This is a genomic window from Caldimonas brevitalea (assembly GCF_001017435.1).
Lineage (GTDB): Bacteria > Pseudomonadota > Gammaproteobacteria > Burkholderiales > Burkholderiaceae_C > Caldimonas > Caldimonas brevitalea.
On sequence record NZ_CP011371.1, the window covers coordinates 450365 to 564199 of the forward strand.

The 113835-nt window shown below is 66.3% G+C and carries 101 protein-coding genes, 3 pseudogenes and 2 riboswitches (2 of these 106 only partly in view); of the genes and pseudogenes, 56 read left to right on the plus strand and 48 right to left on the minus strand.

Annotation, left to right across the window (positions count from 1 at the left end; genetic code table 11):
• A pseudogene (locus AAW51_RS01990) lies at positions 1-62 on the minus strand (PDDEXK nuclease domain-containing protein); its annotated part reaches 704 nt to the left of the window's first position; the annotation flags it as partial.
• A gap of 272 nt (positions 63-334) precedes the next feature.
• Here AAW51_RS01990 and AAW51_RS01995 point away from each other — a divergent pair.
• A complete protein-coding gene (locus AAW51_RS01995; protein ID WP_157359565.1) occupies positions 335-1975 on the plus strand; it encodes a PKD domain-containing protein in 1641 nt (546 codons plus the stop codon).
• Between the two features lie 341 nt (positions 1976-2316).
• Here AAW51_RS01995 and AAW51_RS02000 read toward each other — a convergent pair whose 3' ends face one another.
• The 5 genes and pseudogenes from AAW51_RS02000 to AAW51_RS02020 form a co-directional block, all read right to left on the minus strand.
• A complete protein-coding gene (locus tag AAW51_RS02000; RefSeq protein WP_047193277.1) occupies positions 2317-3000 on the minus strand; it encodes a response regulator in 684 nt (227 codons plus the stop codon).
• Positions 3001-3013: 13 nt separating this feature from the next.
• On the minus strand, positions 3014-4249 hold the full coding sequence (locus tag AAW51_RS02005; protein WP_238947731.1) for an EAL domain-containing response regulator: 1236 nt from the start codon (positions 4247-4249) through the stop codon (positions 3014-3016).
• Positions 4250-4257: 8 nt separating this feature from the next.
• Positions 4258-4623: pseudogene (locus AAW51_RS02010) on the minus strand (chemotaxis protein CheB); the annotation flags it as partial.
• Positions 4624-4824: 201 nt separating this feature from the next.
• A complete protein-coding gene (locus AAW51_RS02015; RefSeq protein ID WP_047193280.1) occupies positions 4825-6978 on the minus strand; it encodes a chemotaxis protein CheA in 2154 nt (717 codons plus the stop codon).
• A gap of 11 nt (positions 6979-6989) precedes the next feature.
• Entirely contained in the window at positions 6990-7274 is a 285-nt protein-coding gene (locus AAW51_RS02020) for an STAS domain-containing protein (protein ID WP_047193281.1), read from the minus strand.
• A gap of 411 nt (positions 7275-7685) precedes the next feature.
• Between AAW51_RS02020 and AAW51_RS27755 the strand changes: the two genes are divergently transcribed.
• Both AAW51_RS27755 and AAW51_RS02030 read left to right on the plus strand, forming a co-directional pair.
• Entirely contained in the window at positions 7686-10694 is a 3009-nt protein-coding gene (locus tag AAW51_RS27755) for a HAMP domain-containing sensor histidine kinase (RefSeq protein ID WP_053013259.1), read from the plus strand.
• 169 nt (positions 10695-10863) lie between these two features.
• Complete coding sequence (locus tag AAW51_RS02030; protein WP_047193282.1) at positions 10864-12309, plus strand: carbohydrate-binding protein; 1446 nt, start codon at positions 10864-10866, stop codon at positions 12307-12309.
• A gap of 255 nt (positions 12310-12564) precedes the next feature.
• Here the strand turns inward: AAW51_RS02030 and AAW51_RS02035 are convergent, their stop codons facing one another.
• The 5 genes from AAW51_RS02035 to AAW51_RS02055 form a co-directional block, all read right to left on the minus strand.
• Positions 12565-13341, minus strand: a complete 777-nt coding sequence (locus tag AAW51_RS02035) for a carboxymuconolactone decarboxylase family protein (protein ID WP_047193283.1) — start codon at positions 13339-13341, stop codon at positions 12565-12567.
• A complete protein-coding gene (locus AAW51_RS02040; RefSeq protein ID WP_047193284.1) occupies positions 13319-13810 on the minus strand; it encodes a (R)-mandelonitrile lyase in 492 nt (163 codons plus the stop codon). Before AAW51_RS02040 ends, AAW51_RS02035 begins: the two co-directional genes overlap by 23 nt.
• Before the next feature lie 131 nt (positions 13811-13941).
• Positions 13942-14430 carry a cyclophilin-like fold protein gene (locus AAW51_RS02045; RefSeq protein ID WP_238947732.1) on the minus strand — a complete coding sequence of 163 codons (489 nt, stop codon included), beginning with the start codon at positions 14428-14430 and terminating at the stop codon, positions 13942-13944.
• Positions 14427-15635 (minus strand): MFS transporter, encoded by a 1209-nt coding sequence (locus AAW51_RS02050; RefSeq protein WP_047197291.1) that lies wholly within the window; start codon positions 15633-15635, stop codon positions 14427-14429. Before AAW51_RS02050 ends, AAW51_RS02045 begins: the two co-directional genes overlap by 4 nt.
• A gap of 148 nt (positions 15636-15783) precedes the next feature.
• The gene (locus AAW51_RS02055) at positions 15784-16914 is read right to left on the minus strand and encodes an alpha/beta hydrolase (RefSeq protein WP_083438008.1); all 1131 of its coding nucleotides are present in this window, start codon (positions 16912-16914) and stop codon (positions 15784-15786) included.
• Positions 16915-17079: 165 nt separating this feature from the next.
• Between AAW51_RS02055 and AAW51_RS02060 the strand changes: the two genes are divergently transcribed.
• The 3 genes from AAW51_RS02060 to AAW51_RS02070 all read left to right on the plus strand — a co-directional run bounded on the left by AAW51_RS02060 (position 17080) and on the right by AAW51_RS02070 (position 21277).
• Positions 17080-17973, plus strand: coding sequence for a LysR family transcriptional regulator (locus AAW51_RS02060; protein ID WP_047193287.1), 894 nt, complete (start codon positions 17080-17082; stop codon positions 17971-17973).
• Between the two features lie 327 nt (positions 17974-18300).
• The gene (locus AAW51_RS28845; RefSeq protein ID WP_047193288.1) at positions 18301-19155 is read left to right on the plus strand and encodes a CPBP family intramembrane glutamic endopeptidase; all 855 of its coding nucleotides are present in this window, start codon (positions 18301-18303) and stop codon (positions 19153-19155) included.
• Between the two features lie 4 nt (positions 19156-19159).
• Complete coding sequence (locus AAW51_RS02070) at positions 19160-21277, plus strand: TonB-dependent receptor plug domain-containing protein (RefSeq protein ID WP_083438010.1); 2118 nt, start codon at positions 19160-19162, stop codon at positions 21275-21277.
• Between the two features lie 20 nt (positions 21278-21297).
• Here AAW51_RS02070 and AAW51_RS02075 read toward each other — a convergent pair whose 3' ends face one another.
• The 3 genes from AAW51_RS02075 to AAW51_RS02085 all read right to left on the minus strand — a co-directional run bounded on the left by AAW51_RS02075 (position 21298) and on the right by AAW51_RS02085 (position 24499).
• The gene (locus tag AAW51_RS02075; RefSeq protein WP_157359567.1) at positions 21298-22734 is read right to left on the minus strand and encodes a sensor histidine kinase; all 1437 of its coding nucleotides are present in this window, start codon (positions 22732-22734) and stop codon (positions 21298-21300) included.
• A 44-nt stretch (positions 22735-22778) separates the two neighbouring features.
• A complete protein-coding gene (locus tag AAW51_RS02080; protein ID WP_047193291.1) occupies positions 22779-23660 on the minus strand; it encodes a type 1 periplasmic-binding domain-containing protein in 882 nt (293 codons plus the stop codon).
• Between the two features lie 176 nt (positions 23661-23836).
• Positions 23837-24499: a response regulator gene (locus AAW51_RS02085; RefSeq protein WP_238947734.1), complete on the minus strand. Its 663-nt coding sequence runs from the start codon at positions 24497-24499 to the stop codon at positions 23837-23839.
• A gap of 254 nt (positions 24500-24753) precedes the next feature.
• Here AAW51_RS02085 and AAW51_RS02090 point away from each other — a divergent pair, with 254 nt between their 5' ends.
• The 5 genes from AAW51_RS02090 to AAW51_RS02105 all read left to right on the plus strand — a co-directional run bounded on the left by AAW51_RS02090 (position 24754) and on the right by AAW51_RS02105 (position 27946).
• Positions 24754-25179 (plus strand): response regulator, encoded by a 426-nt coding sequence (locus tag AAW51_RS02090; RefSeq protein WP_238947871.1) that lies wholly within the window; start codon positions 24754-24756, stop codon positions 25177-25179.
• Positions 25180-25299: 120 nt separating this feature from the next.
• A complete protein-coding gene (locus AAW51_RS29650) occupies positions 25300-25458 on the plus strand; it encodes a hypothetical protein (protein WP_157359568.1) in 159 nt (52 codons plus the stop codon).
• Positions 25459-25482: 24 nt separating this feature from the next.
• Entirely contained in the window at positions 25483-26097 is a 615-nt protein-coding gene (locus tag AAW51_RS02095) for a LysE family translocator (protein ID WP_047193293.1), read from the plus strand.
• A gap of 279 nt (positions 26098-26376) precedes the next feature.
• Entirely contained in the window at positions 26377-26769 is a 393-nt protein-coding gene (locus tag AAW51_RS02100) for a hypothetical protein (protein WP_047193294.1), read from the plus strand.
• Between the two features lie 511 nt (positions 26770-27280).
• Entirely contained in the window at positions 27281-27946 is a 666-nt protein-coding gene (locus tag AAW51_RS02105) for a PEP-CTERM sorting domain-containing protein (protein WP_238947735.1), read from the plus strand.
• A gap of 57 nt (positions 27947-28003) precedes the next feature.
• On the opposite strand, the gene AAW51_RS02110 is transcribed toward AAW51_RS02105, so the two are convergent.
• Positions 28004-29983 carry a penicillin-binding protein 1A gene (locus AAW51_RS02110; protein ID WP_238947736.1) on the minus strand — a complete coding sequence of 660 codons (1980 nt, stop codon included), beginning with the start codon at positions 29981-29983 and terminating at the stop codon, positions 28004-28006.
• A 588-nt stretch (positions 29984-30571) separates the two neighbouring features.
• Between AAW51_RS02110 and AAW51_RS02115 the strand changes: the two genes are divergently transcribed.
• The 3 genes from AAW51_RS02115 to AAW51_RS02125 all read left to right on the plus strand — a co-directional run bounded on the left by AAW51_RS02115 (position 30572) and on the right by AAW51_RS02125 (position 34279).
• Entirely contained in the window at positions 30572-32239 is a 1668-nt protein-coding gene (locus AAW51_RS02115; protein WP_157359570.1) for a carotenoid oxygenase family protein, read from the plus strand.
• Between the two features lie 270 nt (positions 32240-32509).
• Positions 32510-33295 (plus strand): DUF1161 domain-containing protein, encoded by a 786-nt coding sequence (locus AAW51_RS02120; protein ID WP_047193296.1) that lies wholly within the window; start codon positions 32510-32512, stop codon positions 33293-33295.
• A 168-nt stretch (positions 33296-33463) separates the two neighbouring features.
• Positions 33464-34279, plus strand: coding sequence for a crotonase/enoyl-CoA hydratase family protein (locus tag AAW51_RS02125; protein ID WP_047193297.1), 816 nt, complete (start codon positions 33464-33466; stop codon positions 34277-34279).
• Positions 34280-34390: 111 nt separating this feature from the next.
• Here the strand turns inward: AAW51_RS02125 and AAW51_RS02130 are convergent, their stop codons facing one another.
• Genes AAW51_RS02130 through AAW51_RS02140 form a run of 3 tightly spaced genes read right to left on the minus strand, consistent with a single transcriptional unit; the run spans position 34391 to position 37225 of the window.
• Positions 34391-35374: an NAD(P)H-dependent flavin oxidoreductase gene (locus tag AAW51_RS02130; RefSeq protein ID WP_047193298.1), complete on the minus strand. Its 984-nt coding sequence runs from the start codon at positions 35372-35374 to the stop codon at positions 34391-34393.
• A 52-nt stretch (positions 35375-35426) separates the two neighbouring features.
• The gene (locus AAW51_RS02135) at positions 35427-36245 is read right to left on the minus strand and encodes an enoyl-CoA hydratase (protein WP_047193299.1); all 819 of its coding nucleotides are present in this window, start codon (positions 36243-36245) and stop codon (positions 35427-35429) included.
• Between the two features lie 26 nt (positions 36246-36271).
• The gene (locus AAW51_RS02140; protein ID WP_047193300.1) at positions 36272-37225 is read right to left on the minus strand and encodes a hypothetical protein; all 954 of its coding nucleotides are present in this window, start codon (positions 37223-37225) and stop codon (positions 36272-36274) included.
• 169 nt (positions 37226-37394) lie between these two features.
• On the opposite strand from AAW51_RS02140, the gene AAW51_RS02145 reads away from it, so the two are divergent.
• The 3 genes from AAW51_RS02145 (at position 37395) to AAW51_RS02155 (ending at position 39973) form a co-directional block, all read left to right on the plus strand.
• Entirely contained in the window at positions 37395-38210 is an 816-nt protein-coding gene (locus AAW51_RS02145; protein ID WP_047193301.1) for a crotonase/enoyl-CoA hydratase family protein, read from the plus strand.
• A gap of 184 nt (positions 38211-38394) precedes the next feature.
• Positions 38395-38931 (plus strand): hypothetical protein, encoded by a 537-nt coding sequence (locus AAW51_RS02150; protein WP_047193302.1) that lies wholly within the window; start codon positions 38395-38397, stop codon positions 38929-38931.
• Between the two features lie 253 nt (positions 38932-39184).
• Positions 39185-39973, plus strand: coding sequence for a crotonase/enoyl-CoA hydratase family protein (locus AAW51_RS02155; RefSeq protein WP_047193303.1), 789 nt, complete (start codon positions 39185-39187; stop codon positions 39971-39973).
• Positions 39974-40008: 35 nt separating this feature from the next.
• Here AAW51_RS02155 and AAW51_RS02160 read toward each other — a convergent pair whose 3' ends face one another.
• On the minus strand, positions 40009-40878 hold the full coding sequence (locus AAW51_RS02160; protein ID WP_047193304.1) for a helix-turn-helix domain-containing protein: 870 nt from the start codon (positions 40876-40878) through the stop codon (positions 40009-40011).
• Between the two features lie 159 nt (positions 40879-41037).
• Here AAW51_RS02160 and AAW51_RS02165 point away from each other — a divergent pair, with 159 nt between their 5' ends.
• Positions 41038-41970: an oxidoreductase gene (locus AAW51_RS02165; protein ID WP_047193305.1), complete on the plus strand. Its 933-nt coding sequence runs from the start codon at positions 41038-41040 to the stop codon at positions 41968-41970.
• Between the two features lie 349 nt (positions 41971-42319).
• Here the strand turns inward: AAW51_RS02165 and cueR are convergent, their stop codons facing one another.
• The 9 genes from cueR to AAW51_RS27760 form a co-directional block, all read right to left on the minus strand.
• Positions 42320-42736, minus strand: coding sequence for a Cu(I)-responsive transcriptional regulator (cueR, locus tag AAW51_RS02170; RefSeq protein ID WP_047193306.1), 417 nt, complete (start codon positions 42734-42736; stop codon positions 42320-42322).
• On the minus strand, positions 42733-45156 hold the full coding sequence (locus AAW51_RS02175) for a heavy metal translocating P-type ATPase (RefSeq protein ID WP_047193307.1): 2424 nt from the start codon (positions 45154-45156) through the stop codon (positions 42733-42735). Before AAW51_RS02175 ends, cueR begins: the two co-directional genes overlap by 4 nt.
• A gap of 157 nt (positions 45157-45313) precedes the next feature.
• On the minus strand, positions 45314-45457 hold the full coding sequence (locus tag AAW51_RS29655; protein WP_157359571.1) for a hypothetical protein: 144 nt from the start codon (positions 45455-45457) through the stop codon (positions 45314-45316).
• A gap of 171 nt (positions 45458-45628) precedes the next feature.
• On the minus strand, positions 45629-47800 hold the full coding sequence (locus tag AAW51_RS02185) for a copper-transporting P-type ATPase (protein ID WP_047193309.1): 2172 nt from the start codon (positions 47798-47800) through the stop codon (positions 45629-45631).
• A gap of 177 nt (positions 47801-47977) precedes the next feature.
• The gene (locus tag AAW51_RS02190) at positions 47978-48235 is read right to left on the minus strand and encodes a heavy-metal-associated domain-containing protein (RefSeq protein WP_047197295.1); all 258 of its coding nucleotides are present in this window, start codon (positions 48233-48235) and stop codon (positions 47978-47980) included.
• Between the two features lie 188 nt (positions 48236-48423).
• Positions 48424-48774: a copper-binding protein gene (locus AAW51_RS02195; protein WP_047193310.1), complete on the minus strand. Its 351-nt coding sequence runs from the start codon at positions 48772-48774 to the stop codon at positions 48424-48426.
• A gap of 88 nt (positions 48775-48862) precedes the next feature.
• Complete coding sequence (locus AAW51_RS02200; RefSeq protein WP_047193311.1) at positions 48863-50281, minus strand: multicopper oxidase family protein; 1419 nt, start codon at positions 50279-50281, stop codon at positions 48863-48865.
• 22 nt (positions 50282-50303) lie between these two features.
• Entirely contained in the window at positions 50304-51746 is a 1443-nt protein-coding gene (locus AAW51_RS02205; RefSeq protein WP_047193312.1) for a TolC family protein, read from the minus strand.
• 10 nt (positions 51747-51756) lie between these two features.
• Positions 51757-52215 carry a hypothetical protein gene (locus AAW51_RS27760; RefSeq protein WP_157359573.1) on the minus strand — a complete coding sequence of 153 codons (459 nt, stop codon included), beginning with the start codon at positions 52213-52215 and terminating at the stop codon, positions 51757-51759.
• A gap of 164 nt (positions 52216-52379) precedes the next feature.
• Here AAW51_RS27760 and AAW51_RS29660 point away from each other — a divergent pair, with 164 nt between their 5' ends.
• The 5 genes from AAW51_RS29660 (at position 52380) to AAW51_RS28850 (ending at position 57652) form a co-directional block, all read left to right on the plus strand.
• On the plus strand, positions 52380-52520 hold the full coding sequence (locus AAW51_RS29660) for a hypothetical protein (protein WP_157359574.1): 141 nt from the start codon (positions 52380-52382) through the stop codon (positions 52518-52520).
• An 80-nt stretch (positions 52521-52600) separates the two neighbouring features.
• Positions 52601-52849, plus strand: coding sequence for a hypothetical protein (locus tag AAW51_RS29665; protein WP_157359575.1), 249 nt, complete (start codon positions 52601-52603; stop codon positions 52847-52849).
• Positions 52850-53019: 170 nt separating this feature from the next.
• Positions 53020-55710 carry a PAS domain S-box protein gene (locus AAW51_RS02220; RefSeq protein ID WP_047193314.1) on the plus strand — a complete coding sequence of 897 codons (2691 nt, stop codon included), beginning with the start codon at positions 53020-53022 and terminating at the stop codon, positions 55708-55710.
• Positions 55711-56334: 624 nt separating this feature from the next.
• On the plus strand, positions 56335-56787 hold the full coding sequence (locus tag AAW51_RS02225) for a hypothetical protein (protein WP_157359577.1): 453 nt from the start codon (positions 56335-56337) through the stop codon (positions 56785-56787).
• A 430-nt stretch (positions 56788-57217) separates the two neighbouring features.
• Complete coding sequence (locus tag AAW51_RS28850; protein WP_083438011.1) at positions 57218-57652, plus strand: hypothetical protein; 435 nt, start codon at positions 57218-57220, stop codon at positions 57650-57652.
• Positions 57653-57685: 33 nt separating this feature from the next.
• Here the strand turns inward: AAW51_RS28850 and AAW51_RS02235 are convergent, their stop codons facing one another.
• Together AAW51_RS02235 and AAW51_RS29670 are read right to left on the minus strand one after the other, a co-directional pair.
• Complete coding sequence (locus AAW51_RS02235; protein WP_053013264.1) at positions 57686-58123, minus strand: hypothetical protein; 438 nt, start codon at positions 58121-58123, stop codon at positions 57686-57688.
• A gap of 42 nt (positions 58124-58165) precedes the next feature.
• Positions 58166-58534 (minus strand): hypothetical protein, encoded by a 369-nt coding sequence (locus AAW51_RS29670; protein WP_157359578.1) that lies wholly within the window; start codon positions 58532-58534, stop codon positions 58166-58168.
• A gap of 230 nt (positions 58535-58764) precedes the next feature.
• Between AAW51_RS29670 and AAW51_RS02240 the strand changes: the two genes are divergently transcribed.
• From AAW51_RS02240 to AAW51_RS02250, 3 genes are all read left to right on the plus strand, one after another.
• On the plus strand, positions 58765-59403 hold the full coding sequence (locus tag AAW51_RS02240) for an MEDS domain-containing protein (protein ID WP_047193317.1): 639 nt from the start codon (positions 58765-58767) through the stop codon (positions 59401-59403).
• Positions 59400-62717, plus strand: coding sequence for a PAS domain S-box protein (locus tag AAW51_RS27765; protein WP_053013265.1), 3318 nt, complete (start codon positions 59400-59402; stop codon positions 62715-62717). Before AAW51_RS02240 ends, AAW51_RS27765 begins: the two co-directional genes overlap by 4 nt.
• Before the next feature lie 347 nt (positions 62718-63064).
• Entirely contained in the window at positions 63065-64180 is a 1116-nt protein-coding gene (locus AAW51_RS02250; protein ID WP_238947737.1) for a glycoside hydrolase family 19 protein, read from the plus strand.
• Positions 64181-64540: 360 nt separating this feature from the next.
• On the opposite strand, the gene AAW51_RS31480 is transcribed toward AAW51_RS02250, so the two are convergent.
• Positions 64541-64690, minus strand: coding sequence for a hypothetical protein (locus AAW51_RS31480; RefSeq protein WP_470273304.1), 150 nt, complete (start codon positions 64688-64690; stop codon positions 64541-64543).
• Between the two features lie 602 nt (positions 64691-65292).
• On the opposite strand from AAW51_RS31480, the gene AAW51_RS02260 reads away from it, so the two are divergent.
• Both AAW51_RS02260 and AAW51_RS28860 read left to right on the plus strand, forming a co-directional pair.
• Positions 65293-66135: a hypothetical protein gene (locus AAW51_RS02260; RefSeq protein WP_047193319.1), complete on the plus strand. Its 843-nt coding sequence runs from the start codon at positions 65293-65295 to the stop codon at positions 66133-66135.
• A gap of 290 nt (positions 66136-66425) precedes the next feature.
• A complete protein-coding gene (locus AAW51_RS28860; RefSeq protein WP_083438012.1) occupies positions 66426-66824 on the plus strand; it encodes a VOC family protein in 399 nt (132 codons plus the stop codon).
• A gap of 145 nt (positions 66825-66969) precedes the next feature.
• On the opposite strand, the gene AAW51_RS02265 is transcribed toward AAW51_RS28860, so the two are convergent.
• The gene (locus tag AAW51_RS02265) at positions 66970-67860 is read right to left on the minus strand and encodes a LysR family transcriptional regulator (protein ID WP_047193320.1); all 891 of its coding nucleotides are present in this window, start codon (positions 67858-67860) and stop codon (positions 66970-66972) included.
• Positions 67861-67964: 104 nt separating this feature from the next.
• On the opposite strand from AAW51_RS02265, the gene AAW51_RS02270 reads away from it, so the two are divergent.
• Both AAW51_RS02270 and AAW51_RS02275 read left to right on the plus strand, forming a co-directional pair.
• Positions 67965-68579 (plus strand): nitroreductase family protein, encoded by a 615-nt coding sequence (locus tag AAW51_RS02270; protein WP_047193321.1) that lies wholly within the window; start codon positions 67965-67967, stop codon positions 68577-68579.
• Positions 68576-69415 (plus strand): EamA family transporter, encoded by an 840-nt coding sequence (locus tag AAW51_RS02275; RefSeq protein WP_047193322.1) that lies wholly within the window; start codon positions 68576-68578, stop codon positions 69413-69415. The genes AAW51_RS02270 and AAW51_RS02275 overlap by 4 nt, the downstream gene beginning before the upstream one ends.
• Positions 69416-69547: 132 nt before the next feature.
• Here AAW51_RS02275 and AAW51_RS02280 read toward each other — a convergent pair whose 3' ends face one another.
• A complete protein-coding gene (locus AAW51_RS02280; protein WP_053013266.1) occupies positions 69548-72226 on the minus strand; it encodes an ATP-binding protein in 2679 nt (892 codons plus the stop codon).
• A gap of 429 nt (positions 72227-72655) precedes the next feature.
• Here AAW51_RS02280 and AAW51_RS02285 point away from each other — a divergent pair, with 429 nt between their 5' ends.
• Positions 72656-73180, plus strand: a complete 525-nt coding sequence (locus AAW51_RS02285; RefSeq protein WP_157359579.1) for a hypothetical protein — start codon at positions 72656-72658, stop codon at positions 73178-73180.
• Positions 73181-73231: 51 nt separating this feature from the next.
• A complete protein-coding gene (locus AAW51_RS29675) occupies positions 73232-73540 on the plus strand; it encodes a hypothetical protein (protein ID WP_157359580.1) in 309 nt (102 codons plus the stop codon).
• Positions 73541-73628: 88 nt separating this feature from the next.
• Here the strand turns inward: AAW51_RS29675 and AAW51_RS02290 are convergent, their stop codons facing one another.
• From AAW51_RS02290 to AAW51_RS29680, 3 genes are all read right to left on the minus strand, one after another.
• Entirely contained in the window at positions 73629-74096 is a 468-nt protein-coding gene (locus tag AAW51_RS02290) for an SRPBCC family protein (protein WP_053013267.1), read from the minus strand.
• Positions 74097-74161: 65 nt separating this feature from the next.
• Positions 74162-74665, minus strand: a complete 504-nt coding sequence (locus AAW51_RS02295) for a hypothetical protein (RefSeq protein WP_047193324.1) — start codon at positions 74663-74665, stop codon at positions 74162-74164.
• Positions 74666-74775: 110 nt separating this feature from the next.
• A complete protein-coding gene (locus AAW51_RS29680) occupies positions 74776-75378 on the minus strand; it encodes a hypothetical protein (RefSeq protein WP_157359581.1) in 603 nt (200 codons plus the stop codon).
• 30 nt (positions 75379-75408) lie between these two features.
• Here AAW51_RS29680 and AAW51_RS02300 point away from each other — a divergent pair, with 30 nt between their 5' ends.
• Together AAW51_RS02300 and AAW51_RS31150 are read left to right on the plus strand one after the other, a co-directional pair.
• Positions 75409-79497: a CheR family methyltransferase gene (locus AAW51_RS02300; RefSeq protein WP_047197301.1), complete on the plus strand. Its 4089-nt coding sequence runs from the start codon at positions 75409-75411 to the stop codon at positions 79495-79497.
• A 589-nt stretch (positions 79498-80086) separates the two neighbouring features.
• The gene (locus tag AAW51_RS31150; protein WP_047193325.1) at positions 80087-82021 is read left to right on the plus strand and encodes a glycosyl hydrolase; all 1935 of its coding nucleotides are present in this window, start codon (positions 80087-80089) and stop codon (positions 82019-82021) included.
• A 300-nt stretch (positions 82022-82321) separates the two neighbouring features.
• On the opposite strand, the gene AAW51_RS02310 is transcribed toward AAW51_RS31150, so the two are convergent.
• Positions 82322-83323, minus strand: a complete 1002-nt coding sequence (locus AAW51_RS02310) for a GlxA family transcriptional regulator (protein WP_047193326.1) — start codon at positions 83321-83323, stop codon at positions 82322-82324.
• A gap of 152 nt (positions 83324-83475) precedes the next feature.
• Between AAW51_RS02310 and AAW51_RS02315 the strand changes: the two genes are divergently transcribed.
• From AAW51_RS02315 to AAW51_RS02390, 17 genes are all read left to right on the plus strand, one after another.
• Entirely contained in the window at positions 83476-84345 is an 870-nt protein-coding gene (locus AAW51_RS02315; protein ID WP_047193327.1) for an MBL fold metallo-hydrolase, read from the plus strand.
• A 102-nt stretch (positions 84346-84447) separates the two neighbouring features.
• Complete coding sequence (locus AAW51_RS31300) at positions 84448-84507, plus strand: hypothetical protein (protein ID WP_417903613.1); 60 nt, start codon at positions 84448-84450, stop codon at positions 84505-84507.
• A gap of 559 nt (positions 84508-85066) precedes the next feature.
• Positions 85067-85327 (plus strand): translation initiation factor IF-1, encoded by a 261-nt coding sequence (gene infA / locus AAW51_RS02320; RefSeq protein WP_047197302.1) that lies wholly within the window; start codon positions 85067-85069, stop codon positions 85325-85327.
• 113 nt (positions 85328-85440) lie between these two features.
• Complete coding sequence (cspE, locus tag AAW51_RS02325) at positions 85441-85650, plus strand: transcription antiterminator/RNA stability regulator CspE (protein WP_047193328.1); 210 nt, start codon at positions 85441-85443, stop codon at positions 85648-85650.
• A 37-nt stretch (positions 85651-85687) separates the two neighbouring features.
• A complete protein-coding gene (locus tag AAW51_RS02330; RefSeq protein WP_047193329.1) occupies positions 85688-85942 on the plus strand; it encodes a hypothetical protein in 255 nt (84 codons plus the stop codon).
• Between the two features lie 196 nt (positions 85943-86138).
• Positions 86139-86226: riboswitch (glycine riboswitch) on the plus strand.
• A riboswitch (glycine riboswitch) is annotated at positions 86227-86320 on the plus strand. It abuts the riboswitch before it with no gap.
• 53 nt (positions 86321-86373) lie between these two features.
• Positions 86374-86988 (plus strand): trimeric intracellular cation channel family protein, encoded by a 615-nt coding sequence (locus AAW51_RS02335; protein ID WP_047193330.1) that lies wholly within the window; start codon positions 86374-86376, stop codon positions 86986-86988.
• A gap of 201 nt (positions 86989-87189) precedes the next feature.
• Entirely contained in the window at positions 87190-88386 is a 1197-nt protein-coding gene (locus AAW51_RS02340; protein WP_238947738.1) for an ABC transporter substrate-binding protein, read from the plus strand.
• A 15-nt stretch (positions 88387-88401) separates the two neighbouring features.
• A complete protein-coding gene (locus tag AAW51_RS02345; RefSeq protein ID WP_047193331.1) occupies positions 88402-89286 on the plus strand; it encodes a LysR substrate-binding domain-containing protein in 885 nt (294 codons plus the stop codon).
• Positions 89287-89425: 139 nt separating this feature from the next.
• A complete protein-coding gene (locus AAW51_RS02350) occupies positions 89426-90637 on the plus strand; it encodes an ABC transporter substrate-binding protein (RefSeq protein WP_047197304.1) in 1212 nt (403 codons plus the stop codon).
• A 72-nt stretch (positions 90638-90709) separates the two neighbouring features.
• Positions 90710-91579 carry a branched-chain amino acid ABC transporter permease gene (locus tag AAW51_RS02355; protein ID WP_047193332.1) on the plus strand — a complete coding sequence of 290 codons (870 nt, stop codon included), beginning with the start codon at positions 90710-90712 and terminating at the stop codon, positions 91577-91579.
• Between the two features lie 2 nt (positions 91580-91581).
• Positions 91582-93564 (plus strand): branched-chain amino acid ABC transporter ATP-binding protein/permease, encoded by a 1983-nt coding sequence (locus AAW51_RS02360; protein ID WP_047193333.1) that lies wholly within the window; start codon positions 91582-91584, stop codon positions 93562-93564.
• 13 nt (positions 93565-93577) lie between these two features.
• A complete protein-coding gene (locus AAW51_RS02365) occupies positions 93578-94300 on the plus strand; it encodes an ABC transporter ATP-binding protein (protein ID WP_047193334.1) in 723 nt (240 codons plus the stop codon).
• The gene (locus tag AAW51_RS02370; RefSeq protein ID WP_047193335.1) at positions 94300-95064 is read left to right on the plus strand and encodes a (Fe-S)-binding protein; all 765 of its coding nucleotides are present in this window, start codon (positions 94300-94302) and stop codon (positions 95062-95064) included. Before AAW51_RS02365 ends, AAW51_RS02370 begins: the two co-directional genes overlap by 1 nt.
• Positions 95064-96488 (plus strand): LutB/LldF family L-lactate oxidation iron-sulfur protein, encoded by a 1425-nt coding sequence (locus AAW51_RS02375; RefSeq protein ID WP_047193336.1) that lies wholly within the window; start codon positions 95064-95066, stop codon positions 96486-96488. The genes AAW51_RS02370 and AAW51_RS02375 overlap by 1 nt, the downstream gene beginning before the upstream one ends.
• Positions 96485-97135 (plus strand): LutC/YkgG family protein, encoded by a 651-nt coding sequence (locus tag AAW51_RS02380; protein WP_047193337.1) that lies wholly within the window; start codon positions 96485-96487, stop codon positions 97133-97135. The genes AAW51_RS02375 and AAW51_RS02380 overlap by 4 nt, the downstream gene beginning before the upstream one ends.
• A gap of 98 nt (positions 97136-97233) precedes the next feature.
• Positions 97234-97446, plus strand: coding sequence for a DUF3606 domain-containing protein (locus tag AAW51_RS02385; RefSeq protein WP_047193338.1), 213 nt, complete (start codon positions 97234-97236; stop codon positions 97444-97446).
• A gap of 86 nt (positions 97447-97532) precedes the next feature.
• Positions 97533-97919 carry a DUF488 domain-containing protein gene (locus tag AAW51_RS02390; protein ID WP_047193339.1) on the plus strand — a complete coding sequence of 129 codons (387 nt, stop codon included), beginning with the start codon at positions 97533-97535 and terminating at the stop codon, positions 97917-97919.
• 75 nt (positions 97920-97994) lie between these two features.
• On the opposite strand, the gene AAW51_RS02395 is transcribed toward AAW51_RS02390, so the two are convergent.
• Entirely contained in the window at positions 97995-98858 is an 864-nt protein-coding gene (locus AAW51_RS02395; RefSeq protein WP_169787969.1) for a PEP-CTERM sorting domain-containing protein, read from the minus strand.
• A 273-nt stretch (positions 98859-99131) separates the two neighbouring features.
• Entirely contained in the window at positions 99132-100361 is a 1230-nt protein-coding gene (locus AAW51_RS02400; protein WP_238947739.1) for a DUF1996 domain-containing protein, read from the minus strand.
• A 142-nt stretch (positions 100362-100503) separates the two neighbouring features.
• On the opposite strand from AAW51_RS02400, the gene AAW51_RS02405 reads away from it, so the two are divergent.
• Positions 100504-100902 (plus strand): MerR family transcriptional regulator, encoded by a 399-nt coding sequence (locus tag AAW51_RS02405; protein WP_047193341.1) that lies wholly within the window; start codon positions 100504-100506, stop codon positions 100900-100902.
• Positions 100903-100945: 43 nt separating this feature from the next.
• Here AAW51_RS02405 and AAW51_RS28870 read toward each other — a convergent pair.
• A pseudogene (locus AAW51_RS28870) lies at positions 100946-101215 on the minus strand (hypothetical protein); the annotation flags it as partial.
• A 195-nt stretch (positions 101216-101410) separates the two neighbouring features.
• Positions 101411-103237, minus strand: coding sequence for a sensor domain-containing diguanylate cyclase (locus AAW51_RS02415; RefSeq protein WP_047193343.1), 1827 nt, complete (start codon positions 103235-103237; stop codon positions 101411-101413).
• 351 nt (positions 103238-103588) lie between these two features.
• On the opposite strand from AAW51_RS02415, the gene AAW51_RS02420 reads away from it, so the two are divergent.
• Positions 103589-105658 carry a carbon starvation CstA family protein gene (locus tag AAW51_RS02420; protein ID WP_047193344.1) on the plus strand — a complete coding sequence of 690 codons (2070 nt, stop codon included), beginning with the start codon at positions 103589-103591 and terminating at the stop codon, positions 105656-105658.
• Positions 105655-105876, plus strand: a complete 222-nt coding sequence (locus AAW51_RS02425; protein ID WP_047193345.1) for a YbdD/YjiX family protein — start codon at positions 105655-105657, stop codon at positions 105874-105876. The genes AAW51_RS02420 and AAW51_RS02425 overlap by 4 nt, the downstream gene beginning before the upstream one ends.
• Here the strand turns inward: AAW51_RS02425 and AAW51_RS02430 are convergent.
• Both AAW51_RS02430 and AAW51_RS02435 read right to left on the minus strand, forming a co-directional pair.
• Positions 105873-106766: an NAD(P)/FAD-dependent oxidoreductase gene (locus tag AAW51_RS02430; RefSeq protein WP_047193346.1), complete on the minus strand. Its 894-nt coding sequence runs from the start codon at positions 106764-106766 to the stop codon at positions 105873-105875. The two genes, AAW51_RS02425 and AAW51_RS02430, sit on opposite strands and share 4 nt — an antisense overlap.
• Positions 106756-107220, minus strand: coding sequence for an Rrf2 family transcriptional regulator (locus tag AAW51_RS02435; protein WP_047193347.1), 465 nt, complete (start codon positions 107218-107220; stop codon positions 106756-106758). Before AAW51_RS02435 ends, AAW51_RS02430 begins: the two co-directional genes overlap by 11 nt.
• 186 nt (positions 107221-107406) lie before the next feature.
• Here AAW51_RS02435 and AAW51_RS02440 point away from each other — a divergent pair, with 186 nt between their 5' ends.
• Complete coding sequence (locus AAW51_RS02440; protein ID WP_047193348.1) at positions 107407-108288, plus strand: DMT family transporter; 882 nt, start codon at positions 107407-107409, stop codon at positions 108286-108288.
• A 155-nt stretch (positions 108289-108443) separates the two neighbouring features.
• Here AAW51_RS02440 and AAW51_RS02445 read toward each other — a convergent pair whose 3' ends face one another.
• Together AAW51_RS02445 and AAW51_RS02450 are read right to left on the minus strand one after the other, a co-directional pair.
• Complete coding sequence (locus AAW51_RS02445; RefSeq protein ID WP_047193349.1) at positions 108444-109646, minus strand: acyltransferase family protein; 1203 nt, start codon at positions 109644-109646, stop codon at positions 108444-108446.
• Between the two features lie 638 nt (positions 109647-110284).
• Positions 110285-110707, minus strand: coding sequence for a PaaI family thioesterase (locus tag AAW51_RS02450; RefSeq protein ID WP_047193350.1), 423 nt, complete (start codon positions 110705-110707; stop codon positions 110285-110287).
• 182 nt (positions 110708-110889) lie between these two features.
• On the opposite strand from AAW51_RS02450, the gene AAW51_RS28875 reads away from it, so the two are divergent.
• Positions 110890-111090: a PEP-CTERM sorting domain-containing protein gene (locus tag AAW51_RS28875; protein WP_083438017.1), complete on the plus strand. Its 201-nt coding sequence runs from the start codon at positions 110890-110892 to the stop codon at positions 111088-111090.
• Between the two features lie 116 nt (positions 111091-111206).
• Here AAW51_RS28875 and AAW51_RS02455 read toward each other — a convergent pair whose 3' ends face one another.
• The 3 genes in view from AAW51_RS02455 to AAW51_RS02465 are tightly spaced (at most 10 nt apart) and all read right to left on the minus strand, a layout consistent with a single transcriptional unit that may run on beyond the window.
• On the minus strand, positions 111207-112037 hold the full coding sequence (locus tag AAW51_RS02455; protein ID WP_047193351.1) for a heme ABC transporter ATP-binding protein: 831 nt from the start codon (positions 112035-112037) through the stop codon (positions 111207-111209).
• Positions 112037-113059: a FecCD family ABC transporter permease gene (locus tag AAW51_RS02460; RefSeq protein ID WP_047193352.1), complete on the minus strand. Its 1023-nt coding sequence runs from the start codon at positions 113057-113059 to the stop codon at positions 112037-112039. The genes AAW51_RS02455 and AAW51_RS02460 overlap by 1 nt, the downstream gene beginning before the upstream one ends.
• A 10-nt stretch (positions 113060-113069) precedes the next feature.
• Positions 113070-113835, minus strand: partial view of a heme/hemin ABC transporter substrate-binding protein gene (locus tag AAW51_RS02465; protein WP_047193353.1) — the 3' portion only. It continues 77 nt past the right edge of the window; the window shows 766 of its 843 coding nt (coding positions 78-843); its start codon lies off the right edge, out of view — the gene reads right to left on this strand; it ends in the stop codon at positions 113070-113072.

A 113835-nucleotide genomic window follows, 5' to 3' on the forward strand; every position in this document is an offset into this window, starting at 1 on the left:
AATGCCTTGATGTGGGTCCGGCTCAATTCTCTCGGCACTGCGGAGAGAATTTCCTCCGTCGGTGACGTTGGTCCGCTTTTTAGACACACCCGAAACCTAGACTACGTCCTGCTCGTGGGGTGTGCCCACATGGCGAAGATCAGCAATCGCATTTCGAAGGCTCGGCGCCGGTACGCCGCCACCGGCGCAGCGCCCGATGTGAACGCACCGGCCGGCGCTGTGGGCGGAGGCCCCGTCGGCCGGACCGGCAAGAAGGTCCTCGCCTGGCCTTAGAGTCCGTCACCCAAAGGAACTGGTGGCCGGAGTGCGCCCAGATGGCGTATGCTGCCGCCGCTTGTTTCTAAAGGTTGATGCAATGGGGATGGGGCGACTTGGGTCGGTTTTGGTCGTCGTGGCGGGCGTGTTGCTCGGCTGTGGCGGCGGTGGCGGCGGTGACGACAGGTCAGGGGACCGTGCGACGGTGGAGATCAGCATGTCGTCCGGAGCGCGCGCGGTGGCGGGGCGTGAACTCGTGTTCGCTGCCAGCGGCAGCACCGCATCGGGATCACCGGTCACCTTTGAATGGAACTTCGGCGACGGGGCGCCGATGGCAACCGGCGGTCTGGTCCAGCACACTTTTTCTGACCAAGGGCACTACACGGTCACCGTCACGCTGCGCAGCCAAAGCGGGGCGACCGCCGTGGCGCGCCGAGATCTCGATATCGTACTGAACACCGCTCCATCCGACATCGTCATCGAATGGCCGTCGCAAACGATTCCGGCCCATGCCGCTGTCCACTTCGTGGGGCGCGCTATCGATGCTGACGGAGATCCCATCACTTATCGCTGGAACTTCGGCGATGGGCAAACGGCGACGGGGCGTGCGCTCATACATGCGTTCCCCGCTGCCGGCAGCTACAACGTCGTCCTGACGGCCGATGACGGGCACGGGGGGGTGTCTCAGACCGCCGTGCCCGTGAGCGTGGTATCGGCTGCGATGCCGCTACCTGTCCCCGAGGCAAAAACCTGGGCCAAGCACACGACAGGTTTCTCGGGTGCCTTGTACGCCTCTGCCTGGCCAACGCCGACAACAGGCTACGTGGGCGGCGAGTCCGGGACCTTGCTGCGTTCCGAAGATGGAGGGGCGACATGGGTGCCTCGTCCGGTCGGTGCGACGGACGTCACGGTCCGCGCCTTGCACTTTTTCGATGCCGACAACGGACTCGCCGCGACGAGCGGTGGCCACCATGTCGTCTATCACGACAACGGATACACGGTTTATTCAGATTGGGGGCGGCTGCTGAAAACGAGCGACGGCGGCCGTACATGGGTCAATCTCGATGCAGGGTATACCGGTCCTGGCGCCAGCGACTTCCACTTCATCGACCGCTTGAACGGATGGGCTGTCGGGGCGAACGGGTTCATCGCGAAGACGTCCGATGGTGGGCTGACGTGGACGTACCAGCGCAGCGGAACCAAACAGCACCTGCGAAACGTCCAGTTCATCGATGCCTTGCGAGGTTGGGCCATGTCCGAGAAGGACACGGTGCTGCGGACGGTGGATGGCGGAGCCACCTGGACGGCGACCGTGCTGCCCTTTGAGCTGGACTATCTCGATGGCATGTCATTCTCCGATGACCGACACGGATGGGTGGCCGGACACCGAATCTTCATGAGCATCCAATTTCTGTTTCGCACGACTGATGGTGGGGTGACATGGCAGCGCATGCCAGGACCGCCGGACGGCGCCATCCACGACGACGGTCCCTCCGCCGCGTTGGGCGATATTGTGGCAACCGGGCCGAACTCGCTGTACATCCTCGACTTGTCTGGCGATCTGTATGCCACGACGGACGCAGGTGCCTCGTGGAACCTCAAGGCCACGACCAACGCAGCCAACGGCTACGCGATCACCGATCTGACCATCGACACCGCCCGCACCGCACACGCGATCCATTACATAGGGGGCCAGGTCTTCTCCGTCAGCCTCGACTGAGCAGCATCGACGATCGCGTCCGTCCTGTTGAGCACGATCGACGAGCACCACCCCGGTCAAACCATCTGGGTTGACGCTGCCGGACCAAACTAGCGAGCATCGACAGACGGGTTCACCGTCTTGCTTTTACCCACGATTTTTTTACCCACGATTTCGCCTCCTTCTTCTATGAGCGGTTGGCACCGAGCCGCTGAGATCTCCCGGTCAACTCCCGACCGTGGTCCCGTCCGTCCCAGGTGGAGCAAACCGTCGAACACCGACGTTCGCGGCGCTTGTGCTCGCCAAACGGGCATGAGCCGGCGTGACACCTGCCGGCGTATTCGAGGCCACATTCTCCAGATCTAGGTTTCATCGGCGAGGAATGCCGGTCCTCGAGTGCTGGGCGCCACGCCCAGACCTGCGTCTGCCAAGGCGGACTGCAAGGTCTGGATGAAGTGCAGCGGCTCGATCGGTTTGGTGATCAGCCGCACGTCCTGCGGCAGTTCGCCGAGTTTTGCGACCTGCTGTGCGGAGCGTGAAGACACGGCCAGGATGACCGCGGGCCTGTGCTGCGGCGCAACCGAGAGCTGTCGCAGCATCTGGACGCCGTCCATGTGGGGCATCACCACGTCCGTGATGACCACCTGCGGCGCGATCTTGCCAATGAGCAACAGAGCGTCGAAGCCGTTCTCGGCGAGACTCAGCACAGCGCCCGGCAAAGCTTCCTCGACAAGCGCGCTGAGGACGTCTCGGTCGTCGGGGTTGTCGTCGACCACCACGACGTTCAGGCCCGTCGCTGGCGTCGTCATCTCGTCTGCCGCCTTCGTTGGCTTCGGGAGTTCTTCGTCACGCAGCGGTTGCTCACGACTGGCGCTGAAGTTCTTCAAGCTGGCGGCGTCGATGCGGCGGTGGCCGCCGACCGTCTTCCAAGCCTTCAGGTAGCCGAGATCGACCCAGCGTTGCACGGTGGGAATCGAGACGCCGAGCCGTCGGGCGACCTCGGCGGTGGAAAACGACGGAGGGGCGATGCTGGAGGAGGCAGGCATGGGATATCGGAGTCTACTCACGCCTCGGGCGCGACGAGCGGGCGAGGGCGCGCAGGCGGGCCCGGTGTTCGGGTATCCAGGTGAGCAGTTCGGCGGCCGGCATCGGCCTGGCGATGAGATAGCCCTGGGCGACCTCGCAGCCGAGATCGGACAGCAGCTGCCAATCCTCCATGGTTTCCACGCCCTCGGCGACGGTAGTGATTTCCAGGCGCCGGCCCATGTCGAGCGAACTCGTCAGGATTGCACGTCGATTGCGTCGGTCGCACGCCCCGTTGACGAACATGCGGTCGATCTTGACTTCCGTGAAAGGGCTCCGCGCCAGCGTCTGCATCGACGAATAGCCGATGCCGTAGTCGTCCATCGACAGGCCGAAGCCCTTGAGCCCGAGCCGGGCCAGGTTGGCCATGGAGCGGCTGTTCATGATCATCGTCTCGGTCACCTCCCAGATGATCGAGGCCGGCGAGGCGCCGTACCGCGTGACGAGTTCGGTCAATTGGCCAATGAAGCCGGGGTCGGCGAGGTCGTCGGCGGACAGGTTCAGCGACAGCGACAGCGAAGGCTGCGCCTGGGTCCAGACCATCAGGTGCCGCAGGGCCTGCTCGATGATCGACAGCGTGAAGCGCGCCATCAGCGGCGTGCCTTGCATGTGTGGAATGAAGGCTTGCGGACCGAGCAGGCCGTGTCGGGGGTGCTGCCATCGCGCCAGCGCTTCCACGCCCTGCGTCAATCCGGTGCTGACGCTGACCTTGGGCTGGAAGAACGGGATGAATTCGTCGGCGGTCAAAGCGCGGCTGATCTCGTCCGGGCGTGGCTGGAACCGCGGCCGTCCCGGGGCACCGGAGTTGCTCTGGGCATGGTCCAGCAGGCGCGTCAACGCGGCGGCCGTGACCGGCTTGGGCATCGTGCCCAGCAGACGCAGGCGTTCGTCGCCCATGCCCATGCTCTCCACCGTCTCCAGAAGGCGGGGGTCGCGCGCACTGGTGACGATGAGGTTGTCCACCTGGCTGCCTTCGGCCAGGCGGCCGATCAGCTCGATGCCGTCCATGCCGGGCATGTCGACGTCGGTGATGAGGAGAAAGATGCGCCGCTGCGGTTGCTGCTCCAGCAGGCGCAGCGCCTCCAGGCCGTCGGCGGCATCGAGCACCGTGCCGATCCGGAGGTCGCGCACCAGCGACACCAGGTGGCTGCGCTGCACGGCGCTGTCCTCCACGACCAGCGCGACCAGCTGAGCCATCGCGTCGGGGCCCACGCGGGCGATCATGATGGGCCCCGACCGCCGGCGCCACTCGACATCTGCTGCACGATTTTGACCGCGATGGCGCCCAGTGGCAGGCTGCGCTCCACCGCCCCTCGCTCCACCGCCCCTCGCCTGACCGCCTCTTTGGGCATGCCGTAGACGACGCAACTCGGTTTGTCCTGCCCCAGCGTGCGGCCAGGCAGCACGCGATCGTTGTTCACGGCCTCGCGGACCTCGATGTCGCACAGCGTGTTCAGCCGCGTGGCGAAGGCGGTGGTGAACTTCTCCGGCATGTGTTGCACGATGACGAGGCCAGGGCAAACACGGGGCAGGGCCGTCAGCGCCTCTTCCAGCGCCTGGGTGCCACCGGTCGAAGTGCCGCGGGCGTTCGGGTGGCGGGCACCGCGCTGTGTGCAGTGGCGCGGGCCGGGGTTTGAACGAGAGCATTCATGTCAGGTCCCTTTTTGAAAGCACGACGGGTGTTTGTTCCGACTCGGCAGCCGCATCGTTGACCTTGCCGAGCTGCACCAGGGCCACCCTGCGGTCCTCGTACCTTTGCAAGCCAAGGACTGGGTGCGTGGACCGGCTCAGACGGTTTTGTTGCGGGATGGCGCACGCAAGGCGGTGTGATCGGCGATGAGGGCGGGAACGTCGAGGATCAGGGCCGCACCGCCGCTGCCGAGGATGGTGGAGCCGCTGATGCTCTTGACCTGATTGAACACCCGGCTCAGAGGATTGATGACGGTCTGGAACTCGCCCAGCAGCGCGTCCACCGCCAGGCCGACGCGCTGGCCGGCGTGGTCAATCACGACGACGCTTTCGCGGCGGGGCAGCGGGGCGTCAATCTCGAAGTGGTCACGCAGGCGGATCAGCGGCAGCATCTGGCCGCGCAGGTCGCAGTAGGCGTGGCCGGCCTGGGCCGAGGACTCGATGCACTCGTCGATGACGTCCAGTGGCACGACGAACACGGAGGGCCCGACGCCGACGAGGAAGCCGTCGATGATGGCCAGCGTCAGCGGCAGGCGCACGCTGACGGTGGTGCCGCGACCCGGCTCGCTGCGCACGCAGACGCTGCCGCGTAGGCTGGTGATGTTGCGCTTGACGACGTCCATGCCGACACCGCGGCCGGAAAGGCTGGTGATCTGCTCGGCCGTGGAGAAGCCCGGCTCGAAGATCAGCTCGAACACCTCGCTGTCGCTCAGGCGCTGCTTGGCATCGACGAGCCCGCGCTCCATCGCCTTGGCCAGGATGCGCTCTCGGTTCAGGCCGCCGCCGTCGTCGCCGACTTCAATGACGATGCTGCCCGATTCATGAAAGGCGTTCAGGCTGACGACGCCGCGGGCCGGCTTGCCCCGTGCCACGCGCGCTTCGGCCGGTTCGATGCCGTGGTCGATGGCGTTGCGCACGAGGTGCATCAGCGGATCGGCGATCTTCTCGACGACGGTCTTGTCCAGCTCGGCCTCTTCGCCGCTGATGCGCAGCTCGATGTCCTTGCCCAGCTCTCGAGACACGTCGTGCACCACCCGCTCGAAGCGGGTGAACGTGGCGCCGATCTTGACCATGCGCAGCTGCAGGGCGCAGTCGCGCACGTCCTGCACGAGGGCCGACACGCGTGACGTCGCCTCCAGCAGCTCGCCGTGCCTCAGCTGGTGGGCGAGCAGGTCGGCGCCGGCGCCGGCGATGATGAGTTCGCCCACGAGGTTGATGAGATGGTCTAGTTTGTCGGCGTCGATACGCAGGGAGCGGCTTTCACCCTGGCGCGTGGTCTTCTGTTCGAGAAGTGCGGCTTCCTCGACCTCGGGCGCCACGGCCTGCTGGGCCACTGGGATGCTGCCGAGCTTGGGCGGCTGGGGGCTGCTGGCGCCTTCCTGCGCGGCCAGCGCTTCGGCCAGCTCGCGTTGGCTGACGCTGCCGCAGGCCACCAGCATCTCGCCCAGCCGTGCGCCGCCATCGGGCATCGACTGGATCAGCTGCACATAGGCCTCCACGCGGCTGCGCGGCGGCAGCAGGCGCAGGGTGCACTTGTCGCGTACGGACTCGAAGACGTTCTCGATGCTGGCCTTGTCGGCGTCGCTCGCAAAGGCGATCTCGAAGCCGAGGTAGCAGGCCTCGGGGAGCATCGCGTCGGCTGCCGGCAGGCCGTCGGTGATGGTGACGATGGCGACAATGCGGCCCCGCCGCTTCAGCTTGCGCAGGAAGGACAGCGGGTCCAGGCCGAGGCACAGCACGCCGGGGTTGAAGCGCAGCGACAGGTGCCAGTGGCCCTGCGCGTTGCCATCGCCTTCGTCGCGGGCGACGCGCTGGAGCGTCGCTCCGGCCGGCGGCTCGATCACGGCCACCGCCGTCGGGCGCGCGGCCTCGATGTAGCGCTCCAGCCGGGTGACGAGGGCTGCACCGGCGGTGTCGGGTTCCACTGGCGGGCGGCCGGCGCCGATGTCGTCCACCAGCCGCTGCAGGTGGTCGCACGTCGCCAGCATCAGCACGGTGAGTGCCTCGTCGATGACGATGCGGCCGTCGCGCACTTCGTCCAGCAGGCTCTCCACCACGTGCGTGAAGGCGACGACATGGTCCAGCCCCATCAAGCCGGCGGAGCCCTTGATGGTGTGGGCTGCGCGGAAGATGGCGTTCACCGCCTCGCCCCGGTCGGCGCTTTTCGCGAGGCCGAGCAGGGCGGTTTCCATGTCGGCCAGCAGCTCGCGGCACTCGGCGATGAAGGTTTGCAGCGCAGCTTCGAAGTCCATGTCGCTTCCTTTCAGGCCGCGGTGCCGGGCAAGAGCAGCGGGTCGCCGAAATGGCCGGCGGGGTCGAGCAGGTTCAGCACGTCCAGCACCGCCGGGCTGTGCTGGATGAAGCGCAGCGCGCCGCCGCGAGCGGCGGCCTCGCGCTTGGCGAGTATCAGCAGTTGCAGGCCGGCGGTGTCCAGCTCGGCCACGCCCGACAGGTCGAGCTCCGTCTGGCCGTCGGCCACCGCTTGCAGCAGCAGCACCTTGATTTCATGAGCGCGGTAGATGGTCATTTCACCGGTGAGCGTCAGCATGGGGCTTCCTTCGGGGCGGCCGGTCGCCGTGGCCTCAGGGCATCGCCAGCTTCTGCATCGCCCAGCGTGCCCAGCACAGCGGGCGCCGCCACCTGGAAGCGCCGGCCCGGCACGCCGAACGGCGTGGAGCGGAGGTCGGAAAGACAACGGGTCGCTGCCAAGGAGGGTCTCGCTGAGGGTTGAGATCGTGTCAAAGTGGTTTCAGATTATTCACTTTGATCTTTTTATTCAAAAGGGCAATTACCTATGGCGGGTTTCGTGGGGAAAGGGCGTGACGCGATGCACACAAACTGGCAGGCTTAGCGCCGCGAATGCGTGTTTTCACCCCTGATGCCGTCCCCACGCGGGCGCATTCGGCGACGGTTCGGGCACTTTCCAACCTGGTTTGGAGCCGACTGAAGGGCAGCGCTGATGCAGGGTCACAACTACTTCCTGGGCCGACTGCTGGTAGTGGCCGCTGCCGTGGCGCTGCCGCTGCTGGTGCTGCAGGGCCTGACGCTACGGTCACAGGCGCTGCGCGACGAGGCCGACGCCCGTGCGGGCGTGCTGAAACGCTCCGAGGAAGCCGCCCGCAAGGTCGACGAGTCGCTGACACGGGCGAAGCTTCTGCTGCAATTCCTCGCCGCGCGGGACGAACTGAAGCGGGTCGACGGCCCGCGCTGCACGAGCCTTTTGAGCGGGATCACGCGGATCGACCCGGTGATCGCCAACGTGGGTGCCATGGACCTCGCCGGCAATTCGCTGTGCCTGTCCCGGACGTCGCCGAACGCCCATGTCGACTACACCGAGGTCGATTGGTACAAGGCCACCGTGGCGGCCGAAGACACGGTGCTCAGCCCGCCGTTCCAGGGCCGCATCAGCGCGCGGCCGCTGATCAACATGGTGGCGCCGCTGCGCAATGACGACGGCCTGAAGGTGGGCATCTTGGCTGTGGCCATCGACCTGCAGGTGCTGGCTCGCCAGGCGTTGTCGACTCAGGGCATGCCCGACGGCAGCGCCGTCGCGCTGTTCTCGGCCGATCGGATCGTCATCGCCCGGGACCCCGATCTCGCCCGTTTCACGGGCAAGCCCATCACGCCGCGGTGGGCTGAGCAGGCGGAGCGGGCAGGACATGGGACCTTTTTCGGCCGGGGCGCCGAGGGCGTCGAGCGCCTCTACGGCATCGCAAAAGTGCCGCAGTTCGGCTTCCGGGTGAGCGCCGGCGTGCCGTCGGCCGCCGTGTTCCGCGCCAGCCGCGACAGCCTGTTGCGCAGCGTCGCGGCGACCCTCACCGTGGCCCTACTGGCGGGCTTGATCGCCGCGGGCGGCGCGCGCCGCCTCAGTGAGCCGCTGCGCCAGCTGACGCGGCGGGTGCGAGAAATCGGCGCCGGGCAGACCGAACTGCGCGCCGACGAAAGCCAGCCGGGCGAATTCCATGAGCTGGCCGTGGAGTTCAACCGCATGCTGGACGCCAGCCGCGCGGGCGAGGCGGCCCGGCGCGCGCAAGCCGCGGCCGAGGCCGCCAACGAGGCGAAGGGTCAGTTCCTGGCGCACATGAGCCATGAAATCCGCACGCCGCTCAATGCCATCGTGGGTTTGACGCGGCTGGCGCTGCTGACCGAACTCGACAGCCGCCAGCGAGGCTATCTTTCGAACGTCATGGGGGCGGCGGAAACGCTGCTGTCACTCATCGACCAGATCCTGGACTTCTCGAAGATCGAGGCCAACAAGCTCGAGCTGGACCGCAGCGAGTTCCAGGTCGACGAGGTGATCGAGCGCCTGAGGATGTTGCTCGGCGAGCGCGCTCAGCACAAGGGTCTCGATCTGCTGCTGGGCGTGCGCCACGACGTGCCCCGCCAACTGGCGGGTGACGGCAATCGCCTGCTGCAGGTGCTCACCAACCTGTGTGCCAACGCGATCAAGTTCACCGAACGTGGCGAGGTGGTGGTGCGCGTGGAGTGCGTGGAGCGCGCAGACGTGGACGTGGTGCTGCGTTTCTCCGTCCAGGACACGGGCATCGGCCTGACCGAGGAGCAGCAGGAGCGCCTGTTCCAGCCTTTCGTCCAGGCCGACGCGTCCATGACGCGGCTCTATGGCGGCACCGGCCTGGGACTGGCCATCAGCAAACAGCTGGTGGAACTGATGGGGGGCACGATCGGCGTGCAGAGCCGACCGGGGCAGGGCAGTGACTTTCATTTCACTGCGCGGTTTGGACTGCCTGAGGCGAGCACCGCCGTCGCGCCGCTGAGCATCCCTGAACTCGGCCAGCTTCCAGTCATGGTCATCCACGACGGCGGGAACGCTCGCGCCGTCGTCGGCGAGCACGTGCGCCGCCTGGGATGCCGGGTTCGCTGCGCCGCCTCACTCGACGACGCCTGGCCGGACCTGTCAGCAGCCGAGCCGCCGTTCGGCCTGGTGCTCGTTGGCAGCCGGCCCGGCGACCCACGAGCGATGGAGGTCGTCCAGCGCATCCGCCGGCAACTTGGCAGCGAGCGCCAGCCCCGGGTGGTGCTGATGACGACCGAGGACGACCCCGTGCGCCACTCCCCTGCCGCGGCCGGACAAGTCGACGGCTGGGTGACGCCGCCGGTGACGGCCTCCTCCCTTCTCGACACGTTGACCGCGTTGCTGACGCCGGTCCCCGCCGCGGCGCCGATGCCCGAGAACTACGTTGTCGACGCCCTGCGCGGGCGGCGACTGCTGCTGGTCGAAGACAACGAACTCAACCGCATCGTTGCGGGCGAACTGCTGACCACCGTGGCCGGCATGCAGGTCGAGCTGGCCCATAGCGGCCGCCGGGCCCTCGAGATGCTGGAGCAGCAACGTTTTGATGTGGTGCTGATGGATGTGCAGATGCCCGATATCGACGGCTACGAAGCGGCCCGCACCATCCGTCAGCGCCCGGCCCTGGCTGACCTGCCGGTGATCGCGATGACCGCACATGCGACACGCCGCGACCGCGCGCAGTGCTTGGCGGCGGGCATGAACGACTTCATCACCAAGCCGTTCGATCCTCAGGATCTGTTCACCGTGCTGGGGCAGTGGCTTCCCCGGCAACCGCGCGGTGAAGTACTGGACAAGGGTCTGAAGGAGTCCTCGGGCGTGTCGTTCACGCTCGGCCTGCGTCGTTGCGTGGGCAAGCGGGACCTCTACCGGCGCATCGCAGATCGGTTTACGACCACCACACCGGGCCCCATCGAGCAAATCGGCAAGGAAATCGAGGCCGGGCAGCTCCAGCAAGCCGCCAGTCTTGCGCACTCGTTGATCTCGACTGCCGGCACCCTCGGCGCTTCCCGGCTGTCAGAGATCGCCAGGCAGTTGGAAAGGAACCTGGAGGGCGGCCACCCGGCGGACTTTGCCGTTTTGCTGGCCGAGGCGCGGCTCGAATATGCGGAAGTGACGGCGGCTCTGAAGGCGTACCTGGCGGCCAAGCAAGCTTAGGCGTGTCCCGGTCAGGCAGGGCCAAGCAGTCCCCAAAGGGGGCAGCTTTGAAGACGGCCCCTTTCCGTTTGCTGACCCGTGTCATGTGAAACCGGTTCCAAATTGTTGCGCTTAGACACATCAACCTCACGTACGCTCCCGCGCTCGTCCATCGACAGGAGCAGGAGACATGAAACTCAAAAAAGCTTTGCAAAAAACGCTCGTGACGCTGATGGGTCTGGCGCTCTCGCCTCTGGCGATGGCCCAGAGCTGGCAGCTTGTCTGGCAGGACGAATTCAACGGCAGCATCGGTCCGGACTGGGTCTTCGAAACCGGCAATGGCGCGAGCGGTTGGGGCAACAACGAGTGGGAGTACTACCGGCGCGAGAACGCGAGCGTCGAGAACGGCAGTCTGGTGATCACGGCCAAGCGCCAGGACTTTGGCGGATTCCGGTACACCTCGGCTCGGATGAAGACGCAAGGCCACAAGGCCTTCAAGTACGGGCGTGTCGAAGCGCGCATCAAGCTGCCCACTGGCATGGGGCAATGGCCGGCTTTCTGGATGCTGGGAGCCAACCTTCCCAGCGTCGGCTGGCCGGCGTCCGGAGAAATCGACGTGATGGAACACGTCAACACCGACCCGCAGGTGTACGGCACCATCCACTGGCAGGACCACACCGGTAAGTACGCACAGTACGGCGGCCACACCGCTGCCAACGTGACCGACTGGCATGTCTACGCGGTGGAGTGGGATGCCAACGCCATCCGATGGTTCGTCGACAACAACAAGTATCACGAGGTCAACATCCAGAACGGCGTCAACGGCACCGAGGAGTTCCACAGGGACTTCTTCCTTCTGCTGAACTTCGCGATCGGTGGCAACTGGCCCGGCTTCAACATCGACGAGACTCGCCTGCCTGCGAAGATGTATGTCGACTACGTTCGCGTCTACTCCCAGGGAAGCGGCGGTGGCGGAAACAGCGGCGTGGCCACCGCCTACCAACACTGCAACTACGGTGGGTACGGCGTTTCGCTGGCAGAAGGGCGGTATACCCTGTCGCAGTTGCTGGCGATGGGCGCGGCAAACGACGACCTCTCGTCCCTGCGGGTCAAGCCGGGCTATCAGGTGACGCTGTACTCCGACGACAACTTTGGCGGCCGCTCGCTGACGAGAAAGTCTGACTCGGCCTGCCTGGTCAGCAACACCTTCAACGATCAAGCCTCGTCGATCGTCGTCTCCAAAGACGCAGGAAGCGGGTGGACCCATCACGTCGAGGCCGAGAGTTTCACGGCACAAAACGGCATTCAGACCGAAGCTTCCTCCGAAGGTGGCCTGAACGTCGGTTGGCTCGACACCGGTGACTGGTTGGCCTACGGCGCTATCACCTTCCCAACCAGCGGCACCTACCGCGTCGAGTACCGGGTCGCGAGCGGCAGTGGCGGCGGCATGCTATCGCTCGACTTGAACGCAGGCGGCACCGCGCTCGGGCAACTCGCAGTGCCGTCGACCGGCGGTTGGCAGAACTGGACCACGATCTCCCACGTGGTCAACATCAACGCCGGCACCTACAACCCTGGCATCTACGCTGTCCAGGGCGGCTGGAACATCAACTGGGTGAAGTTCACCAAGCTGTGATCCGACGCTCAGCATGAAGGGCTACGGCGGCGCCAGCCCTTCATCCCCTGCATACCTTGTGTCAAGCCGACGTTCAGGGCCTCGACGGTGGCGTTGCTGACGCGGTGCTTGAAGTACGTGAGCGCACGGGTCAAGTGGCGCTCAGAGTCCAGTTGCTTGCGCTCGCTGATGATGTCCTCGGCCGTGCCGCCGGTGGCGGCGCGGCGTGGGAGCTGCCGAACGCGAGCCCGGCCAGCAGCAGAACCGAAAGGGGGCTCATCGATTCGCGTCTGCCAGGTGCTTGTCGATGGCGACGCGCGTCCGCGCCGCCGCTTCGGCGTGGCCCTGCTGGGCCAGCCCGTCGGCGAGCTGTCGCAACTGCGGCGCAGTGAGCCCCACGTTCATGCTGATGCGCACGTGCGACAGCAGCTGCGATTCGACGCCGGACATCGCTGCCAGCGCGCCGACGGTGGCCAGCTCGCGGCTTTGCCAGTCGAAGTTGTCGCGCGCGAAGATGTCACCGAAGAGGTGCGTCTTCAGGTATTCGTCGATCGCGGGAGCGAATTCGAACAGCGCGCCGCGCACAGGCGCGCCGGACAGCTTGGTCTGGTTCGCCGTCCCCAGCGCCAGCAGTTCCTTGCCGGTAGGCACCGGGCCTGGGGCGCGACCGGGTGGATCCTGGAGGCCCCGCTGCTTGCGAGCGTCCACCACCTTCATCAACTCGCCCAGCGCGTTCAGGCTTCGGGGAAAGCCGGCGTAGGCGTAGAGCTGCACGAGGATCTCCTTGGTGTCGCTCACCGTCAGGCCGGCATCCAGGCCATGGTTCAGGGCCTTGTTGAGCCGCGGCAGGTCGCCAACCGCCATGGCTGCGGCGATGGGCGCGATGGCCTGCTGCTTGCGAGAGAGTTCCTGCGTAGTGTTCGCACTGGGTTGCACCTGTGCCGTGGCGGGTGCGGTCACCGTCGTCACCAAGAACGCAGCCGAGATGGCAACTGCTGCCGCCAGGGCGACCAGGCCACGCTTCGGCGCCTTATCGGGCTGTGTATTGTTCATCGCTGACTTTCTCCATCCAGTTCACGTTCTTTCCGTCCGGCGTCGTCCCGGTCACCGCCAGGTGTGACATGGCCGTGGTCGGGCTTGCGCCGTGCCAATGCTTCACCCCGGGTGGGCACCAGACGACGTCGCCAGCACGAATCGTCTGCACGGCCTTGCCCCATTCCTGGGTGAGCCCGACTCCCGATACGACCAGCAGGCGCTGGCCGCTCGGATGGGTATGCCAGTTGGAGCGGGCGCCGGGTTCGAACGTGACCATGCCGCCCGAGGCGTTGATGTGGCGGTCGGCCGGCCACACAGGTTCGACGCGGACGCGACCGGTGAAGAAGTCCGCGGAGCCGACGGTGGCAGCCTGAGCGCCGGCGCGGGTGATCTCCTGCCCGGATGAAGGGGCCGAAGTTTGCGCCCCAGCGCCAGCGACCTGGACCATGGCGGCACAAACGGCCGCCGTGCAGAGGTATCGATTCATCAGGTCTCTCCAAAAGTATGGCGATGCCGGACCTTCACCGTGGGGAGTGGCGCCGGGGAGTGGCGCCGGCCGCTGTCACCAACCTCGAGCGCCGGGCAGGGTCGCGGGACGGTATTGATGGTTGCAGCGTGCTACCTCTTCGTGAACACGATCCGTACCTCTCCCCGGCCCAGCACCTGCGGGAGGGAGGCCGGGTCATCGATGCGGCCCAAGCGTGTGTACGAATAGGGCGAGTCGAACGTCAGGTAGAAGACGACCAGGGTGTCCGCTCCCCAGAGCATGAGGTCGCCATTGCGGATCGTTCCCGGCCTGCTGGTGTCGGCCGGCAGGCCCTTCGGGAGCTTCACGTGCTTTTCATTGCCGTTCAAGTCCGGCATGTCGAGGGTCAGCGGCAGCAAGGCAGCGAAGGCACGCGCGGCTTCGTTGTCGGCGAGCGTGATCGAGAAGCGGCGTTCACCGACCGTCATCCACATGCGTCGCTCCTCGGGTGTGTTCGAGATCCCCGCCGCCGCCGGCGGGACGGCGAACGCATGCACCAGGGCAAGGACGAGCATGGCCGCAGGGGAAGATTTGAGTTTCATGGTCTTGTTCCGCAAAGGATCGGCGGGCAGCGGTTTCAAGCATCCGTCGTGCCACGCGTGCCTCGGGCGCCTTGGAGACGCCTTCCGTTTCCGACCGCGAGCGAGGCCAGCACCAGCAACGCGGTCCCACCGGCGAACGTCGCGGCGATCGAGACGTGGTCCAGCAGGAATCCGCCCAAGGCCGCACCCAGCATGATGGCCAACTGGATCGCCGCCACCATCAGGCCGCCGCCGGCTTCCGGTTCGTCGCTGACGCCGAGGGCCAGCCAGTTCGACCACGTCACCGGAATGGCGGAGTTCAGCGTACCCCAGACAGCCATCGTGCAACCCACGGCCCACAGCAGGTGACCCGTCGGGAGCAGCAGCAAGGTGACGGCGGCGAGCGCCAGGGGCAGCCCTCGCAACATGCGATACAGGTGTCGCGGGACCATGGCCGTGGCCGCATAAGTTCCGGCAAATCCGGCGACGCCCAGGGCCAGCAGCAGCGCCGAGAGCTGCGGCAGGTTTGGGTCCGTCCGGCTTTCCAGGAACGGGCGCAAGTAGGTGAAGGTCGCGAAGGCACCGCCGAAGGTGAGCATGACACCTGCCATGCCCACCGCGACATGGGGTCGCTTCAGCAGTGCGACGACGTGCCGCGCCGGGATAGGGGCCTGCCTCGGGAGTCGCGGAAGGCTGCGCCACTGCCACACCAGGTTGAACGCGGCGAACGGAACGAGTGCCCAGAACACGCCACGCCAGCCGATCACGCCCCCCAGGTAGCTTCCCATCGGGGCGGCCAGGGCCGTGGCCGCGGCGTTACCCATGTACAGGACCCCCAATGCCTTGGGAACGTCAGCCTTGGGCACCAGGCGCATGACGGTCGCGGTCGACAGCGCCCAGAATCCGCCGATCGTGACACCCAGCAGCGCACGGGCGCTCATCAGCGTCGCGAAGTTCGGCGCCAGCGCGATCACGACGAGCGAAGCGAGCATCAGCGCGGTCAGGCTGGCGAGCACCTGTCGGCGGTCGAAGCGGCTTGCGACCGTGGGAACCAAGAGACTGGTGACAACGGCGAACAGGCCGGAGATCGAAATCGCCTGGCCCGCCATCCCGTCCGTCGCAGAGAGATCCCTGGCGATGGGCGTGAGCAGGCTGACCGGCATGAACTCCGAGGCAATCAGAAGCGCCACGCACATCGTCATGGAGCCGACCGCGCTCCAGGCGCGTCGATCGGGGCGGCCAACGCTTATCAGGCTGGTGTTCATGTTCATGCTTGGAAGTTGGTGCAGCGCGCCTGCTCCGGCCGCGCAGGGGCAGGCGGCCTCGGAGCGATGCTCGAAAGCCTCAGGGATGAGGGGGTGTCCTGCGCCGCGTGGTGCCGGGAGCCCGCTCTCGCGGGAGGCCGATCTGGCGCTATCTCAGGCTCTGCTTGAAGAAGGCGTCCAGCCTGTCGAATGGGATCTTCTTCAGGTCGTCATACAGGTCGACGTGATCGGCATCCGGGACGAGGACCAGTTCCTTCGGGTTGGATGCCGCCTTGTACACGTCTTCAGAGTAGTAGCGCGAGTGCGCATTCGCGCCATGCACGAGCATGATCGGGCGAGGCGCGATCATGTCGATGTTCGCTGCCATCGGAAACTCGAAGAACGAGACCGGCGTTGTGGCCGTCCACGCCGTGGTGGAGTTGATGGACCTGGCGTGGAAGCCGCGCGGCGTCCGGTAGTAGTTGAAGAACGCCGTCAGGACCGGGTCCGCATCGGCCGGCAGTCTCTCTGGAAGCACGCGGGTGCCCTTGACGATCTGTCCATTGCTGTCGAACGGAACTTCGTGGTAGCCCAGCGCGTACGTGCCGGTCTCGGCATCCGCCCAGCGCTGCTGGCTCAAATGGTCGATCACCTTGTGGCGTTGCTCTAGCGTATAGCTGTTCTTGTAGCTGCGGCTCATGCTGCGCGACATGTCGTACATCGAAGCCGTCGCCACTGCTTTGATCCGGGAATCGCCGGTGGCCGCGGTCAGCGCCATCCCGCTCAGGCCGCAGATCCCGACCGCACCGACGCGATCGCGGTCGACGTCACGAAGCAAGCCGACGTGATCGACGGCGGCGCTGAAGTCCTCGGTGAAGAATTCGGCCGAGGCCACGTTGCGCACCTCACCTCCGCTCTCGCCGGTGAAGGACGGGTCGAACGCCAGGGTGACAAAACCTCGCTCAGCGAGCGTTTGGGCGTAAAGGCCCGACACCTGCTCCTTCACGGCACCGAACGGGCCACTGACCACCAGCGCCGGCAGCTTCTCGCTACCACGATTGCGCGGCCTGTACAGGTCAGCAGCAAGGGTGATCCCGAACCGGTTCTTGAACGTCACCTTCTGATGAGCCACCTGGGGACTCTGTGGGAAGGTCTTGTCCCATTGTGTGGTCAATGCCATGTTGCTGTTGGATCGGTTGAGGGGAGTTGCCGCGGCAGCGGGCGCTCCCAACAAGGGAGCGGTTCCGAGGGCGAGGCCAGCTTGCAGCGTCCTGCGACGCGAGACATTCGAGAGCGGCATGTGGTTTCCTTTCCATCGTCGAGGGACATGCCCCTTGCGTCTGTCTATTGCGGGGCGACTGTCTTCGGCTATGGGTGGCAGTTTGCCCACCGCTCGCGTGCATGACTAGATAATGAATGCTGAAAACGTCTAGTAGGCAGGCTAATCAATCTGAGGGCAAACCGCATGGCCAGGAGGAACCTGAATGATCTGTTCGGCTTCGTGACCGTCGCCCGCGAGGGCAGTTTCACGCGCGCCGCCGCGAGCCTGGGCGTCACCCAATCGGCGCTGAGCCAGTCCATCCGTGGACTGGAGGAGCGTCTGCAGATCCGGCTGCTGACGCGGACGACGCGCAGCGTGGCCACGACGGCCGCGGGCGAACGACTGATGCGGGCCATCGGACACCGCTTCGACGAGATCGAATCCGAACTCGAGGCATTGACCGCATTGCGGGACAAGCCGGCGGGCACGGTACGCATCACCTGCGGCGATCACGTGCTGCACAGCCTGCTGCTGCCCAAGCTTGCGTCGGTGCTGCGCGAGTACCCGGAGATCACGCTCGAGTTCGACGTGAACTACGGCTTTCGCGACATCGTGGCGGACCGCTTTGACGCCGGTGTGCGGATGGGAAACACCATCGACAAGGACATGATCGCTGTCCCGATAGGGCCGTCGCTGCGGATGGCCGTGGTCGCTTCGCCGCGCTATTTCGCCGAGCATCCGCCTCCGAAGATGCCTCAGGACCTCACCGCGCATCGCTGCATCAATCAGCGCATGCTGACCTCGGGTGGCCTGTACGTCTGGGACTTCGAACGGCGGGGCCGTAAGGTGAACGTGCGCGTCGACGGGCCCCTGATCTTCAACACGTCGCCGCCGCAGGTGGACGCTGCCCTCGCCGGTCTCGGGATCGCCCTGCTGCCTGAAGACGAAGTCATGTCGCACATCGTCGCCGGGCGGCTGTTCCGCGTGCTGGAAGACTGGTGCCCGAAGTTTGCTGGCTACCACCTCTACTACCCGAGCCGGCGACAACCTTCTCCTGCCTTTTCCCTTGTGGTCGAGGCGCTGCGCTTGCGCCCCTGATCTCGAGGGCAACGAAGCGAGCACAGAAGGAAGCTCGCCTTGCTAGGCCATGGCAAGCATTCCTGCTATCTCTGACAGATGCGACATGGTATCGATGTCAGAACAATGGCGGGCCCGACAGTAACGAGAGGACTTGCGCGACGCCAGGCTTCGGAGAACGCCGCCCGCGCTACGAAAACACATGGTGTCAGCATCAAGACCGGGCGCGAAGCACGGCGAGAGTTCGTGCACGCGCACCGCCAGGACACGCAACGGTATTGCCCTGCCTCCTTGGCCTACGCGTTCAGTGAAGCCGACGTCTGCTCTTCCCAAGCGTGGGGCGCGGCAATGACGGTCTCCCTTCCGCTTCTCGGGCTGGCCATCGTTGCCGTTTGGCTTCCGAAACAGCTCACCGGCATCCCGCTCTGGCTCCCGCTCTTCGCCGCTGCGGTCGTCAGCGGCGTCTTCGAAGGGGTCCTGGGGGCACCGGCTGTTGTCGCGTTGGTTGCACTTTCAGCCGCAACACTTGCTGCTCAGCGCGTCAGCAGGCGGGCCGTTGCAGTGGCGCTGCAGATCCTCGTGGCGCTCGGTGCACTGGCGCTCGCCATGCATGCCATCCCGGGCTTCAATAATCCGGTGTTGGCCGATCAGGTTCGCATCAGTCCAGATGCCGCACCGTACACGTTGCGAGCCAACTTCGACAAGGGAACTGCAGGACTTTTGCTGCTGGTGTTGTTCACCACCCCGATCGCCTCGCTCGAACAGTGGCGCCGGGTCCTGCCGCCGACGCTGCTTGGAGCCGTCGCCACCGCCTCCATCGTGATCGGCATCGCGCTCGTGATCGGTTATGTACGCCCCGACGCCAAGGTGCCCGAGATGGCACCCTACTTCCTGGCGATCAACCTGCTGTTCACCTGCATCCCGGAAGAGGCGTTTTTCCGTGGCCTCCTGCAGGAGCGCATCAGCAGCAGCAGGCTGGGGCAGGCTGCCGGTGTTTGGCTGCCCGTCGCAGCTTCAACGCTGTTGTTCGGCGTGGTTCACTTTGGCGGCGGCCCGGTTTTCCTCGCGCTGGCCACCGTGGCCGGCCTCGGCTATTCCTTGGCGTATCAAGTCACTCGCCGGATTGAAGTCGCCATCCTGGTCCACTTCGGTGTCAACGCGATCCACTTCTTCGGCTTCACCTACCCCTATCTGGGCCGGTGACTCGATGCGCTCCCCAGTCTTGAGCCTCGTGGCGCTGCTGTTGGGCGCCGCACGGTTTTCATATGCGCAATCATGGATGCCGGGTTTGGAGGTCGGCGATGGTCAACTGCCGGTCGTGATCACGCCCACGCGTCTTCGGCAGTCGCTCTCCGACGTGCCGGCCAGCGTCACGGTGATCACGGACGCGATGCTCGCGCGGTACGGCATCACGAGCATCCCGGATGCGTTGCGGCTGGTGCCCGGCATGGCGGTGACCCAGGCGGCGGGGAACGACTACCGCATCAACTACCACGGCACCAATATCCTGGTGCCGCGGCGCCTGAACGTGCTGATCGACGGTGTGTCGCAATACCGTCCGGCCGCATCGCGCGTCGACTGGAAGCTGCTGCCCGTCGACATTGAAGACGTCGCGCGCATCGAGGTGACGCGCAGCCCGAGTTCCGCAAGTTACGGACCGAACTCGATGATGGCGGTCGTCAACATCATCACGAAGCACCCTCGCGACGTGGAACGTTTCGGAATCTTCACGACCTTTGGCAGTCAAGACACCCGCAAGGCGCTGGCTCGCCTCGGCGCCACCTTCGGCAACTCCGCCTTGCGGCTGTCGGTCAGCGATGAGAGAGATGGCGGCTACGACGAGTTGTCGCGTGATCCGCAAGCGCACGATGGCACGCGGCTCAAGCGCCTCAGCGTACGCTCGGTGACCGATTTCGATGCCGACCACTCGCTTGACTTGCATTGGTCCTACGTGGCGGGCACTCTGGAAACCCCTTGGGTCGACGCCTCGCAAGTCACCTATCCCGACCAGAAGCTGCACGACTACGAGGTGGGCGGCACTTGGACCCGACGCTTCAGTCCAGCCCATGAGTTGCAGGTGCGGGCCTACCGGACGCAGCATCGGCTGCGCCAATCGTGGACCACGTGTTACGCGCGTGGCCTGTTCCTGCCGGAGATCTACGCGCTGTGGCGGGTCGACCCTGCCTATGTCGAAGCGCTCATTGCCGGCCGTGTCCCGGTGGGCCGTACGCCGGCCGACAGTGCCGCCATCAATGCCGCTGCCGGTGCGGTGCAACGATTGGGCGCGCAGGCGCTGGTGCCGACCTGTGTCCAGCCCAACCAGGACCTGGTGGAGACGCGCAACGATATCGAGCTGCAGAACACCTACGCACCGTCCGAGCACTTCCGCTTGGTCGCCGGTCTCGGCGCGCGCGAGCAACAAGGCGAGAGCGACACCTGGCTGGACGGCACGGTGTCCAACATGTTGTACCGGGCGTTCGCCAGCGCGGAATACCGGCCTTGGGCGCACGTGCTGTTCAACCTCGGCGGATACGCTGAGCGGGACAAGCTGGGCGGCTCCACCTTCTCCCCTCGCGCTGCGGTCAACGTGCAGGTCTCGCCGCATCAAACCGTACGAGCCGCTTGGTCAAAAGGGACGCGGGCGCCCGACATCCAGGAGCAACGTGTCAACTGGTCCTACAAGGTCCACCTCGACCCACCACTCAACGGCCGGTCGGACGCACGCTTCTATCAGAGCGCCGTCGCTCCCGGCGACCTGAGCAGCGAGCGCATCGAGTCCCGAGAGCTGGGCTACATCCTGAACCAACCCAAACTGGGGCTGATCCTGGACGTCAAGCTCTTTGACGACAAGCTCACCCACCTGATATCCGAGAAGCCCCAGGTGGCGCACTTCGCGCCCACCAACGATCACGAGGTGCGCCTGACGGGCGCTGAGTTGCAAAGCAGCATCGAGCTGTCGCCGTCGCTCGGCGCATTTCTCAACTACGCCTATCTTGCCAATCGGGACGCCAGCCTCGAGACCGAGCGGTCGCAGTATTCGCGCCACAGCGGCGCGGCCGGCATTTCGGCGGCGGGGGGCGGCTGGCGCTGGTCGCTCGCCTACTACGGCGCGTCAGGCAACGGCGTCGGCGAGAGCCGGTACGGGCGCACCGATGTTTTGCTCGCGCGCGCCTTCACGCTCCGAGACACCAGCTGGACGGCATCCCTGCGCCTGAGCCGGCTCGACGCCCGGCGGCTGACCTACTATGACGAGTCCGGCCTCTACCCGCACGCACGTTATGAGGATCGACTGAGCCTCTTCGGCCAGTTGAGCGTTCGCTACTGAAGCCGCTGCCAGCGCGGCGGCTATGCGCCCCCGCCTGACGGCCACGGAAACCGCACTTCCAGCCGTGTGCCGCCGGACGGAAGCGTCTCGACGGACAAGGTACCCCCGGCCGCCAACGCCCGCTCACGGATGCCGATGAGGCCCAGCCCACTGCCCTGGTTCCACGCCGGCTGCAGGCCGCGACCGTTGTCGCTTGCCGCCATGATCAGCGCCCCGCGCTGCTCGTCCACGGCAAGGCAGACACTTGCAGCCGTCGCACCGGCGTGCTTGGCGATGTTGGACAGTGCCTCCTGCACGATCCGATAGGCGTTGATCGCCAACGGGTGGGGCAGGTTCGGGAAGCGTTCGTCGACGATGAGCTCGAACCGACACCCGGGGTGCAGCGTGTCGAAGTCGCGTACTGCCTCAGCGACCGCCCCCCGGAACCCCAGGGTGTCCAGCACCTCCGGGCGCAACTCCTTGACGATCCGACGGGCACTGTCGTACAGCTGGTCAGCGGTCTTGGTGATGCGTTGTGCGATGGCCTCCACCTCGGCTTGGGGCACCGGCGTATCACCGTGCGAGCAAAGTGCGGCCGCGCCGAGCCGCACCGCAATCAACGATGCGTTGAGCTGGTCATGGATCTCGATGGCGATTCGGCGGCGCTCTTCCTCCACCAGTGCGTTGCCGTGAGCCAGCAGCCGGCGCTTCTCATCCTCGGCCTCGCGGGCCGCCTGCAAGGCACGTTGCAACTCCTCGGTGCGCCGCGCGACCTTTGCCTCGAGCGCTTGCCGGGACTCGGCCAGCTCCCCCGCCATCGCGACGATGGCCTCCTGCAGCTCTCCCAGCTCTCCGCCGCGGCTGGCCGGAAGCCGGAGCTGGTAGCGGCCTTCGCGTATGTCCCGAAGCGCGGCCATGACGGCGGACAGCGGGCCATGAATCCTGCGCGCGAGCAGCAGCGCCACGACACCACTGACGATCGCTGCGACGAGGGTGACGAGCCCGGCCAGGTACAGGTTGCGGCGTTTGGCTTCGAGCAAGGGTTCAGGCGACATGAGCACGCGCACGTGCCCGAGGACGTCCCCGGCCTTGACTTGAAGGTCGCGGCCCGCGCCGGTCAGGTGCGGCGCGGCGGGGTCGTCGAACATGTCGACGTCGATCGCCAGTGCCTGGATCGGGTGCTCGAATGGGAGTGCGCCGCTGTGGTCTTCGGCCGTGCGCGCCTCTGCGATACGCTGGCGGGTGTCGTCGAGCACTTCCACGGCCGCAATGCTGCGCTCGGTGGCGAGCAACCCGTGGATGACGGCTGACAGCGCGGGCGCGTTGCCGGACACCACCGCGTATCGACTCGCTTCGGCGAGCGTGGCTGCGAGCAAACGGCCGCGGTCTTGGATGTCCGAGCGAATCTCGTTCAGCCGAGCCAGGTAAATGGCGGCGCTCACGGCCACCCACATCAGCAGGGCGGGAATGACGGCCAAGGCCACGACCAGCGCGGTGATGCTGTGCCCACGCCGCCCCGTCCTCACTGCGGCCTCGCCTGCGGGCGCCTGCCCATGTCCCGCACGCCTTCCGGCACCACCACGCCGAGCGACTTGGCGACGTGATCGTTGATCAACACGCGCCAGTACAGCGGGTACTGCGGCGGGGGCAGCGGGCCCGCGCCCAGTTGCGGCTCCAGTTGGTCAAAATGCGCCACCACGTCCTCCACCGAGGCGTAGGCGCTGGCAAGGGTGCCGGCGTGCACCAGCGCGGCCGAGAAGCCGACGACAGGCTGCCCACGCCGGTAGGTCGACTCCAGGACCAAGGCAAGGTTCTCCTTGGTGTACAGGCTGCCGTCGGGAATGGCGAGGATGACCTTGGCCCCTCCCAGCTCGCCCAGTTCACGAACGACGTTGGCCCGCGATGCTGCGCGGCGCACCAACAGATCGAGGCCCAACGCTCCTGCTGCGCGCTGGAGTCCCTGCGCCAACGGCTCGGTCAACTCCGACAGCAACACACCCACGGAGACAGGCCGCCGGTACAACGCCGCGATGACTTCGAGCTGGATCTGTGGCGACACCTCAGGGTAGATCGCCGTCACGCCCTGATGCCGTGTTGGCCGTGTGCTGGCAGCCACCACCTGCTGATAGGTCTGGCTGGAGGTGAACAGCGAAACCAGCGGCTGCAGTTCGGCCTCTAGGCCCGCCTGGAGTGCGGCCGGGCCGATGGCGAGGTAGATTGCCGGGCCGGCACGCCGGGCCAACACCTTCGGATCGCCGCTCTGGGTCAATGCAGGGTAGCGGTTTTGCAAGGCCGCCAAGATTTCGCGCACGGCCGGGGTGTCGCCGATCGCCAACACGCGCAACTCGGGCCGCGCATGGGCGACCCGCATGGACAACAGCGCGAGCACCGCCAGGAGGCACATTCGGGCGAAGACCTGCCAGCGGAATGGCAAACGTCGGGGTACTGCGGTGCCCATGATCAGGCGCTACATCTTGCTCGGCAGTGTCCGATAGACCGTCTGCGGGCGATTGTCCGGGCACGGCACTGCGTTGCCAACCGAGGCCGGTGCGCGGGCGTGTGACGGGATACGGTGAGGACTCACGGGGCGATCAACATATGCCGCACCGCGAGGCGGGTGATCTCGGCCGGGCGGTGCACCCCCAAGCGTTCTTTGATCGCCTGGCTGACGTTGCTGATGGTTTTGGGTGACAGGCTCAGTTCCTCGGCAATCTCGACGTTGGTCAGGCCGAGCGCCATGCGCTTGAACACTTCCAACTCGCGCGCATCGAGCCGCGCCTGCGGTGACTCGTCTCCGCGCACGTTCAACAACGCCAATCGCTGTGCGATGTCCGTCGCGAAGAACAACTGACCGGCATGGACTTGCCGAATCGCGTTCGCCAGCACGTCCACCGGCGCGTTCTTCGTGACGAACGACATGCCGCCCAAGCGGTAAGCCTCTTTCACCAGCTCGTCCTGGTCGAACTGAGAGTAGAAGGCGATACGGGCGTCGGGATGACGAGCCAGGAGGTCTCGAGCCACCTCCAACCCGGACGGTTGCCCCTCCCCGAAGCGAACATCCAACAGGACCACATCGGGGCGCGACGCCTTGAACTTGGGCAGCACCTCGGAGGCTTTGAGCGCTTCACCGACACACTCGATCCCGTGGCGCTTCAACGCGCTCACCAACCCCTCCACGATCAGCGGATGGTCGTCCGCGATGAGCACCTTGATTGCGTGCACGGCCACGTTCTCGCCCTCCACCTGCTTACCTCTGCAAAGCGCACTTTGTACATCAGCCCGATGTGCACCAAGGCGCGCCGGCTCTTGTCAAATGTCCCAGGGGGACTGGTTTATCGATTCGAGACTTGCTATCGTGTAGCAATCATATTTGCTTTCACATAGTAATGCAGCGGCGGGTTGAGAGGCACCAGGCGCTGGGTGCGAAGGCCGCCGACTGAAAAGGAAGCAGTGCAATGGGGGTTGAGGGAATGCAAGCGCAGGCAGCCGGGGACTTGGTGGTGCTGGTGGTCGATGACAACGTCGATGCCGCTGACTCCCTGCGCTGCCTGCTCGAACTGCTGGGGTGTACCGCCGTCACAGCCTACGATGGTCCTTCTGCCGTGCAGCTGGCAGCACAGGCGCGTGTGCAACTCGCGATCATCGATTTGGACCTGCCCGGCTTTGACGGCTGTGAGGTGCTCCGGAGGTTGAAGTCGGATGCGTCGCTCGCTCCGGAGAGGGCAGTCTGCTTGACAGGCCAAGGACGTTCGGCCGATCGACAGCGCTGCCTGAACGCGGGCTTCGACGAGTTCTGGTCGAAGCCGCTCAAGATGACGGATCTGTCGCGTGCCTTGGTGTCCTCACAAGAAGCCATGCGGGCGCGGCTCGGGCAGCGGGGTGCGGTCGTGCTCGATGCAGATGCTACGGAGAGGGCGCGGTGAAGGCCAGTAACCATCGGAGACGATGAGCAGGAAGCCGCCTTTGCTCGTGTCACCACTCCACAGATTCCTCCCCCAAGCAGCTTGCGAAGTGCTGGCCCGTGCCATCCAAGGGAGGGGCAGTTGATTCGCCACTCGACCGATGAAGTTCTGCGCTGTTTCTCGGCGACGCGGTTAGGCTCGGCTCCCGGCATCGCCGGCTCGCTGCTCGGAACCATGGGTATGCCCATCGCGAAAACGCAGGCCGGCGCCATCGTGGAGCGCGCTTACGTGATTCACTGACCAGAGCCAAGGAGGGGTCGCGGTATGCAGACTGGGACGTTGTTGATATTCGCGATGACGGTGCTGCCTCTGGTATGCACGCCGGGCCCCGATATCCTCTTCGTGGCCTCTCAAGGCCTGTCCGGGGGCACCAGTGCCGCCATGAGAGCGAACACGGGCGTGATCCTTGGGTACGTGATGCACGGTGTACTGAGCACGCTCGGTGTTGCCGCCGTCGTAGCGGCATCCCCTGTCTTGTTCGAACTGATGCGCTGGGCAGGCGTCGTGTATCTCGCCTATCTGGCCTTGCGCCTCATCCAGTCTGCCATGCGCTCGGGACAAATTGCACTCACCCGGGAGCGCACCACAACGCAGATCAGACGCGGCTTTCTGACGAGCTTCCTGAACCCCAAGGGCCTTTTGGTGTACTTTGCCATCCTTCCCAACTTCATCAAGCCTGAGGCCAACGTGGCCCTGCAGGCGGTGATCCTGTCCGCCATCTTCGTCGCGCTATGCGCCATCGTCTACGGCCTTGTGGGAGCTGTCGTCTCCGCCGCCGGACGCAGGGGCAACTTCAGTGAACGACGCCGCCGCTGGGTAGAAGGGGCCTCGGGCGCGCTTCTGATCGTGGCGGCCGCGCGGCTGGCAACCGGCAAGTGAGTCCCGCGGGGAATCGACTCGACCGACAGATTGAAGAGGGACGAATCGAGAGGCCCGTGACACGCCTAATCACCCTTCCTCGGGAAAGACAGGCGGTTGGCAAAGATGTGGCTTTTGTCATAGCGCGAAGGCGATCGGTCGATGTACAAAGCTCCTCCGGTCGCGACTGCGGAGAATTTCAACATCGAGCTGACCAGACGATGAACCGATCAGGGCCGCGTTAAGTGCCGTGGACCGTCGGCCGCACGCCGTCCGGCTAACTATCAAAAGACATCGCCCATGTTGGAAGTGTTCGTACTGGTGGTCGTCTCCGTTGCCGCGGTTCGATCGGCAATCGTTCTTCGGAAGAGCAGACTACTGTTTATTGAGTTCAAGTGCCCGCAAGTTGTGGCATCGCTCGTCCTCCTGTTTCCTCTCGGGCCTCTGGTGATGCTCATCGTATCCTGGTTGATCGGGCTCTTGCCCGCCGCGACCCTCGCCGTGATGTGCTTCATCCCCGGGCTCGTTGCGATCAGGCGCGCCCGCCGCGTTTTCGACCGCTCCGGAACTGATAGAACACGGTCGGTTCAGGATGCCTTGGCTGTTGCGTCTATCACTGGAATTGGAGGGATTGCATATATTGTTTGCTCCGTCATCATTACGCTCGCGTTCTTTCACATCCGTGCAGCCTAGCCCTTATGAGGACTTTCCCCGCGGCACCTCCGCGACGGAAATGAGCGCCAAGCCAGGCGCTTCCCATCGTGGCGCTTCGATGGCCCGTCGCATGCGCTCAGCTAGTTCGGGTCGGGACTGTCTTTTTGACTCGTTAATCAGAACTGGCGGAATCTGAAGGCCTCCGATCCGCGACCCGTTGCTGCCTCGCTGTCACGGCCACGCTGTGATGGCTCGGAGTGCACCAGTTGTCCGCCAGCAAAAGCACAGTCGCCGACCCATCCGCACAGCACTGTAGGCGTTTGATCACATCTCCACCGGCGACCAGCCATTGTTGTTGCGCTGCATCGGCGTTTCAGAAGCTTGCACCCGGAGTCCGTGCGGCTCCCGATACTTTTGTATGTCTGTGCTTGACGCTGCCACCCGCCTCACATCCGATTGAATCGCTCGACGAGCGTCAACTGCGAATCCGTGACTGGCGAGCGCAGTCGGTAGGCCTGGCAAACGACTTACAAACTTCAGGAGCTTTGTCGTGCGTTCCTTCTTCGTTTCCTGTCTTCTGGCGGGTGTCGCCACGGCGGCGCAAGCGGGAGTGATTCTTCAACCGCGATCGGTCGAGGTGGTTAGCGGGTGGGGGAAAGATCCCACCCCCTTGATCGATCAGAGCGGCATCCCCTGGTACAACTCGGGCGTAGACGATTTTGACGCCTATGTCGCCAATCGGCCTTTTGCTCGCGACGGTGAGGCGTCCGTTTGGTGGAGCCAGTCCGACGTGATCTCGGGCCCTCAGACCGCAACCCTCGATTTCGATCTCGGCGGCACCTGGCGCATCGAGTCGTTCGCGTTCTGGAACATCCTGGGCAGCTACGGCTTTGACAGCTTCGACGTCCTGGTATCCGATGATGCGTCGTTCACCGACGCCAAGTTGCTCGGCAACTTCACCGCAGTCCAACAACCCGCGGTGGACGAGTGGGGAGAAGAAGTAGGGAACTACGCACAGGTGTTCGAACTTGCACCGATCACCGGTTCTTTTGTTCGCCTGCGCTCGACGGGTGGCTGGGTCTGGGAAGAGGGCTTCAACGAAATCGCGTTCGAAGTGTCGCCGGTCCCGGAACCCGAAACGTATGCGCTGATGGCAGGCGGCTTGACCCTCCTGGCCTGGGCCCAGCGCCGTCGTCGGGCCGCCACCGCGGCGTGACGCACTGAAGGGGCTCGTAGACCCTTCATGGCGACGAGTTGAAGGCGCGTAGCCCTATCAGTCCCAGCCGAACCACCGCCTGATCGCTTCGCCAGCGTTCTGAATCGCGGCCTCGACGGCCCTGCCGGCGCGGCTCGGGAACGCGGCCTGGGGATCAATGGCGCGCGCCGCCAGCGCGCGCTGCATGAAGTCGCCGACCACATGCAAAGCGTTGTGCGCACCTTGGCCCCAATGGTCGCTGCGCAGCGTGACACGCGGGTCGTCGAAGCCGACCCAGCTGCCGCTGACGAGGTGGGGGTGCATCAGCACGAACCAGCCGTCGGCGTTGTGCTGGGTCGTGCCGGTCTTGCCGGCCACGTCGGCGTCGATGCCATGTGCGTCGCGGATGCCGCGCGCAGTGCCGCGGTCCACGACGGCACGCAGCATGTCGATCAGTTGGATGGCGACATCGGACTCGAGCACCCGTTCGTGTGTTGTTGCGGCCGGCGGCGCAAACTCGGCGACCACCCGCCCACTTGCATCTGTCACCCGCGTCACCAGCACCGGCGCCCGGTACTCGCCGAGTGCCGCGATACTGGCGTAGGCGCTGGCCATCTCGAGCAGGGTGACGGGGCTCGTGCCCAGTGCGAGCGACGGCACGGCTTCGAGCTTGCTCTCGCGCACCCCCAGACGCTGGGCGAAACCCACCACCTCGCGCGTGCCGACAGCTTCGATCAGCTGTGCCGTGATGCTGTTTCGTGAATGGACCAACCCATCCTCCAGCGTGGACCATCCGTCGCCGTTCTCGTTCGCGTCGCTCGGCCTCCAAACGGTGCCATTCGGCAGGCGGATCGCGACCGGGCCGTCGCGGAGCTCGCGCTGCGGGTCCATGCCCGCCTCCAGCGCGGCGCCATAGACGAAGGGCTTGAAGGTTGAGCCCGGCTGCCGGCGCGCCTGCTGCACATGGTCGAAGCTGCCGGTCGCGAAATCGCGGCCGCCGACCCAGGCCCGTACATGGCCGTTGCGAGGATCGAGGGCGACCAGGCCGGCTTCCAGGCGTGTCTTGCGTTCGCGCAAGGCCGTCATGAACGCAGCGTCTGCGCGCAGCTGTGCCAGCGCGTCGTCCTTTGAGCTGCCCTCGTCCACCAGGCTCGCGAACTCGGGCGACTCGCGGATGAAGGCATCGACGAGGTCGGACCGCGTGGCCCAGAAGTGAGCGAAGGGATCGACCTTGCGGCGCGCCTGAGGGTAGGCGTCCATGCGCGTCGACAGCAGCTTCGCGCTGGCACGCCCCCACTCGACGTCGGCCACCGCCTGGAGGGCCTCGAGCCGGCGCTCCAACGCCTGGGTCGCCAGGCGCTGCAGGCGGACATCGAGCGTCGACTGCACGACCAGGCCGTCGGCGTACAGGTCGTACCCGAGCAGTTCACCCCAGCCGATCAGCCAGCGCCGCACGACGTCGGAGAAGTGCGGCGCGGGGCCGATCTCCAGGTCCTGGCGCACGAAGCGCAGGCGCAGCGGGCGCCGACTGAGCTTGTCGTAAGCCGACGGGCCCAGCTTGCCGTGCTTGACCATCTGAGCCAGTACCAGGTTGCGGCGCTCGAGCGCCCGCTGCGGGTTCGATACCGGGTTGTAGGCCCGGGTGCCCTTGAGCAGACCGACCAGCGTGGCGCCCTCGGCGACGGTCAACTCGCGTGCTGGCTTGCTGTAGTAGGTGCGCGCCGCCATCTCGATGCCGAAGGCGTTGTAGTGGAATGAGACGGTGTTGAGATAGCTCTCGAGAATCTCGCGCTTCGAATAGCGGCGCTCGAGCTTGATCGCCGTGATCATCTCCTTGATCTTGCGTGTCGCCGTGAGCGAGCGGCCGATTTCTTCAGGGAAGACGTTGCGCGCCAGCTGCTGGGTGATGGTGGAGCCGCCCTGGCGATCTCCGCCCACGGTGTAGACCACCGCTGCCAGGCTGCGCCGCCAGTCGACACCAGCGTGTTGCCAGAAGCGGTGATCTTCGGTCGCGATCAGCGCATCGACCACATGGGCCGGCACGCCGTCGAGGGCCATCCATTCGCGATTCGTCCGTCGGAAGGTTGCGATGACCGACCCGTCTGCCGCAAGCAACACGCTCGGCCGCTCGTTTCGCGCCTTGAGCACGTCGTCGACGGCGGGAGTGAATGGGATCAGCAGGGCGACACAGGCTACCAGGAGCAGGCCCGCGGCCAGTGCCGCCACGCCGAGGCCGCGCAGCGCGAGAAGCGCGCGCTGCGGTGCCCTGAGTCCCGGCCCGAAGAGTGTCCGGAAATAGCCGATCAACCGCATGAGCAGGACCGCGACGAGTTCCGCGGCAACCCAGCACGCGGTGGATCGATAACAGAGGAAAGAAGCACTGAGGACACCAACTGACCAACCACCTAGACGGCGATCGTTATCGCCGGACGACTGTCGATCAATTGTGGCTTACGCGACGGGAGCCGCTTTGCACTTCAGCAAACATGTAACTGATGAGACGGTAAGTCCTACGACCGCCGCGACGGGCCGGTCAGTCGCTGTTCGAGTAGGAAGATGGCCACTGTCAGATCTGCGCGTGGCGTTGCCTAAGAGCTGGCACAACCATCTGAGGCGTTTCATCAGGGGCCACAGGACGAGCCGGGCGTGGAGAGCCGCGCTGCTGTTGGTCTCGGCCTGGCCGTGGTCAAACGCCTGTCCGGGTGTTCTGGGCTATTACACCGTCGAGGTGAAGGCCCGGGTGGGCAGTGGGACCGTGATGCGGGTGCATCTGCCCGCGACGGCGCTGATCATTTGAAGGAGACTGAAATGATGTCGCAAACAGGATCTTCCCCGCAGGCACCAGCTTTCAAGCCGCCGTTCGATATGTCCGGCCATTGGGACGGTGAAGGGATACAGGCCGCCTTCCAGAACGCCCGGCATCAGCCCTGGACGTTGGGTTACCGCTCTTTCGATGTCGAATCGGCCCAGGCCGGCCCTGTGGCTGTGCACGGGGCACTGCCCGAAGGCCTGCGCGGCACGTTGTTCCGCACCGGCCCGGCCTTGCACGACATGGGTGGGCAACGCTATGCGCACCGCTGGGACGGCGACGGGCTGCTGCAGGCCTTTCGCCTGCGTGACGAGGGTGTGACGCACCAGGCGCGCTACCTGCACACCGAGAAGTACCTGCGCGAGAAGGCAGCGGGCAAGCGCCTGGTGAGCGGCTTCGGCACGCATGTGGCCGGTTCCCGCAACCTGCCCGAGCCGATGGATGAAATGAACGCCGGCAACATCAACATCGTGCCCTGTGCCGGAGAGATGCTCGCGCTGTGGGAGCCCGGCTCAGCCTACCGGGTCGATCCCAACACCTTGGACACGCTCGGTGTGAAGACGTGGCGGGACGACCTGAAGGGCGCCGCCTTCTCTGCCCATCCGCGCCGGATGCCCGACGGCACGATGTGGAACTTCGGCTGTGTGGCCGCAGAAGGCCTGGTGAGGGTCTTCCATGTGTCGGCCAGCGGCGCCCTCATCGACGTGCATACCCTCGCGATCCCCCACTCGGCCACCCTGCACGACTTCGCGGTGACCTCGCGCCATCTGGTCTTCCTGGCGCCGCCGCTGGCCTTGAGCCCTGAGCGGCTGCGGGCGGGCTTGCCGTTCGGAGCGGCGTGCGAGTGGCGTCCATCCCTCGGACTGCGCGTGGTGGTGGTGGACTTGCGCGACTGGAGCGAGCAGCGGTTCGAGCTGCCAGCGTCGAATGTTTTTCATATCGGCAACGCGTGGGAAGACGACGATGGCGTCATCCGGCTCGACTGCATGCGGGATGACCAACCACGCGCGATGCTCGCGGGCTGGACGCTCATGAAGGGAGAGTACCGCCACCACGGCGGCACGCGCATGACGCTGATCACGATCGATACCTGCAAGGGCAGCATCGACTGTCAAACCCGTGAGGATCTCGAGGGAGAGTACCCGGTGGTGGCCTCCGAAGAGATCGGCCAACGCTACCGCCAGGTGGTCTTCGCCCGCCGCAGCGCGCAGCGCGACCCAGGCGTCCCCGGCTTCGACCAGATCGCCAGCTTCGACGTGGAGGAAGGTGCGGTCGACGTCTACGACTACGGTGCGGGATGGCTGGTGGAGGAGCACGTCATCGCCAGCGACCGCCACGTTCCAGGCCAACGATGGGTCATCGGCAGCGCGCTGGACCTGCTGGAGCAGCAGACGGTTCTATCTGTCTTCAACGCTGGAGCCTTGCACGCCGGACCCGTCATGCAGGCTCGACTGCCCTACGCACTCCCTCTCGGGCTTCACGGCTCCTTCGTTGCAGACGACTGAAACGGCGGCCGTGCAGACACGGCGATCACAGTGCGGCCGGCCGACCATCTCGCAGTGCGTGGAGCACAGACCGGCAACACCAAGATGAGCGAGCGCTGACGACTCACACATCCTGGATGTGTTGCGCTCCAGGCCTGACCCACCAGGGCCACCTACCTCTCCCGGCCCCCGCTCGCAAGCCCGTGTTTTCGCCCCCTGTTCCGGGGGCAGCGTCCGAAGACAAGCCCGGGTCCCAGCGGCCACAATGTAGGCCCAGGAGAGGCAGTCAGAATGGCAGTCGAAAAGAAGCACATCCATCACCGCGCCAACGACCTTGCTTGCGCAGGCGCCGGCGCTGGCTGGCCTGGTCAACTCGCCCGGATCGTCCTGCCCACGCTGATGGGGGCGGCCTCATTGTTGGCATCCGTCGACGCCCAGGCACAGAGTGCGTGCGATCAGCTGAAAGGCAGGCTGGCCGGACGTTTGCGTGCCGATCCCCGCAGCTACATTTTGGAAGCGGTGCCCGCCAGAACGCCCGTGCCGCGAGGCGCCAAGGTCATCGGGACATGCGAAGGCGGTGCCAAGAAGATACTGTTCATCAGAGGTGCTGCTGCTGCGGCGTCGGCATCCGCGAACGTGCGCAACGCCGAGCCAGCGCCAGCGCCAGCACCGCCATCACCCGCCGTGGTGCAGCCGGACCCCCAGCCACCGTCGCCGGTGCCGGCCGATGCCGTCGCCGAGCCGGCCTCCGCGTCGACTGCGGCAGCTTTGCCAGCTGCCGTGCTGCGTCCGATCGACAGCGCGCCCGCCATTTCCGCGCCCAAGCGTTCCGTTGATGAGGCGGCGGCGATCGATGCGCGCGCGACCAACACTACGCTGTCGCTGCAACCACAGGCGGTCGCTGGCGCCGCTGGCGAGCAGCCCACCCTGGTGGAAAGGACCTCGCGGTTCGCCCTCGCATACTGGCGATGGCTACTGGCCCTGGTGCTGCTGCCGCTCGGGCTGGGGGCGTGGGCCTGGCTGGACCATCACCGCACTTACGACGCAGCGGGTCTGCCTCGCGGGCCCCGGCTTTAGGTCCGGCCATCCGCAGCGACGGCGTGTGGTGACGGGCCTGTCCGGCGCGTCCCCTTGTCTACCGGCCCAGCTGCCCGGTGGGCATCGCAAGGCGCCCAGTGGAAGGGCCGCTGCGGCCGTCTCCAAGTTCAGCCAAAATCGCCTGACTTCGACTTCGCAGGTGATGGCATGACTGACTCTCCCGACCAACGGGTTCGCGTGAGCGTGGACGACCGGGGTATTGCCGAGGTGGCACTGGTGCGCGTGGACAAGATGAACGCGATCGATCCGGCGATGTTCAGCGCGATCAACGAGGCCATCGAGCGGCTCCGCGACGACGCGCGGGTTCGGGTCGTGGTGCTGCACGGGGAGGGTCGCGCTTTCTGCGCCGGCCTGGACATGAGCCGCTTCCAGCAGATGGGCGAAGGCCAGACGGCGGGATCGCTCGGCAGCGATCTGCTCACACGCACCCACGGGCTGGCGAACGCCCCCCAGCACGTCGGCTGGGGCTGGCGTCAGCTGCCGGTGCCGGTGATTGCCGCGGTGCACGGCGTGGCGTTCGGCGGCGGTCTGCAGATCGCGCTCGGTGCCGACATCCGCATTGTCCATCCCGAGGCGAAGCTGTCGGTGATGGAAGTCAAGTGGGGCCTGGTGCCGGACATGTCCGGTTGTGTTTTCATGACCGAGCTGGTGCGTGCCGATGTGCTGCGCGAACTCACCTTCACCGGTCGCATCGTCTCCGGCACCGAGGCCCAGGCGCTGGGGCTCGCCACCCGCGTCGCCGCCGACCCGTTGGCGCAGGCCCGCGAGCTGGCAGCGCAGATCGCTGCGCTCAGCCCCGATGCGATCCGCGCCGCCAAGCGTTTGCTCAACGGTGCATCACCGGTGAACGCGAGCGAGGTGCTGCTGGCCGAGGCCCGCGAGCAGCAGGCCTTGATCGGCAGTCCGAACCAGCGGGAGGCTGCGCTGGCGGGTCTGGAGAAGCGGGTGCCGCGGTTTCGCTGACCGGATCGCCGGTCGTCGTCACCGGCACATCATCTGCGCGCCGTTCAGATCGATGACGCGCCTTTCACCGCCTGTGGCCGGGCGGCCGCTCCCGACGGCCCGGCCGGCCCTTCACACTCGCATAGCGTCGATGCGTGCCAACCGCTGCGCAATGATCTCGTGCGCCTGCGCCATGATGCGGTCGATCAGGTCCTTCACGGTGGGCACATCGTTGATCAGCCCGGCCACCATGCCGCAGGACCAGGCCCCGGCATCCATCGCACCTTCCTGCATGATGCGCGGGTAGACGCCGGCCACTTCGGGCAGGATGTCTTCGAACTTGATGTTGGCGCCGAGGGCCCGTTCTTTTTCGATCAGGCGTTCGACGGCGGCGTTGTTGAGCACACGCTCGGTGTTGCGCAACGGGCGCATCACGAGGCGGGTGTCGAGTTCGCTGGCGGCGACGATGGCCTGCTTGACGTTCTCGTGCACCGGCGCCTCCTGGGTGGCGATGAAGCGCGTGCCCATGTTCATGCCTTCGGCACCGAGCGCGAGCGCGGCCACCAGCGAGCGGCCGTCGGCCATGCCGCCCGAGGCGACGAAGGGTATCTTCAGCGCTTCCGCTGCGCGCGGCAGCAGGATGAAGTTGGGGACGTCGTCCTCGCCCGGATGGCCGCCGCATTCGAAGCCGTCCACGCTGACGGCATCACAGCCGATGGCCTCGGCCTTCAACGCATAGCGCACCGAGGTGCATTTGTGGATCACCTTGACGCCGGCTTCCTTCAGCGCGGGCAACCACTTCTGCGGGTTGTTGCCCGCCGTCTCGACCACCTTGACGCCGCCCTCGATGATGGCCTTGACGTAGCCCGGGTAGTCGGGCGGCGTGACCGAGGGCAGAAAGGTGAGGTTGACGCCAAACGGCTTGTCGGTCATCTCGCGGCAGCGGGCGATCTCCTTGGCCAACAGCTCGGGCGTCCGCTGTGTGAGGCCGGTGATGATGCCCAGCCCTCCCGCATTCGAGACGGCCGCGGCCAGCTCGGCCAGGCCGACATAGTGCATGCCACCTTGGATGATGGGGTGCTCGATGCCCAGGAGTTCGGTGATGCGGGTTTTCATGGCGTTCTGGTGGGATGAGTGATGGGGGCGGAAGGGGCGTGACGCCAAGGGGTCAGCGGCCCTTGAACTCCGGCTCGCGCTTTTCGACGAAGGCGCGTGCGGCGTTGCGGTGGTCTTCGGTCTCGGCGCAGTGGATGTGGTGGGTGGCTTCCAGGTCCAGGCAGTCGTCCACCTCGCCGGCCATCGCCCGGTTCAGGTTTTCTTTCATGTAGCGGTAGGCGACCGCCGGGCCGCGCGCCAGGCGCTGCGCCAGCTCGCGGGCGCGTTCGGCCAACTGTTCAGGCTCGCAGACCCAATTGGTCAAGCCCAATCGCAGCGCTTCTTCGGCCGACACCCGATCGCTCAGCATGTACAGCTCGCGGGCCTTGGCCGCGCCGACGAGCTGGGTCATGAAGTAGGTGCCGCCGTAGTCGCCCGCGAAGCCCACCTTGGCGAAGGCGGTGGTCATGAAGGCATTGCTGGCCATCAGGCGCAGGTCGCACGACAGTGCGAGCGACAGGCCCGCGCCGGCGGCCGCACCGGGCAGCACGGCCAGCGTGGGCTTGGGCATCTTGAAGAGCCGGCCAGCCGTCTCGCGCTGGCTGTGGCGTTGCTGGTGGATGGCTTCGTCGATGGTGCGCGTGGCCGCAGCGCCGCTGCCCGCGGCCATGCTTTTGACATCGCCGCCCGCACAGAAGGCTTTGCCGCTGCCGGTCAGCACGATGCAGCGCACCGCAGGGTCGAACTCCGCGGCCACGAGTTGTTGCTGCAGGGCCTGCAGCATCGGGCGCGAAAGTGCATTGCGTGCGTCCGGCCGGTTCATCGTGAGCGTGAGCACACCTGCGTCGAACGAGGCCAGCAGGTCGGGGGTTCCGGTGTCGATCTGGGGCATGGTGCGTGAGTCCTGCAGGAGGGGGCTTAACGGGTGTAGCCGAGTTCGCGTGCTTCGGTCTCGTAGTTGGCGTACGAGGCCTTCAGCGTGGCGGCGTTGAGGATCATCTCGGCGGCCAGCGTGCGCGTGCCGGCTTCGAAGACCCGAGTGCGCACCCAGACCGATTCGGTGCGTGCGCTCTCGCTCAAGGCGACGATCTCGCGTTCGAGGTCGTAGGGCTGGCCCACGAACAAGGGGCCCTTGACGAGGCGGATCTGCTGACCGGCAAACAGGCCCACCGCGGGCTTGCGCCCGCTCAAGCCAGCCTGGTCAATGGTGCTGCCCAGCAGCACGCTGATCATTTCGAACGGAATGATGGGGCGGCCCCAGGGTGAGGTGGCGCCGCCTTCCGGCGTGTACCAGGGCGAGGGTTCGGTGATGACCTTGAGCTTGGCCGCCAGCGTGAACGGATAGTGCCCGCCCATGTGCTGATCGAAGTCCATCGCGATGGACTCCTTCGCCGCGCCACGCTGGCCCACCTTCAGGTCGCGGTTGATCACGAGGCTGGTGGCGGGGCGCAGTTTGGCGATGCGCTGCGGAATCTCGTGGGCGCTGTCGGGCACGTCGCCGACCGAGGCCGTGCCGGTGAGCACCGGCGTGCCGTCGCGCTTTTCGGCCCAGATGCGCACCAGTCGCTCGCCTGCTGCGGGCGGTTGCACGTAGGCTCGTACCTCTTCGCCCTCGACCACCATGTTCTGATAGTGCGAGCTGATGCAGCCGGTCTCGAACCAGGCCTGGCCGAAGACTTGGAACAGCAGCGGGTCGAACTGGCTGAAGTGGGTGGGGCCTTCGATCGGTCCCGCGCGCAGGCCGAGGTTTTCGGCCGTCTTGTCGTCATGGATGGACAGGTGGCCGTCGTAGGTTTGTTCGGCCAGCATCTGCCGCGGCTTGCGCAGCGGGCCGCACAGCGTGACGGTCGTGTCGGGAAAGGCAGGGGTCATGGTGTTTTCTCCGGGCCGCCTCTCGGGCGAGCCGTACAGATTAGCCGCTGGTCGCTCGCCATGCTGTCGCGCGTGTGGCAGCGCGGGGGCCGGCCTTGCCCGACGATGACCGATCCATTCCGCACGCCGCCAGCGTCTTCGGGTTTCCCCTGACTCAGTCCTTCCACCCATGCAACTCGACGCCACATCTCCTCCTCCCCACGGCTGCATCACCACGCAGGTGGTCGGCCACGTGCTGCTGATCGGCATCAACCGTCCGGCCAAGCGCAATGGCTGGACACCCGAGATGTTCCGCCAGCTCGGCGAGGCCTACACCCGGCTGGACGACGACCCCGAGCTGCGGGTGGGCGTGCTGCATGCGTTCGGCGAGCATTTCACCGCCGGCCTCGACATGCCTGCAGTGCAGGCGCATCTCGAGCGCGGCCAGCGGCTCATCCCACCAGGGCTGGTCGAGCCGCACGATATCGGCCTGCCCGGCTACCGTCGCCGCACCAAACCCGTGATCGCCGCCGTGAAAGGCATTTGCTTCACGGTCGGCATCGAGCTGATGCTGGGGGCCGACATCGTGGTGGCCGGCGAGGACTGCCGCTTCAGCCAGAAGGAAGTGCAGCGCGGGCTGATGCCGGGCGGCGGGGCGACCTTGCGCATGTCGGAGCGCGCGGGCCTGGGGAACGCCATGCTCTACCTGCTGACCGGCGACGAGTTCGACGCCGCCACGGCCTATCGCCTCAACTTCGTGCAGAAGCTGGTGCCCAACGACCAGGTGCTCGACGAAGCCGTGGCCATCGCGCAGCGTATCGCCGAGCAGGCGCCGCTGGCGGTGACCGCCACGCGGCTCAACGCCATCAAGGCCGTGGAAGAAGGGCCGGCCGCCGCGGTGGCCGATTTTCCGGCCATCACGCAGCGTATCTTCGCGAGCGAAGACTGGGCCGAAGGGGTGCGCTCGTTCGTCGAGAAGCGGGCGGCCCGGTTCAAGGGGCGGTGAGCGGGGTGCCCGCTGCGTACGGCTCGGTTGGTCTGGCTTTCGCTGCAACAGGCTTTCGCGCTGCGATTGGCCAGCAAGTCGGAACACCCGTGCGGCGGGCACAGCCGAGCTTCGCGGAAATGACGGCAATCACCGAAATGAGCGGCTCGCGAGAGCGACGCTCGTCCATTCGCTGGGTCAGGATATGCAGCGCATTCTTATTGGCATAGTTGAGTATGCGCTCGGCTTTTTGGCGCTGGCTCTGTTTGGCGCATACGCTCTCGCAAGTGGCACCCCTACTCCGCAGCGATGGATCGCCGCATTCAAGATCGCGTCTTGTGTGGCCATCGCCGAGCTGGTCGTACTGGCCGCCAGAAGATCGCCCGCCAACCGCCTCATCATCGGTGCAAACCTCTGGTTGCTGATCGGTGGGACAGCTGCGTTTCTGGAGCAATGGTGGGTTCTTCAAGCTTATGAACGCTTCGGCGAAGCAAGTTTGTTCGTCGCCATCCTCCTGGTCGGGCTGTTCACCACACTGGTATCCCGAGCGGGGTTTGTCGCAGCAGAGGGAGAAAGACAGCGGGTCCTGCTTGCATCTGGTGCCATGCTGCTGGCTGTCATTGGCGCTCTCGTCGTGGCCGTTGTCTACCGGGGCAACATCAAGCTGGCCGCTGTGTTCCCGGTCATCGGCCTGTCTTGGCTGAACCGGGCACTGCGCGCTGTGGTGTCACGGGTTGTCTAATGCTTTGTGTCGCCACCCTTCTCGCGTCAACTCCTTGAGGCGCTAGCCCCACGCGATCACGCCCCTGGCTTGATGCTGCCAAGAGTACTCGTCTCAGCACGGTACAGAAGCTGGAATTCCCGTCTCCTGTGACATCGCCGTTGCGCCTTGCCCGAGCGCAGCAGGCCAAGAGGAGGCTGCAGCATAGACGCCTGCAAACCGAAGGTTGCAGCCGTCACGCAAAGTATCGAATTGGAATCGGTACCATTGCGCGATGAATTCTGAACTCATCACCTACGAACTTGAGGGCCCGGTGGCCTTGATCGGTCTCAACCGGCCTGACAAGCGCAACGCGATCAACGAGGCGGTCATCGATGCGCTGCGCGCCGCCGTACAGCGTGCCGGCGAAGAGGCTGACGTCGGCGTGCTGTTTGGACACGGAAGCGTGTTTTGCGCCGGGCTAGACCTTGCCGAAGCGATCGAACGCCTGACAGGGCAGTTCGAGCAGCCTCGCAAGCCCAGGCGGCACTCGTGGCACTTGGTGTTCGACATGATCGAGCGCGGCCCTATCCCGTGGGTCGCGGCACTGCATGGCGCCGTGATCGGCGGCGGGCTGGAACTGGCCGCTGCAACACATGTTCGTGTTGCCGACGAGTCTGCGTTCTTTGGCCTGCCAGAGGCGCGGCGAGGCATCTTCGTGGGCGGCGGCGGCACCGTGCGCGTGCAACGCATCATCGGCTACACGGTGATGGCCGACATGATGCTGACCGGACGCCTGCTCAACGCGACCGAAGGTGAGCGCGAACACATCGTGCGCTACGTGGTGCCGAAAGGCCAGGCACTGGCCCATGCCAAAAGCCTGGCGGCCAAGATTGCGCAGAACACGCCCGACGCCAACTGGCGTATCACCAACGTGCTGCCCCGGATCAATGATCTTTCCCACGACGACGGGCTCTTCATGGAAGACCTCAACTCGAACACGCAGCGTTCACCGGAGGCGGTCCAACGGCTGCGCGAGTTTGTCGAAGGTCGGGCCGCACCGCTGATGGCACGCGACAAGTAGTCGAGGTTGCCTCAGTGAGACCCGCTGTGTCGGGCTCATGACCAGATGCGGTAGGCCCAAAAGCTTTCGTCTTCTTCCACCTTGCGGGCCAGCTCGGTCGGGCTGTGCCCCGTAAGCTCGCGCATGTCACGACACAGGTGAGCCTGGTCGGCGTAGCCGCTTTGCACGGCGACGTCTGCCCATGAAAGGTCTCCCGTTCGCATGCGTGCACGCGCCTCGACTAACGATAGTTCGACCCGGTTCACGCGGCGCAGTCGGCGTAGCGGTTGCCCTGTCCAGGCCTTGATGCGCCGCTCGATGTTGCGGGCACTTTGGCCCCAGGCCACTGCAACCGCCCGTGCACTCAAGGCCCGCACCCAATCGCCGAGCGCGCTCGCGTGCGTCTCGCCGTTGGCATGAACCGCCTGCCAACGCGGTTCGAGAAACCGCTCGATCAGCGCCACGCGCGCGTCGTCATCGGCCGCGCTCAGAACCTGCTGCGACAAGGCCAACCACGGTGCGTCGAGCACGTCGGCCAGCGGGGCGAAGCGGTCGACATAGTCCGAAACCTTGAGGCCGGTGAGCGCGTGCAAGGCCTGGGGATACAGCACCAGCGTGAACCCGGACATCGGACCCGCGTGGCGGACCCCCACGGGATGGGACCTCGGTCCGCCAAACAGTTCTCGCGCCAGCGTGTGGCCCGCCCAAACGTCCGACGCCGGCTCGATCAACTCGGGCTCGTCCTGGATGAACCAGGTGATGCTGCAATAGGTGTGGGCGGGAAAGCGATTGATGCGCTGCGCAGGCGGCAACAGCGGGCAATCCAAAGTGCTGCGCGTGATGTACGCGCGCACACACGAGGCCAACGGCACACACGGCACGAGCCAGCGCGCGGTCGGTGCCGCGGCGAGCGGACGGTGGGCCATGGCGGGGTTCCGTGACAGCGGGAGCCTTCATCGTACCGGAACGACATGCCATGTTGACCTTGCCGCCGTTTTGTCGGAAATGTTCAAGACCTTGCACGTGATGCCGCGCACAGTGGTCCTCACCCCGCGAGGCGCTGCCGCCCGCATTGGACACTCCTCATGACAAGACCTTGGACGTATCGCGATATTCCCGACCTGACCGGCAAGTTGGCGCTGGTCACAGGCGCCAACAGTGGCTTGGGCCTGCACACCACACGCGGGCTCGCCGCACGTGGCGCCACGGTGGTGATGGCCTGCCGCGACGCGGCGAAAGCGCAGGCCGCGATGCAACAGATCTGCGCAGAGGTCCCCGGTGCACAGCTGGAGATGTTGGCCCTCGATCTGGCCGATCTGGCCTCGGTACGTCGCTGCGCTGACAGCGTGATCCAGCGGCATGATCGCCTCGATCTGTTGTGCAACAACGCCGGCGTCATGGCGCTGCCCCGGCGTGTGACCTGCGATGGCTTCGAGATGCAGGTTGGCACCAACCATCTGGGTCACTTCGCGTTGACGGGGCTGTTGCTGCCGCTGCTGAAACGATCTCCCGCCGCACGCGTCGTGACCGTCAGCAGTCTGGCTTACCTGATCGGGCGCATCCGCTTCGATGATTTCGGTGGGGCGCGGTTCTACGCCAAGTGGCCGGCCTATGCGCAAAGCAAGCTCGCCAATCTGATGTTCGCCCTCGAGCTCGCCCGGCGCCTGCCAGGGTCGAGCGGCAACGTCATCAGCACAGCCGCCCACCCGGGCTATGCGGCCACTCATCTGCAAATGGTCGGGCCGCAAATGGAGAACTCGGCCGTGGGCAAGCTGCTGATGACACTCAGCAACGCCTTGTTTGCGCAGCCCGCGGAGATGGGTGCCTTGCCGACGCTCTTTGCAGCGACGGCGCCAGGCGTGGGCAACGGCGCGTTCTTCGGCCCCAACGGTTTTCTTCGCCTCAGGGGCGCACCCACGAGCAACCCACCGAGCCGGCGTGCCCGGGACCCCGCGGTGGCCGAACGCCTTTGGACCCTGTCGGAGCGTTTGACGGGGGTGTCGTATCTGTCTGCCTGAACATCGACCGCGAGACCGGAATGTGGATTGTCACTTCCGGCCGGCATTTATCCGACGCGCCTCGACACGGTGTCGGCGAAGCTGTCTGAGCCAGACCGACAGGTGTTGCCGGGTTCAAGTGCGTTCGAACGGACGCAGACCAGGTCTCCGTTGTCACGGGAATGTACGGTTCAGTGAGCTTCTCGCTGAACGAGAAGGGCAACCGCCCCGACTTGCCATGCTCCCGTTCCGCTTTGGCCCTCTCGAGGGCTTGCTCATGGGGCATCTTCATCATCATCACGCCATGCGCGCGCCGAACAGCTTGCAGACACCCCCGGCTTTGCCTCGCGCACCCGAAGATCGCACCGCCTCAATCGGCCAGCTCGTCGAGGATCGGGCAGTCCGGGCGGTGGTCGCCCTGGCAGCAGGCGGCCAGGCGCTCCAGCGTGCGCTTCATCGCGTCCATTTCTTTCATACGCCGGTCGAGATCGGCGACGTGCGCCAAAGCGATGCGCTTGACGTTGGCGCTGGCGCGTCGCCGGTCTTGCCACAGCTTGAGCAACTCGGCGATCTCCGCCATGCTGAAGCCAAGATCCCGGGCGCGGCGGATGAAGCGCAGCGTGTGCACCTCCTTGTCGGTGTACTGCCGGTAGCCAGCGTCGGTGCGCCCGACCTTGGGCAACAGGCCCAGCGATTCGTAGTGCCGCACCATCTTGGCGGACACCCCCGAGCGGCTGGCCGCCTCGCCGATGTTGAACGGCCCCGAGGGCAAGGACACCTCGTTCATTGTTCGCTTCCTTTCCAGCGCCGCAACATCAGCGCATTGGTGACCACGCTCACGCTGCTGAAAGCCATCGCAGCGCCGGCGATGACGGGACTGAGCAGGCCGAAGGCCGCCAGCGGGATGCCGACCACGTTGTAGACAAAGGCCCAGAACAGGTTCTGGCGGATCTTGGCGTAACTGCGCCGTGAGATGTCGATCGCGTCGGCGACCAGCGCCGGGTTGCCGCGCATCAGCGTGACGCCCGCGGCGTGCATCGCCACGTCCGTGCCGGTCGACATCGCAATGCCGACATCGGCCGCGGCCAGTGCCGGGGCGTCGTTGATGCCGTCGCCCACCATGGCGACGCGCTGTCCGCCCTGCTTCAGGCGGGCCACGATGTTGGCCTTGTCCTCCGGCAGCACCTCTGCCTCGATCCGGTCGATGCCCAACTGCTCGCCGGCCACGCGCGCGCTGCCGTGGTTGTCGCCGGTCACGAGCACGGTGGTGATGCCCAGCCGGTGCAGGCGCCGAACCGCGTCGGCAGCGGTGGCCTTGACCGCATCGCCGAAGGCCAGCAAGCCGATCAAGCGCGGCTGCGCGGCCCCCACATCGGCCAGCCAGGACACCGTGCGACCCTGCGACTGGAGCTGCTCGGCACGCGCGCTCAGTGGCGAGAGGTCGACCTTCAGTTCTTGCATGAAGCGGCTGCTGCCCAGGCGCAGCGAGCGCCCGAGCACGACAGCCGCCATCCCGCGGCCGGCCACCGCCCGGACCTCGCTCGCCGGTGGCACGTCGACCCGGTGGCGCTGGGCCGCGTCCATGACGGCGCGGGCCAGGGGATGCTCGCTGTTGGCCTGGATCGCCGCGCTCGCTCCCAGCAGTGCGCCGTGGTGCCCATCGGCCGCCTCGAAGGCGACCAACTCCGGTTTGCCTTCGGTCAGCGTGCCGGTCTTGTCGAAGGCCACCACCTTGACAGCGTGCGCCACCTCCAGAGCCTCGGCGTCCTTGATCAGGATGCCGCGCCGTGCCGCCACGCCGGTACCGGCCATGATGGCGGTCGGCGTGGCCAGGCCCAAGGCGCAGGGGCAGGCGATCACCAGCACGGCCACCGCGTTCAGGATGGCGGCCTCCCAGTCGCCCGTGCCTGCGCCCCAGCCGAGCAAGGTCAGCGCGGCAATGGCGATGACCACCGGGACAAACACGGCACTCACTCGGTCCACCAGGCGCTGGATCGGCGCTTTTTTGGCTTGGGCCGACTCCACCAGACGCACGATCCGGGACAGCGTCGATTCCGCGCCGACCGCCGTCGTACGCACCACCAGCAGGCCCTCGGCGTTCACCGAGCCCCCCGTGACCGGATCGCCGAGGTGCTTGGCGACCGGCAAGCTCTCGCCGGTGATGAGCGACTCGTCGATCTGGCTGGCACCTTCCACCACCTCACCGTCCACGGGCACCCGCTCGCCGGGCCGGATCACCACCAGGTCGCCCGGCCGGACCTCGCCCACCGGTACATCGGCGTCCACCCCTCGGCGGCGCACCCGGGCGCGCTCCGGGCGCAAGGCGTTCAACGCCCGGATCGCTTCGGTGGTCTGCCGCTTGGCGCGAGCCTCCAGCCATTTGCCGAGCAGCACCAAGGTGATGACGACGGCGGAGGCTTCGAAATACAGGTGCGGCATGCCGTGGTCGCCGTGCACCATCAACTGGTACACGCTCAAGCCATACCCGGCACTGGTGCCCAGCGCCACCAGCAGGTCCATGTTGCCTGCGCCCGCCCGCAGCGCCTTCCAGCCAGCCCGGTAGAACCGGGCACCGAGCCAGAACTGCACTGGGGTGGCCAGCGCCCATTGGACCCACCCGGACAGCATCCAGTCCGAGCCCCACAGTGCCCCGAACATCGGCAGCACGAGGGGCAGCGACAGCGCCGCCGCCAGCGCGATGGGCCACCAGTCCGCACCCCGCTGAACCGTCGTAGTGGCCGACGCCTGCCCGGCCATCGCTGCGACCGGTGCCGCGGCATATCCGGCCTTCTCGACGGCGGCGACGAGCGAGGTGCTGTCCGCCTCGCGGCTGGCCACGCGCACCAGCGCCCGCTCGGTGGCCAGGTTCACCTCGGCTGTCACCACCCCTGGGACACGGCGGAGCGCCTTTTCAACCCGCCCGACACAGGAGGCACAGGTCATGCCCTCGATCTGCAGCTCCACCGTCTGCTCGGCGAGCTTGTAGCCGGCCTTTTCGACCGCGGACCGCAAACTGTCCAGCCCCACGTTCGTGTCGGCCTCCACGGTGGCGGCTTCGGTGGCCAGGTTGACGCTGGCGTCCTTCACCCCCGGCACGGCGGCCAGGGACTTTTCGACGCGGGCGACGCAGGAGGCGCAGGTCATGCCTTCCACCGGAAATGACCAGCGGCGGGACGATGGCGGAACATGGGTGGCAAGTGTGCTCATGGCAATCCTTCGCTGCCGGGACATCTCCGGCTTGCAGGAAGTTTCAAGCTTCCCACCATGGGAGAGTCAAGTGCCTGCGTGGAGAAATTCCTTTGCCCGTCCCGGGGAGCCGACTTGTCCTCTCCGGAGGCCGGCTGTGCGCCGAACGGGCGACCCGCTATCGCTGACACAGTCGCACCTCTGCCCCGCTTCGGTGGATGTATTCCTTACGTTCCAGCGAGGCCAGCGCCCGGTAGAGCGCCTCGTGCGTGAGCCCGACGTCCTCGGCCAGGTGCTTGAGCGTGCCCTGGCGTTCCCACAAGCCCTTCGCGTCGCTCGTCAGAGGCAGGTACTGCAGGAGATTGCAATCATAACGATGGAGGCCACATTAGGGACGATGTGAAGCGATTGCCTCACCTCCCTGCACCATGAAACCTCACCTGCGGCGGGCCGGGGCGGTGCAGCATGGGCCTCTATCGAGGACGGGGCCCGGCTACTCCTCCGCCCGCAAGCGCAGTGCGTTGGCCACCACGCTGAGCGACGAGAGGCTCATCGCCAACGCGGCGATCATCGGCGACAACAGCCAGCCGGTCAGGGGATAGAGCAAGCCCGCGGCGAGCGGCACGCCCAGGGCGTTGTACAGGAACGCGAACACCAAGTTCTGCCGCATGTTGGCCACGGTGCCTTGCGAGATCGCCCGGGCGCGCGCAATGCCGCGCAGGTCGCCCTTGACCAGGGTGACCTGGGCGCTGTTCATCGCCACGTCCGTGCCCGTGCCCATCGCCACGCCCACATCGGCCTTGGCCAGGGCCGGCGCGTCGTTGATGCCATCGCCTGCCATCCCGACCACACGTCCCTGGCGCTGAAAGCGGTCGACGAGCGCCAGCTTGTCGGCGGGCTTGACCTCGCCGTGCACCTCGTCGATGCCGAGCAGCTGGGCGACCGACCGGGCGGTGGTCAGGCCGTCGCCGGTGGCCATCACCACGCGCATCCCGGCCTGGTGCAGGCTCTGGACCGCCTCTGGGGTGCTCTGTTTGATCGGGTCGGAGACGGCCAGGATGCCGAGCAGGTAGCCTTCGCGGGCCAGGAACATGACACTGCTGCCGCGCAGGCGCATCTCTTCAGCGGCCCCGCGCAGCGACGAGACGTCCACACCGTCCTGTTCCATCAGTGCCGTGTTGCCGAGCGCCACCCGCTGTCCCTCGACCCGGCCGTGCACACCGATGCCGGTGGACGACTCGAAGTCGACTGCCGTGGTCAGCACGAGCTTGCGCGCACGTGCCGCGTCAACGATCGCTTGCGCCAGCGGGTGCTCGCTGCCCTGGTCCAGGCTCGCCGCCAGGCGCAGCACCGCATCCTCGGAGTGTCCTGGTGCCGGGACCGCACGGTCGAACGCCGGCTTGCCCTCGGTCAGCGTGCCCGTCTTGTCGACGATCATCGTGTCGACGCGCCGGAAGTGCTCGATCGCTGAGGCGTCACGGAACAGGATGCCCTGGGTCGCCGCCTTGCCGGTGGCCACCATGATGGACATCGGCGTGGCAAGACCCAGGGCGCACGGGCAGGCGATGATCAGCACCGACACCGCGTTGATCAGGCCGTACTGCCAGCCCTGCTCGCCGGCGAGGAAACCCCAGGCGAAGAGCGAGATCAGGGCGATGCCGATGACCACCAGCACGAACCAGCCGGCAACCTGGTCGGCCATGCGCTGCATCGGCGCCTTCGAGCGCTGGGCCTGCGCGACCATCTGCACAATCTGGGACAGCATGGTCTGCGACCCGACCCGCTCCGAACGCATCACGAGCGAGCCGGAGGTGTTGAGGGTGGCGCCGATGACCGTGTCGCCGGGCCGCTTGGTCACCGGAACGGGCTCGCCGGTCAGCATGGCCTCGTCGATGGCGCTCGTGCCTTCGAGCACGACACCGTCGACCGGCACCTTCTCGCCGGGGCGGATGCGCAGGCGATCGCCGACATGGACGTGGGTGAGCGGCACGTCCGCTTCGGTGCCGTCCGGCTCGATCCGCCGGGCGGTCTTGGGCGCCAGGCCGAGTAGCGACTTGATCGCCGCGGAGGTCTGCGAGCGCGCCCGCAGCTCCAGCATCTGCCCCAGCAGGGTCAGCGAGACGATGACCGCGGCTGCCTCGAAGTACACGCCGATGCGCCCGTGGGCCATGAAGCTGGCCGGGAACAGCTGCGGCGCGACGGTGGCGACGACGCTGTAGATGAAGGCAGCTCCCGTGCCGATGCCGATCAACGTCCACATGTTCGGGCTGCGATGCCGGAACGACTGCGCGCAGCGCGCGAAGAATGGCCAGCCGGCCCACAGGACGATCGGCAGCGAGAGCACCAGCTCCAGCCAGCTCTGCTTGAGCGGATCGATCCAGCCCAGCCGGTGCCCGGCCATCGCCAGGACCGTGACCACCGCGGTCAGCGGCAGCGTCCACCAGAAGCGCCGGGAGAAGTCCCGCCGCTCCGAGTTGTCGTCGTCCGCCGTCGCCTCCGGGATCAACGGCTCCAGCGTCATGCCGCACTTGGGGCAGTTGCCGGGCCGGTGCTGCCGCACCTCAGGATGCATCGGGCAGGTGTAGACCACGGCGCCGCCGGGCGCGGCTGGCAAAGGGTGGACGGGGTGTTGAGGGTGATCGTGTCGGTGTTGGTGTTGGTCCATTCTTCTTCTCCGTGACCAGAAAGCCATGTGCTGGGCGAGCGCGGCCAACCCAAGGGGAAGAGCCGGCGGCGGCCTTCAGGGCCGGGCGCGGCTCGAAAAGGCAGTCGTAGCGGCATTCATGCCACCATGCTGCTGGAAGACTTTTCCGCGCCCTTGACCTCGATCAATCCATCAAGCTCAGTGGCAACTGCCGCAGCAGCCCCCGCCGGACTTGCGCGGCGCCCCGGCGCTTGCGGGAGCCTGGACCGGCGTGTAGCCGGCCTCTTCGATGGCCGCCTTGAACTCGGCCTCGTCGGCGGTCTTCGACTCGATCTGCACGCGCTTGTTGCCGAGGTCGACCGCGACCACCGCATCCCGGGCGGTCTGCTTGACCGCCTTGGTGATCGTGCTCACACAGTGGCCACAGGTCATGTCGTTCACTTCAAATTCAATCATCACGGCTTCCTTCATCAGCGGTCCGGGGTATCCGGTGACTGAACTTTGAAGCTTCCCACCATGGCAAAGTCCAGTGGCCCACCGGAAAAACCCTAACCGCGGTCGGGAGCTGAGGCGACGCTTGACCTTCCCACGGGGGCAAGGTGCAGACAGAGCGGCCACCCGAACCAGACCGTGAAGCGCCGGCGTCACTGAACCAGCTGCAGCTCCGTGACCACGAAGGCGCTGTTGGACTTTTCAGCCGCGAAACGCACCTTGTCGCCGACCTTGACCTTGTCCAACAACGACGGGTCCTTCACCTGGAAGACCATCGTCATGCCCGGCATCGACAGGTTCTTGATCTCGCCGTGCTTCAAGGTGAGCTTCTTGTTCGCCGTGTCGACCTTGCGAACCTCGCCCTCGACCAGGTCGGCTGTTGTCGTCGAAGCCGTGGTGGCATGGGTGTGACCGCTGCTGGCGGCCGGTTGCACGGAGAACGCCGCGGTGCTGGCCATCAGCGAGACGGCGGCCAGCAGGGCAAGCAGAGACTTGTTGTTCATGGAAATGCTCCTTCCTGGTTGAGCGGAGGTACGACGGGTACGTGTGGGTGCCGCCGTTGGTTGGGCTGGATCGGACGCAGGGCGGGTGTCAGTGCCCGTGGCCGCCGCCTCGGCCGTTGGGTTTGCGCACGCGCATCTCGACGTGCTGGGCCGGCTTGCGCGCCAGTGCCATCGACTGGCCCCCGGCCGTGAAGGACCGGGCGGGCTCGGGCAGCCTGCCGGTGAACTCGTAGGCCACCTCGCCCGGCGGGTGCTGGTACCAGCCCGGGTCTTTAAAGTCGCCTCGCTTCTGGTTCGCGCGCACCTTCATCACCGTGAACATGCCGCCCATTTCAACCGGGCCGAACGGGCCTTGGCCGGTCATCATCGGCAGCGTGTTGTCGGGGATGGGCATCTCCATCTCGGCCATGTCCGCCATGCCGCGCTCGCCCATCACCATGTAGTCGGGGATCAGCTTTTGGACCTGCTTGGCGATCCCCGTGTGGTCCACCCCGATCATCGTCGGCAGGTCGTGGCCCATCGCGTTCATCGTGTGGTGGCTCTTGTGGCAGTGGAAGGCCCAGTCGCCCGGCTCGTCGGCGAGGAACTCCACCGCCCGCATCTGGCCGACCGCCACGTCGGTCGTCACCTCGTTCCAGCGCGCGCTCTCGCGCGTCCAGCCGCCGTCGGTGCCGGTCACGACGAACTCGTAGCCGTGCAAGTGGATCGGGTGGTTGGTCATCGTCAGGTTGCCGATGCGGATGCGCACCCGTTCGCCCAGTCGCGCCACCATCGAGTCAATGCCGGGGAAGACCCGCGAGTTGAAGGTCCACAGGTTGAAGTCGGTCATCTCGCTCACGCGCGGCGTGAAGCTCCCCGGCTCGATGTCGAACGCGGTGATGATGAAGCCATAGTCGCGGTCGACCGCCATGAACTTCGGATCCTTCGGGTGTGCGATGAACATCCCGTACATGCCCATCGCCATTTGGACCATCTCGTCGGCGTGCGGGTGGTATTTGAAGGTCCCGCTGCGGCGCACGACGAACTCGTAGACGTAGGTCTTGCCCGGCGGGATGTGCGGCTGCGTGAGGCCGCCGACGCCGTCCATGCCGTTGGGCAGGCGCAGGCCGTGCCAATGGACGGTGGTGTGCTCGGGCAGGCGGTTGGTCACGAAGATGCGCACCCGGTCGCCTTCCACCGCTTCGATGGTGGGGCCGGGCGAGGTGCCGTTGTAGCCCCACAGGTGGGCCTTCATGCCGGGCGCAAACTCGCGCACCACCGGCTCGGCCACCAGGTGGAACTCCTTGACGCCGTTGTTCATGCGCCAGGGCAGGCTCCAGCCGTTGAGCGTGACCATGGGGTTGTAGGGCCGCCCGGTGTCGGGCCGCAGCGGCGGTGCGGTCAGCGGACTGGTCTGGAGGACCGGTTCGGGCAAGGCCGCCATCGCGACCTTGCTCACCGTGGAGGCCGCGACCGCGGCACCCGCTGCAGCGGTACCGGTCAGGAAGCGGCGTCGACTGGTTGTCATGGGAGGTACTCCGTCTAGGGGGTCAATGGCCGCCATCGGCGCCGCCGCCGGAGGCCGCAGGGGCCGCCTGCATCGACACGGCGCCGGTGGGTGTGCCGATGAGGGCCGCCTGCAAGGCGGCGTCGGCCAGCCAGAAATCGCGTAGCGCTTCGATCGCCTGTACGACGCTGCCGACTTGCTCACGGGCGTCGGCGAGCAGTTCGAACACGCCGATCAGCATGCCGTTGTAGCGAAGCAGGTTTTCGTCGGCGATCGTCTTGCGCAGCGGCACCACCTCTTCCAGGTAGTGCTTGGCCACGTCGTAAGTGGTGCGGTAGGCGGCGTAGTGCTCGCGCACCTGTGAACTGGCTTCCACGCCGATCTGGGCTGTGCGGTTCAGTGCGGCCATGTAAGTCGCCTGCGAGCGTGCACGGCTGGCGTCGCCGAAGTCGAACATCGGCAGCGGCAGCTCCAGCTCGTAGCCCTTTTGGGGCGGCTCGCCGGTCTCGCTGTTGCGCACGGCGGCGACGTGCAAACCGTTGACGAAACTCGTCACCCGGCTGAGCCCCTGGTCGCGTGCCGTGAACTCCAGGTCGGCGCGCGCGAGGCGGACATCGAGCCGCTGGTCGAGCGCCTGCTGTGCGATGTCGGCTTCCTGCTTCGGCAACTTCGGCAGGTCGGGCAGCCGGTCGGGCAGCGTCAAACGCCGCGCCTGTGCCTCATTCAGCCCGAGCGAGCGCACCAGCGCTTCGCGGCTGCTTTGCGCTACGTGTCGTGCACGGGCCAGCTGCGCGACGGCATCGGCCGCGAACGCTTGTTCACGGGCGCGTTGCAGCCGGTTGAAATTGCCCACCGACTGCATCCTGCGGGCCAGTTCGGCACTGGCATCGGCCGTCTGCTTGACCTGCTCGAAGTACTGCAGCGACTGCTGCGCGGCCACGGCCCGGACCCAGTTCTGCCGCGCGGCGATGGCCGACTGCACCACGTCGCTGGCCAGCCGCAGCTGAATTTGCTGCTGCTGAAAATCCGCCCTGCGCTGCCGCGCGGGCAGCAGCAGGAAGTCGAACACCGAGATGCCGAGCATGCGACCGATGTCGAGCTCGGTCTCCCCACCTTCTCGCCGTACCAGGCGCTCGAAGGTGAAGATCGGGTTGGGCAGCCGGGCGGACTGGGTCGCGCCGGCCGAGGCGGCAGCGCCTTCGAACAGCGCCGCCTGCAGCGCCGGGCTGTGCGCGAGTGCCAGCCGTACCGCAGCGTCGGCCGTGAGCGGCTGGGCGAGCGTCGCATCGACGTCGGCCTGCGCCTGGCGGCGGGCCTCGTCGCTGCTGAGCCACTTCACCTCCGCGCCGAGACGGTCCTGGGTCAGGCGCTGGACGCCCTGGAAATTCTGGTCGATCGCCGTGCTGGCGCAGCCGGCGAGCAGCAGCGCCGCGGTCACCGCGGCCAGGGCGGTGAGCCGAGGGCGTGGTGCAGCCCTGAAGGTCATGCGGGACTCCTCAATGATGTTGCGCAGGGCCGGTGGGTGCCTCGGGCCGCGATGCGGCCGGCGCTGGGGACGGCTTCGGTGCCGTCTTCGGCGGGCGGGTCATCTCGGTCTGACCCAAGGGCTTCTCGGCGTTCGCGGTGCCGGCGCGCGGCGGCGTGGGGCCGGACGAGGGCGGCGCGCCGCCGTGGCCCGCATGCCCGCCACCGGCCTGCTCGCCCACCGCCTCTGCGGCGTAGGTCCGCCAGCCGCCGATGCGACCGACGTGGTCGTTGGCCTCTTTCCAGGGCACCACCTGTTCATCGGCATAACGGCGGTAGCCCTCGAACGCGGAGCGATAGGTGGCGCCGCCCGGCTGCGTGGCGGGCGCCGAAGCTGCGGGGCGCGTCGGGGCGGCGGAGGGTTGGGCGTGCGCGGCCGGCAGGGCCGCGCCGAGCATGCCGGCCAGGCAGGCGGATTTCCAGAGGGACATGAGATCCTCGCGAGACGTGAGGCGGCGGGCGCGCACGAAGCGCGCCTCGACGCCAGCGAAGTCGTCTATGGCGCCGCCTCAGGACGCGGCAAGGCGTCCACCGAGGCGCACCACGGCGGTGTCAGGCGAGGAAGGTTCGGGGTGGCCGCTCAGGGCCGTCGGTCATGAAGACCACAGCGTGCGACTCAGAGGTCGGATGTAGGCTGTCGACCGCGGGCGGCGGATCGATGGCGGTGGCAGATACCGGCAAGGCGGCGGGGGCGCAGCAGAAGGCGCAAACGCTGCACTTCGACGCGGTCGCCTGATGTGGATCGGCATCCGGGTGGGCGTCGGCCGAGGCGAGTTGAGGGGCGTCTGGGGCGGCACGGGTGTCTGCGGTAGGCCCATGCAGGTGCTGCTGGCTGTGGCCGTGCTCGACGTGGCCGTCGGCGGCGTCATGAGGGTCAGCGGCGGTTGCCTGAGAGAAAACAAGCGCCGTGCCGTGGTGCTGCGGCCCGCAGGCGATCATGGTCGCCGCCACCGCTCCCTGGAACGGCAGCGCGACGGCAAGCACCCACAACAAAACGGACCGTACAACACGCCACATGACCGAGAGTCTATGAGATGTTGTCCATTGGCGATATTTCCGATGTGAAATCAGGGGCCGACCGGCTGTGGTAGCCACCTGCGGCACCGAGCGGCAGGCCAGACCTGTCAGCGCGCGCCACCGGCGCTCGGCACAGATGCCAGGCCGCTCCCGGCTATTTCCGGGGAATGGGAGAATCGACGCGCGGTACTCTGACGGGTTCGTCCGATTTGTCCGTCATGCGCTTTTCGCTCAAGTTCAAGATCGCCTGCGCCACCACGCTCCTGGCCGTTGTGCTGGTCGCGCTGGTGGCTGGCCTGCAGCGCATGCGCATGGGCGAGGACTACCTGGCGCTGATCGAACGCGAGCAGGCGTGGCTGACCGCAGCGACGGCCGACGCGCTGGCCGAGAAGATCGAGCTCCAACTGCAGGTGCTGCAGCAGTCGGCCCAGGAACTGGGGCGCCTCGACCTGAACGACCCGCCGGTGTCCCAGGCCGCGTTGACGTCCTTGGCGCCCGCGCGGGCGCTGTTCTTCGGCCTGACCCTGGTGGAGCCCGGCGGCCGCGTGGTGGGGACCTTGCCGTCCAATCCGCAGGCCATCGGGACGAACCTGAGCGACCGGGAGTATTTCCGCATCGCGTTGGACGTTGGTGAGCCGAACATCTCGCCGCCTTTGCGCAGCCGCCTCAGCGGCAAGCCCATGGTGCTGATGGCCGCGCCCATCCTCGGCGCGGACGCCCGCGCCCGCGGCGTTCTGATCGGTGCGCTGGATCTGAACCATCCCAACACACTCGGGGCCTTGAGAGACACCCCGATCGGCAACTCCGGCCATTTTGTCGTGGTGACCCGCGGTGCCGCGCCGGTCTATGTGGCCCACCCCGACCCGTCCAAGGTCCTGCAGCCGTTGATGCCGGAGGACCTGATGCGGGACGACGACCCAGCGGGTCGTCAAGGGCCGGCCGCGATCGTGACGCGCCGCTATTTGCGGACGGTGAACTGGGAACTGCGCGCGGTGCTGCCGCAGGCCGAGGTGCTGGCCCCTCTGACGGTGGCGCAGGAGCGGCTCCTGCGGGACACGGTGTTGCTCGCCGCGGGTTTCGCCGTGCTGGTCTGGGCCGCGACGTTCTGGCTGCTGCGCCCGCTGGGGCGTTTGCAGCGTGCCATCGGTGCGCTGCGACAGGGCGCGGCCTTGCCGCTCGACGCCCCGGTCGCCGAGGACGACGAGATCGGCGACGTCGCTCGCGACTTCGTGGCCCTGATGCAGGAACTGCAGTCGCGGCGTGCGGAACTGGAAGCGGTGAACGATGCCTCCCCGCTGGGGATCTTCCGGTGTGATGCGCAAGGGCGCATCCTGTACGTCAACGACAGCTACCTGCGCATCACGGGTTTGACCGGCACACAGGCCGCTGCCGGCGAGTGGCAGCGCCTGCTGGACCCGGCAGACGCGCGCGAAGCGGTGCAGTCCTGGAACGATTCGGTCCAGTCGGCCGCCGGCCACCGGCGGGTACAGCGGCTGCACCGGTCCGGCGACGGCCGGGCTGTGGTGGTCTCGGTCTATGCGGCGCCGGTCCGAATCGGCGGCGACGTGGCGGGTTTTGTCGGCACGATGGAGGACATCACCGAACAGCGGGCGGTCGAAGCGGCGCTGCAGCAAAGCGAGGCCCGCCTGCGCAGCATCCTGACGCATGCACCCGACGCCTTCGTCAGCATCAATGCGGCCGGCGACGTCATCGAGTGGAACCAGCAGGCCGAGGCCACCTTCGGCCGGAGCCGGGATGAGGTGCTGGGGCGCAACGCGGCGGAATTCCTGATTCCGCCTGCGCTGCATGGCTCGTATGCCAGCGCTCTGCAACGTGTCACGCTGACCGGGCACGGACCGGCCGTCAATCGGCGTATCGAAATGCCCGTCCTGCACCGCGACGGCCGGGAGATCCCGGTCGAGTTGTCCGTCGCTGCCCTCCATGACGGCGAGGCCTACGTCGTCAACGCCTTCCTGCACGACATCACCGAGCGCAAGCGCGCGGAGCGGCAGCTGCGCGAAAGCGAAAACCGGGTGTGGGCGATCGCGGACAACGTGCCGGTGCTCATTTCCTATATGGACGATCAGACGCGAGTGAAGTACGTCAACGCCACGTTTCACGCTTGGACGGGACGCGCGGCGGCCGAGGTCATTGGCAAGCCGCTGGAGCAGGTCATCAGCCGCGGTTTGTACGAGCAATGCCGGCCGGGCCTTCTTGCTGCACTGCGCGGCGAGCGCGTCGAGTTCGAAGGCGTGTCGTCGGCCGGGGGCGTGGAGCGGCACATGCACAATGTCTATGTGCCCGACCTCAGTGCCGACGGGCGGGTGAGGGGCGTGTACGCGCTGACCACCGACGTGACGGGCAGCAAGCAAGTCGAGGCGCAACTGCAGGCCCTGGCCCGGATCGACACGCTCACCGGACTGCCGAACCGGCGGGCTTTCGAGGAGCGCGTGGAGGCAGCCCTTGCCCGCAGCGGCCGGACATGCCGGCCGATGGCCTTGATGTTCATGGACGTCGATCACTTCAAGGAGATCAACGACCGCCTCGGGCATGGCGTCGGCGACGAGGTCTTGAAGGAGTTCGCGGCCCGGGTGTTGCGCTGTGTGCGATCGACCGACACGGTCGCCCGGCTGGCGGGCGACGAGTTCGTGATCATTCTCGAGAATCTCGGCGCCGCTTCCGAAGCCGCGCTGGTGGCACGCAAGATCGGTTTGGCCCTGCGCGGGCCGTTCCTGCTCGATTCTCACCGTCTGGCCGTCACGTCGAGCGTTGGCGTGGCAGTCGTGGATGGCGACGACGTCACGCCGGCCGACTTGGTCAATAAGGCCGACGAGGCCCTGTACGCCGCGAAACGAGCGGGGCGCAACACCTACGAGTTGTTGTCGTTCGTTGGGGCTCGGCAGCGTTGACCGCGGGCCGGTTCTCCGCTTGTTCTGCGTCTGTCCCTTCGCATTTCTACCTTCCAGAGCGGGCGCCATGAGTTCAAGGCGAAGCGTCACCCAGACAATGTAATGTGGAGAGACACGTGCGTTAAACCATTGGCAGCCTTCCCTGTCGGTATACAAGGCGGTATACAAGGACTCCGGGATCGCGACGGCGACACCTTCGAACCCCGGATTGGTGAGGGGTGGCGTGCTTGGGGGGCGGTGTAGTCGAACTGCCTTCATTGGCGCGAGTAGCGAGCTGCCCAAGCCGAGCAGCATCGGCGTGCTGGGTTTGGGAACAACTGAAGTCAGTGCCGTGGCGGATCTGATGCTTGAATGTCCAACGTGCCGGGTGTGACGTGTGGTGTTGGTTTAGCTGACGCTTCACGTCCCCGCAACCTTCTCGTCAAACAGCGCTGCCCGTTGGAGACCTCCTTCAGCTTGATAGAGAGCGTGGCATCACGCTTCGGTGAGCCGAGACAGAGAAGACCGTTTCGATCGCGCCAGAGTCCGGGGTCGCGCCAGTTGCAGCGTGAGCCGCTTGACGGTGGCATGCTATGAGCCCCGCGGCACGTTACGCTGCCGGTCTTCTCATTCACGGTCGACCTCATGAAAGTCCCAACCTCTGCCCTTCTGGGCGTTCTTACCGCTGCGCTACTTCCGTCTTTGACATTCGCCCAGTCCTCGCCGACCATCGGCGAGCCCCGCGAACTGTCCATGGGCTTCCAAGAAGCTGCACCACCGGCTCCAGGCGCCTTCCAGCTGAAGTTTGTCGGCTATCACGACACTCGCTGCCCTTCCGACGTCCAGTGCGCTGTGGCCGGTGAAGCAAGGGCCTTCTTCTGGCTCACCGGGGAGAACATCAAACCGCAAGTGGTGGTGTTGCCGTGGAGCGGCGGTGAACAGGGCTGGAAGCACGCCGCCCGGGCTGGCGCGTACGAGATCCGTTTGCTATCGCTGGAGCCACGGCCGATGCTCAGCAGGCCGGTCGCGCCGACCGAATACAAGGCTGTCGTCGCGGTACGCTCGCGCCGAACGATCAAGGCGTCCACAGCACCATGAGACGTAAGCACTGCATCGAACGGACAGCACACGGCAAGGCGATCCGGACTCACGTCTGCGTTCAAACGATCGGGCGGTCAATCGGTTGGACCGTCGATCGGCTCCTGACGCTCGGTCGCTTCCCGGCGAAGGGGGTCTTCGATGCTGCCGAGGCAGGTGGGGGCCTTGCGCCGCTCGAGGAGACGACAGGCCCTTGCAGTGCTCGCAAGCGCCATTGGGTACCTCTCAGGACCCTCGCCGAACCAGGGAGGCCCTGGCAGTCCATATACGTTGGCGCTTTCGATCGAACCGGCTCCACCCTCGCAGGGGCTAGCATCGCCGTCCAATCGTTCACAAACATGAAGGTCCCGCCAGGCCCTCCCCCTCGTGGCACGTCGATGCAGATCGATGTGGTCCGGTTGGTGCTGGACATCGGATCTCGGGAGTCATAGTGTCACAGGTCCTGCTCGAGGGGTACACGGTCGATGAGATTCTCGAACTGCCCAACGATGAACTCGAAGCAATCGTTCTCCGCGATGAGCCCCTCGTGTTCAAGGCCGGCACCGCAAATCTGCTTGGCAGGTTCAAGGTCGCTGCCGACACGCTCGTGATGGAACTCGCACATGTTGATGGCGGAGGCGAAGGTGCATTGCCGAGCCTTGCGTCGTTGGCTCGTCAATACGCCCTACGAGAAGGTCTTTCGTTCATCGAGTGGCGCGTCCATGCGGTTCACTGCGCAAGGCCGAACCTCAAGCTGCGACGTGTCCTGGAGCGCAGAGGGTTCACCGTGCAGGACCTCCCAGGCACTGGCGAGTGCTATCGGCTGCGGATTTCGATGAATGGCATGCAACCTGAAGATATGGGTCGCCCCGAGCCAACGCGTTGACGAACAAGGTTAGCCCGCTGGGATCGCGCAGATTCAGTCAAGGAGCTTCCAGCTCAACATATAAGAAGGTCCGGACGGTCCATATTGCATCTCCCGATGGATGGCAACCAACTGCGCTACTGCGCGTTTGGCCTGCACGGGCACCGCGGTCCGACTTTGATCGAGAAGCGCTTCGAGCTCATCCCATCTCGCATTGCGGCCACCGTGTCCGGGGTGGGTCTCGGTGGCTGCCTTGCCGGACCGGTACAAGACATTCCATTCCACGAAGATGCCCCACTGCTCGATTTCAAGTTCGAGTACCTGCTTGTCAACGGGCCAGACCAAGAACGTGTCGAGGTAACGGCCTTCGTCATCATCGAAGAGCGATTTGAAGCGATGAGGTACTCCATTGATGTCCGCAATGCCTTCGCGGGGGCCGTCGTACCAATCATTCTCTACGTAGACCCTCTCGGGCGGACCGTACCGAATCATGCTTGAACCTTGGAGTGAGCGGCCTGACGTTCCATCGGCTGATCATGAGCAGGACAGGCCGCCTTGTCCTCGTTGTTCCGACAAACGGTGTTCGCCACGACGATGAATGAAAGAGATATCGGAGGCGCCAGCGATAGAACCAGGATTTTCGACAGAGAGCGCAGATGTCGCCAGTGAGGAGGTAGACACGCTGGCGGCCGCCGCGCGAGCGCCATGGCCGACGCTGGCGACCTGCAGTAGAGGTATGGACCGGCAGGGCGCCAAGACATCGCCATGCCCGGTGTTGAAGCGCTCGACGAAGCGGCGCTTGAACTGCAGCTGTCCGGTCAGTGGCGCGGCATGACCGATGCGAACCACTTGCACCGACGAACAACCGGCAAGCCCCACCAACGCGACGAGCGTGGCGGCCATCACTCCTTGACTCATGCAGCCTCCAATTGCAAAAACGTGGTCTCGTCAGCATCGCCGTCAAGCAGACAATTCCATTGTTGAAATCTGCGGCGGTATGAGGGGTTTGGGGTCAACGGCCGTCGAGCGCAGCGTGAGCACGCCGGCGGCCGTCATTTACACCGCACCCGCAGCGCATGCAACCCAGTTCTCTACAATCAAAAACCGCATTGCATTTCACATAGGAGGCCCGCATGCTCAATTCGAAGGAACCTCGACTTGCCGGGTCGGTTTTGAGCCGCTCTTGTCACGTCTGCGCCTTTTTCCATTCCAAGGAAGAGGAGTACCGAGTGCTCATGCCTTTCATCAAAGAAGGGTTTGAGAACGGCGACCGGGCCTTTCACGTGGTGGACGCAAAGCGTCGGAATGACCACCTGCAGCGGCTGGCGAGGGAAGGCATCGATGTGGTCGACGCCGAGAGCCGGGGCCAGTTGGAGGTGCGCCGCTGGGACGAGGCCTACATCAAGGACGATCACTTCGACCAGTACCGGATGATCCAGACGATCAAGGACGCGCTGGACCCCGACAAGAAACCGCCGGGCAAGCTGACGCGCCTCGTCGCCAACATGGAATGGGCCCTCGAGGACCTGCCCGGAGTACATGACATCGTCGAGTACGAAACTCGGCTGAACCAGGTGTTGCCGGAGTACCATGACCCCGTTGTTTGCACCTACGACCTCTCTCGCTTCGATGCCAGCGTCGTCATGGACATCATGCGAACGCATCCGATGGTCATCATCGGGGGCATCCTCCAAGAGAACCCCTTTTACGTTCCGCCCGACGAGATGCTGAAGGAACTCGCAGAGCGAGCGTCAGACCGAGCAGCTGAATGAGTGTGGAGCGTGCCGAAGTCGCAGAAGGCCTTTCCAGCGATCCCTCCAGCATCGCGCGGGAAGAGAACCGCCGGCTTCGGCGGACCATGCGGGATCTTGTCGCGCTCTCGACCTTGCCTGCCGTCTGGAGCGGACTTGGCGGCAAGGACATCGCCAGCAGCTTGAGCGAAGTCCTGCTGAACACCCTGTCGCTCGATCTCGTTTATGTGCGATTGCGCGAGCGCTCGCGGACGGGGTTGGTCGAAGTCCTTCGCAGCAGGCCCAGCCAAGATCCTCGACGCGCAGCAGCGGCGAAAGCGTCGCTCGCCACCCTGCTCGACGACAGTCGTGACGACCCGCCGCAAACGATAGCCGACCCCTTCGGACTCGGCACACTCCGCGTGGCGGTCATCCGCTTCGGTGTCGGGGCGGACCACGGCGCGCTCGTGGCGTGCTCACGCAGTGCCGATTTTCCAACCGAACGCGACAGATTGCTGCTCGGCGTCGGCGCCAACCAGACCGCCATCGTCGTGCAACGCCGCCAAGCCGAGGATCAGGTCGACGAGCAACGCGAATGGCTGCGCGTGACGCTGGCGAGCATCGGCGACGCTGTCATCGCCACGGATATCGAAGGCCGGGTCACGTTCCTGAACAATGTCGCCGAGGGGCTGACCGGTTGGACGCGGGACGAGGCCGAAGGCAAGCCCCTGGAGGCGGTGTTCCGCCTTGTGGACGAGTCGACCCGGCGCCCCGCCGAAAGCCGCGTCGACAAGGTGCGACGAGAAGGTGCTGTCGTTGGCATGGCCACGAGCGCCGTGCTGATCGCAAGAGACGACAGCGAGCGCCCCGTAGACGACTCAGCCGCGCCGATCCGAAATTCAGCCGGCGACATCATCGGCGTCGTGATGGTCTTCCGCGACGCCACCGAGCAGCGTCGGGCGGAACAGCACCGCAATGCCCGCCTGGCCATCACCCAGGCCTTGAACCAGTCGTCGACGGTACAAGAAGCGGCTGCCAGCGTCCTGCAAGCGGTTTGCGAGAGCCTTGCTTGGGACGCCGGGTTCTTCTGGTTTGCCAACGACCGGACGGACCGCCTCGAATGCGGGGCCTACTGGCACCGCCCCGGATTGCCTTTGGCGGCCTTTGTGTCGGAAAGCTGCAGCCGGGGGTTTGCAAGCGGCGAAGGGTTGCCGGGGCGCGTGTGGTCGACCCAGCAGCCGGTGTGGATTTCAGAGCTGGCGCAGGACGACAACTTTCCGCGGCATGCCGTCGCCGCGCAGGACGGTTTGCGTTGTGCCTTCGCGTGCCCCGTCGTCATCGGTGAGCGCACGCTGGGGGTGGTTGAGTTCTTCATGCAGCGCAGCCGGGAGCCGGACCCCGATCTCCTGGAGATGATGGCAACCGCTGCGGGCAGCATCGGCCAGTTCATAGAGCGGAAGTCCGCCGAGGACGAACTGCGGCGCAGTGAGGCGGAACTGGCCGAGTTCTTCGAGAACGCCACGGTCGGGCTCCACTGGGTCGGACCCGACGGCAAGGTCTTGAGGGTCAACCGCGCCGAGTTGGAGATGCTCGGCTACAGCAAGGAAGAGTACGTCGGCCACCCTGTCGCCGACTTCCATGCGGACGACGACGTCATTTGCGACATCCTCGCCAAGCTCAATGCCGGTGTGAGGTTGACCGAGTACCCGGCGCGCTTGCGGTGCAAGGACGGCACCGTCAAGCATGTGCTGATCGACTCCAGCGTGCTGTGGAAGGACGGCCGGTTCATTCACACGCGCTGTTTCACGCGAGACATCACCGAGCGCACGCTTGCCGAGGCCGCGTTGGCCGACGCGCGCGCTCGCTTGGAAGCCGCGCTTGAGGCGGGTGCGATCGCGACCTGGACATGGGATATCCCCCACAACCTGCTCTTTGCCGACAGCAAACTCTCGCAGCTCTTCAACCTGCCGCCAACCGACGGCAACGGGGCCGTGCTGGGCCGGTATCTACAGTCTGTCCACCCAGATGACGTCCCCCGGATCATGGCCGCGCTCGACCGTGCCATCGCGACCGGTGAGCCCTATGAAGCGGACTACCGCATCCTGCAGGAGGACGGATCGGTGCGCTGGGTCACCGCCCGTGGCCGGGCCGAATGCGACGCGGCCGGCCGTGCCGTCCGCATGCCTGGCGTGCTGGTCGATATCACCGAGCGCAAGCTCCTGGAGGAGGCACTGCGCGACGCCGATCGTCGCAAGGACGAATTCCTTGCGACGCTCGCCCACGAGCTGCGCAACCCGCTCGCACCGATACGCAACTCGCTGGAGATCCTGAAGAGGCCGGGGGTCGATGCGGTGTCGCAGCAGCAGTCCAAGGCCATGATGGAACGCCAGGTGCACCATCTGGTGCGCCTCGTCGACGACCTCATGGACGTGTCCCGCGTCATGCGCGGAAGGATCGAGCTTCGCAAGGAGCCGGTGGAACTGGCCAGCGTCATCGCCCGTGCGATCGAGACCGTCCAACCGCTCATCGAGACACACAGGCACTGTCTCGAACTGTCGCTTCCGCACGAATCGCTGCTCGTCGATGCCGATGGTGTCCGGCTCACACAGGTGCTGTCCAACTTGTTGACGAACTCCGCCAAGTACACGGAACCGAACGGGCACATCCGGCTGTCTGCGGCCCGAGAGGGCGGTCTGGTGGCCTTGCGGGTGCGCGACGACGGCATCGGTATCTCAGCCGAGATGCTGCCCCACATCTTTGAACTCTTCGTCCAGGTGGACCATACCTCTACAAAAGCGCAGGGCGGGCTGGGCATCGGGTTGACCTTGGCAAAAAACCTGGTGCAGATGCACGGCGGCTCCATCGAGGCCCACAGTGCAGGACTTCGAAGGGGCTCCGAGTTCGTGGTGCGCTTGCCCCTCATGGTGCAGCAGCTGCCCGATGCCGGAGCGGACACCTTGGAGGGGCAGGCCGTTCCCGAAGAAGCGGCCACCTGTTCGGGCCATCGCCTGCTGGTGGTGGACGACAACGGCGATGCAGCGCTGAGCCTTGCCATGCTGTTGCGCTTGCAAGGGCATGACGTGAGAGTCGCTCACGACGGGCCTTCTGCTTTGGCACTCGCCACCGCCTACCATCCCCACATGGTGTTCCTCGACATCGGCATGCCCGGCATGGACGGGTACGAAGTCGCGCGCCGTCTGCGTCAGCAGCCGGGATTGGAGGGCATCGTGCTGGCGGCACTGACCGGCTGGGGTCAGCAGCAAGACCGGCGACGCACCGCCGAAGCCGGATTCGATCACCACCTCGTGAAGCCGCCGGAGGCAGAGGCACTTGAGAGTCTGCTGAAGGCGCTGTAGCGCTGGCTCTTGAACGGGGTTGGCGTGCTGCCGGGCACGCGTGACAAGAACGCCTGCGCCGGCTGCCCTGAGCGGAGCACTTCCGCCGCCGCGTTGAACGCCCCCACAAGCCCCAGGACACGAACTGCCCCACGGCCGGCCGGCGGCGGCCGTTGGTGGGCATGGACGAGGAGGTCAGCGAGCGGCTGGACGTCATGCCGTCGGAGTCGAACGACTCCATTTCGATAGCCGGTTCGCAAGCGCCGACAAGCGGTGACTCACTTCTGCGAAAGACCTTTCTAATAGCGGCCTATCCCCCGCCTTGCGGGTCCACCGTCGACGCAGCAACGAATGCAGAGAGGAACCCCTTGAAGATCCACGCAAAACGTTGGATGGCCTGCCTCGCCGTCCTGGCGGCGCCCGTGCTCGGCCATGCCCAGTCCTGCACCGCCCAAACCTGGCAGCACGGTGCGACGTACCGCCTCGGCGACGTCGTGCGCCACAGCAACGGCAACTACTACAAGGTGGTCAATGTCGGTGCCAACGGCAGCGACTACACCGACCCGACGATCAGCACCTGGTACTGGCAGCCGACCACCTGCAGCAGCAACGGCGGCGGCGGCAGCACCGGGGGTGGCAGTGGCGGCACCTGCAACGCGGTGACCTGGCAGCAGGGCTCGACCTACCGCCTCGGCGACGTCGTGCGCTACACCAACGGCAACTACTACAAGGTGGTCAACGTCGGCGCCAACGGCAGCGACTACACCGATCCGACGATCAGCACGTGGTACTGGCAGCCCACCTCCTGCGACGGCAGTGGCGGGGGCGATGGTGGCGGCGATGGTGGCGGCAACCCAGGTGGTGGCGGCTCGTTCATCGTCAGCGAGGCCCAGTTCAACTCGATGTTCCCCGGCCGCAACCCGTTCTACACCTACAGTGGCCTGGTCAACGCGCTGTCGGCCTACCCGGCGTTCGCCAACACCGGCAACGACACGCAGCGCAAGCAGGAAGCCGCGGCCTTCCTCGCGAACATTGCGCACGAGTCCGATCGGCTGCGCGCGACCCGCGAGTACAACCAGGCCAACTGGCCGCATTACTGCAGCACCGACTGGGGCAACACCTGCGCGCCCGGCCAGCAGTACTACGGTCGCGGCCCGATCCAGCTGAGCTGGAACTACAACTACAAGGCCGCCGGCGACGCGCTCGGCATCAACCTGTGGGCCAACCCGGACCTCGTCGCCACCGACGCGACGATCGCGTGGAAGACCGCGATCTGGTACTGGATGACGGGCACCGGCTCGGCCGGCATGACACCTCATGCCGCGATCGTCAACGGCCACGGCTTCGGCATGACCATCCGCGCGATCAACGGCGCCCTTGAATGCAACGGCGGGCGGCCCGACCAGGTGCAGACGCGCATCAACTTCTACAACAGCTTCACGCAGATCATTGGTGTGTCGCCCGGCGGCAATCTCGGCTGCTGAAGATCCCTGTACGTGACAAGCCCCGCCTCTTCGGAGGCGGGGCTTTTCTTTTTGCTGACCGACTAGACAGCTGTCAGTACCCAGCCGTTTCACCTTGAAGCCGTGTTGAGGTGTCGCAAGGTGCCCGTGGGCCTCTCGAATACAAGGAGCGCCGGCCTCATGGCGCCTTGGGCGGTCTGCTTCCGCGGCAGTTCCGGCGCACGACCACATCCGCCCCCAACGCCAGTTGTGGAAGGTTTGCTGGACGGGGCCGCATTGACCACCAGACTGAACGCTGGTGAGGGCTGCCGGCGGGTGAGGTCGTACAGGCGATAGCCCGCGGACAGCGGGCACCGGTCCTCCAGCACGCGCACCAAGCTTCTATCCGACAGATGGGGGGGCCAGTTCATCCTCGGGCAGCAGCGTGATGCCTACCCGGGCCAGCGCCGCGTCGACCTGCGACGGCACGGTGTTGAAGATCAGCAGACCGTCGACCCCAGGTTCACCTGCGTGCCGCGCGCGCAGTTCCACACATAGACGCCACCCGAGCTCTGCATGCGCTGGTTGATGCAGCGGTGTCCGGTCGCGGCCCGTCACGCGCCGGGAACGCTGCGGGTGCGACTTCCGGATAGAACCGAGGACGTGGCGCCGCTGCCACGCGGCGGGGGAAAAAACGGGCCGTCATGAGCGGGGCGATGACGGAGTGGAAAAGCAAGCAAATCAGTGCTGACTGGGCGAGGATCGACCAGAAAAGCTAGGCGACGCTGAATCCGCTTCGAATGCAGCGGCCATCACCCTGAATGAAATTGGCCAGACCCGACAGAAGGGCGGCGTTTCATCTCAGCAAAAAATGGAAAAACTTCACACGTACTCGGTGGCGCTGCTGCTATCTTCCCGGCGGCTGATATCTCGCGGCGCGGCTCGCACGCTCGTTTGGCGCTTCGGCTTGTTCCTGACAAGCACGCCTTGACGGTATGCCGAGCCGTCGAATCGAGAGACGGCAGTCGTCGGCATCCAACCGTCATCGAGGCTCCTGGCATCGGCAGGAGGTTCTTCAATGTGCGGCTGCACAAGTTCAACAAGACCGACCGGGTGATGCCCAGAGAAAACCAAGAACGAAGGAGAGATTTGAGATGAGACGCCTATTCGAAAACCTCAGCATCGCGCTCTGCGGGCTGGTGACCTCACTCCTGGTGGCAGTGGCGGATGTCGCGATTGCCCGCATGACCAGCATCGACATCTTCACTTTCTTTGTGTGGCTCGTGGTCCCGGTCGGAGCCTTGATGACCGGCCTTGTCGCTGCGTCGGGCTATTACTTCGGCGCCCTCTATTTCCATAAGAGACCCACTTTGGCCTTGCTGCTCCAGATGGTGGTCATCGCCGGCGTCACGCAATGGCTCATCTACTGGCTAGGCTATGCCACCTCGGTGCTCGACGACGGTCGCAAGATTGCCGATCTCGTTTCTTTTCGCGATTACCTGGATGTGATCCTGACCAAGGCCCACTATCGGGTGGGGCATGCGCAAGCGGATACGGGTGAGGTCGGCACTTTCGGCTACTGGATCGCCGCTCTCCAGTTCGCAGGTTTTCTCGTGGGCGGGTTCTTCATCTATGCATTCCTGCGCAACAAACCTGTCTGCGCGCCCTGCGACAAGTACCTGCGGCGTCTGGCGAAAAGAACCAAGAAGTTCGCCGACGCAGAGGCCGCCAATGGCTACTACGAGCGCCTGTTCACGCTGCCTGTCGAGGGGCCGGACTTTGCCGCTCTCATACGCTCTGATGCCACCCTCCCCAAGGCCACAAAGGGCGCCGTTCACATCGACACGTCGTTGCTGGGTTGCCCTCAATGTAAGAGGCAGACGATCGAGGAAAAGGTGAAGGCCCACAACGGCGGCGAGTGGAAGGATGCGCCGCATCTCAGACGTCTGGTGAACCTCTCGGACACCGTGGATCTGTTGCCGGTATTCCGAAGCTAGCCTTGGCAGCGAGTAGGCCCCGCTTGGTGGGCCGCGGCGACGCGGCATACGCTGAGGGCAAGCACCTCATCGAGCGGAACAGAGTACGACTGGGGCGACCAGAAACGCGCTGGACTCGGTGTCGGTGAACCGTCCAATGCCTTCAAAGTCGGACGACGTGGTCGACCGGAGTTCAACTCCGTGAGCCAGCAGTTGCGCCAAAATGGAGAAGCGCATACACCCGGAATCGTCCCAAGGCCCATGTTTGCGGACCGGGACGCCCGCTCTGTTCTGCCATTCAAGGAAAAGACATGCTGAACCACGTCATGGTTGGGACGAACGACATCGAGCGCGCAAAGCGGTTCTACGATGCCGTTCTCCAAGTGCTTGGCGCCGGCGAGCCGTTTCGCAACATTGCAGCGTCTGGACACGTTCGGCTGTTCTATCGCCACAATGGAAGCACGTTCTGCGTCAGTCAACCGATCAATAATGAGCCGGCGACATGCGCCAACGGGAGCACTGTCGGATTCAAATGTGCATCGCCCGAGGTCGTACGTGCGTTCCACGACGCTGCCGTGGCACACGGCGGCACCTCTATTGAGGACCCGCCCGGTATGCGTGAAACCTCTTTGGGGCCCGGCTACTATCTCGCGTACGTCCGAGACCCCGATGGAAACAAGCTCTGCGCCATTCATCGCGCGGGTGCTTAGGGTCATGCTGCAGCCGGCACTCCCGCCCAACGGAACATGACCAGCGGCGCAACGGCACGAACGCATACCGAGTTTCGGGCGCTACACGGGGTGAGCGTGTGGTCAAGCAGGCAGGAGCGCATGTGCCGCTTCGTTGCGCTCGTCGTCAAGAGCCAGCGAACGCTTCTACAAGGAAATCGAGAAAAACGCGGATCTTTGGAGCGAGGTGCTGGCGAGACGGATAGACGGCGTAGAGCGTGGTTTCCACCGCGGCCCAGTCATCCAGTGCGGATTGCAGCCGTCCTTGCCGCAAGTCGGTTTCGACGTAGGGGAAGGGGATCAAGCTCAGCCCGAAGCCTTCGCGCAGCGCGTCGCGCACCGCAAGGCTCGATGTGACCGAGTAGCGGGCGTCGATGACCACCCGTTCGGCACGCCCGTCCTTGCGGAACTCCCATTGGTCCGCATGTCCTGAGAGCGTGAACCGAATGCAGTTGTGGGTCCGCAAGTCGGAAGGCGTCAGCGGCCTTCCGTGTGTTTCAAAGTAGGACGGTGCCGCACAGAGCACATGCGGCATGACGGCCAGCTTTCTGGCGATCATGCTCGAGTCCTCCAGGTTGTCCTGGCCGCGGATGGCCAGGTCGAACCCCTCGCGAATCAGGTCCACTCGCCTGTCGTCGAGATGGAGATCCAAGGTCAGCTCGGGGTAGCGCGACAAGAAGCGCGGAATCTGCGTCGAGAGCCTGGTGAGCGTGACGGTCGTGGGCGCACTGACACGCAAGGTTCCGCTCGGGCTCGTTCTGATCGGGCCCAATGCTTGGTCTGCCTCGGCCAGCGTGTCCAGGGCGCGCGCCACGTGCTCCAGATAAATCGTTCCCTCTTCGGTCAAGGCCATTCGACGTGTCGTCCGGTGGATCAACCGCGCGCCGACGTGCGCCTCCAACTCCGCAATGTTCTTGCTGACGGCGGCGGGCGACAGGCCGAGTCGCCGTCCGGCTTCGGCAAAGCTCTTCAGCTGAGCGACATGGCGAAACACCTGGAGGGCGGTATAGCGATCCATCGCACTATTCTCTCGCAGTGAACTATTTCTTTCGCAACCTGCGAGTTATCAACTCCGGATAAATTTTCTAGGCTACGCGGACGTCTTCAAACTCTGCGAGCCACATGAACCATCCCACCCTTGCGCTGATTGAACGGCGCGTGTCAGTCCATCAGTTCGACGCAGGCCATGCGTTGACGGACGCCGAAATCGAGACACTGGTGCGCCTCGCCACGCGTGCGCCGACGGCCTACAACCTTCAGAACTGGCGCTTCATTGCGGTACGGGCACCCGAGGCGAAGACGCGGTTGCGGCGCCTTGCGTATGGCCAGGCGAAGGTGTCCCAAGCCGCTGTCACCTTCATCATGTGCGGCGTCCTTCCTGATCACGCGGACATCCCGGGGCGACTGTCCGCTTTTATTGAAGCCGGCTTCATGCCGGCGGCGACGGCCTCGGGCTGGCAGGAAGGGGCTCGCGCGCAGTATGCCGATCCCCGGACGGCGCGCGACGAAGCCGTGCGATCGGCCACGCTCGCCGCCGCGACGCTGATCTTCGCTGCCGAAGCGATGGGCTGGGCTTCCGGCCCGATGAGTGGCTTCGATGCCCAAGGTGTGGCGCGCGAGTTCGGACTGGGGCGCAACCAGGTGCCGGTCATGCTTGTCGCGGTCGGCCGCCCGGGCCCTGGCAACTGGCCGCAGAAGCCCCGGCGACCGCTCGCAGAGGTGCTGGAATTCGCATGAAAACGAGTACTTCCGACCTGCTCGTGACCGCTGTCGCACCGATCATTTGGGGCAGCACCTATATCGTCACCACCGACTTCTTGCCGGGTTTCCCGCCCATGGCTGTTGCCATGCTTCGTGCACTGCCGGCAGGGCTGCTCTTGCTCTTGATCGTGCGACAACTGCCGGCGGGCATCTGGTGGCTGCGCACTTTCACGCTCGGCGCGCTGAACGTCTCGATCTTCCTGAGCATGCTGTTCATTTCGGCCTACCGGCTTCCCGGCGGGGTTGCCGCGACGGTGGCAGCCGTACAGCCGCTTCTGGTGGTTTTCTTGGCCTACTTCGTCCTTGCGAGCCCGGTCCGGGGTGCCGCCGTTGTGGCCGCTCTGTTGGGAGCCGCAGGTGTGGCGCTGCTCGTACTGACCGCCGGGGCACGGCTTGATCCGGTCGGCATCGTCGCAGGGCTTGCGGCCGCTGGCTCGATGGCCTGCGGCACCGTGCTGAGCCGCAAGTGGCAGCCGCCAGTGTCCTTGCTCACCTTCACTGCGTGGCAACTGACCGCTGGCGGGCTTCTTCTGGTTCCGGTGGTCTACATTCTCGAGCCCGCGATGCCCGTCCCGACCATCAGCCACCTGCTGGCACTGGCATGGCTCGGCCTGGTGGGAATGGCGCTGACCTATGTCCTGTGGTTGCGCGGCGTCGTCCGCCTGGACCCATCGGTGGTCTCGCCCCTGCTCTTGCTCAGCCCCGTAACGGCGGTGCTACTGGGCTGGTGGTTCCTGGACCAGACCCTCACCGGGCTGCAAATCGCCGGCGGCCTGCTCGTCGTGGGCAGCATCTGGCTCGGGCAACGATGACACCGAGGGTTGGGGCGCCAGCCCAAGGCACGAGGGGGGCGATTCGGCCTTCCACAGCGTCCGTTCGCCGGGACCGCAGGCCCCGTTTCTATGCGGCCAAGAAGTCCTGGTAAGGTTCCGTACGGAAGACGACTAGAAGTGCTCCCCGGGCAACGGTTCCGCAATCAACCGGTTCACCTCATCGGGGCTGAGCGGTTTGATGAGATAGGCGTCGAAACCGGCGCGCATGCCGCGTTCTACCGCGGGGGAGGTGCCGTATCCGGTGATCGCGATCAGGCGCACCTGGCCGGGGTGCAATTGTTCCCTGACGGCTTGTGCGACCTGGTAGCCGTCCAGCATGGGCAAACCGATGTCGATGAGCGCCACCTCCGGCCGCACGCGCAGGATCGTCTCTATGCCTGAGGGGCCGTCACACGCCTCATGCACTTCGTGGCCTTCCATTGCCAGCCGGGTGCGCAGGGCGATCCGGACGTCGTCATGGTCTTCCACGAGCACGATCCGGCGCCCTTGGCGGGCCTCGACGCGGAAGGTGGTGTCCGGTCTTGCAAGGTGCAAACGGTCGACGGCCGGCAGGCGCACGACAAATTCGCTGCCTTTGCCCGGGCCCTCGCTTGTCGCTTCGACAAATCCTCCATGCAACTGCACGATGCCTCGCACCAGGGTGAGTCCGATGCCCAAGCCGCCCTGGGCGCGGTCCAGAGAACGGCGTCCCTGGACGAAAACATCGAACACCCGGGGCAGCAAGTCCGCCTCGATCCCCAGCCCACTGTCGCGAACGCTCAGTACCGCGTGAGGGCCTTCCGGTCGCACGCAAATCGAGATCGTGCCGGGCGGTGGGGTGTACTTGATGGCGTTGCTGAGGAGATTGCTGACGACCTGATCGAGGCGGGTGCCGTCTGCCTCCACCTCGACAGAGGTCAGCGACAGCGTGAGCTGGTGACGCTCGCCGAGTCGACCCGTGGCGCGGAAGGTGGCGACGGTGCTGCGAACGACTTCGGCCAGGTCAAGCGGCGCGAGGTCCAGCATGATCTTGCCCATCGTCACGCGGCTTGCGTCCAGCAAGTCCTCGGTGAGCCGCGCCAGGTGGGCGACCTGGCGTCGAATGATGGCCCTGGTTTCGTTCGCCGTCTCGTTCTGCCGGACCGGATCGCTGCGTTCTAGCAGTTCCACGGCGGTCGATATCGCCGCCAGTGGATTGCGCAACTCATGCCCCAGCATGGCCAGGAACTCGTCCTTCGCTTTGCTGACCCTCTCGGCGTGCATACGCGCCTCGCGCTCGCGTTGCAGCAGCGTCTCGCGTTCTGCATGCGCGGCCTCCATGGCCACCGCCACCTGCCGGATCTCCGGCAGCGCCGTCCGCGGAGCCTGAGGCCGTGCTCCTTGGCCCAGCGCCCGTGCCATCTGCTCCAGCGCTCGCATGGGGCCAGTGATCGAGCGACCCACCCCTACCGCCGCGAGCAGCCCGAGCACCATCGATACGGTGATCGATGCCCCCAGGGCAGCGTAGGACCGAATGACGGCGCCATCGATTGCATCGCGGGGGATGCCGACCGCCGCGGCCCAGCCGGTGACCGCGGACCGGTAGAACGCGGTGTAGACCTGCAGGCCGTCCAGCGTCCTCGTCGGCGTCATGCCGACCTCTTCCCCTTCTTGCAGCAAGCGAAGCAAGTCGGGTGACGCGGGCTTGCCGACCCAATGACCGTGATCCCGAGATCGGGCGACGATGCGGTCTTGTTGATCAAGGATGACGACGACACTCGGTTCGGGGATCTGCTGCTGCTTGAGGACGTCGAGCATCGCGTCGGGCCGGACGATGGCCGTCAACACCAACGCGACCTCGCCGCGTTGCTGGACCGGGACACGCACGGCGAATGCATGCGCGCCGATGACCGGGTTGAAGACCACGACGCCGATGCGCGCTTGCCCGGTGCGCAGCGTCTCCGCCAACGACGCCGGCTCCACCACCGGAGGAAACTCCCGCCCGAGCGGCCATCGTGCATTCATCAAGTGGTGCACCGAGGGATCGATCAACACGAGGTTGGCCCAGTGCGGCCGCCGTGCCAGCAACGTTTTCGCCTCCTCGTGAAGGCCGGCGTAGTCCCTCGCCGCCAGGCGCGGGCTCGCGGCCAGCGCGTCGAGCGAGGCGATCGAGGTCATCAGTTGGGAGTCCACCGCCGAAGCCAGCGCCCGGGCCGTGTCGGAGACCGCTTCCAGGAGATCTCGCCTTTGGGTCAAGGCGTCGTGGAGCAGGATGGCGAAGGACAGCAGGGCCAAGGGCAGCAGTCCGACGAACACGACGAGAAACAAGCGCCGCTCCAGCGAGCCGAGGCAGACCCGGCGGCGGGCGCGCGGACCCGCATTGCGGCGACTGCCCGGCGCCCGGCTCAGCGCGCGTCGGCCTTCAAAGCCGTCGTTGCCCTCGCCGCTGTTTGCAGCTTGCGGCTGCCACGACCCCTCTTCCTGAATCTCGGTGCAGGTGCCGACCCATTTGACGACGCGACCGTTGGTACTCTTGACGGGCGCGCCCTCCATCCGGCACCAGCGGTACTCGCCGTCATGTCGGCGCACGCGCACCCTGACGTCGAACCGGTGCAGGCCTTGGGTCGCCAGGCTCTTCTGCCATTGCTGCTGCAGGTCGTCCCGATCTTCGGGGTGGAAGCAGCGAAGCGCGTCGGCCCCGCAAGGACTGCCGGCTTCCTCGCCGATGTACTGACACCAGGAGGGGCTTCCATAGCAATTCTCTCCCCTGGAGTCGGTCTCCCAGACCGCTTGCAGCCGGTCATGATCGGTCGTCACATCGTTCCTCGGCATGCAACAGCTCAGTCGCGGGCGCATCGGGGCTGAACTTCGTTCAACGCCGGGAAACAGGAGGCGCGAACGGCGCCGTGGTATGCGGGCTCGAGTTTCTAGGCTCCCTACACCTTAGTCCTGGCGCGTGCGGGCCGCCACCTCAACGCAGACCAACGTGAGGCGGCCTTGGACCTGGAGATGTTCGCGAGGTATCAGGCTGGCCTGGGCGCCATCCAGCGTCGCTCCCCCGGGCCTATACGCCGGTCGGGGGGATGGAGAATCGGCGGTCGGACAGACGTGACGGCCGAGCCGATGTCGGCCTGAACTTTGCGGTTGCAGGCAGACAAATGAGCACGATTTGAGCGACGCCTCGCGGCGGCCACGCTAGACTGCGCCGCGTCATACAGCCCAACAGCACGCGAGGGGTCGGAGATGCGCTTGGTGGTCTTGTTGGCGACGCTGCTCGGCGTTGCCTGGTATGCCTTTGTGGTGAGCGCCAAGTTGGACGAGCGCGCAGTGCTCGCTCACTACGAAGCGCAGCGTCACGCCGTGTTGAGCCGGGACCCGGAGGCACTATGCCGTCTGCTCGGCTCGAAACTGCAAGCTCGCGTGCAGACCCGCATGTCGGGCATCACGGAAACCGCGACCGTCGACAAAGAACAGGCCTGCGAACTGCTGCGGCAGCAACAGCTCTTTTTCGAAGACGTCGGCGACAAGGCTGGCGGGATGCTGACGATCGAGTATGAGCAGCAGGTGCGCCGTATCGATCTGGCCGCCAATGGCAAGAGCGCGACCGTCGAGGTGGTCAGCACTTTGAAGATGGGCGAGACTTTCATGCAGATCTTGAGTACCTCGACCGAACGACTCGAACGCTGGCTGGGGCGCGTCCAAGTCGTCGACATGGAGGTCCAGAACCGGGTCCACTGGAGACCGGGTGCGCTGGCCGATCCGCAAAAGTACTTTATTGCGCGGTGAAGCGACTCGGGGGGCTCGCATGCCGGGAAGTCGCTTTCATTCGATGACACCATGAAAACTCCGCAGCAGAAGAAGCGACTCAGCTACGCGAAAGATCGCCGCAACAGCTTTGGTGAAAATAGCAAGGCTTCCCGTAAGGGGGTCCCCCTCGCCAAGGCGCGCGCGAATCGATCGGAACGGCACGCACAAGATCATTTGCTCGCACAGTCGCGTGGCGTGCAAACCCATGAAGAGCTGGCCGCGGTGGAGGTTCAGGTTCGCTCGACAAAGCCTCGGCAGTGGCGCAAATCGGCAGACGTATCCTTGGGCGAGGTGCTTGCGCGTCGGCGCCAGAGGCAAGCTGAGAGTGACCGTTCGTGACAGTCTTTCGGGGACCGTTTACAGAGCGGCCTCCTGGTGACCTCGCCGCCTAACGTTCGGCATGAGAGGGTCAAGCGTCGTCCCTGGGCTAGACCACACGGCGGACCTCGGCCGCAAGGCGGCTGAGATTCTGCTCGTTCGCCTCGAGGACGAACTTGGCGATCCGATCTCGATGTTCCGCAGTATCGAAAACTTGGCGCCAACCGACCAAGGTCTGATCACCCTGTGCGATGAACTCGATGGTCATGACGAAGTGGTGCCCTTCGGAGAGGTGTTCGAAGACGACGCGCTCTGGAGCGACCACCTCTCTGAACACGCTCTCGTTCGGGTAGTCCGTGCCGTCCGGCCCATGCATCACGAAGCGCCAAGTTCCGCCTGGACGAAACTCGAAAACCTCGAACGTGTTCGAAAAGCCGTTCGGGCCCCACCACCGAGCGAGGTGGGCCGGTTCGGCAAATGTCTGGAAGACGCGCTCCTGCGGCGCGTCGATGAGCCGCGAATGGACGAACTCGCGGTCCGCGGTGGATTCGGGGTGGTTCGACACGGTGTTGTTCATGGACGGCGCCTCTCAGGTGGGTTGGGCACTGCGTAGCATTTCGTCTTGCGGTGGTTAGGGAAGGGTCAGCCCACCTTCTCTTCGCCGGCCACAAACCAACGCGTTGCGACGATCAGCAGGCCGAGCAGACCCAGCGCAAGACAGGCTGTGTGCAGAACCCCGAGCGAGATGACGCCTAACAGCGCATTGCTTGTACTGAACGGCCACAGCGGCTGAATGTCCTGGTGCATGACGCTGTCCAGCGCCGCGTGTGTGTAGGCGCCGAGGGCCGCCCCCACAAGCACCTGCTTGTGCATGAGACTGCGCCAACCAAGCAAGTTGGGGAGCCAGAACCTGCGCGCGAACCATTGGCACGCTAGAAACAGGAGGCCCGTGGCTGCAATCACCAGCGTGGCTCCCAGGTAGGTGTGGAAGAAGGCGTGTACGGGATGCTGGCGATAGACCAGGTTGTAGAGCGACTCAAGGTCGATGAGCACGTTCGCGGCGCAGAACGACAGAAAGCTGACGTGACGGGGTGCGACTGATTGCAGCAGTGCGCCGGGGCCAAAGTGGAACGGTGTGATGGGCATGGTGCGAAGGGGCGGTCATGTTGATCTCGGGCGACAGGTTTGCGCCGTAGCGGAGGACATGCTGCGCGAGATCGTTGTCGATCCGCGTAATGTGCATGATGAACCCGGCTTCAGCCGTCGGCTGCCACGAAGCGGATCGGCAGGTGCACGGCGATGAGGCGGTTCGTGTCGTCGCCTCCCCACTCGATCATCTTCTTCTGGGTATCGGCGTCCCGGGAATCGTTGAGCTTGTGCTCCTTGACCAAGGTCGGCTTGCTCGCCTTGTTGCAAGCCTGCTTGCGCGAGTTGCCGAATACGAGACCGAACGGCAGCTCAGCCGTGGTCGCTTGCGAGTGGCAGCCGCGCGGCGGACTCCTACCCTTCGTCAGATAACCAACTCCTGCAAACAGATTAGAGGGAGCTTTTGGGTCGGAGCAAGAAGAAGTCCTTTCCCGACAAGGACTTGGGCGTGTGTGGGACAGGATGGTTGCAAACCGAGCGCGGCAGGGAACGTGCATTGCTTGCTCATTGTCGAGCGCGATCGAGGCGACCGAATGGACTGCCTGAAGCGTCGCGTTCCATGCGACCAGGAGCCGTTCGGTCCTGAAGCACCGCCGTGTAGAGCGGCGCATAATCAAAACGGCGGCTCGCTCGATTGCCGAGGGCAAGAGAAGGTCAAGCGCACATTCTTTGGCTTGGCTTCCTTTCAGCTTTGCCGCCCGCAGGAAGTTCAAGTGACGCAGTCATCCTACCCAGAAGAGACCATGCAGGAAGATGTGCGCGTGACGCGTACATCTGCGCTCTCTTTCCCGGTCGTCGGTATTGGCGCATCTGCCGGCGGGATGGCCGCCGCGGTGCAGTTGTTCGAGCACATGCCCGAGAACTCCGGCATGGCGTTTGTCGTGATTCTGCATCTCTCGGCCGAGCACGAGAGCCACGCCGCCGGGATACTCCAACGGACGACTTCCATGCCGGTGATCCAGGTCACCGAGACGATCGCGATCCAGGCCAACCACGTCTACGTCATCGCGCCGGGGCTCCATCTTTCCATGGACGATGGGCATCTCGTCTCGAATGTCCTGGATCGGCCCCGTGGCAGGCCGGTCGCCATCGACCTCTTCTTTCGAACGCTGGCCAACGCACACAGGGAACGTGCGGTGGCGGTCGTGTTGTCCGGCACCGGCTCCGACGGGGCCGTCGGGTTGGGGGACATCAAAGTGCAGGGCGGTGTGGCGATCGCCCAGGCTCCGCGAGACGCGGAGTATCCCGGCATGCCGGAGGCCGCGATTGCCGCGGGGCGTATCGACTTCATTCTGAGCGCGCCCGAGATCGCCGCCAAGCTGGTCGAGCTTTGGGAAAACGCCAAGAAGATCGAACTACCGGATGCCGAGGCCCTGGAGATCAGGGCGTCCGAGCCGACCGGTGCCACCGCCGCGGCCGCCGCCGAGGTGGCCTTGCAGGAAGTGATGGCCATCCTCTCTGCGCGCACGAGCAATGACTTCCGACACTACAAGCGCGGCACCGTGCTGCGTCGGATCGAGCGCCGTTTGCAGGTCACCCGTCAACACAATCTCCGGGCGTACCGGGACTACCTGGAAGTCCATCCGCAAGAGGCCGGGCACCTGTTGCAGGACATGCTCATCAGCGTCACGTCCTTCTTCCGTGACCACGACGCCTTCGAGGCCCTGGAGCGGGAACTGGCCGCCACCGTCTTCGAGCGCCACCCCTCTCCCCGGCAAGTGCGTGCCTGGGTCGTCGGCTGCGCCACCGGCGAAGAGGCGTACTCGCTCGCCATGCTCCTGAACGATCAGGCGCCCACCACCGGACCCCGCACGTCGATCCAGGTGTTCGCGACCGACATCGACGACCGCGCCTTGACGGTGGCCCGGGCCGGTGTGTACCCCGAGGCGATCGTTGCCGATGTGGCACCCACCCGCCTGAGCCAGTACTTCGAGAAAGAGACAGGGGCCTACCGGATCAGAAAGGGGCTGCGCGAGCAGATCCTGTTCGCGAGCCACAACGTCGTGCGCGATCCTCCTTTCTCGCGGGTGGACGTCATCAGCTGCCGCAACCTGCTGATCTACCTCGAGCGTGAGGTTCAGGTGCAAGTGCTGGAGGCCTTCCATTTCGCGCTCAATCCGGGCGGGCTGCTTTTTCTGGGGAGTGCGGAGTCGGCTGATTTTTTGTCCGACCGCTTCACGGCGGTCGACAAGAAGCACCGGATCTATCGAGCCAAAGCGGTCCGCTCCGTGCGTGGCACCCTGTCGCCGCCGCGTTTTCCGTTGCCCCCCGCGATCGACACGGCGACCTATGCATCACCCCCACTGGCGCACTTGCACCAGCGCATGCTCGAGGAGCGCGGGCAGGCCAGCCTGGTGGTCGATGCTCACCACAACATTTTGCACACCAGCCAAGGGGCATCGCGCTACCTTCGGCACGTCGAGGGGCTGCCTTCGCAAAACCTGCAGCAAGTCGTGCTGCCCCAGCTGGCGTCGGCTCTCATGCCTGCCTTGCTGCTCGCTTCCAGCGCTGGCAAACGAGTGGCCGCCAAGCCCGTGACCATCGACGCAGACCACGGGCCTATCGTGGTGCAGATGACCGCCCTGGGCGCCGGCATAGGCATCAAGAGCGGCCAGTTGCTCGTGCTGTTCGATGAGGCCGACGTGAGCCTGAGTGTGGCAAATGCCACTGACCCCGACGGTACGGACCCGGCCGTGGCCGTGCTGGAACGCGAAGTCAGACGGTTGCAGGAGCAGTTGGATGGCTCCCGGGACGACTCGACAGCGTCTGGAGAAGCGCTTCGGGCTTCCAATGAGGAGCTGCAGTCGATCAACGAGGAACTGCGCTCGGCGACGGAGGAGTTGGAGACGAGCAAGGAGGAACTGCAGTCGGTGAACGAGGAGCTCACGACCGTGAACTTCGAGCTCAAGAGCAAAATCGAGGAGACGGCCAAGGTCAACGATGACTTGAGCAACCTGATCACTTCGATGAACATCGCCACGGTGTTTGTCGACCGGATGATGCGCATCAGGGGGTTCACGCCCCTGGCGACCAGCGTCTTCAACATCCGCACCGCCGACGTCGGGCGCTCGCTGCAAGATCTCACCCATCGCCTGTCGCACGACACGCTCGCTGATGACGTTCAGCGCATGTTGACCACCTTGCAACCAGTGGAGCGAGAGCTGGCCGCGACGGACGGCCGCTGGTACATGATGCGGATCTCGCCCTACCGCACCGAGGATGACCGTATCGACGGTGCCGTCCTCAACTTCATCGACGTCACGGTCCGGCGCATGGCGCAGGAGCAATTGCGTGCACGCGATGAACGGCTGCGACTGGTCGCGGAGAGTACCAGAGACTACGCGGTTGTCACACTCGATGCGTCCGGCCACATCACCGGGTGGAACAAGGGGGCCGAACTGATGTTCGGCTACCAGACGAACGAGGTTCTCGGCGTCTACTTCGGCTTGCTGTTTGTCCCGGAGGACCGGGCTGCGGGGCAGCCGGAGCGGGAGCTTCGCGAGGCCAAGCAGAGCGGACGGGCCGCGGACGAACGCTGGCATCTGCGCAAGGACGGCAGCCGCTTCTATTGCAGTGGCATCACCACGCCATTGCTCGAGGGTGAGGTCGAAGGCTTTGCCAAGATCGCCCGCGATTTGACCGAGCGCCAGTTGCTCGAGAAGCAGCGCGAAGAGCTGCTGCAGGCCGAGAAGCAAATCCGCCGACAGCTTGAAGCCGCGAGTGCGGCGCGCAGCGAGTTTCTGGCGGTCATGTCGCACGAACTGAAGAACCCGCTCAATCTCATCTTGATGAGTTCGGAGTTGCTGGGCCGTGCGCCGACCGTGCGTTCAGATCCGAGGCTGGCACGCTCGGTCGACACGATACGCAGAACCGTGCAGGGCCAATCTCAAATCATCGACGACCTGCTCGACTTGTCGCGACTGCACACCGGCAAGATGGCGCTGAACCGCACTGCCGTTCAATGGCGCCCCATCATCGAGAGAATCGTCGATGCGCTGCGCGGAGAGGCCGATTTGAAACGGATCACCCTGACCGTCAACGCAGAGGACCTGACGGTCTACGCCGATGTGGTGCGGGTGGAGCAGATCGTCTGGAACTTGATGAGCAATGCCATGAAGTTCACACCGGACGGCGGCGCGGTGATGGTCGGTCTGACCCGAGAGTCCGGTATGGCCGTACTCGAGGTGCAGGACACCGGCCGGGGCATTGAACCGCAGCATCTCGGAATCGTTTTCGACATGTTCGAGCAATGTGTCGCCAGGGCCTCCACGCGCAGCGATGGTGGCCTCGGCATCGGCCTGGCCTTGGTGAAGAGCCTGACCGAATTGCAGGGCGGCAGCGTGGAGGCCCGCTCCAAGGGGAAGAACCAGGGCGCGACCTTCACCGTGACCCTTCCCCTGTTCGAAGGCGGCAACATCGGCGATGCACGGTATGACGTGTCTCCGGTGCGCATCCTGCAGGACCAGCGCGTCTTGCTCGTCGATGACGACAGAGCCACCTTGGAGACCTTGGTGGACCTGTTGGAGTCGGAAGGAGCTTTGGTGGCCTCGGCGGCGAGTGCTCCGGCGGCGCTGGAAGAGATAAAGCGAGCGGACTTCGACTTGTTGATCTCGGATATCGGCATGCCGGGCATGAGCGGGCTGGAGCTGGTCGAGCAGTTGAGACAAATGCCCAACGGAAAGGGCGTGGCGGCGATCGCCGTGAGCGGCTTCGTTTCAACCGAGGACAAGAACAAGTCGGTCGCCGCCGGGTTCAACGCTCACCTCAACAAGCCGCTTTCACTCGATGAACTGGGCGAGGTGTTGCTGCGCTTGATGAGGCCGAGCGCGTAGCTCGGTGCTCAGGGACGTTCTCACCCGGCTGCACGCGTCCGAACCGCGACGTACGTCGCTCTCATGAGACGCGCGCACTGCATCGCCGGTGCCGTCGATCAGCCTGCTCCTGACGCAAGCGCTTGTCGTTGCACCCCGCCGCCCGGCGCCTCGTCTGTGCGCAAGTTCCGGGAATTCTTGGCGGCTGCAGGCCGCGCGTCGAGCCCTGCCGAGCAACAGAGCCTGGCCACGTGCTCAACCTCGAGCGGCGTGCCAGCCGCCCGCCCCCCGTGCGTCCAAAAAACCCTTACACGGCGGCCCGCCGCAGTGACAGCCCGCACCAAGCTGCGCTGATGTTGCCCAAACCCGATCGCGCCCAAAATTCTTCCTGTCGCAACGAGCATCCGACGCACAGACGCCAGTCTGTCACCGCTCGCTTTGCGGGGTAGAGGCAGTCCTGACATTGCGTCGCATCGACACCGCTCGATGCCATTGCCTGAAACGCGTTCCCCCGCTGTTCCCGCCTGCTCTGCCTGTCCGGTCGTTGACCGGCGGGCCGAGCGGCACCTTCGGAAACACCGTCGAAAACGCTGCTCAGGAAATCAAGATCATGTCTGCTCTCAAGCAAGGTTGGCTCCCCGTTCTTACCGCTGTCTGTGCTGCCCTGTTGACCGCCTGCGGCGGTGGTGGTGGTGGTGGTGAGGGTGCTGAAAACACCGAACAAAGCGCGACGGCCGATCTGCCGGCGCTCGTGTCCGAGGCCCCCGACACCGGCGTGTCGACCGAGGAGCTGTCGGCCGAGACCCCCGAAGCCGGCGAACGCGCCACCGCGATGGCCGTCTCGAGCAGCGTGCTCAGCCTGCCGGCCCAGGGCGGCAGCTCGGTGCAGAGCACCCGGCTGGTGACGTCCTCGATGAACGACGCCTACTCCTACACCGCCCCCGGCTGGAAGCTGAACCTGTGGGGCTCGCCGGTGGCCACCGCCGACGCCGGCCGCGAAACCCGGGCCGGCTACGTCCGCAGCGGCGCCTCGCAGCGCTTTCGGATGACCAGCAAGACCAATGGCGACGCCCACCTGACCTACCCGTATGCCTTCGCCCGCGGCAAGACCTACCGCTCGACCCTGTGGGTGCGCACCGACGTGCCCACCAGCGTGACGGTGCAGATGCGCCGCGACGCGCCGCCCTGGGACGCCTTCGGCACCAAGACCGTCCAGGCCAACTCGACCTGGCAAAAGGTCGAGATCACCGGCACCTACCCCGGCACCACCACCGGCACGCTGCGCATCGCCTCGGGCACCCCCGGCGCGAACCTGTGGATCGACGACGTCACTATCGAACAGCTGGAGTTCAACGACCTGGCCCCGTTCAGCACCGCGCCGATCCCCGACACGCTGTTCGGCATGCACGTGAACAAGCTGGGCCGCCACCAGAACTACCCGCAAGTGGGCCACCACGTGGTGCGGCTGTGGAACACCGGCACCACCTGGCGTGACCTGGAGCCGAGCCGCGGCGTGTGGTCGTGGGCGAGCGGCAGCGGCGGCGGCAAGCGCCTGGACATGTACGTCGACTTCGTCAAGCGCAACGACCCGAACGCGGCCATCCTGTACACGCTGGGCCAGACGCCGGCGTGGGCCTCCAGCACCCCCTCCGAGAAGGGCCTGTACGGCTACGGCGCGGCGGGTGCTCCGGCCAACATGAACGACTGGCGCAACTATGTGCGCGAGGTGGCACGCCGCTACGCGGGCAAGATCAAGTACTTCGAGCTGTGGAACGAGCCGGACTACCAGCCGCACTACAACGGCACGATGCAGCAGATGGTCGAGATGGCGCGTATCGCCCACGAGGAAGTGAAGGCGGTCGACCCGACCAACGTGCTGGTGTCGCCCGGTGTCACGAGCGGCCAGGGCATGGGCTTTTTGAACAACTTCCTGGCCGCCGGCGGCGGTGCCCACGTCGACAACATCGGCTACCACTGGTACTTCAGCACCTCGCCCGAGAAGCTGGCCCCGATGATCGGCAACGTGCGCCAGATGATGAACAACTACGGCGTGGGCAACAAGCCGCTGTGGAACACGGAAGGTGCGCCGGGTTGCGATGCGCTGACCACCACCTGCGCCACCTTCGTGCCGACGCAGCAGCAAGTGCGCTCGTCGACGGCGCGTGCGCTGATGATCATGTGGGCCAAGGGGGTGAGCAACTTCAACTACCACATCTGGGAAAGCGGTGACGCGCTGGCGCGCATGGTGGAAGACGACTTCCGCACGCCGACCGAAGCGTCGACGTCTTACTCGACGATGGTGAGCTGGATGCGCGGGGCCCGACTGCTGGACGCGTATGCGTTGAACGGCCAGGTCTATGTGTTCAAGCTGCAGCGTGGCACCGAGTACCAGTATGTGCTGTGGTCGACGGTGGAAGGCCAGCAGGTGCAACTGCCGGACGCCTGGACGGTGTCGACGGCGGCGACGCTGCAGAACACCTCGTCTGCACTGCCCGCCTCGCGCCGGATCACCCTCGGGCTGGAGCCGGTGATGCTGCGCCGCTGAGCAGGCTGGACCCGGGGGCTGCCCGACCGGCAGTCGCCTGACCTTCGACACGCCGCCTTGAGACCTATCGGTGCAAGGCGGCGTTTTCTATGGGCTGTCGAAAGAGCGATCCTTGAAGAGCCAGGCGGGTCACGTCTGCCGCGCGTGGAACGACCCGGGACAGGCGCCGCACGGGGCCGGGGGCTGGGGCGGCGGTCACCCGCTCATCCTTCGTGCCCTCGAGGACTGGCAAACCAAAGGATGACGGTGTCGCTTGATAGCGGGGAGGACGGGCGGTGAGAAGACCGCCCAGGCCTTGCTTCAAGCATTGTGAGCCGCAGCCGCTGGCATCGACTCACCGCTGCGCCGCGCGTGGAAGAACGCGCGCCGATACGACGACGGCGACGTGCCCAACTGCGCCGCGAAGTGCTGACGCAGCGACAACGACGTTGCAAAGCCCACCGACGTTGCGATCTGCTCGATGGGCAGGTCGGTGGTCTCGAGGAGTTGCTGCGCCCGCGCGACCCGCTCGCCGGTCAACCACTTCACCACGGTCGTGCCGGTGGCCTCCCGGAAGCGCCGGGTGAACGTGCGTCGGCTCATGTGGGCGACGTCGGCCAACACGTCGAGCGATAGCGGTTCGCCCAGGCGCGCACGCGCCCATTCCAGCACGCCGGGCAAGCGGTTCTCGCTGGGCAGTTCCGGCACCGGCTGCTCGATGAACTGCGCCTGTCCGCCCTGCCGATGGGGCGGCGTCACCAACAGCCGGGCGACGCGGTTGGCGACGTCAGCGCCGTGCCGCTGGCGCACCAGATTCAAGCAGCAGTCGATTGCGGCCACGGTTCCGGCCGAGGTGGTGACACCGCCGTCGTCGACATAAAGCACATCGGGGCGGAAGTCGGCCTTTGGAAAGCGCTTCGCAAAGAGGTCGCGGCAGGCCCAATGTGTCGTCGCCCGCCGGCCATCCAGCAGGCCGGCGTCGCCGAGCACGAAGGCGCCCAGGCACAGCCCCACCACTTGCGCACCCCGTTCGTGCGCCTTGCGCAGCGCGTCGATCAACTCCGCCGGGGCGCGGTTGGCCGGATGGCTCCAGGCCGGCACGATCACCAGCTCGGCGTCGAACATCGGGCCCAGACCTTCCGGCACGTCGATCACCATGCCTTGCGAGCAGCGCACCGGGCCAGGTCGTGGAGAGCAGTACCTCACCTCATAGCGCGGAAGACCCGCCGGAGCGGGTTCGACGCCGAGCACCAGCGCGGGAACCGAGAGGTGGAACAGGCTGACCCCCTCGAAGGCGACGACGGCGACACGTATGGCTTGCATGGGCGAACTCGGGAGGGGGTGACGAAATTGGCCCGATTCTATCGACAGTCGTCCTTTGGGCCGATGGCCCGCGGCGTTCGTCCTCCAGAAAATCCTGACACGCCCTCGACGGCCGTCGCGCGCCTTCATCCACCTCGAACACTGAGACAGACATGAATCCTTCTGACCTCTTCCACACGCCCCTCGCGGCTGACGCACTGGGTGCCGGCACTCACAAGGCCGAGACGTCCACGACCGACCAGACGGTGCAGGTCCAGCAGATCCGCAACGCCACGCTCAAGGTGACCTACGCTGGCGCGACCTACCTGATCGACCCGTTGTTGGCTGAAAAGGGCGCTTACCCGGGGTTCGCAGGCACCTGCAACAGCCACCTGCGCAACCCGCTGGTCGAACTGCCGCTGCCCCTCGAAGAGGTGATGAAGGCCGACGCCGTCATCGTCACCCACACCCATCTGGATCACTGGGACGACGTGGCCAGGCAGCGCCTGCCGAAAGGGGTGCCGATCTTTGCGCAGGATGAGCAAGATGCGGCGAGCATCCGCCAGGACGGCTTCACGGACGTGCGCGTGCTCGGTGAGCACACGATGTTCAACGGCACACGCCTGAGCAAGACCGGTGGTCAGCATGGCGATGACAAGACCATGGTCGTCGCCGGCAAACTGCTCGGGTCTGTCTCGGGTGTCGTCTTCCAGCGTCCTGGCCGCAAGACGGTCTATGTGGCGGGCGACACCGTGTGGAACCAACAGGTCGAAGACGCGCTCAAGCAGTACATGCCGGACGTGATCATCCTGAACACCGGCTATGCGAGGATCGAGGGGCTGGAAGGCGCGATCATCATGGGCAAGGAAGACTTGTCGCGTGCCTATCAGGCCGCCCCGCGGGCCACAGTGATCGGCACCCACATGGAGGCGGTCAACCACGGCATGCAAACGCGCCAGGAACTGCGTGACTTCATCGCCGAGAAGGGGATGGACCCGCAGCGCGTGCTGGTGCCGGCTGACGGCGAGACCTACCGGTTGTAGGCCGGGGCTTCCAGCGCCCATTCATCTGCTGCCCGCCGCGTCGGCGCACGCAAAGCCCTAGCAAACTTGCCTCGACCTCCTGTCCCGGAGCCCAGCACCGTCTTGATGCTGTGCGGAGGCTTGCCAGCCGTGTTGTGGCGGCAGGCCGCGCGAACGAAGTGAGTCAAGGTGGTCGCCGGCGCCTGGACTGCCCCTGCCGCAGGGACGCACGCCTCGCGTCAAAGACATGCACGTGTTCGATTTCTTCGCGAACCGAGCAGGACGTTCGAACCAGTGCTACACTGCGTGACCAGATTCAGCGCCCAACCGTTCTCGGTTGGGCATTTTCTTGGGCCTTTTCCCGCGCTGGCGGGTGCTTTCGGGCCCTTATCCTGTCGGTGCCGCCGGTCTGCGTTTTCGGACTGTTTTCGGCCCAATTTGATTCTTTCCCGCCCTCTCTTCCCCAAAACGAGAGGCAACGTCGGGAGCACGGCACACACGCGGAAGTGCCATGCTGGCGCGAACTTTCCCGTGTGCCGAACCGAGCGGTTGCAAACCGCCTTCGAGCCGCAGAGACCGAGCGTAAACCCGAGACACCCTCGTCGACCCTCGCGGGTCACGCCGGCAGTGACTTGTTGGTGCCCGAGCGCCGCCCTCGCACAGCCCCTGCCATGTGAGCAGGCCCTTGTCAGGCCCTGTCTCGCACCGCCCGTCCCCCATCCACGAACCAGGAGTGAACACCGTGGCCAAAGAAGAACTGATCGAGATGCACGGCGTCGTGAACGAGATCCTGCCGGACTCCCGCTTTCGGGTGACGCTGGAGAACGGGCACAAGCTCATCGCCTACACCGGCGGAAAGATGCGCAAGCATCACATCCGCATCCTGGCCGGCGACAGCGTCTCCCTGGAACTGTCCCCCTACGATCTGACGAAGGGGCGCATCACTTTCCGCCACCTCGAGCGCCGAGGTTTGGCGCCTTCTTCTCGACAACCGCGTCGCTGATGGTCAGCGGTTCGCAAGCATTTCAATCACTCGGCTTCCAAGTCAGGAAGCTGCTGACCTGCACCGGCGAAAGCTGGGGCATCTTTTTAACGAATCCATCAAGGAATGACGATATGGCCACCGAAACCGGTACTGTGAAATGGTTCAACGAAGGCAAGGGCTTCGGCTTCATTGCCCCCGACAATGGCGGCAAGGATCTCTTCGCGCACTTCAAGGAAATTCAGGGCAACGGCTTCAAGACGCTGACCGAAAACCAACGCGTCGAGTTCGAAGTGACGCAGGGGCAGAAGGGTCCGCAGGCGTCGCGCATCCGCACGATCTGACGCACCTGCACTCCTGCTGCGTCCCTCGGCGGAACCGATGAAGGACTTGCAAGAGACCACCGAGCGGATCTGCGAGCTCAAGGGTTCGCTCATCGCGCTCGATGCGCTGATGACAGCGGTGCTGCACGCACTGCCGGACGATGCGCGCCATGAAGTGCTGGAGCGCTTCGTGGTGCATGCCGAAGTGGCGCGAACCGTGCTCTTGCACGTCCCCATCTCGGAGCACACGATTGCCGCCTTCGAGCACGACATCGGCAGGTACCTGGCCATCGGTCACGCGCCGCACGACTAGGCGGTGTTCAAGAGGTCGCTCTCCTGTGCGCCCAAAAATGCGCGACGCCCAACCCCTCTCGGTTGGGCGTTTTCATTTGGGCCTTTCCCGCGCCCATGTCCAATGCCGAACCTTTACGTTGGCCTCGCCCTCCGTGGCCCGTCGAGGTCGCCTCAGCAGGCCGTCAGACGGCAAGGCTGCCGCTGAAGTAACATGGTCGCGCACTGCGGGAGAGCGGGGCCGCAAACCCCCGCCGAAGGCGCAAACTCCCATCATCGCTCAGGCAAAAGGACCGCAGTCGCACGTTTTCGCCGACTGGAGAGTGGCCGTCACGGCCCACCGAAGGGGCAGGCTGCAGGCGCAGCTGAAACTCTCAGGTTCAAGGACAGGGGGAGAGGCGCAGCAGGTGCACGTCGGCGTGACGCGCGTCCTGCGTCCACTCTGGAGTCCTGATGTTGACCATCGTCTACCTTGTCGCCATCGCCGCCGAAGCCATGGCGGGCGCTCTCGCCGCCGGCCGCCGCAGCATGGATTTCTTCGGCGTCACCGTCATCGCCTTCGTCACGGCACTCGGTGGGGGCACGCTGCGGGATGTCATCCTCGGGCACTTTCCGGTCGGATGGACCCAGCATCCCGCCCATGTGTACCTGGTCATCTCCGCTGGCCTGCTGACGACGTTGGTGGCCAGGTATTTGCATCACCTCAAGCGCATCTTCCTCGTGCTCGATGCCATGGGCCTGGTGGCGTTCTCGTTGATCGGGAGCGACGTGGCCCTGCAGATGAGCTACGCACCACCCGTCGTCATCATGGCGGGCATGATCACCGGCATCTTCGGCGGGGTGCTGCGCGACGTCCTGTGCAACCAGGTCCCGGTCGTGTTCCGCCAAGAGCTCTATGCCGTCGTGTCTCTTGCGGTCTGCCTGCTGTTCCTGCTGCTGCGCGAATACGGTGTCGCGGACGACCTGAACACGGCCATCAGTTTCTCCGCCGGACTCACACTGCGCCTGTGCGCCGTCTGGCGCGGCTGGCGCCTGCCGACGTTCTCCTATCGCCAGCGCTGGGACTGAGCTCACGCCTGCGCCGGGCACTTCGAGCCTACATCGGGCTGAGACTGTAGGCCGGGCAACACGGGCTTTGCTTCCGCCCCGAGCCAACCCGCCGCGGCCGCATATGTCACGTCGAGCCCTCCACGGAGGAGGGTTCCACCTGATGCTCACCAAATGAAAGCAGTTGCAACATCGCCAAAAAACACAACCTGGAGACAAAACATGACGATGGGTCGAGTGCTGCTTGCCGCCTGGTTCGCATCGTTCGCCGCGATGGCGAACGCACAGGCGTCGCAACCGCTGCGGGTGGGTTTCGTGTGCCCCCTCAGCGGGGGATCGCAGGAGTTCGGTCACAGCGCCCGCCTCGGCGCCGAGCTGGCGGTCAAGGAAATCAACGAGGTGGGTGGCTACTTGGGCCGGCAGCTCGAACTGGTCACGCGCGACGACAAGGGTGACCCCGACGAAGGCCGCCGACAGGCCGAGGACCTGGTGCTCAAGCAGAAGGTGGACTTCACGGTCGGCTACTGCAACACCGGTGTGGCCCTGAAGTCGCTCGATGTGTTCCAGGACCACAAGCACCTGCTGGTCGTGCCGGTGGCGACCGGGTCGGCCGTGACGGCCAAGTACCCGGCCGACAAGAGTTTTGTCTTCCGCATGTCGGCGCGCGACACGCTGCAGGCGGCCTTCCTGGTGGACGAGATCGTCAAGCGCGGCTACACGCGGGTCGCCGTGTTCGCCGACGCCACCGGCTACGGCGAGGGGGGCCTCAAGGACGTCGAGAAGTTCCTCGCCGAGAAGCAACTGAAGCCCGTCTACACCGCACGCTTCGACCTAGGCGTGCGCCGGCTCACAGAGCAAGTGCAGCAGGCCCGCGCCGCCGGGGCGGAAGTGATCCTCGGCTACACCTTGGGCGCCGAGCTCGCGGTGCTCGCCGAGGCGCGCGCCCAGGCGCGCTTCGAGGGCCCGCTGTACGGCCCCTGGACCCTGTCGTTCCGCACCTTGCCCGAGCGCGCCGGCCCCGCGGTGGAAGGCGCGATGATGGTGCAGACCATCATCCAGGACCTCGCCAACGAGCGCCGGGCGTCCTTCCTGGTTCGCCTCAAGCGCCATGCCGGCACCCAGCCGCTGGGCTCGCTGATGGCCGCGGCGCAGACCTACGACGCGGTGCACCTGATGATGCGCGTCGTGTTCCAGACCCGCGGCAACACCTCGGCCGATGTATTGAAGCAGGCGTTGGAGAACCTGGAGCGGCCCTACCCCGGCGTCGTCACGTCCTACGACCGGCCCTTCTCGGCCGCCGACCACGACGCCTTCTCGCGCAACATGATCTGGCTGGGCGTGTGGCGCAAGGGCGAGATCCAGTTCTATCACGCCGACGACGCCAAGCGCGCCAGTTTCATCCGGCGCAAGGAGTCCTGAGCCGGCGCCGCTTGCATGACCGCACACCGCATCCCGCCCATCCAGGGCCTGCTCGCCTTCGAGGCGCTCGCACGGCTGCGCAGCGGCACGCTGGCGGCTGAAGAACTGAACGTCACGCCGAGTGCCGTCAGCCACCGCATCCGCCAGCTGGAGTCGCAGCTGGGGCTCAAGCTGTTCTCGCGCGGCGACTTCACGCTGACGACGGATGGCGCCGCCTACCTTGCGCGCGTGCGCGAGGCCTTGACGGCCTTGCAGCAGGTGCCGGGGCGCAGCAGTGGCAGCGGCGGCGCCACCCGGCTGCGTGTCGCGGTCACGCCGACCTTCTCGCGCCAGCTGCTGCTGCCGCGGCTGGCGCTGTTCCGGCATGCTTATCCCGACATCGACCTGATCCTGCAGGTCACCATCCCGATGCTCAATGTGACGGCCGAAGAGACCGACATCGAGCTGCGCTTCGGCACCGGGCCCTTTCCGGACCGCGAGTCGGTGCGGCTGCAGTCCGACACGGTGTGCCCGGTCTGTAGCCCCGAGTACCTCAACACGGTCGGGCCCTTCGACGGCTTTCAGAGCGACGAGACGGTGGCCCGGGCGCGCTTGATCCGCTGCCCGCTGGAGCCGTGGCGCACCTGGTTCACCGAGTGCGGGCTGAGCTTGACCGAGCCGCGCGAAGGCGCGCAGTTCAACGACATCGGGCTGGTGCTGGACGCCGCCGTGGCCGGCTTCGGCGTCGCGTTGATGCGCATGAAGCTCGGCGCGGCCTGGCTCGACGACGGCCGGCTGGTGCGTTTGTCGGACCGCCAGGTGGCCTCGCCCAACCACTATTTCCTGTGCTGGCAGCCGGGCGCGCTGGAGCGCTGGGAGTGCGCCGCCTTCGTCGAGTGGATGAAGCAATCGCTCGGTTGACGGGGGCCCGGCGCGTCGCTTGAAAATCGCTCAAGCGCACGCCCAAGAAGTTTCAACCGGCAGCTGTCGCGTCTTTCTACAGTGGGTACGCAGAGACGGGGGTCACACCCGCTCGCACCACAAGGAGACAGACAGCATGATGAATCGACGCCACAGCCTCACCCTGGCCACCGCGGCCGCCCTTGGCTTCACGCTCGCCGCTTCGACCAACGCCTTCGCGGCGGAGCCGATCAAGGTCGCCGTCACCGCGCCGCTGACCGGTGGTTCCGCCCCGATGGGCGTGAGCCTGCGCGACGGTATCAAGCTCGCGGCCGCCGAGATCAACGCCCGCGGCGGCGTGCTCGGCCGCCCGCTGCTGCTCGTCGAGCGCGACGACGAAGGCAAGAACGAACGCGGCGCCCAGGTGGTGCAGGAACTCATCAACAAGGAAGGTGTGGTCGCCGCGCTGGGCATCGTCAACACCGGCGTTGCGCTGGCCAGCCAGCGCTTCTATCAAGAGGCCAAGATCCCGGTCATCACCGGCGTGGCCACCGGCTCCACCGTCACGCGCCAGTTCCTGCCGCCCCAGCATCCTGACAACTATGTGTTCCGCGTCGCCGCCAGCGACAGCCTGCAGGCCGCGATGATCGTCGAGGAAGCGGTGACCCGGCGCGGCTTCAAGAAGGTGGCGATCCTGGCCGACTCCACCAACTACGGCCAGCTCGGGCGCGAGGACCTGGAAAAGGCGCTCGCCAAAAAAGGCATCACGCCGGTCGCGGTCGAGAAGTTCAACGTCAAGGACGTCGACATGACCCCGCAGCTGCTGAAGGCCAAGGCAGCGGGTGCACAGGCGGTGCTGACCTATGCGATCGGGCCCGAGCTGGCCCAGATCGCCAACGGCATGGTCAAGCTGGGCTGGAAGGTCCCGATGCTGGGCAGCTGGACCCTGTCGATGTCCAACTTCATCGACAACGCCGGCGCCAACGGCGAAGGCGCGCGCATGCCGCAGACCTTCATCCAGGAGCCCACCTCGCCGCGCCGCAAGGCCTTCATCGAGGCCTACCAGCGTGCCTACAAGGTCGAGCGTATGCCGTCGCCGGTGTCGGCCGCCCAGGGCTACGACTCGGTCTACCTGCTCGCCGCGGCGATCAAGCAGGCCGGCACCACCGATGGCCCCAAGGTGCGCGAGGCGCTGGAGAACCTGAAGGAGCCGGTGGAAGGTGTCATCACGACCTATGTGCAGCCCTTCTCACGCGACGACCACGAGACCGTGGACGAGCGCCTGCCGGTGATGGGCGAGGTGCGCAAGGGGCAGGTGGTCTACGCCTACGACGACGACCGCAAGCGCGTGGCGGCCGCCGCGGCGAAATAACGCTGCGGGCGCGGGCCAGCCCGGCCCGCCGCCGTTCCCTTCCTTCCCGGTGTTTTCCTTCGGAGACTGTGTATGGACGTGCTCCTGCAGATCCTCTTCAGCGGTGTCGCCGTCGGCATGATCTACGCGGTCATCGCCTTCGGCTACCAGCTGACCTTCGCCACCTCGGGCACCCTCAACTTCGGCCAGGGCGAGGCGCTGGCGGTGGGGGCGCTGATCGGGCTGACCCTGGCGGCCCACCTCGGCTACTGGCCGATGCTGCCGCTGGTGCTGCTGGCCGGCGCGCTCTACGGCATCGGGGTGGAGCGGCTGGCGGTGCGCCCGGCCCTCAAGATCAAGTCCGAGGGCTGGATCATGGCGACGATCGCGCTGGGCATCATCATGAAAAACGTCGCCGAGAACGTCTGGGGCAAGGACGACGTGAAGTTCCCGTCGCCGGTGCCCGAGATGCCGCTGCAGCTGGCCGGTGCCAACGTGATGCCGATGGAGCTGGTGGTCGTGGCCGGCGCGCTCGCGCTGATGGCGGCGGTGGAGCTGTTCAACCGCCGCTCCATCTACGGCAAGGCGGTGGTGGCGACCGCCGCCGACCGCGACGCGGCGGGGCTGATGGGCATCCACACCGGCCACGTCATCACCTTCTCGTATGCCTTGTCCTGCGCCACCGCGGCCTTCGCCGGCGTGCTGGTCGCGCCGCTGACCCTGACCGGGGCCAGCATGGGCGCATCGCTCGGCTTGAAGGCCTTCGCGGTGGCCATCATCGGCGGGCTGACCTCGGGGCTGGGTGTCATCGCGGGCGGGTTGATCCTCGGGCTCGCCGAGACCCTCACCGGTTTTTATGTCTCCACCGGCTACAAGGATGTGCCGGGGCTGGTCTTGCTGCTGGTGGTGCTGGCGGTCAAGCCGGCCGGGCTGTTCGGCAAGACGGCGATCAAGAAGGTCTGAGCATGAAACATCTGTCCACCCGCACGCTGCTCGGCGGCCTGGCACTGGCCGCGCTGGCGGCCTTCCCCGTGGCCGTCCCCAATCCCTACTATTTGCACCTGGCGATGGTGATCGCCATCTACGCCATCGTGCTGTTCGGCCTGGACATCGTGGTCGGCTACACCGGCGAGGTCTCGCTGGGCCATGCCGGCCTGTTCGGCATCGGCGCCTATGCGGGCGGCGTGTTGTTCGCCAAGCTGGGGCTGCCGTTCTGGCTCGCGCTGCCCGGGGCGATCGTGTTGACCGCCGGCTGCGGCGCCTTGCTCGCCCTGCCGGCACTGCGCGTCACCGGCCCCTACCTGGCGATGGTCACGCTGGCATTCGGCACCATCGTGCAGATCCTGCTCAACGAGATGGAATGGCTCACGCAGGGCCCGCAGGGCCTGCCGGTGCCCAAGCCCAGCTGGTTCGGCCACCGCATGGGCCAGCTGGAGTACTACTACCTGGTGATCGGTCTGGCGCTGCTGGCCGGGGTGGTCGTGCACCGGCTGCTCAACTCGCACATCGGGCGCGCCTTCGAGGCCCTGCGCGGCAGCCCGGTGGCTTGCGACTGCATGGGCGTTTCGGTCTACCGCAACAAGGTGCTGGCCTTCGTCATCAGCGCGGCCTTCGCGGGGCTGGCGGGGGCGCTGTTCGCATGTTCGGAGGAATACATCGCGCCGGCCACCTTCAACTTCGAGCTGACGATACTGTTCCTGCTCGCGCTCACGCTGGGCGGGCGCAAGACCCGCACCGGCCCGGTGATCGGCGCCGCCATCGTGGTGCTGCTGCCCAACCTGTTGTCGGACGTGGTGCTGTTCCGCGGGTTGACGGTGGCCCTTGCGGCGGCCGTGGGGCTGTATGCCGGCCAAGCGCTGCTGCGCCGCCGCGCCAGCCTGCCGCAGCTTGCGGCGCCGCTGGCCGGGCTGCTTGCCTTCGTGGTGTTCGCCTTCGCGCTGGAAGACATCGCCGAGCACCGCCTGACGATCTTCGGCCTGCTGATCCTCTCGGTCGTCTACTACCTGCCGGACGGCATCATGGGCCCGGTGCGAGCCCTGATCCGGCGTTGGAGCCCGGCCGCTGTGTCCGTGCGTCGCGCCGGCGGCGCGCCCCGCAGCACGGTGGCGGTGGTGCCGCGGGCGGCCGCGAAGGGCACAGGCAGCGGGGCGCCGCTGCTCGAGGCCCGTGGCGTGCTGATGCAGTTCGGCGGCCTGAAGGCGCTCAACGAGGTCGACCTGTTGGTCGCGCCCGGCGTCGTGCACGGTCTGATTGGGCCCAACGGCTCGGGCAAGAGCACGATGATGAACGTGCTGACGGGCCTCTACGCGCCGACCCGCGGCAGCGTCAGTTTCGAGGGGCACCCCCTGGCCGGTTGCAGTCCGTCGGAGATCGCACTGGCCGGCATCGCACGCACCTTCCAGAACGTGCAGCTGTTCGGCGAGATGACGGCGCTGGAGAACGTGCTGGTCGGCCTGCACCACACCTCGCGCGCCACGCTGCTCGACGTGGTGCTGCGCAGCCGCCGCTGGCGCGAGGAAGAGCGCGGCGCACGCGCCCGTGCCGCGGCGCTGCTCGACTTCGTGGGCCTGGCTGGGCTGGAGGCCGAGGAGGCCCGCAACCTGCCATACGGCCAGATGCGGCTGCTGGAGATCGCCCGCGCGCTGGCGCTGGCACCGCGGGTGTTGCTGCTGGACGAGCCGGCTGCGGGCCTGCCGCCGGCCGAGCTGCCGCAGCTGGTCGCGATGATCCGCAAGATCCGCGACCTCGGCATCGCCGTGATCCTGATCGAGCACCACATGGATGTCGTGATGAGCCTATGCGACCGCGTCACGGTGCTCGATTTCGGCCAGAAGATCGCCGAGGGGGCGCCCGCCGAGGTGCAGCGGCATCCCAAGGTGATCGAAGCCTACCTTGGTGCGACGGCCCACGAGCCGCCCGCCGCCGTCCCGCAATCCGCGATCGCCTAGGAGGGGAAGTGTCATGCTGAAGATCGACAACCTGCGTGCCGGCTACGGCGGCACCGACGTGCTGCACGGCATCTCGCTGGACGTGCCGCAAGGCCGGGTGGTGAGCCTGATCGGCTCCAACGGCGCCGGCAAGACGACCACCATGCGCGCCATCTCCGGCATGGTCAAGCCGCGGGCCGGCTCGGTGCGGCTCAACGGGGTGGACGTGGCCGGCCTCGACGCCTACCGCGTCGCACGGCTGGGCCTCGCGCACTCGCCCGAGGGCCGACGGGTGTTCCCGACCTTGACGGTGGCCGACAACCTGCTGCTCGGCGCCTTCCCGCGACTCACCGGCAGCCGGCCGCGCGGCGACGTGCAGGGCGACCTGGCGCGTGCGATGGAGCTGTTCCCGCGGTTGATGGAGCGGCGCTTGCAACTGGCCGGCACGCTCTCGGGTGGTGAGCAGCAGATGCTCGCGATGGCGCGTGCCGTGATGCTCGACCCCGACGTGGTGCTGCTCGACGAACCGTCGATGGGCCTCGCGCCGGTGCTGGTCGACGAAGTGTTCCGCATCATCCGCCGGCTGCGCGAGCGCGGCACCACGATGCTGCTGGTCGAGCAGTTCGCCGCTGCCGCGCTCGAGGTCAGCGACTACGCCTACGTGCTCGAGAACGGGCGCATCGCGGTGCACGGCCCGGCCGAGCAGCTGAAACACGACCCGGCCGTACGGGCCGCCTACCTCGGGGGGGTGCACTGATGGAGCCGCTACGTGTGGGACTGTTCGTCACCTGCCTGGCCAACATGATGCGGCCGTCGGTGGCCTTTGCCGCCGCGAAGCTGCTGACCGCCGCCGGCTGCCGCGTCGAGGTGCCGGAGCGCCAGGTCTGCTGCGGGCAGCCGGCCCTCAACAGCGGCGCGCGCGGCGAGGCGCGATCGATCGCCAAGCAGGTGATCGAGGCCTTCGAAGACCATCAGCATGTCGTCGGCCCCTCGGGCTCCTGCATGGCAACGCTGCGCCACGCCTACCCGACGCTGTTCGCCGACGACCCGGTGTGGGGGCCTCGCGCCCAGCGCCTGGCGGCACGCAGCTGGGAGCTGACCAGCTTCCTCACCGAGGTGGTCGGCATGACCGATGTGCCGGCCCACCTGGCCGCCACCGTCACCTACCACGACAGCTGCTCCGGGCTGCGGGAGCTGGGCGTGAAGCGCCAGCCGCGCGAGCTGCTGCGTTCGGTGGAGGGGCTGCGCCTGGCCGAGATCAAGGACGCCGAGGTGTGTTGCGGTTTCGGCGGCGCCTTCTGCATCAAGTACCCAGAGATCTCCGGCAAGATGGCCGACGACAAGATCGGGTGCATCGAGGCCAGCGGTGCCGAGGTGCTGCTCGGCGGCGACCTCGGCTGTTTGCTGCACCTGGCCGGGCGGCTGAAGCGGCGGGGCTCGCCGGTGCGTGTCTACCACGTGGCCGAAGTGCTCGCCGGGATGGCGGACGCGCCCGGCATCGGTGACCCGGGGGCGGCGTGATGCAGCCCGCCAGCCAGCACTTCAAGCAGCGCGCCCGCATCGCGCTGAAGGACATCAGCCTGCAGTCGGCCCTCGGCAAGCTCGGCGAGGAGGGCTTCGTCGCCAAGCGGGCGCAGGTGGTCGCCGCGACGCCCGATTTCGAGGCCCTGCGCGAGGAGGGCCGGCGCATCAAGGACGAGGTGCTGCAGCACCTGGACGTCTATCTGGAACGCTATCAGCAGGCCGTCGAGCACAGCGGTGGTGTGGTGCACTGGGCGCGCGACGCCGCTGAGGCGCGTGAGATCGTGCTGAGGATCTGCCGGCGCGTCGGCGCCAAGTCGGTGGTGCGCGGCAAGTCCATGGTGGGCGAGGAGATCGGCCTGCCGGGGGCGCTGGAGGCGGCCGGGATGGAGGTGGTCGAGACCGACCTCGGCGAGTACATCGTGCAGCTGGCGGACGAGCCGCCCAGCCACATCATCGCGCCGGCCATCCACAAGACGCGCGCCGAAGTGAGCGAACTGTTTCGCGCCGCCCACGAGAAGCTGGGCTTGCACGGGCCACGCGAGGAGGTCGCCGACCTGGTCGACGAAGCCCGGCAGGTGCTGCGCGGCAAGTTCTTCGCGGCCGACGTCGGCATCACCGGCGCCAACTTCCTGGTGGCGGAAACCGGCTCCGGCCTGATCGTCACCAATGAAGGCAACGGCGACCTGTCGGCCACCTTGCCGCGCGTGCACATCGTGACGGCCGGCATCGAACGTGTCGTGCCGACGCTGGACGATGCGAGCACCTTGCTGCGGCTGTTGGCCCGCAGCGCCACGGGCCAGGCCTGCGAGACCTACACCTCGCTGCACACCGGCCCGCGCTGGCCGGGCGAGACCGACGGCCCCGAGGAATACCACGTGGTGCTGGTCGACAACGGCCGATCGCGCATGCTGGCCGGCGAGTTCCGCGAGATGCTGCGCTGCATACGCTGCGGCGCGTGCATGAACCACTGCCCGGTCTACGGCGCGGTCGGCGGGCATGCCTATGGCTGGGTCTACCCCGGGCCGATGGGGGCGGTGCTGACGCCGCTGTTCGTCGGCCTGGACCAGGCGCGGGACCTGCCCAATGCCTGCACCTTGAACGGCCGCTGCCGCGAGGTGTGCCCGGTCAAGATCCCGCTCAACGACCTGCTGAGCAAGCTCAGGACGCAGCAGTTCGAGCAGGGCGTCGCACCGTGGACCATCCGCTGGGGTGTCAAGGCATGGGCCCGCCTGGCCCGGCACCCGCGGCTGTACCACCTGCTGACGCGCGTCGCGGCCTGGGGCCTGCGCCGGCTCGGCCGCGGGCGAGGGCGGTTGCGCTCGCTGCCGCTGGCCGGCGGCTGGACCGGCGTGCGGGACCTGCCGGTGCCGCAGGGCGAGACGTTCATGCAGGCGTGGAAGCAGCAGGAGGGGAGGGGATGAAGGACACACGCAGTCTGGTGCTGAACAACATCCGCGCGGCGCTCGGTCGCGGCGAGTTGACCGGCAGCGCCGCAGCCCGGGTCGGCGTGCGCAGTGCACCCCCGCGGTCGGTGCCGACGCCCGCCGGCACGGCGGAGGTGGTCGAGCAGTTCGTCGCGCGCGCGACGGCGCTGTCGATGACGCTGGAGCGGGTGGCGTGCCGGGACGACGTGCCGGGCGCCGTGGCGGCTTATCTCGCCGCGCGCCGGCTGGCGCCACACATCGTCGTGGCGGCACCGCTCGCACCCTGCGAGTGGCCCGCCTCGCTGACCGTGCGTGTCGGTCCGGCCCGGCAGCACGACGCGGTCGGGGTGACACCGTGCTTTGCGGCGATCGCCGAGACCGGCAGCCTGGTGCTGCTGTCCTCGGCCGGGACACCGACCAGCCTGAACTTCGTGCCCGACGACCACATCGTCGTGCTCGGCCGGGCGCAGATCGTCGCCCGCCAGGAGGAGGTGTGGACACGGCTGCGCAGCAAGCCGATGCCGCGTGCGGTGAACATCGTCTCGGGGCCGTCGCGGACCGCCGACGTCGAGCAGGTGGTGCAACTGGGTGTGCATGGGCCGCGGCGGGTACACGTGGTGTTGGTGGAGCAGGGCGTCGGCTGAACCTCAGCGTGCGTGCGATCCCTGCACCACGGTGTCATGCGCCGCCGGCCGGTGGAGGAACGAGACTTGCAACGCAGCAGGGGCAACAGGAGAACACGATGGGCACGACACCCGGTGCAGCGGCGAGCGACCCGCGCTCGCAGGAACAAGTCGACGTGAGTGACAAGGCGGCCCTCGACCGGTGGTGCCAGGCCTTGGGCGTGACGGACGAAGCCTTGGTCCAAGCCGTGAAGGCGGTGGGGCCGCGGCTGGACAAGATCAAGGACTACCTGGGCGCGGGCGGCATGGCCGGTGATCAAGCCGACGCCTGAGCGGCGTGGGTTCCTGCAAGGACACTAGCAGTTGCCGAGGACGCCGGCGGCACCGCATCGTCGTATGTTTGCAGCAGGGAGGCCCGATGGCGATTCGAGTGGTCAGACTGGGAAGCGAACGTGCGGAGGACGAAGGCCTCCGGATCGGCACGGTGCGTCGGCCGCCGCGCGGCGTTCCCAAGGCCGAGTTCTCGTCGCAGAACTGGTACGACGTGTGGTTTCCCAACCTTGCACCGAGCGCCGAGACGGTCAAGCTCGCCCTGCGTGCCGAAACCGCGGAGCAATGGGCGCTGTTCGTCAAGCGTTACCGCACCGAGATGGCCACGCCGGAGAACAGCCACGCCATCGAGCTGCTGGCTGCCTTGTCGCACCAGACCCACTTTTCGCTCGGCTGCTACTGCGAGGACGAGTCGCGCTGTCACCGATCAGTGCTGCGGGCGCTGTTGGCCGACAAGGGCGCGCTGTTCGTCTGACCTGCCGGGCGCCTCCACCCCTCTGGGAGGGGAGGCACCTGCTCAGCGTTGGTGCCAGCCGCGCGGCTCGCGGCGTCAGGCCGCCGAGTTGCGTCGGCGGCGTGCGTACCAGCCCAGCCCGACCAGCCCGCCGGCCATGAGGGCATAGGTCGAAGGTTCGGGAACGGGCGGCAGGGGCTCGGCGGCGGCGGCCGAGACGACCGCCTTCGATGTCAACTCGGTGGTGAGGCTTTCGCTGCCGCTCTCGATGTTGATGGAGAGGGTGCGACTCAGCGACAGGAAGTCCTGCCCCGGCTCCAGCACACCGTGCAGGGAGTCCTCCGGCCCTGCAGCGCCCCAAGTGGGGCCTTGCCACAGGGATGTTGTCGCCGACATGCCCAGGTCACCCCAGGACCCGTCTTCCCGCAGCGCGATGTTGGCGTCCAACGAGATACTGAGGCGGGTGTTGGCCTTCAGTGTCAGGTCGAGCTGCCTGTAAGCCACGGCGAGCAGATTTCCCATCGCGTTGATGTCGACCTTGGCGTAGCCCGAAGCATCGGCGATCGGCCCGGCCTCGACCCTCGCCGAAGCCGTCATGTTGCCGTCCGCCTGGGAGTGGGTCAGGGTCACGGGCTCCTGCGACGTGAGGCCAGGGCCGCCGGCACCCTCCCAGGAGGGCCGCTCCCAATAGGGGGTGATGACCGAGTCGAGGAAGATGCTGCTGCTCTCGGCCAGGCTGTACCCGGCCTCGACACCGTCGTTGAGATTGGTGTCGATGACGCTGATGGTGAACTTGCCCCAGCTGGCCTGCGCGGTCGTCGCGGCTGTCGCCGGTGCCACCAGCGCTGCGCTGAGGGCGGCGGCCAGCCCGAGGCCTTGCACCAAACGGCGCGCCCCGCGGGGCCGATGAAGTCGATGTTGAAGTCCGGTCCGCAGACCGGCAACAGAAAAAGATCGCACGAGTAAGCTCCTGAAATTAATGGGTCGATGTGCCAGGCGTCGCCCATGCGCCAGGCCTCGACGACGGTCCGCAGTTCAGAGGTGAACCACTTGACCGGGAGCTGGCACGAGCGGCAGGGTGCCGCCGAAGCGCTTGGAGTATCGGGAGCAACTCGAGCGAGCTGTGCAAACTTCTGCAACCGCGATGCGGGTCCGCAACAGTGGGAGGCGACCGGTCGCTTCAGTGCCGCACCCGCCACGGACACCAACAGCCGCCCCCCGCTCAGCAACAACTCACATCATTCGCCCGTCGCCCAGCAGGTGCGAGTGGCAGTCCAGCCCAGGCTGCACACAATGGCGAATCCAGGTGTCCATGATGTCCGGCTTCCAGCCGTTCCACCAGTCGGCGTGCGCCGAGTAGCCGCCGGGCTTGGACGGGTCGTACATGTCCGAGCTGAGCCGCCAGCGCAACGGTGCGCCCGCTTCTGTGACCATGTAGCGGATGTTGAAGGTGATCACCGGCAGCGCCACCGGGTGGGTGGCCGGGCAGCTGCCATTGGCATATGCCACGTGGCTCTTGTGATCGGCGGAGTCGAGGTTGCGGCCGTCCCAACACTGCGGGAAGTCGATCTCCAGCCACAGTTCCGAGCCCGCCGGACAGTTCGGAATCGACTGCGAATACATCGGGTCCACGCCGTCGCCCACGCACTTGTAGCGATGTGGCCCCTGCGGCCCGTCGTTCTGCGCATTGCCGGCGATCATGCGCAGGCCTTGCGGGATGGCGTTGATGTTGCGCGGCGGCACGCCGTAGTAACCGCTCTTGTAATAGAAGTTGCTGTCCATCGGCTTGAGCGGGCGCCCTTCGCGGGTGTCGATCATCGCCGGCACCCAGTAGGCCGAGCGGTTGACCGTGCCGCCGCGGCAGGTGGAGTTGCCGCTGTAGGCGATGCTGTCGGCCGTCGAATGGGCATTGACGCCGGTGTTGCCGAAGAACACGTGCAAGTGCGAGCGCCCCGGCTGCCCGGGGTAGACGAGGGGATCGTCGTAGGCCATGTGGCTGAACTCACAGACGGTGCGGAAGGCGCCGACATCCGAGGCGGCGGGCCGTTCGCTGGTCGGATAGAGCCTGTCCTCGGCGATGCCGGCCGAACCGGTGGGGATCAAGGCGTCGTTGATCGTCGGCCCATGGCCTGCATGCGGATTGGGCGCAGGTGGCGGCGTGCCCGGCGACGCCCGGTTGACTTCACATACCTTGCCGACGCCGACGAGCGGGTCGCGGCCGAACACCTCGTTGCTGCAGCGCTGCGTGCCGGAGACCGTCTTGTAGACCCAGGACCCGTTGTTGCCGTAGCGCACCTGCTGACTTCCCGTCACCGTGAAACTCGCGCCTTCATAGGCGACCCGCGCCCATTGCGCTTGTGCCGTCGCCGATGAGGGTGCTGACATCGCGGCCGAGAAGATCAGCGACAGCGCCATGCCGTGCCATGCGCCAAGCGCGCTGTTGCCTGTCTCCTGTTGTTGCATATCTGAAACTCCCATTGTTAGATTCGTCACCGTCGCCTTGACGGTCCTTTGCCGCCCGTCTGGAGCGGCTCCCAAAACCGGGACCAGCCTCGGTAGACTGGAATCTAGAACCTCAAGTAACTTGAGATGCAAGGGGAGGAAGATGAAAACGCTGGAACCTGCAGCAACGGTGACGATCGGCGTATTGGCGGCGCGCACCGGTGTGAACGTGCCGACCATCCGCTACTACGAGGAAATTGGCCTGATGCCGCCGGCACAGCGGCGGCCGAGCGGGCACCGCGTGTACGGTCCGGCGGCCGAGGAGTTGCTGACCTTCATCCGCAGCTGCCGCGACTTCGGCTTGCCGATCGAGCACGTGCGAGCGTTGCTGTCCTTGTCGCACAGCCCCGAGCGCGATTGCGATGAGGCGCGCGGCATCGCCGAGCGGCACCTGGACGAGGTGCGGCGCAAGCTGGACGAACTTCGGACCCTTGAACGCCGACTGGCCGAATACGTCGCGTCTTGCAACGTGGCCTGCACCGACGGCCTTGTGCCGGCGTGACGGTCTTCACGAGGGAGTCGGCGGCATGGCGCCGCCGAGCGCTTCAGGATGGGATCGCTGTCGAGAGACTCGCGGCCCGGCTGGGCATTGAGCAGAGCCGCTGCTCGACCAGCCGGACCCAGAACGTGGCCCCGAACGGAATCAGCGCGTCGTTGAAATCGTAGGACGCCCCATGCAGGGCGCAGGGACCGGCGCCGTGACCTTCCATGCGATGGTCTTTGTCACCCTGCCCCTCGCCATTGCCGACCCAGAAGTAACAGCCCGGTTTGACCTTGAGGTAGTAACCGAAGTCTTCGCCCCCCATCGTGGGTTCGCACTCGCGCACCTGGAAACGATGAGCGGCGCGAAGGCAATGCTCCAAGACGGCCTGTTCGACACGTCGGCCGGAGACGCAGGTTGCGTACAGCCCTTTGATTTGAGCGCCGAGGAGGGTGGCGAGAGGCTGCCTTAGGCCTGGGGGGTCAGGCCGCTGTCGAATCGAAACTGCCGGCGCCGGCGGCGCAAACCCTCACGACCCGGTTCGGGGCTGCGACGCGGCGGCCACGCGCACCTGGTTGCGCCCTTGGTGCTTGGCCTCGTAGAGCGCGGCGTCGGCGGTCGCGACCAACTGCTCACCCGTCTCGTCCAGATCGGCGAGGATGGCCACGCCGATGCTGGCCGTCAGCGGGACTTGGACGCCCTCATGCGCCACCAGGAGTTGCTCGATCGCGGCGCGGATGCGCTCGCCCAGGTGCTGGGCGCCCGCCGCGTCGGTCTGCGGCAGCAGCACCGCAAATTCCTCTCCGCCATAGCGGGCCACCTCGTCACCCGGCCGGAACAGCGACCCGGCAATGGTCTGCGCCACGGCTCGTAGGCAAGCGTCGCCGGCGAGGTGGCCGTGGCGGTCGTTGACGGCCTTGAAGTGGTCGATGTCGATCAGCAGCAGCGACAGCGGCAGCTTGCTGCGTCCGGCGACCTTCAGCTGGACGTGCAGCTGTTCGTCGAAGTACTTGCGATTTTTCACACCGGTAAGACCGTCCAGCACGTTGAGCTTCTGCAACTCGTTGTTGGCGTCCGACAGGTGGCGCAGCGCCTCGTCCAGCTCTTGCGTGCGCTGCTGCACCCGCTGCTCGAGCTGCGCGGTGGCCTCGACCTGGATGCGTTGGTTCTGCTGCTCCAGCACCTTCATCCGGTACGCCAGCGCGAAAGACAACAGCAGGGCTTCCAGGGCGGAGCCGATCTGCATGCTGTACTCGGTGATGAAGACGTTGGGCAGCAGGTTGACCGTCTTCAGCGGGTAGAGGGCCAGGCCGAGCAGTAGCGTGCTCCACCCGAGCATGAAGAAGCGCGCCTGCTCCACGCCGCGGGTCATGCTGACGAAGCCGATCACGGCCATCGTGATCGACATCACGAAGGCGTTGACCGTCGTCAGCTTGATCATGACGCTGTAGGGCATGAACAGGGACACGAAGGCCAGGACCGTGGCGATGCGTGCGTACCACGCGGCGAAGCGGTCGACTCGAGGCTGGTGCTTGGGCAGGTTCAGGAAGGAGCGTGCGAAGCTGGCTGCGCCTGCCCAGGCGAGCAGCATGCTGAAGGGCACCACCGCCCGCCCCCAACGCGGCCACTCCGGCCACAGGTATTCGAAGGCCAGGCCGTTGAGGGACATCTGGAACACGAGGAAGCCTGTGATGTACTGCACATAGTGCAGGTAGCTGATGTCCCGCATCGACAGATACACCAGGGCGTTGAACAGCAGCATCGCCGCCAACAGCCCATAGTAGAAGCCGAAGGCGACCTGCTCGTCGCGGTCCTTGAGCGTCAGGGTGTCGGGCGTCCACAGCATCAGCGGCAGCTGCAGCGAGCTGTCGGTTTCGACCCGCCAGTAGAGGTCGAGCCCCTGCCCGGCAGCCAGGTCCAGTGGATAGACGAGATTGCGATGCCGCATCGGCCGCTGGTGGAACGGGAACAGACGGCCGGCCTCCGACGAGGTGAGCGCGACACCGTCCCGCAGGGCATAAAAACGCACCTTGTCCAGCAGGGGGTACTGCGCTTCCAGCAGCCAACGTGTGGTCTGCGCATATCGGTTTTCCACCCTCAGGTGGAACCAGTAGGCCGATTTGGTGAAGCCGAAGTTCGGCACCGCCTGTTCGCTGGGGCGGAAGCTGCCCGCACGCGCCAGCACGTCGGCGAGGGCCAGCGTGCCGTTGGGGTCTTCCAGGTAGGAGAGATGCCGGCCAACGGGGTTGCCGATGCCCGAGCGGTCCAGGTGCAGCGCCGGTGCGGAAGCACCGTAGGCGCCGCCGCTGGCAAGCAGCCATAGGGCAAGCAAACGGTAGAAGAAGAATCGCATCATGCTGGTAAGCCAGGTCAAGAGTCGTCGGCGCCGACGACTTCGGCGGCGCGCTTGCCTGAGGTCCAGCATGCCCTCGCAAACTTGTGCTCTATCGTCGAATGGCTCATGGGCACGGCGGCCGTCCTCCCGGAGCCTCTAGCGTAAACCGCGGTCCCGCCTCCCCGTCGCCCGAAAAGCGGGGATATTGCGTCCTAAAAGCGTGCGAGGGCGAGGGCTCAAACGCCAGCCGAGCGGAACCGCGGGCTCCGCCGAGCCGCAGCCCGGGTACAGGCACGCCGCCTGCTGTACAGCCCGTGGCTCCTCGGGCGTCAGACCACGGCGGCCCGCCCGGCGAGGGGTAAGGGCTGCACGATGAATACCTTTCTACGTCACCTTTTGTGGGTCCTGGTCGCCTTGCTCGGCGCCGTGGCCTTCGGTGTGGTCGCGCTCCACGGGGGCGAGACCATCGGCGCCTTGTGGATCGTGATCGCGGCGGTCTGCACCTATCTGATCGCCTATCGCTATTACAGCCTCTTCCTGGCTCGCCGCGTGGCCGGGCTGGACCCCGATCGGCGCACGCCCGCCTGGCGTCACAACGACGGACTCGACTACGTCCCGACCAACCGCTGGGTGCTGTATGGCCACCACTTTGCCGCCATCGCCGGCGCCGGGCCGCTGGTGGGTCCGGTGCTCGCCGCGCAGATGGGCTATCTGCCGGGCATGCTGTGGATCCTGATCGGCGTGGTCTTCGCGGGGGCCGTGCAGGACTTCATGGTGCTGTTCGTGTCGACGCGCCGGGATGGCCGCTCGCTCGGCGACCTGATCCAGCAGGAGATGGGGCGAGTGCCGGGACTGGTCGCGCTGTTCGGCGCCTTCATGATCATGATCATCATCCTGGCCGTCCTGGCGTTGATCGTGGTGAAGGCGCTCGCCGATTCGCCCTGGGGCAGCTTCACGGTGGGCATGACCATCCCGATCGCGTTGTTCATGGGCATCTACCTGCGTTTCCTGCGCCCGGGGCGCATCGGCGAAGTGTCGGTGATCGGTTTTGTGCTGCTGATGCTGGCGATCTGGGCGGGTGGCCGCGTGAGCGTCATGCCGGAGTGGGCGCCGCTGTTCACGTTCGACGGCGTGACGCTCACCTGGATGCTGATCGGCTACGGTTTCATTGCCGCCACCTTGCCGGTGTGGCTGCTGCTCGCGCCGCGCGACTACCTCTCGACCTTTCTGAAGATCGGCACCATCGTCGCGCTGGCGATCGGCATTGCTTTCGTCGCGCCGCCGCTGCGCATGCCGGCGCTGACCCAGTTCGCCGCGGGCGGTGGGCCGGTCTGGTCGGGCGCGCTGTTTCCCTTCCTGTTCATCACGATCGCTTGCGGTGCGGTCTCGGGCTTCCACGCGCTGATCGCGTCGGGCACCACGCCGAAGATGCTGGAGAACGAGCAGCACGCCCGGCTGATCGGCTATGGCGGCATGCTGGCCGAGTCGTTTGTGGCCATCATGGCGCTGGCGGCCGCTTGCGTCATCGACCCGGGCGTGTACTTCGCGATGAACAGCCCGCCAGCCTTGGTGGGCACCAACGCCGCCCAGGTCGCGCAGACCTTGTCGAGCTGGGGTTTCGTCGTCACCCCGGAGCTGCTCGAGCAGACCGCCCGCGACGTCGGCGAATCCACCATTCTTGCGCGCGCCGGTGGGGCGCCGACCTTGGCGGTCGGCATGGCGCACATCCTGCATCAGGCGGTTGGTGGCAAGGCGATGATGGCCTTCTGGTACCACTTCGCGATCCTGTTCGAAGCGCTGTTCATCCTGACCGCGGTGGACGCAGGCACCCGCTCGGGCCGCTTCATGCTGCAGGACCTGCTCGGCAGTTTCGTGCCGGCGCTCAAGCGCACCGAGTCGCTCGGCGCCAACCTGTTCGCCACGGCCTTGTGCGTGGCCGCCTGGGGCTACTTTCTCTACCAAGGGGTGGTGGACCCGTTGGGCGGCATCAACACCTTGTGGCCGTTGTTCGGCATCTCGAATCAGATGCTGGCGGCAGTGGCGCTGGTGCTGTCGAGCGTGGTGCTGTTCAAGATGAAACGGCAGCGTTATGCCTGGGTGACCCTGCTGCCGGCGGGCTGGTTGCTGGCCTGCACCCTCACCGCCGGCACCCAGAAGCTGTTCTCGCCGGACCCGGCGATCGGCTTCCTGGCGCATGCGCAGCGGTACGCCGACGCGCTGGCCCAAGGCCAGCTGCTCGCACCCGCGAAGACCGTGGAGGCGATGGAGCGTATCGTCTTCAACGACCGCATCGATGCGGCGCTGTGCGCCCTGTTCATGCTGGTCGTGCTGTGCGTGGCCGGGTACGGTATCCGCTCGATGCGCCTGGCGCTGGCGGCCGCCCACCCCACCGTGCATGAATCGCCGTTCGAGACCTTTGCACCCCGGGAGACGGTGGCATGAAGGCGCTCGATCTGCAACTGCTGGCCGGCCAGGTGAGCGAGGCGGGCCGCTACCTGGGGCAGACCTTCCGCCTGATGGTGGGCCAGCCCGATTACGACACCTATGTGGCCCACATGCGGCAGCGGCATCCCGGGCGGCCGGTGATGAGCCGGACCGCGTTTTTCCGGGAGCGGGAGGCGGCGCGATATGGAGGGAAGGGGGGCGGACGGTGCTGCTAGAACACCAGCGACTGATGCAGTGCCGTGCCCGCCGTGACGCCGTCGGCGCTGGCCCACGTCACGCTGTGGGCGCCGCGCGTGATGTCGCCCGCCGCATAGACACCCGACACGGTCGTCATCTTGCTTGCATCGGTTCGAATGATGCGGCCCAGCAGGCCCTCGTCCATCTCACAACCCAGTTGGTGCGCGATGGTGCTGTTGAGCCGGGTGCGAGCGCCGAGATAGAGCGCATGCAAAGCCGGCGTTCTGCCATCGGCCAGTTCGATCGACGACAGCCGAGCGCCGTCGCCATGCAGGGCCCGCACCGGCGCCGGTTCGATGTGAACGCCACGCTGGTGTAGTTGGGCCAGCGACGCCTCGTCGGGGGCGGCAGCGCCGTTCAGGTACAGCGTCGTGGGCCCCCATTCGGCGATCAGCATCGCCTGATGGATCGACAGGGACGAGGCATGCAGCACGCCCAATGGCTGTCCGCTGAACTCGTAGCCATGACAGTAAGGACAATGGAGCACGCTCCGGCCCCAGCGTTCGACGAGCCCCGGAAGGCTGGGAAGCTCGTCCGAGATGCCGAAGGCGAGGACCAGCCTGGTGCTTTCGAGCACGTCGCCGGACGACAGCGTGACCGAAAATCCGGCGCCCGCCTTGGACGCGCTGATCGCCTCCCCTTGGACCCAGCTCGCCGTCGGGTAGGCCAGGACTTGCGAACGCGCGGTGCTGAGCAGGACCCCCGGCTCACTGCCGTCCCGGCTGAAGAAGCCATGGGAGCGTTCGGCGTCGCGGTTGCGAGGCGACCCCGTGTCGATGATGCAGACCGATCGGCGCGCTCGCGCGAGATAGATCGCGGCCGACAATCCCGCAAAGCTGCCGCCGATGATGATGGCGTCATGACGCATGAGCGTGCTCCAGAGTTTGGGTGGCGCCACAGGTCACGAGGCGCTGGTGAAAGTCGGCGCTCAGTGCTGCCAGCGTCACCTGGCCCAGGCGCAAAAGCAGCCGCGCCTCTGCCTCCTGAAGTGCCTGGTCGAGCGCGGCGTTCACGGCCTGCTCGACGAGGCAAGCGGGTGTTTCGGACCGATGGCCGATCGCCAGCAGCGAGGGGCAACCGAGCGCGGTGTAGATGTCGCGCAGCGTCACCTCTGCCAGGTTGCATGCCAAGGTCCAACCGCCGCCATGCCCCTTTTCCGAGCGGACATACCCGTGGTCACGCAGGCCGGCCATGATGCGCCGGATCACGACCGGGTGGGTGCCCATCGCCTTCGCCAGCACCTCGGACGTCGCCGGGCCGCCCTGCTCGGCCATGTGCAGAAGAACGTGGAGGACACCTGACAAACGACTGTCTTGTTTCATGCAACTCATTATGTTGCATGAGAGGAAAACCGACCGACCCGCAAGGGGATGGCGTCGCTCACCCGAGGCGAGGTGTGAGGGTGTGCCTGCCCATTGGCTCCCCTAGAATGCGTTGCGGTTTCACGGCAGCGGCCGGCCGCCTGTCACACGCCTCCGACCGACAGCGTTTGGCGAGCGCTCATTCCGATGACCTTTCTCGCGCTTGGACTCATCCTTCTCTCGGCCGTGCTCCACGCGGTGTGGAACCTGCTCGTCAAGAAGGCCAGCAGCGCCCCGCACTTCATCCTGCTCGGTACTCTGCTCGTCAGTCTGCTCTGGGGGCCGGTTGCCATGTGCTTCCACGGTGACGAGGTCTCGACACTGGGCTTGCCGCAATGGGGCGTTCTGCTGGCCAGTGCGCTGATCAACCTCGTCTATCTGAGGACCTTGATGCGGGGCTACGCAGCGTCGGACTTGAGCGTGGTCTATCCGGTGGCGCGCGGCAGCGCACCCTTGTTGGTCACCGTCGCGGCAGTCGTCGTCCTGGGCGAGCGGTTGTCGCTGATGAGCGCGTTGGGCGGCTTGACGATCGTCGTCGGTGTGTTTTTGATCGCCGGCGGCCCGAGGCTCTGGAAAGGCAGCGGCGCTGCCGACCGGAAGAACACTGCGGCGCGTGGCATCGCGTGGGGCATGGGGGTCGGCACCTGCGTCGCGTCCTACACCGTCGTCGACGCTTATGCCATCACCGTGCTGCACGTGCCGCCCCTGCTGGTGATGTATTTCGCCTGCGTGCTGCGACTTCCGTTCCTGCTGCCGTTTGCCTTGCGCGACGTCGAGGGGCTGACACGATCGCTGCGGTCGCACTGGCGTGCCGGGCTCGCCTTTGCCATGTTGGCGCCGCTGACGTACGTCCTGGTGCTGAACGCAGTCAAGCTCGCGCCTCTGAGCCAGGTGGCGCCGGCGCGAGAAGTGTCCATGCTCTTTGCGGCGCTCTTGGGAGGACGTCTGCTGGGCGAAGCCGACAGCGCGCTGCGGCTCGTCGGAGCGGGTTGCATCGCCACCGGCGTGGTGGTGCTGGCCATGGCATGAACCCGGCAAGCCAACACGACCCACTCACCCGCGACCCATGCTCTTTGTTTGCTCATCTCACCGATGGCAGAGCCTCGTCGGCGCCTCTGTGAGCGGATCAGCGACGCGAGTCCCGATGGCTGCACTGCCGTCACCCTGTGATAGCGTCCCCCGCCCTACGCGCCGGCGGCTGGCTGCGGGGCCGTCTTGCCACCCTTCGACCCACCCTCCGCAGGCTTGCCGTCGAGCAGCCGGCCGACGAAGGTGTGCCGCACCAGCCACTGATAGCTGAGCAGGCAGGCCAGCGACGTCGCAGCGATGTTGAGGCTCAGTTTCGCGACGGCCGGCAGCGGAGCGCCATAGAGCAGCACGCCGAAGCCGACGGTACCCAGCATGTGGACCAGGTAGACCCAATACGAACTCTGCGCCAGGTAGCCGAGCACGGCGTTTTGTCGAGGCACCCACCGCAGGAAGGCGCCGATCAGCGCGAAGCTCCACAGCCAGCTTGCGCTGTTGTAGACGAAGGCGACCGCCAGGTGCAGGCCCTGCGGTGGATTGGAGGCCTGTTGCACGCTGCCCAGCAACAGCGTCGCGACGAAGCACAGCAGGCCGGCGGCGGTGTAGGCAAAGACGTGCCGGCGGTAGTGCTCGAACGCCTCGTCCTGATAGCGGTACAGGCAATGGCCGAAGACAAAGAACAGGCCGTTGTGCAGCCACTCAGCCCAGGGCGGCATGAAGGAGCCGTCGGGCGTCACGATGCCGTTCTTGTAGCCCGCGCCGGCAAGCACGAGCGGCAACGCCAGCACCAGGGCGCCCCACCAGGCGGTCCCGAGGCGCCTGAACAGGCCGGAGAGGGCCGCCGGCAGCGACTGCGGCAGGGCCGGGCTCCACCGGGCCCATAGTGCGCTCAACACACTGAACCAGATCAGCAGGTAGAGGAACCACAGGTGCATCGTGCGCAGCCGCGAGCCGCCTCCCGGCGGTGGCGGCATCAGCGCGGGGTCCAGGCCGAGCGTCCCGCGCGCCATCAGGTGCACGAACACCATCATCAGGACCACCATGCCGACGAACAGCGGCGGCCAGAACACCGCGAACGGAAGCGCCAGACGCCGGAGCCGTTGCTTCAACATGCTGGCCGGGCCCCGCCGCTGGAGCAGCATGGCGGCAAAGTACCCGGCCAGGATGAAGAACACCGGCATCCTGAAGGTGTGGATGAAGACCAGCAGGAGATCGGCGAGCAAGGTCGTCTCTCGGTCCCGCCAGGGCAGCGTCGACTCGCCGACCATGTGATTCACCGAGACATGCAGCACGATGCCGAGCCACATCATGCAAGCCCGCAGGTTGTCCAGCGCGTGCAGACGGGGAAGAGCCTGATTCATTTTTGATGTAACTCCCTAACAGGAACAGCAAACGGTACGGCCTCACGCTGCGTGAGGGTCAAGGACTGCGCCCCTGGCAGGACACCTTGCGCCGTATATCTTGGACATCAGCCGACGGTCGGGTCGACCTCGCCCAGGAGGCCATCGTCGGCTGACGCGCGAGCTGGGCCCGGAAAGGACCGGCATCCAATGGAATGGAAGCCCTCACTGCTGCGGCACCAGACCACGTATCAACATCGGAGCGCCTTCGCTCTGCGAGCTGCTTTCTTTGGCTTGGCGGTCCAAGGCCGTTGTGAGGCCGACGCACGTTGCGTTCTGGGACGACCTGTCCGGCACGGCGGTCGCGGCGAACGAGGCCAAGCAATGGCCACTGCGGTGCGGCGTGTTGGGCGACTATCTGCCGCAGGGGTTCTGGCGGCAGCAACTGTTCGCGTTCCTCTCGTCGGGCGCGAGACGAGGGAATGAGCGAGGCGGTTGATCCGGCTTTGGCAGGGGGAGGTCGAACCGGAGTGCAGCGGGGTCGCGGCTGCTGAACCGAGTGTGCCGAGCGCCTTCGGCCCGGGCTTGCATCCCGGACACGGGTGGCACCTCTGGTTGCGGCCACACTGCAAAGAGGCCGCTGAGCGGGGCGGTACCGGCTACGACGAACGGAGCAGGGCGACCGCGGTACCCGATGCCACCAGGTTCTCGCCTTGGTACAACTCGCCGGACAGGTGGCACACCTTGCCGCCGCGCCGTACCACGCGCCCCACCCCTCGTATCAACCCCACCGAAGCCGGTTGCAGGTAGTTCACGTTCAGCGACAGCGTGGGCGCGAACTCTCCGGCCTTCAAGGTCGCGGCCAGCGCCGGGCCCATCGTGTCGTCGAGCATGGCGGCCAGAAAACCGCCTTGGATCTTGCCGGCTGGATTGGTGAACGGAAGCCCCGCGCGGAATTCTGTCTCGATGGTGCCTGCCTCGGGATCGACGCTGACGACGCGTCCGCACAAGGTTTTCACGGCTTCCGGTGTGGGAACCTCGCCGTTCTGGATCTGCCAAAAGAAGCCTGATCTGTCACTCATGGAAGTCCTTGTCGAAGGGATGGAACAGGCGGCGACGCCAGCGACTGCAGATGCTGGAGGAAACGTTTGGTCGGTCCTCGGTGCCGACGCGCCGACCCCTCTACAGTTTGACGACTTTCGTGCCAGCCAGGTAGTCGCCCACGCGTCGTCGCTGCGAACCCACCAGGGTCACGCAGTCGAGAGTGCGAAGCGCACTGAACCCGGCGCGGTACACCTTGGTGCCCATCGTCGGTGACACCTGCGTCGACCTGCAGGTCACGGCCGTCCCAGAACCTGAAACGCTGGGACTGCTGGCCGTCGGCCTGCTCGGCTTGCAGGGGGTGGTGGCGCGGCGGCGTGGCGACAGGGGGAGGCGGTCCAGAGACGCTGGGCAAGACGCCTGACAGCGCCGTGCGATCCGGCCCGGATGCCGTCCTTGCCGACCAGCGCCTTGGTCCACTGAACCTCGAAACCCTCGGGCACGCGCAGCTGGTGGTCCACCCCCTCCTGCAGAGGGAGGCTACCCGAGCGTTCGCGCCACCGCCGGTGCTGCGGCCGCCGGGCCGCTGGCGAACAACACCAGCGGCACCTCGCGGAGCCCGGGATGCTCGACGACCCGTGCCGGCAGGCCATACACCTGCTCCAGCGTCGCTTCGGTGAGCACATGGGCGGGCGGGCCCGAGGCCACCGTTCGTCCGCCAGACAGCAGCAGCAAACGGTCGCACCACCGTGCTGCCAGGTTGACGTCGTGCAGCACCGTCAGCACCGCGCAGCCGTGTTGTCGTGCGAGCGATGCGGCGGCCGCCATCAGCTGCCACTGGTGCAGGGGGTCGAGGCTGGCGGTCGGTTCGTCGAGCAGCAGCGTCTGGCCTGCGCCGGTGGCCTGCCCGGCGAGCACCTGCAACAGCACTCGGGCGAACTGCACACGCTGCTGTTCGCCACCCGACAGCTGCAGGTAGCGCCGCTCGGTGAAGGGTGTGCCCTCGACCGTCGCGAGGGCCTGTGCGCAGAGCCGCCGCACCTCCGCAGGCGACAACGACGGATGGGGATAGGCACCCATCGCCACCACCTCGGCCACTTGAAGATCGAAGGCCAGGGTCGGCGTTTGCGGCAGGACCGCCCGGCGGCGTGCCAGCTGCACCGGTGACCACGCCGGCAAGGGCCGACCGTCCAGCGTCACGCGGCCGGCACAGGGCTGCAGTTCCCCGGCGAGACAGGCCAGCAAGGACGACTTGCCGGCGCCATTGGCGCCGAGCACGCCGACCACCTCGCCCGCCTTCAGCGCCAGGTCGACCTGGGACAGCACCTGTCGCGGGCCGCGCGCGCAGCCCAGGCCTTGTGCGACCAGCATCAGCTTCGCCTCCTCGCGAGCAACGCCATCAGAAAGGGCCCGCCCACCAGGCTGGTGACCACGCCGATGGGCAGCTCGGCCGGCGCCGCGACGACGCGCGCCACCCAATCGGCCACCGTCAGGGCCAGCGCGCCGGCGATCAGCGAGAACGGCAACAGCCAGCGGTGGTCGGCGCCGGCGATCAGGCGCACCAGATGCGGCACCACCAGGCCGACAAACGCGATGGTGCCGGCCACGGCCACCAGGGGGCCGACCAGCAGCGCTGTCAAGACGATCATGCGGCGCCGCAGGGCCGCCACGGCAAAGCCGAGATGGGCCGCCTCGCGCTCGCCGAGCAGCAGCGCGTTCATCGCGCGCCATTCGCGCAGCAGCAGCGCAGACCACAGCACCGTCCACGGCAGCAGCCAGGCGAGCAAGGGCCAGCGCGCCGCGGCCAGGCTGCCGAGGTTCCAGAAGGTGATGTTGCGCAGTTGCACGTCGTCGGCCTGATAGGTGAACAGGCCGATGAGGCTGCCGCAGAGGGCGTTGACCGCCACCCCGGCCAGCACCAGCCCGGCCGGGTCTGTGCGGTGGGCCCCCAGACGCCACGCCAGGGCGGTCGCCGTCAAGCTGCCCGCGAACGCGGCCGGCGCCACCGAGACCAGGCTCTGGGCGCCGAGCACGATGGCCGCCACGGCGCCGCAAGCGCCGCCCAGCGAGACCCCGATCAGCCCGGGTTCGGCCAAAGGGTTGCGGAACAAGGCCTGCATCGCCACGCCGCAGACGGCCAGCGCCGCACCGGCGGCGACGGCGAACAGCACACGTGGCAGCCGCACCTCGAGCAGCAGGGCGCGCCACAAGGTTTCGTCGGTGGTCGGCGGTGTGGTGGGCCGCCAGCGCAGCAGCAGCTGCAGCGCGGGCAGGTCGACCGCGCCGCTTGTCAGCGAGGCGGCGCACAGGCCGGCCAGCAGCAAGAGAGCCAGCAGCAGGGCTGCCGGCCTGGACGGCAGCGCGGCCCCCTGCAGGCGAAAAAATCGGCTCATCGCGGAGGCCTCAAGGCTGCGCCAGGCCGGCCTGCAACTGCCGCAGCGCCTGCGGCAGGCGAGGCCCGAAGCCGAGCAACAGGAGTTCGTCCATCACGACGATGCGCCGCGCGCGTGCGGCGGGCGTCAGCGCCACGCCCGGCTGGCTCGCAAACCCCTCGAGGCCGCCGGCGGCCGCCACCGATGAGGCGGTGGTGACGATCGCCTCCGGCCGTAGCGCCGCCACCGCTTCCGGTGCCACAGGCTTGTAGCTGTGCTGAGCGGCAAAGACGTTCTCGGCCCCGGCCAACCGCAACATGGCGTCGGCCGCGGTGCCACTGCCCGCCGCCTGCAGCCGCCCCGTGTGGCTGCTGAGCAGCAGCACCCGCAGGGCAGCGCGCGGTGGCGGCGTGGCACGCAGGCGGGCGACCTGCTGCCGCAGGTCTTCGGCCAGGGCCCGCCCTGCCGCCTCACGCTGCAGCGCCACCGCCACGCCCATCACACGCTGGGCCAGCGCATCGAGGGTCGGTGCGGACGGCAACACCACCACCCGCATGCCCAGCCGCTGCAACTGCTGCAGCGACTCTCGCGGCCCGGCCTGATCGGAGGCGAGCACGAGGTCGGGCCGGAGGCTGGCCACGCCTTCCACCGAGAAGCTGCGGTAGTACCCGACCTGCGGCAGTTGCCGGGCGGACTCGGGATAGACGCTGGAACGGTCCGTCCCGACCAACAGGCTGCCGGCCCCCAGCGCATGCACGATCTCGGTCACCCCACCACCGAGGCTGACCACCCGCGCG

Coding starts and splice junctions, on each gene's coding strand:
- AAW51_RS02375 (WP_047193336.1), top strand. CDS start 95,064: ATGCAGCCCGCCAGCCAGCACTTCAAGCAGCGCGCCCGCATCGCGCTG.
- AAW51_RS02310 (WP_047193326.1), bottom strand. CDS start 83,323: ATGCAAGCCATACGTGTCGCCGTCGTCGCCTTCGAGGGGGTCAGCCTG.
- cueR (WP_047193306.1), bottom strand. CDS start 42,736: ATGAACGAGGTGTCCTTGCCCTCGGGGCCGTTCAACATCGGCGAGGCG.
- AAW51_RS02340 (WP_238947738.1), top strand. CDS start 87,190: ATGACGATGGGTCGAGTGCTGCTTGCCGCCTGGTTCGCATCGTTCGCC.
- AAW51_RS02450 (WP_047193350.1), bottom strand. CDS start 110,707: ATGAGTGACAGATCAGGCTTCTTTTGGCAGATCCAGAACGGCGAGGTT.
- AAW51_RS02455 (WP_047193351.1), bottom strand. CDS start 112,037: ATGCTGGTCGCACAAGGCCTGGGCTGCGCGCGCGGCCCGCGACAGGTG.
- AAW51_RS02335 (WP_047193330.1), top strand. CDS start 86,374: ATGTTGACCATCGTCTACCTTGTCGCCATCGCCGCCGAAGCCATGGCG.
- AAW51_RS29665 (WP_157359575.1), top strand. CDS start 52,601: ATGCAGGTGCTGCTGGCTGTGGCCGTGCTCGACGTGGCCGTCGGCGGC.
- AAW51_RS02000 (WP_047193277.1), bottom strand. CDS start 3,000: ATGCCTGCCTCCTCCAGCATCGCCCCTCCGTCGTTTTCCACCGCCGAG.
- AAW51_RS02120 (WP_047193296.1), top strand. CDS start 32,510: ATGGCAGTCGAAAAGAAGCACATCCATCACCGCGCCAACGACCTTGCT.
- AAW51_RS31150 (WP_047193325.1), top strand. CDS start 80,087: ATGTCTGCTCTCAAGCAAGGTTGGCTCCCCGTTCTTACCGCTGTCTGT.
- AAW51_RS02390 (WP_047193339.1), top strand. CDS start 97,533: ATGGCGATTCGAGTGGTCAGACTGGGAAGCGAACGTGCGGAGGACGAA.
- AAW51_RS02380 (WP_047193337.1), top strand. CDS start 96,485: ATGAAGGACACACGCAGTCTGGTGCTGAACAACATCCGCGCGGCGCTC.
- AAW51_RS02160 (WP_047193304.1), bottom strand. CDS start 40,878: ATGGCCCACCGTCCGCTCGCCGCGGCACCGACCGCGCGCTGGCTCGTG.
- AAW51_RS02350 (WP_047197304.1), top strand. CDS start 89,426: ATGAATCGACGCCACAGCCTCACCCTGGCCACCGCGGCCGCCCTTGGC.
- AAW51_RS27755 (WP_053013259.1), top strand. CDS start 7,686: ATGCAGGGTCACAACTACTTCCTGGGCCGACTGCTGGTAGTGGCCGCT.
- AAW51_RS02275 (WP_047193322.1), top strand. CDS start 68,576: ATGAAAACGAGTACTTCCGACCTGCTCGTGACCGCTGTCGCACCGATC.
- AAW51_RS29675 (WP_157359580.1), top strand. CDS start 73,232: ATGAAAACTCCGCAGCAGAAGAAGCGACTCAGCTACGCGAAAGATCGC.
- AAW51_RS02100 (WP_047193294.1), top strand. CDS start 26,377: ATGTTGGAAGTGTTCGTACTGGTGGTCGTCTCCGTTGCCGCGGTTCGA.
- AAW51_RS02420 (WP_047193344.1), top strand. CDS start 103,589: ATGAATACCTTTCTACGTCACCTTTTGTGGGTCCTGGTCGCCTTGCTC.
- AAW51_RS02270 (WP_047193321.1), top strand. CDS start 67,965: ATGAACCATCCCACCCTTGCGCTGATTGAACGGCGCGTGTCAGTCCAT.
- AAW51_RS02430 (WP_047193346.1), bottom strand. CDS start 106,766: ATGCGTCATGACGCCATCATCATCGGCGGCAGCTTTGCGGGATTGTCG.
- AAW51_RS02125 (WP_047193297.1), top strand. CDS start 33,464: ATGACTGACTCTCCCGACCAACGGGTTCGCGTGAGCGTGGACGACCGG.
- AAW51_RS02385 (WP_047193338.1), top strand. CDS start 97,234: ATGGGCACGACACCCGGTGCAGCGGCGAGCGACCCGCGCTCGCAGGAA.
- AAW51_RS02265 (WP_047193320.1), bottom strand. CDS start 67,860: ATGGATCGCTATACCGCCCTCCAGGTGTTTCGCCATGTCGCTCAGCTG.
- AAW51_RS02445 (WP_047193349.1), bottom strand. CDS start 109,646: ATGAATCAGGCTCTTCCCCGTCTGCACGCGCTGGACAACCTGCGGGCT.
- AAW51_RS02240 (WP_047193317.1), top strand. CDS start 58,765: ATGCTCAATTCGAAGGAACCTCGACTTGCCGGGTCGGTTTTGAGCCGC.
- AAW51_RS02140 (WP_047193300.1), bottom strand. CDS start 37,225: ATGACCCCTGCCTTTCCCGACACGACCGTCACGCTGTGCGGCCCGCTG.
- AAW51_RS29660 (WP_157359574.1), top strand. CDS start 52,380: ATGAAGACCACAGCGTGCGACTCAGAGGTCGGATGTAGGCTGTCGACC.
- AAW51_RS02130 (WP_047193298.1), bottom strand. CDS start 35,374: ATGAAAACCCGCATCACCGAACTCCTGGGCATCGAGCACCCCATCATC.
- AAW51_RS02205 (WP_047193312.1), bottom strand. CDS start 51,746: ATGACCTTCAGGGCTGCACCACGCCCTCGGCTCACCGCCCTGGCCGCG.
- AAW51_RS02290 (WP_053013267.1), bottom strand. CDS start 74,096: ATGAACAACACCGTGTCGAACCACCCCGAATCCACCGCGGACCGCGAG.
- AAW51_RS02135 (WP_047193299.1), bottom strand. CDS start 36,245: ATGCCCCAGATCGACACCGGAACCCCCGACCTGCTGGCCTCGTTCGAC.
- AAW51_RS02200 (WP_047193311.1), bottom strand. CDS start 50,281: ATGACAACCAGTCGACGCCGCTTCCTGACCGGTACCGCTGCAGCGGGT.
- AAW51_RS02460 (WP_047193352.1), bottom strand. CDS start 113,059: ATGAGCCGATTTTTTCGCCTGCAGGGGGCCGCGCTGCCGTCCAGGCCG.
- AAW51_RS02095 (WP_047193293.1), top strand. CDS start 25,483: ATGCAGACTGGGACGTTGTTGATATTCGCGATGACGGTGCTGCCTCTG.
- AAW51_RS02150 (WP_047193302.1), top strand. CDS start 38,395: ATGCAGCGCATTCTTATTGGCATAGTTGAGTATGCGCTCGGCTTTTTG.
- AAW51_RS27760 (WP_157359573.1), bottom strand. CDS start 52,215: ATGTCCCTCTGGAAATCCGCCTGCCTGGCCGGCATGCTCGGCGCGGCC.
- AAW51_RS02070 (WP_083438010.1), top strand. CDS start 19,160: ATGCGCTCCCCAGTCTTGAGCCTCGTGGCGCTGCTGTTGGGCGCCGCA.
- AAW51_RS02185 (WP_047193309.1), bottom strand. CDS start 47,800: ATGGACCAACACCAACACCGACACGATCACCCTCAACACCCCGTCCAC.
- AAW51_RS28860 (WP_083438012.1), top strand. CDS start 66,426: ATGCTGAACCACGTCATGGTTGGGACGAACGACATCGAGCGCGCAAAG.
- AAW51_RS02060 (WP_047193287.1), top strand. CDS start 17,080: ATGGCCAGGAGGAACCTGAATGATCTGTTCGGCTTCGTGACCGTCGCC.
- AAW51_RS02110 (WP_238947736.1), bottom strand. CDS start 29,983: ATGGCCCTCGACGGCGTGCCGGCCCATGTGGTCGATGCGCTGATCGCG.
- AAW51_RS02365 (WP_047193334.1), top strand. CDS start 93,578: ATGCTGAAGATCGACAACCTGCGTGCCGGCTACGGCGGCACCGACGTG.
- AAW51_RS02370 (WP_047193335.1), top strand. CDS start 94,300: ATGGAGCCGCTACGTGTGGGACTGTTCGTCACCTGCCTGGCCAACATG.
- AAW51_RS27765 (WP_053013265.1), top strand. CDS start 59,400: ATGAGTGTGGAGCGTGCCGAAGTCGCAGAAGGCCTTTCCAGCGATCCC.
- AAW51_RS02015 (WP_047193280.1), bottom strand. CDS start 6,978: ATGGACTTCGAAGCTGCGCTGCAAACCTTCATCGCCGAGTGCCGCGAG.
- AAW51_RS02175 (WP_047193307.1), bottom strand. CDS start 45,156: ATGAGCACACTTGCCACCCATGTTCCGCCATCGTCCCGCCGCTGGTCA.
- AAW51_RS02300 (WP_047197301.1), top strand. CDS start 75,409: ATGCAGGAAGATGTGCGCGTGACGCGTACATCTGCGCTCTCTTTCCCG.
- AAW51_RS02315 (WP_047193327.1), top strand. CDS start 83,476: ATGAATCCTTCTGACCTCTTCCACACGCCCCTCGCGGCTGACGCACTG.
- AAW51_RS02020 (WP_047193281.1), bottom strand. CDS start 7,274: ATGCTGACGCTCACCGGTGAAATGACCATCTACCGCGCTCATGAAATC.
- AAW51_RS02295 (WP_047193324.1), bottom strand. CDS start 74,665: ATGCCCATCACACCGTTCCACTTTGGCCCCGGCGCACTGCTGCAATCA.
- AAW51_RS02145 (WP_047193301.1), top strand. CDS start 37,395: ATGCAACTCGACGCCACATCTCCTCCTCCCCACGGCTGCATCACCACG.
- AAW51_RS02360 (WP_047193333.1), top strand. CDS start 91,582: ATGAAACATCTGTCCACCCGCACGCTGCTCGGCGGCCTGGCACTGGCC.
- AAW51_RS02425 (WP_047193345.1), top strand. CDS start 105,655: ATGAAGGCGCTCGATCTGCAACTGCTGGCCGGCCAGGTGAGCGAGGCG.
- AAW51_RS02345 (WP_047193331.1), top strand. CDS start 88,402: ATGACCGCACACCGCATCCCGCCCATCCAGGGCCTGCTCGCCTTCGAG.
- AAW51_RS02195 (WP_047193310.1), bottom strand. CDS start 48,774: ATGAACAACAAGTCTCTGCTTGCCCTGCTGGCCGCCGTCTCGCTGATG.
- AAW51_RS02440 (WP_047193348.1), top strand. CDS start 107,407: ATGACCTTTCTCGCGCTTGGACTCATCCTTCTCTCGGCCGTGCTCCAC.
- AAW51_RS02260 (WP_047193319.1), top strand. CDS start 65,293: ATGAGACGCCTATTCGAAAACCTCAGCATCGCGCTCTGCGGGCTGGTG.
- AAW51_RS02220 (WP_047193314.1), top strand. CDS start 53,020: ATGCGCTTTTCGCTCAAGTTCAAGATCGCCTGCGCCACCACGCTCCTG.
- AAW51_RS02355 (WP_047193332.1), top strand. CDS start 90,710: ATGGACGTGCTCCTGCAGATCCTCTTCAGCGGTGTCGCCGTCGGCATG.
- AAW51_RS02405 (WP_047193341.1), top strand. CDS start 100,504: ATGAAAACGCTGGAACCTGCAGCAACGGTGACGATCGGCGTATTGGCG.
- AAW51_RS02035 (WP_047193283.1), bottom strand. CDS start 13,341: ATGAACAATACACAGCCCGATAAGGCGCCGAAGCGTGGCCTGGTCGCC.
- AAW51_RS02050 (WP_047197291.1), bottom strand. CDS start 15,635: ATGAACACCAGCCTGATAAGCGTTGGCCGCCCCGATCGACGCGCCTGG.
- AAW51_RS02330 (WP_047193329.1), top strand. CDS start 85,688: ATGAAGGACTTGCAAGAGACCACCGAGCGGATCTGCGAGCTCAAGGGT.
- AAW51_RS02235 (WP_053013264.1), bottom strand. CDS start 58,123: ATGATTCGGTACGGTCCGCCCGAGAGGGTCTACGTAGAGAATGATTGG.
- AAW51_RS02400 (WP_238947739.1), bottom strand. CDS start 100,361: ATGCAACAACAGGAGACAGGCAACAGCGCGCTTGGCGCATGGCACGGC.
- AAW51_RS29670 (WP_157359578.1), bottom strand. CDS start 58,534: ATGGCCGCCACGCTCGTCGCGTTGGTGGGGCTTGCCGGTTGTTCGTCG.
- AAW51_RS02165 (WP_047193305.1), top strand. CDS start 41,038: ATGACAAGACCTTGGACGTATCGCGATATTCCCGACCTGACCGGCAAG.
- AAW51_RS02415 (WP_047193343.1), bottom strand. CDS start 103,237: ATGATGCGATTCTTCTTCTACCGTTTGCTTGCCCTATGGCTGCTTGCC.
- cspE (WP_047193328.1), top strand. CDS start 85,441: ATGGCCACCGAAACCGGTACTGTGAAATGGTTCAACGAAGGCAAGGGC.
- AAW51_RS28845 (WP_047193288.1), top strand. CDS start 18,301: ATGACGGTCTCCCTTCCGCTTCTCGGGCTGGCCATCGTTGCCGTTTGG.
- AAW51_RS02030 (WP_047193282.1), top strand. CDS start 10,864: ATGAAACTCAAAAAAGCTTTGCAAAAAACGCTCGTGACGCTGATGGGT.
- AAW51_RS02190 (WP_047197295.1), bottom strand. CDS start 48,235: ATGATTGAATTTGAAGTGAACGACATGACCTGTGGCCACTGTGTGAGC.
- AAW51_RS02055 (WP_083438008.1), bottom strand. CDS start 16,914: ATGCCGCTCTCGAATGTCTCGCGTCGCAGGACGCTGCAAGCTGGCCTC.
- AAW51_RS02435 (WP_047193347.1), bottom strand. CDS start 107,220: ATGAAACAAGACAGTCGTTTGTCAGGTGTCCTCCACGTTCTTCTGCAC.
- AAW51_RS02225 (WP_157359577.1), top strand. CDS start 56,335: ATGAAAGTCCCAACCTCTGCCCTTCTGGGCGTTCTTACCGCTGCGCTA.
- AAW51_RS02080 (WP_047193291.1), bottom strand. CDS start 23,660: ATGTGCCTCCTGGCGGTGCTCGCGCTGTTGTCCATGCGGGTCGCCCAT.
- AAW51_RS02040 (WP_047193284.1), bottom strand. CDS start 13,810: ATGAATCGATACCTCTGCACGGCGGCCGTTTGTGCCGCCATGGTCCAG.
- AAW51_RS02280 (WP_053013266.1), bottom strand. CDS start 72,226: ATGCCGAGGAACGATGTGACGACCGATCATGACCGGCTGCAAGCGGTC.
- AAW51_RS02155 (WP_047193303.1), top strand. CDS start 39,185: ATGAATTCTGAACTCATCACCTACGAACTTGAGGGCCCGGTGGCCTTG.